Below are 114,432 nucleotides of genomic sequence, written 5' to 3' on the forward strand. Positions count from 1 at the left end.
AGCAGCACGATGTTGGCGCCCTCACGGGCGGCGGCGACGGCGATCGCGAGTCCGATACCGCGGCTGCCGCCGGACATGATCATGGTGCGCCCGGCCAAGGGGAACGATGAGGTGGAGGTCATGCCCTGCGACATTACAATTCGGCGACGGTCGCGGCAATAGTGAAATATGTACACTCGGCTTCGTGAAATCCGCTGTCAGCGCCGCCGCCGACGTGCTCGTGCGTCCGGTGTCGGCGCGCTCGGCGGTGATCCGGATTCTGATCGCGGCCGACTCGCCGACGATGACCTCGAGCGAGATCTGCGCTGCCACTACCGCCGTCGGCTATCCCGAGGCGACCGTGCGGGTCGCGGTCTCGCGGATGGTTGCCTCGGGTGAACTCGCGCGCGACGATCGCGGCTACACCCTCGACCCCGTGCTGCGCGCACGCCGGACCGAACTCGCCGCGCCGCCTGATCATCCGTGGGACGGTGATTGGGAGCAGGTCGTCATCACCGCGGCCGGGCGACCGTCGGCCGAGCGCAGCGCCCTGCGCACGCGGTTGATGTCGTTGCGCCTGGCCGAACTTCGCGAAGGGGTGTGGCTGCGGCCTGCCAATCTCGTCCGGGAGATACCCGCCGATCTCGCCGACATCACGCTCCATTTTCGGGTGCGACCCGTCGAGGAACCCGCCGATCTCGCCGCCGCGCTCTGGCCGTTGGCGGAGTGGTCGGCCCGCGCCGAGGCACTGCTCGACGCCATCGAAAGCCCTGATCCGGCAGCACGATTCGCCGCCGTGAGCGCCGCGCTCGATCTGCTCACCACCGACCCAGCGCTTCCCGGGGTGTTGCAACCCGAGGGCTGGCCGGTGGCCGCGCTGCGGGACAAGACCTCGGCGTATCTCACCTGGCTCCGCCGACTCGGCGGGTAGCGTCGGGGAGCCCGAGTTGGGCGCAGACCAGCAGGGCGACCTCGACGTCGAGTCTGCGCTCACCGAGCGGATGACCGAGCAGCTCTTCGGCTTTGCGCACCCGGTAGTGGACGGTGTTCTTGTGGACATGCAGGCGGGCGGCGGCATCGGTGTAGCTGCCACGGGCGTCGAGGAACGCGCCGACGGTCACCCGCAGCCGCGCGGCCGTGTCGTCGGAGCCCATCAGCGCGCCGAGAACGCGCCGAGCCCACACCTGCATCTCGGGCACCCGGCCGGCGAACAGTGCGGCCAGCGCGACGTCGGAGTGGAGGACGAGTCCGTGGTGGCGGCCGGTCAGCGCGACGCCGCGGGCCTGCTTGGCGTCGCGGAAGGTTTGACGGAACCCTTCGAGACCGGTGGCCGGTTCGCCGAGGGTGATGGAGAGATTCGGGTGGGCGCGCAGGTCGTCGGCCAGGCGCGCGGTGTCGAGCACCGGGCGTGCCACCGAGGAAATCCACACCCACCGGTTGTGATCGTCGACCTCGATGGTCATCGGCGTCTTGCCGGTGGCCAGTGCCAACAGGGCGGTGCCCGCGCGCAGGGCCGCACGCGGATCACGTGTCCCCGGTGGGGTCCACAGCATCGCGAACTGGTGCCAGCCCCGAAGCGACGTCGAGAGCATCTGTTCGGCCGAGCCCACATCCAGGTCCTCGGCATCGATCACAGCGCGCACCTGCGCCGCGCGGGCGGCATCGGTGCGCGCGTCCCAGCGTCGACGTTCACTCTCGTAGATGTCGATCAAGCCCTCGATCACCTGGTCGATATAGCTGTTGACCAGGTCGGCGACGCGGGCCGCGGTGGCGAGGGCGACGTCGGTGGGCGGGTTCAGCTCCGCCAGCAGCGTCATCGTCCACTGGACGAACATGTTCTCACCGAGCCGGTACGCACGCAGCAGCGCTTCGAGTGAGAGGCCGTGCTGGGCGAAGCGTCTGGCGTACTCGGCGGCCGCGGGTGGCACGGTGATGTCGTCGAGGCCGATGGCGAGGGTGAGCATGTCGAGGATCGCGGAGAGGTTGGACTCGGTGCTGGCCACCATCAGCTGCCGCACTTCGTCGTCGTGCCGGAATTCGGGGATGACCTCGGTGAACATGGCGATCATCGTGGGGGACAGGCGGTCGAGGTCGGCTTTGATCCGGCCCGCGACCGCGCGCACGAGTGGATCGTTGTCATCGGCCATGGCCGCAGACAGTACCCCGGTGCTCGGGATGCGTTGCGGTGTTTGTGCCGTCGGCACAACGCGGCGTCGCAACGCTGGACTGTGGGCCCGTAGTCGGCGTCGAAACCCCGCCCTACCGTGAGTGATGTAACTCAGATCACATTCGCGACCGGTGAGGAATCATGCGACACATCGCCGAACTGCCCGAGGCCAGAGCCGCCGCCGATCCCCACGGACCCTGCGTCGCCGACGACCACGAGACACTGTCGAACACGCAGTTCCGCGATCGGGTCGCGACCGCCGCGTCGGTATTGCACCGGGCGGGAGTGCGCCCCGACGACGTAGTCGCGGTCGTCCTGGCCAACCGGATCGATCTCGTGGTCGTCCTGTTCGCGGCCTGGCGGCTCGGCGCCGCGCTCACGCCCGTCAATCCTGGTCTCACCGACGACGATGTCCGCTACCAGGTCGAAGACTCGGGCGCTCGGGTGGTCGTCGGCGAACACGGCAGGCCCGCAACAACTCTCGACGTCGGGACGCTGACCGAGCACACGGTCGCGGTCCCGGCTGTCGAGCCTGTCGACAGGCTGGCGCTGATCATCTACACCAGCGGCACCACGGGCAGACCCAAGGGTGTGCTGCTCGGCCACGAGAACCTCGCCGCCATGTGCGCGATGATCATCGACTCGCTCGGCCTGAACAAGGCCGACCACAGCCTGCTGATCCTGCCGCTGTTCCACGTCAACGGCATCGTGGTCAGCGTGGTGTCGCCGCTGCTGGCGGGCGGACGCACCACCATCGCCGGAAAGTTCTCCGCCTCCGCGTTCTTCGACACGGTCGCGCGGGTCCGGCCGACCTATTTCTCGGCGGTGCCCGCCATCTACGCGATGCTCCTCGCTCAGCCCGCAGGCCCGCGCCCCGACGGTTCCTCGTTGCGCTTGGCGATCTGCGGCGCCGCGCCCATGGCCGCCGAGCTCATCACCCGGTTCGAGCAGCGTTTCGGCGTGCCGATCGTGGAGGGTTACGGGCTGTCCGAGGGGACCTGTGCCTCGACTCTCAATCCGGTTACCGGCCGACGGAAGCCGGGCACCGTCGGGGTGCCGTTGCCCGGCCAGACGGTGGCGATCATGGCTGCCGACGGTGCGCTGTCGCCGCCGGGCGAGCCGGGCGAGGTCGTCGTCCGGGGGCCGAACGTGATGCGCGGCTACCTCGGCAAGCCGACGGAGACGGCCGACACCGTGGTCGACGGCTGGCTGCACACCGGTGACGTCGGCTATTTCGACGACGACGGCTACCTCGTTCTCGTCGACCGGATCAAGGACATGATCATCCGGGCGGGGGAGAACCTGTACCCCAAGGAAATCGAGAACGCTCTCTACCGGCACGCCGCGGTCCACGAAGCCGCGGTCGTCGGGGTACCCGACGACGTCCTGGGCGAGGTGCCGGTCGCCCATGTGGTCGCCGCACCGGGCGCCACGGTCTCCTCGTCGGAATTGCTCGCGCACTGCCGTGCCGAGCTCGCCGGTTTCAAGGTGCCCGCCGCGATCGTGCTCACCGAGGAGATGCCCCGCAATCCGGTCGGCAAGATCGACAAGAAGAAATTACGCGCGTTGGCCGCAAGAGTCTGAGCCGCAAGTCTTCTCGCACGAAAATCAGTGTTTCGGCCGTGATCACTCGCGCCCGGAAACAGGAGTGAAAGGGATCGAGTCATGGGTTTCAAGACGGGAGATTTTCCCCCGGTCGACACCGAAACGTTCTTGGATCTACCACTGCGCGAACGTCTTCGGACATTGGCACTGCACTGGGCGGAATACGGGTTCGGCACGCCGAAGATGATCCACACGATCTACCTCGTGAAAGTCCTCGTGCTCTACATGATCGGCGGCGTCGCCGTCGCGACGGCGACCTCGGGTGTCGGGCCGTTCTGGGATATCGCCCAGTGGTGGAACCAGCCGATCATCTACCAGAAGCTGGTCCTGTGGACCGTGCTGCTCGAAGCAGTCGGTGTCGCCGGTTCCTGGGGCCCGCTCGCAGGCAAATTCAAGCCGATGACCGGCGGCATCCTGTACTTCGCGCGGCCGGGCGCCATCCGATTGCGGCCGTGGCATCGGGTGCCGTTCACCCGCGGTGACTCGCGCACCGCGGTCGATGTCGCGCTGTACCTCGGCTTCCTGGTGTCGTTGATGATCGCGCTCGGCGCACCGGGTGTGAGCACCGCATCGCTGCTGGAAGCGTTGCCGGACAACACCTCCGGGCTCGTTCGGCCCGTCCTGCTGATCGCGCCGATCGTGCTCTACATTCTGTGCGGGTTGCGGGACAAGACGATTTTCCTCGCGGCTCGGGGCGAGCAGTATCTGCCCGCACTGGTGTTCTTCGCGGTGCTGCCCTTCACCGACATGATCATCGCGGCCAAACTGCTCATCGTGATCGTCTGGGTGGGGGCGGGAGTCTCCAAGTTCGGCAAGCATTTCACCAATGTGGTGCCGCCGATGGTGTCCAACAGCCCGTCCATGCCGTTCCGGTCGATCAAACGCGCGCACTACCGCGACTTCCCCCGCGATATCCGACCTTCGCGCGTCGCCTCGTTCCTGGCCCACGTCGGTGGCACCGCGGTAGAGGTGATCACCCCGATCGTGTTGTTGTTCTCCACGAACCACTGGCTGACGCTGGCCGGTGTCGCGATGATGGTGATCTTCCACCTCTTCATCACCTCCACGTTCCCGCTGGCCGTGCCACTGGAGTGGAACATCCTGTTCGCCTACCTCACCGTCTTCCTGTTCCTCGGCTTCCCGAACTCGAACGGCTACGGCGTCTTCGACATGTCCTCGCCGTGGCTGACGGTCGCGATCGCGGCCGGGCTCGCTTTCTTCCCCGTGCTGGGCAATTTGCGCCCGGACCTGGTGTCGTTCCTGCCGTCCATGCGTCAGTACGCGGGCAACTGGGCCTCGGCCCTGTGGGCATTCGCGCCGGGGGCGGAGGCCAAACTCAACACCATCGCGCATCGCCCCGCCGACAACCAGATCGACCAACTGCTGGCCATGGGATATCCGCCCGAGGTCGCGGAGATCACCATGCAGCAGACCATCGCCTGGCGATCCATGCACAGTCAGGGCCGCGGCTTGTTCTCCCTGCTGTACAAGCACCTTCCCGAGATCGACCGCTGGACGGTGCGGGAAGCGGAGTTCGCCTGCAACTCGTTGATCGGCTTCAACTTCGGTGACGGCCACCTGCACAACCTCGATCTCATCGACGCGGTGCAGGCGCGCGTCGGCTTCGCCCCGGGAGAATGGATCGTGGTGTGGGTGGAGTCCCAGCCGGTGCACAAGAGCACCCAGGAGTACATGGTCGTCGACGCGGCGCTCGGTGTCGTCGAACGCGGGACATGGAAGGTCGCCGACGCGGTCGCGGCACTGCCCTGGCTGCCGGACGGACCGATCGCCCACACCGTGACCTGGCGGCGTGAAGACGTCACCGACTCCCGGCCGGATGCGGTGGTTCCGGCCGAATAGTCCAGCACCGCAGCACATCCGGAAAACAGAAAGGCACGTCGATGACAACGGCGACAGTGGTCGGCAGCGGCCCGAACGGTCTGGCCGCGGCGATCACCCTGGCTTCGGCCGGTCTGGAAGTGACGGTGCTCGAAGCCGCCGACACCATCGGTGGCGGCACCCGCTCGGGGGAGGCGATCCTGCCAGGACTCCTGCACGACCACTGTTCGGCCATCCACCCGATGGCCGTCGGGTCGCCGTTCTCACGACGCGTCGACCTGGAAAGATACGGACTGCGATGGGCGTGGCCGGAACTGGACTGCGTCCACCCGCTCGACGACGGCACCGCAGGCGTCCTGCATCGGTCGGTCACCGCGACCGCCAACGGCCTCGGCGCCGACGAAAAGCTCTGGCGCACCCTGTTCGAACGCCCGGCCGCCAACTACGACCAGATCAGTGGAGACATCATGCGCCCGCTGCTCCGGATTCCCCGGCACCCGATCCACTTGGCCCGCTTCGGTATTCCGGCGACCGTGCCGGCCACGCTGCTCGCGCGCGCATTCCGTACCGAAGCGGGACGTGCGCTCTTCGGCGGTGTCGCGGCACACGCCTTCCAGCCGCTCGGGCGACCACTCAGTGCCAGCATCGGGCTGGGCATCCTGACCGCGGGACATCGTTACGGCTGGGCGGTGGCGGTCGGCGGCTCCCAGCGAATCGCCGACAGCATGGCCGACGTCTTGGCCGATCACGGCGGCAAGATCGAAACCGGCGTCCGCGTGCGCTCGATCGCCGACCTACCGCCCTCCGACATCACCATCTGGGATCTGGCGCCGACAGCGGTGGCGGAGATCCTCGGCGAGCGACTGCCGTCGCGGGTTGCCCGCGCGTACCGGCGCTTCCGTTACGGCCCCGGTGCTTTCAAGGTCGACTTCGCCGTCGAGGGTGGCGTTCCGTGGAGGAACGAGGACGCCCGGCGCGCGGGCACAGTGCATCTCGGTGGCTCCTTCGCCGAGATCGCCGCGGGGGAACGCGACATCGATGCCGGACGAATGCCCGAGCGCCCCTTCGTCCTCGTCGGCCAGCAGTACCTCGCGGATCCCGGGCGGTCGGCGGGTTCGATTCACCCGGTATGGACCTACGCGCACGTCCCCAACGGGTACACCGGTGATGCCACCGACGCGATCGTCACCCAGATCGAGCGCTTCGCACCGGGTTTCCGGGACCGTGTGGTCGGTACGACCACCCGCACCACCACAGAGTTCGCCGAGTACAACGCCAACTACGTCGGCGGCAACATCATGACCGGCGCCAAGGACCTGTCCCAGTTGCTCTTCGGGCCCCGAAAGACGCTGCAGCCCTACGATATCGGTGTGCCCGGCCACTATCTGTGCTCGGCGGCCACCCCGCCGGGTCCCGGCGCCCACGGCATGTGTGGTGTCAATGCCGCCGAACGGGCATTGCGACAGCTGCGCTGAAGGGAACCGAGTGGTCGCCCTCGCGGCGATCACGCGCACACCAGCGCATCGATCACGCGACGTGGTGGGTGCCTCAGCCGTCGGTCATGCGGATGACGATCTTTCCGACTGCTTCGCCCGATCGCAGGCGATCGGCGGCCTGCCGGAACTCTGCCAGATCTACGGTGCGGTCGATCACCGGTCGGATCTGCCCGCGGGCGACGGCAGGGATCACCTCGGGCAGGAGTGCGGCGATGACGTCGGCCATCTCCTGGTCGCGGGTGAAGCCGAACGAGACTCCGTGCACGGTGAGGTGGCGGTAGGACAAGGCGTCGAGGTCGATGGTGGCGGCAGGGCCGGCGAGGCGGCCGATATTGACGACGTGACCGTCGACCTTGGTTGCGGGCAGACAGTGGGCGAACGTCGGGCCTGCGATGTGGTCGAGCACCACGTCGACGCCCTGCCGGTCGGTCGCGTCGAGAGTGGCTTCGGTGAGGTCCTGTTCGTCGGTGACGATCACCGTGTCGACCCCCGCCTCGGCCAGCAGTTCGCGTTTGGCGGCGGTCCGTGTGGTTCCGATGACGTGCGACGCACCGAGAGCCTTGGCCAGTTGGACACCGATGAGTCCGATCCCGGTGGACGCGCCGGTGATGAGCATGCTCTGCCCAGCGGTGAATCCGGCGACGGCGAGCGCGCCGTGTTCGGTGAGCAGCCCGGTCGGCAGCGCGCAGGCCACGGCGGGATCGAGACCGTCGGGACGGGGGAGGACGAAGCGTTGATCGGCCACGACATAGTCGGCGAACGACGACGGAATCGAACCCATCACCTGATCGCCTATCCGCCAGCTGTGCACGCCGTCGCCGAGCGCGACAACGTCACCGGCGTATTCGAAGCCGGCGATGAACTCGTTGCCGTGTCCGCCGTGGGTCGGGTCGGCTGCGGCGAGCATCGGCAGGTCCGCATTGTTGGTGGCCGCGGCCAGGTTGCGGATCAGGATCTGACCCGGTTTCGGCTGCGGGCGCGGGACTTCCCGCAACACCCAGTCGGGGCCGATTCCGGAAACGAGTGCGCGCATCGTGTCGGTCATTCGTGCTCCTCCGGTGGCTGGGTCCGCGGTGCGTCGGAGCTCGGGCCGGGATGAGAACGGTGCCCACCCCGGCCCGGTTCCGCTCAGTTGAACAGGTCGAGCAAGGAACCCTCGTTCTCGCTGCCGATGATTCCGACCGGCTTGCTGCTGGCATCATCGACGATCGCGTCGAGGTTGGCCTGGATGTCCTCCGGCGTGGCCTCGGGATTCGTGTAGCCGTCGTTCATCGTGAGCGCGAAGCGCTGCATCAAACCGCCCTGGCTCAGGAGCGTCTCGCCGGTGATGGAACAGTCCTCGTGCGCGAGGTAGGCGACCGTCGGGGAGACCATCTCGGTGGTCATCGTCTGCTCGAGCTTCTGCTTGAGCTCGTCGGGGATCTCCGCCTCCGCCGCCATGCGGGTGTAAGCGGTAGGGGCGATCGCATTGACGCGGATGCCGACCTTCAGCGCCTCCATGGCAAGAGTCCGGGTGAACGAGAAGACGGCGCCCTTGGAAGCGACGTACGCGCTCTGCTGTTCGAAGCCGACCAGGGTTGGCGAAGCGGTGTTGACCACCCGTCCCGCGCCCGACGCGATGAGATGCGGCCACGCAGCGGCCGTCACGGCAGCGGTGCCGAGGAAATTGACCTCGATGTGCTGGCGAATGCCGTCGATCGCGTCCGGGCCGAAGGGCGTCATGTGGTTGATGCCCGCATTGTTCACGACGATGTCGAGGCGCCCGAAGGCATCGATCGCGGTCTGCACGATCGACTCGGCGCCGGTGGTCACATTGTCGTAGTTGGCCACGGCCTTTCCGCCCGCCGCGATGATCTCGGAGACCACGGTGTCGGCGGGGGAGGTGTCGGACCCCTGCCCGGCGGCAGAAGATCCGAAGTCGTTGACAACGACCGATGCCCCCCGTGAGGCCAGCAGCAGCGCGTGCGAACGGCCGAGCCCCCGGCCGCCGCCCGTGACGATGGCGACCTTCCCGTCGAAACGCAACATGGTCTCTCACTTCCCTCCATGCGTGGCATGGACGCAGGTCGATGAGCCGCAGGGTGACCCATCGGGATTTAAAATATATTTAATAGTATATGGCGCCTATCGCGCCGACGCGCAAGCGATCGGCGAAATCAGCTCGCGGGGGTGGTGAGGTCGGCGCGGCTCGGATGGTGGAGTTGCCGAATCGGCTAGGGTCGCCATTGCCCCGCGACGTGGCGGCGCCGTGTGGGTTCACGGGGAAGGTTCGTCTCGACCGACTGCCCGGTCGAGGCGAACCGCGCCGCCCTCGGCAATGGGGCGAGAGTGGCGCGCGTCAGCTATTTCCAGGAAGGTGCCCAAGGGCTGCTCGCGCAGGGCGGAAGCGCCCGCCGTGGAACGATCACGGAGATGGTGGAGAGTGTCGTGGGTTCGGTGGAGTCGTGTTACTTCGCCTTCGGGGAAGACGATCTGTTCGTCATCGGTGACGTTCCTGACGACGTGGCGGCTGCGGCGCTCGCGATTCGTACCGCGGCCACCGGTGCCGCGATCTCGCACACGGTCCGTTTTGCTGACGCCGGCTCAGATCGATGAAGCCGTCGCGTTGAATGTCACCTACCGGCCGCCGACGTAACAGCCCGCACGGCAGGAACGCCGTGTCCGACGCTCGGGGCGGCGTGGTCCCGGGCGGTGTCCGACAGTGAACCGTTCCGGCGACATCTCCCCGGTGAGGAAGTCGACGATCGTTTCGGCTACGGCGCGGTGGGCGGGTTCGTGGAGCAGATCGTGCCCGGCATCGGGAACTTCCCGCAGGGTGACCGTTGGCTGATCCGCGCACCACATTCTGATCGTGTCGATCCTGGCCCGCCGATCGTCACGTCCGTGCAAGGCGAGGGTGGGAACTCCGGGCCCCGGAACGGCGAGGGTGTGCGCCAGTTCCGGGGTTCCGGTGAGGACGACTCGCGAAATGTCCCGCACTCCATGAGATGTCGCCTGCATCGCGATGAGCGCCGTCCCCGCGCCGAGGGAGTGTCCGACCAGTGCAAGCGAGACGGAAGAGTCCGCGGATCGAGCGATGGCGGTCAAGTGCAATGCCGCAGCGGCGAGATCTTCGATCGGCGGGATATCATCGAACGTGCCTTCGCTGAGTCCGTGTCCTGGGTGGTCGATGCCCCAGACGTCGATGTGGTGCCGAGTGAGGAATCTGGCGAACCGGTGGTAGTCCGCACTCTGCTGCCCGAGGCCGTGGAGAAGGATCACGGCCATCTGTGGCTGTGTTGCCTGCCACCGCCGGTAGTGGACCAGCCCGTTCGGTCCATCGAAGAAGAGCACAGTCGAAGTGTGCCAGAAGTAAGCAAAGCCTTACCTGTGTGGCAGGTCACACCAGACTCGGCCGATGCCTCCACCTACGGATTCCGGCGTGAACGCGACCTCGTGGGGCTCTCCTCACGAACCTGCCGCCGTCGGCCATAGGGTCATCCTCGATTTCTCGGAATCCAATTGCCGTGGAATCCGTTCGGTACCCGAACAGGAAGCCGCACCTCGGCGATCGGCCCACCGCTCAGGTCTGCGGCATCGATGATCGCCAGATGGCTGGTGTCACGGGCGCGGTCGTGGACGAAGGTCATCAGGTATCCGTCGTCGTCACCGGCGGTCTCGGCGCGCGGCACGAACACCGCCTCTCCGCAGGTGTTCCCGGTGGGCAGTCGCAGCACCTGGCGAGCACTGCCACGGCTGAAGTCGTATTTGTAGATCTGGGAGTGCGCCGGTCGCGGGTCCATGGAGAAGCTTGTGACGTAACCGAACCGGTAGGGCAGCCCGACGTCGGCGTCGGCGACCCGCGGGTACTCGATATCGGCATCATCGAGCGGCTCCTCGGTGACCGCGCCTGAATCGAGGTGCAGTGTCCAGCGATGCAACCGCGGCAGACCGCCGGTGCGATCGGCGGGTCCATCGCGCCACAGGGACGGCATGCGGCCGCCGACGACCACGATGGTGTTTCCGGCGTCGAAGGCGTTCATCGTGTGCCACATGTAGCAGGGCTCGACCTCGAACCAGCGCACGGCCCCACCGTGTCGGGGCATGACTCCGAAGCGGGCGCCGTGCGTATCGTCCCATCGCCACGGCAACCCGGCGGCCGTGGCGACCGGGTCGAACACCACCGGCAGGTCCAAAAAGATCACCGCCGTTGCGGTGATCGCGAAGTCATGCATCATCGTCGCCCGGGGAACGGTGATCTCTTTCGCCTGCAACAGATCTCCGTTCGCCGCGGCTCGGTAGTAGGTCAGGAACGGGGGACGTTGCCGGGCTCCGAAGAACATCAGTTCGCCGGTAGTCGGGCAGATCTTCGGGTGCGCGGTCATCGGGGTGCGCAGTGCGTCGCAGAAGGTGAACGGCCCCACTGTCTCGAGCTCGGGGGTGATCTCGTAAGGGAAACCTCCCTCCTCGAGCGCCAGGACTCGGCCCGCATGGGTGATCACGTGGGTGTTGGCCGTGGTCACGCGGAAATCTATGGTGCCGTCGACCGGGTGGAAGGCGAGCTGAAATCGCGACTTGCCGGGATTCTCCGACAGCGGGGTCCGCACGTATCGATTGCGATACCAGGTGGCGCGGCCGTCGGCCAGGGACACCGCGTGCACCATGCCGTCACCAGCGAAGTAGTGCGTCGAGGTTCCCGTGCGCGGATTCGGTCCGTTGCGCACGAACACTCCGTCGAGGTCGCGGGGGATCTGGCCGGTCACTGCGGTCGGCTCCACAGTCACTTCCTCGGTGACCGGACTGTTGTTGCCTATCAGGTGCAGGGGGCCGTCATCGCGCTGTGTCGTCGTCACTCGCTGTACTCCTGTTTCGTCGTCGGAACGCCAGAGTGCATCGAGAACCGGCGCAGAAACAGTCTTGTTCTTTTCGATACCGTCAGCCGGTCGCAGTATCCGCTGGTCCCAGCGTTGCGAATTCGGGTGCCTATTGTGAGTGGGCAGGAGTCAGCCTCCGACTTGTCCTCGAATCGGGGTAGGGACGCGTCAGGTCGCTGCCCGGATGAAACTTTCTCGCCCCGCTCCTGTAGGCGCTGGAAATTTCTCAATACTTCGGCTCGGAAGCTGTGGGCTTTCCAGGCAATGTTTTTCAGGGCTCGAAGGGGTGTCTACTGGATTTACCCGCCATCTGGAGATTTCGGTGTTGATCAACCTGTTCGGCGGGAATTCCGAGGAGAATCGAATGAACGACAGTGCTGTCTTCGTCGTCGACCGGCTGCAACTCGCCGGCATCGTGAGTGCCGCCCACGCGAGAGCTCTGGACATCGCTACCGCCCACGGTCTCCGGATCGTGCACACCATCGTCGAACCCGGCACAGACTTGGAGTCGTTGCTCGAGTACATCGACACCCATGGGATCGCTGTAGCCATCACTCCCACGTATCGACATATCCAGAACAACCCGACCTGGGTACGTACCCGCTGCGATCTGATCACCACGGATCCGCCGTCCTACCAGCGCCGCCAACGACGCCTGGTCCTCTCCTGAACCGCGGCGAACGCGACATGACCGGGCCGGGCCCGAATGCCGTTACGGTCGGCTCCCATTCGCCTCGAGCGTCTGCTTTCTCGGTCGGCCCGAGCGCAGCGCGGTCGAGGGTGGGGCATTCGACTCGCCGATCAGGGCGGCATCTGCTGCCTACGAGCGCGGGGAGCCGGGGTTCTGGGCGGTCGTTTCGTGTTCGGTTCGGCGTCTCGTCGACGCCGGGCTCAACCGGTCACGGTTGCATCGTGGCCGCGTCAAGAAGGCAAGCCCTAACCGACCGTGACCGACAATGTCGGCTTGCCATCCGACGATCCACCCTTCTGCGTGAGGTATCCCCACATTTCGTCGATCATCGGTTGTAGCAACAGTGTTCCGAACTGGCGCACCATCAGTCCGATGATCTGTGTCGATTCCGGGCGGTTTGTCGACGCGAGACCCGCCTCGCGTAATTTGGCCACCTCGCTGCGGCTCAGTTCGGTGAGTCGCTCGAGCAGCCGACCCGAGCCTCGCGGATCCAGCACGGTCCGCCGGATGTAGTTCACCACCGACGGGTGTGTCTCGAGCATTCGCCGCACCGATTCGTCGCGGCGCGAGGCGATCTCCGCGGGTGTGCCCACGTCGGGCACTGCCGCGATCGCCAGAGCGTAGTAGTCGACAACCAGTTGCTCCACCGCCACGCGCAGGCCGTCCTTGGTTTTGAAGTGATGCTGCACCAACCCCACCGTCACCCCGGCCGCCGCGGCGACGCCTCGCATCGAGACACGGTCTTCGCCGTGTTCGGCGTACAGGTCGAGCGCGGCGTTGCGGATGCGGGCCTTCGCGGTGAGGTCGTCGTCGCTGGCGTCCAGGACAAGAGCGCGGATGTGCGGCGGACGGTGTCGGCTCGATACATGGTGGTGTGCACAGGTTTCGGCCCCAAGCCCTACATTCCGGCACTGCCGGGCCTCGACAGTTTCGAGGGCGAGGCCTACCACACGGCCCGATGGCCGCAGGACCGCGAAGTCGCCCTCTCCGGCCGCCGCATCGGGGTGATCGGTAACGGCGCTTCAGGCGTCCAGGTGATGCAGGAGGCCGCCCAGTTCGCCACCGACGTGACGCTGTTCCAGCAAACCCCGAATCTGGCACTGCCGATGCGCCAGCGACCCTCGACTCCCGAGGACGCGCAATTGGCCGAGGCGATGGCTTCGCGCAATAACCATTTCGCCGGTGTCGACTACGACCTCCTCGAGAAAGCGACTGCCGATGTGTCCGACGAGGAGCGCGAATCCACCTACGAAAAGCTCTGGGAAATGGGTGGATTCCGGCCCTGGCTCGGGAACTTCAACGACTTGTTCTTCGACCTCGACAGCAACCGGCTGTTCTACAATTTCTGGCGCGACAAGACCCGTGCGCGGATCGAGAATCCGGATCTGTGGGAAATCCTCGCACCGACCGAGCCGCCGTATCCTTTTCGGCGTCAAACGTCCGTCTCTGGAACAGCGATACTACGAGATCTTCAACCAGGACAACGTGCACGTCGTCGACCTGCAGGCGAACCCGATCGTCGAGTTGACGCCGAAGGGGTTGCGCACCGCTGACGGCACCGAGCACGAACTGGAACTGCTCGTGCTCGCGACCGTCTTCGACGCTGTCACCGGGGGCATAACCGCCATCGACATCCGCAATGCCGCAGGGGATTCGATGACGCTGTCACCGGGGGCATAACCGCCATCGACATCCGCAATGCCGCAGGGGATTCGATCGCCGATTCCTTCGCCGACGGCGCGCCTACAGCGCTGGGGTCGGCGACAGCCAGCTTTCCGAATCTGCTGTTCGTGTACGGCCCACAGAGCCCGTCGGCATTCTGCAACGGGCCGACCGCGGCCGAGGCGCAGGGCGCATGGATCGTCGAGTTTCTCGACTACCTGCACCGCAACAACATCACCCGCGTCCCGGCCACGCCCGAAGCGGAGCAGCGGTGGGGAGCGACGAGGTCCGATGATCCGCTGATGTCGTCGGTTTCTCAAGGATCTCTCAGATCGACCCGTATTGAACCCCCACAGGTTCCTACCTGCGGTTTTGCGACTTACCAGACTCGGCTGACCTCCGTGGCTCACGGCTATATGTGCAGGTCAGAGTCCGGAGGGCGATTCGACCACTACGCACACCAGCTGATTCGGCAGACATCGTTGGCTCAGCTCGCCGATCCCGGCGAGCTCAGATTCAGCTGCGACGGCGCCGCGGCAGTCGATCACCTTTCCCGGTGACCTCGCTGAGGCCAGCGTTGCACCGGGCACCGCGGATTTGATGGGGCGTGTCCGGTCCTCGCACGCGTGCTTGCTGCATGATCGGGAGTTTGCGCGGCGACACGGAACCCCTGCCGACGGCTGGTTGATCGAGCGATTCAGCAAGTGCGGGTTGATGGTCAACTCCGACGTCGAGCCCGGCGCGGGCTATATCTTCGAGTTGTCGCTTGCCGATGCATATTTCAGCATCGACCGCGACCAGGACATCGCCGAAGCGGTCGGTGGTCATGAGGTGTTCCGGTCACGAACCAGCTACGGCACCCACGACTGCACCTACTACCTTCCGATCGGCAAGACAGGGTTCGCGCACGGCGTGCGCGGTCGGCGTGTCCATTCCCCCGGCCAGCTCAGCGAATGGCCTGCGCGCTGCGAATCCACCAAGGAGTACCTGGGTGCTCTGGCGGATACATTGATCGAGATGCCTCCGCGTGACATCGGCGCATCGCCTGGCTCACGGTCCCTGGTGCAGAAGAATCCCTGCGCGGCTGATGCGAAGATGCGGGATTTGTTTCCCGGCTGGAACGGTGGACCGACCGAGTGGAGCAGCGCGTACTCGTGCACTATCGACTCGAGCAAGCCGGGGGACCCCTACAAGATCACCGTCACAGCGACGTTCATGCGTAACAACGAGCAAGCCGCGGTACGACCGGAAGACCGGGTCGTCACGCACGACGGTCTGAGTGGGGTCGAATACCCTTCGACGGGAAACGCTGCACTGCTGGCACCCAACAAATGTGGCTACGCGCTGACCTATGTTCCGGCCGCGGTGCCGGGGGCAGCCACGGCGCACGTGGTTAGTCTGTCGGTGGACGCTGCCCCGCACAACCCGCTGGCTGCCAGTTGGCCTGCTGCGCCGTTCGACATGTGCGAGCAAGCTCGGGCGGTCAGCACTGCGGTCCTGGCAGGCATCGGCTGACAGCCGACCACCCGGTGGTCGCCACCCCCTCGTAGTCTTCGTAGGTCGTGATCGGTTGTGGTGCATGATGTTCGGTCGTGACCGACCAACAATCGTTGCGTTTGGTGCCCGTGGGGTCAGCGGACGGTATTTGAAGCAGTGGGAGCCGGACTGGCTCCGTTGGGTGGCACCGAACAGGCGGCAACGGTGTGTTCACGCAGCCAGCGGCTCAGGGGACAGCAGAGATCCGGCGGTTCAGCCCGTGGACGGTGGGAACTGCGTCGTCGAGTCGGTAATGGCCTCGCTGAGTTGGCGTGGTGTGATCCCGATCGCGTCACGAAGGTCCGCGCCCTTCAGATTGGCTCCGGTGAGCTTCGCCTCCGCCAGCGCTGCGCCCCTGAAGTCTCCGGCGGAGAGATCGGCGCCTGTGAAGTCGGCGCCGTTGAGCCGGGTCTCACGGAAGTTCGCTCCATGGCAGGTGGCCTCGGTCAGGTTCGCCTCGATCAGGTCGACATGATCGAGCATCGCGGAGGCGAGGTCGGCACGGGAGAGATCAGTGCGACTGAGGTCGGCGCCGGTGAGCCGCGCCTTCGGGAGGTAGAATTCGTGCAGATCGGCTCCGGGGACCCGGATTCCCGTGAGGTCGAGCGGCTCCTCGTGGGCGCGTGAACCCTTGTCGGGATGTGGCTGGCTGCGCAGCACCCCGAGTGCGACCGCGATGTCGCCCGGCAGGTGGTCAGCGGATTGATGCGTGGCGTGCTCGCGCAGCATGTGGGCGAGAAGCTTGCGTCCCCGATTGCGTTCGCGTGGTGCGTCTTCCATGAGCGCTTGAATCGCCCAGGCGCCGCCCGCACGAGTGACAGATTTGTCGGAGTCGAGGTGTGTCACCGCAGTGTTGAAGCGATCGATATTCTTGCTGCTCCGGTCCAGTTGGACTTTCATCGCGGTGTAGACGACGGTCGCGGCACCGACACACAGGGCGAGGACGGGCACGAATTGTCCGCGCAACGCGGCAGCGGCGGCGAGGCTGTCCTTGTCGTCGAGTCGCTGGAGCTGATCGGCTGCCAGCCACACGGGCAGCTGATAGATCAGGTACAACAGGCACACGGTGGCTGCGATGCTACCGAGCCCGAGAATCAGCAGTTTCGGTCGTGTCGTCATGGCCGTCCCGGTGTCGTAGAGTGCTCAGTGTTCGGGGTGACTGTACGTGGGCGACGGGTTGGGGCGATGGCGCGGTCGAGATCGAATCTGCTACTACCAGAACGCAATACGGGTTTCGTCAATCAGGTGGGCGTGCTCGGCGATGCGATCGCGCACATCTTCGATCGGGCTGCGAACCAGATGGTCGTGATCGCAGGACCGCCGGGATCGGGAAAGTCCGCGACGGCGATCGAGCTGGCGCACAAGGTCGGCACGCGGTTTCGGGACGGGGTGCTGTACTTCGACTTCGCCACTGCCGGTGAGCATCCCGAATCGGTCGCCGAATTACTGAAGTGGGCATTGCTCGAGCTCGGCGTGGGTGAAGAGATCCCGGACGACCCGGGCATGCGGCGATCAATGTACGCGGCGCGAACGTCGGGCGGGTCCTATGTCATCGTTCTGGACGGGGTTCTCTCCGACAGTCAGGTGAATGCGCTTCGCCCCGGCCCGGGAACCTCGCTGCTGTTGGTCACCGAGACTCGTGCGGTCACGAGAGTCACCAGTGGCAAGCTGTTCGTAGTCGACGAGCTGGCCGAGCAGGAAGCGCTGCAGATCTTCGCCGGAGTAGCTGGAACGGACCGCGTTGCCGCCGAGCACGATGCGGCCCGAGAGATCGTCCGGCTGTGCGATCACCTGCCACTGGCGCTTGTTGTCGCCGGTTCCACCGTATGTCGGATCGCGCGGCGCCACACGACACCGTTGGCCGACATCGCCACTCGGCTCCGCGATGAGCGCCGTCGCCATACCGTATTCACCCCGAATGTCGTGTTCGGTGCGGCCTACAGTGCCCTGCCCGGCCCAGTTCAACGGTGCTACCGGGCGCTCGGGTTGCGATGCCACGGTGCGACGATGACCGCGGAGAGCATGGCCGCCGCACTGGATGCCCAGGACTGGGAGGCCGAAGACTGGCTCAACGTGCTCGCCGACAATCACCTGATCCGGGCGGCGAACGACCGCTACAGCGTCCGTGAGCTGGTTGTCGACCACACCCGTGAGATAGACGACAGGCCCGCGACGCAACGTCGAGATGAGGAAGCTCGGCTGATCCACTACTGGGATGTGCGGATCACCGCTGCCGACACCTTGCTGGCCCCCGCACGCCCGTGGCGGCCGCTGCTGTTTCCCGGACTCACAGCTGCGGCGTGGTTCACCGATTCGCAGCAAGCTCGGAAATGGCTGCTCATGTCGCGGCGAAGCATCATGTCCGCAGCCGAGTACGCCGTCGAAAGAGGCGACGGCGACATCGTTGTGCGGTGGTGCGTGCTGCTGTGGCCGTTCTATGAGAAGGAGAAGCTGCTCGACGACCTGCTCGATCTCCACACGCTGGGGATCCGGGACACGACCGACCCGATCACGTTGGCCGTGTTGCACATGCAAATCGGGTACGCGCATCTGTGGCGACGGCACTTCGCGTCCGCAGTAGTCGAATTCGCAAAGTCGCTCGAGCTGTCGGACAATCGTGAGGTGACGGGGAGCGCGCTCGAAGGGCTCGGTTTGGCCGAGTTCGGGCAAGGTGATGTCACAGGCGCACGGGTCTCATTGCGTCGCAACCTCGAAATCGCCCGCGAGACAGGAATTGCCCGGCGGATCGCGCTGGCGGTGTTCCACCTTGCCAAAACTGAGCCCGCAGACGTGGCATTGCTGTTGCTGACGGAGGCGCGCGCCGCGTTCCTCGCCGAGCCGACGGACGAAGCCGAGAATGTGGCGAAGGTGCAGTACTGGCAGGGGCGTAAGTTCGCTGAACGAGATGATCACGCTGCGGCCGTCCTCGACTACAGGGCGGCGTTGGGGATCATGTCGGATCGACGCCGCGTTTTCGATCAGGCCGAGATCTACGTGGCGCTCGCCGAATCGACGTGGTCGCTGGGTGATGCCGCGGAAGCAACGAGGTTGTTCGAACGGGCCATCACCTTGTACCTGGACTCGGGTTTCACAGATCTGGCTGAGCAGACGCGAATGAACCGTGACCGACTGTGCGCACCGTGACGACAAGGATGCGGTCGGCGCAGTCGATTTCCCATTCACCGGCGAATTCGCTCAGCGGCCGACTTTGAGCAAGGTGGTGGCACGCCAGCGGCGTAACGAGTGGAAGATGACACGCATCACCGGTCGCCGTCACGATCGTGCCTGTGCGGTCCCCGAGATACCACACGCCCGCCTCGTCGGGTGCCGCGGCGAGCATCGAACCGGGTAAAGCTGCCAAGGTTTCGGCGATCCACGCGGTCGTTTGGCTGCTGGGGTCGCCGACTACAGCATCGGCCAGCTGCATCCACCGTCGGCGCGGCTCCGTGGTGCCGACGACTATGTAAGTTCCGCGAGGGGTCTCGTACCCCGAGCGCAACCGCTCCGCAGGGTACCTGATGATGCTCGCGGTCCGGTTTCTGCCGGACCTCACCACAGCCAGGTAGGAATGCGGGGCGTGTAGCGGTTGACTCGGCATCGGGAGTGCGGACAGTTCGGCCGGTTCCGCAGGCTCCGGGAACTTCATCGTGCGATACATCAGCGAGCGCAGATTGGCTGGACTGGCATCGGGCTCGGATGTCGTGAAGGTGGTGATGGGAGAATAGCGGTCCGGATCGTGATCGATGATCACGTCGCGAATCTGAGTGGCGAGGTCGCCGCGAATGTCAATTCTCGGGGCTGTATCGAGTAATTTCGCAATGGGCGATCGAGGATCTACCGATTCGACGGGCGCGGTGGCGAGAATCAAGGGAATTCCCAACGCTGCCGAATAAAAGGGAACCGAGCCGTGATCGCCGACCACGATATCGGCGGCTATAATTGCCGTGCGCCAGGCGTCGACATCCTTCGGTATTGTCACACCTGCGCGTCGGGCTGCGGCAGTGTACTCGCCGAATTGCCACGATGAATGACCGGCAACGATGTTGGGGTGTGGAGCGAGTAGGATTCTGAACTCGTCGAAAGGTAATTGTTCTGCCAGCCGGAGAAGGAGTCCGGGGGCCGCGCCCAGCAGGGATTCCGGGCCCCAGGTCGAGGAGACCACCACCAGCTTCTGGCCGGGGGAGAGTCCGAACGCCTGCCGATAGGACGGGCGGAGTGCTCGACTTGCGCGCATTCGATCGAAGCAGATATCTCCGGCGACAACCGCTCGCGGTTCGGCAGCGGGACATGATGCACGCAGGCGATCTGCTTGTTCGGTATGGGAGAGAACGATTGCGGTCGGTACCACGGCGCCGTTGTGTAGAAGCCATTCAGGAGAAAGTCCAAAAGCTCCCTGCTCCCTGCTCCCTGCTCCCTGCTCCCTGCTCCCTGCTCCCTGCTCCCTGCTCCCTGCTCCCTGCTCCCTGCTCCCTGCTCCCTGCTCCCTGCTCCCTGCTCAGGTATTTATTGTATCCCATTCCATGTGGGATTACGATGAGTGGTGATTTCAATGCATGTAGGTTGCCGCCGTAACTCGCGGATATAGCGAGGTCGAATCGGTGTGCGGTGGCTTCGGTCCAAGGAATCGTAGTGACGCCGCGTGAATCGAGGAATTCGGTGGTGCCGTTGTCGAACGCGGACGATTCGGTGCGCGTAAAGGTGACACGGACTCGGGGGTCTTCAGCGATGAGTGGCAGGGTGTCGAACAGGCGGGTCGCGGCAGTGACATTGTGTGTGACGGCAAGGACGGATCGCTGTGCCGTATATGTATCCCATTTTGCGCCTCGGCCGAGCGGTGAGCGAGGGGTGGGATGTCTGGGTGGCACGCTGAGCGATCGTAGCCAATAGGCAGAGGAATGCCACAATCAGCAATCGGCAATCAGCACTTGTGCATGAGTGCGTCGAGGTCGGGGGCGGCCTCGTGCCCGGTCGGGCCGACTGGGCCGGGTCGTGAGGTGACTCGCGGGCAGCGCCGCAGCCGGGGTGAGAAGTGCGGCGTCGAGAGGGTGAGGTCCAGCCGTTCCGCTCCAACCACGCCGGTGGATCGGAGCCGTGAAGTCGTCGACGGTGGCGGGTCGGACGGGAGCGGCCGCCCCGCGCTGTCGTCGCGGATGCCCGTGCCCGACGGTCACTGGGCGCCTGCGTCACACCCGGCCAGGGTGGCCGTGGCGCGCAGGATCGTGTCGTCCTCGGCGAAGCTGTCGAAGTACCCGACGATCGTCATCGGGTCGCCACGTTCGCTCGATGGTGGTTCCGGCTCACCCGTACGGCACCTCCCGTGGGAGTTCGATCGGAGAAGGGACGTGTGAGGATAGCCGCCGAAATGTTCGGCCGCAGGTGAGATGTACGGCGCGACAGCCGACCGGGTTGCGCATCACGGGCAACTAGGGCACTCTTAACGCAAATTCTAATAGCGTTAACGTTGCCCGTTCGGGCTGAACACCTCGTATGTCGCCGCCAGGAAGGCAGGACCGTTCATGATCGATCCGAACGACATTCGCGCGACCATCGGACAGCGTGTCCTGACGCGGGATCACGTTCTCCAGTGGGAATCGCGACGCGCCGACACCGTGCTCGCGAAGTTCGCCGCACGCCTGGGTGCGCTCGGTGCAGGCGAGATCCTCCACGACCTCTCGATCCGCGAATTGCGAGGTGCGCCGCTGGAGGCGCGCCGATCCGCCCTGCTCTCGCTCAAGACCCAGCTGGGGCATGCGGGCACGTATGCGATGCTCAAGCGCGAACTGGCGATCTCGGAGCGGATCGCGCGGCTCGCGGTCGCCACGAGCCGAGGTCGGGTCAAGTACTCGGTCACCCATCTGCGGGTGCCGGGACTGTCGGCACAGCGATTCGCCGACTGGTTCGACAATCTGGTCGTGATCGACGACGAGGCCGAGATGAATTCGGCCTGTCCGGACCACTACCTGCTGCGTGGGTTGCCGGACGGCCGTCAAGAAGTCGTCGAAACCACGGGCGGTTCCCCGGCTGCCACCCGATTCCTCGTCGACTACCAGCGCACCGACACAGTCAGCGTCCCTGTCGACCCGACCTACCCAGTCCAGATCGCCGGTACGGCTCTGCTCGACGACGGCTTGGTCATCGGCGGGGTTCGACATCAGTTCCGCGACCGCGACGGCGCGCTCGAAGCACTGTTGACCGCGCAGTTCCCCTCGGCGGTGCCCGCCAGGAACATCCATCAGCACCAATGGCATCTGGCGTGCGAGTTCAGCAACTGGATGATCGCATCGGCTCCGTACGCCGCGACCACCCGATGAACCTCGACCCGGGTCAGGCGGCGGCCAGTAGGGCGGTGCCCGCGACGGAAAACGAGCCTGCCGATGCCGAGCCCGATCGCGAGAGTGACGTTCGGTGCGCGGAACTTCAGGCGCACCGCCGCCACAATCGGAGGGTCGTCACCGGTCAGCCGCGAACATGCAGCCCGAAACCGGTGCGGCCCGCGGGTTCGAGTCCTTGCTTCAGGTGCAACGAGGGGATTTCGTAGTCACCGAAGTTCTGCCGACGGAACGCGATCGGTTCGGTCGATGTCAGGGTGAGCAGGCGCTGTTCCCATGCCTCAGCGATGTCCGGGTAGTCCTCGTCGGTGATGCGGTCGGCGCCGTACAGCACGAACGGCGGCAGCGGCTCGATTCCCGGGTAGTAGAGGATGCCGTGGTGGATCGGGAACAGCAGATCGTCGATGGGGCCGTTGATTCCGCGAGCGGCGTAATGCGACTCGGGGCCGCCGATCGTCACTGACAGCAGAGCTCTTCTGCCCGCGAGGGTGCCTTCGCCGAAGCGCTCACCGTATCTGGTGTCGCTGTGCTCGCCGACTCCGTAGGCGAAGTGGTAGGTGAACACCCGGTCCACCCAGCCTTTGAGGATCGCGGGCATCGTGTACCACCACAGCGGGAACTGGAAGATGATCATGTCGGCCCAGAGCAGTTTCTCCTGTTCGGCGCGGACATCCGCGGTGAGCGTTCCGGTGTCGAAGGCTCGGCCCGAATCCAGGGCCACCTTCAGCGGACGCGACGCATCGGGGCCGTAGTCCGCGGCGTCGACGACCGCCTTCCAGTTCATCGCGTACAGATCGCTCACCCGCACCTCGTGCCCCGCTTGCTCGAGCGTCGACACGGCCAGGTCCTTCAGTGAGCTGTTCAGCGACTTCGGCTCCGGATGAGCGTGGACGATCAGCGTTTTCATGAGAACTCCTTCGGTTCGGATGTCTTCGAGCCTGACCGCCCACGCGCCCGATATTCAGGGGCGCTCGATCCATCGGACGGGAGTTCCTGGTATCGGCAGGGCCACCTTCACCGGCCGGGCCGTGGTCATACTGGGAACATGGACGATCTGGCGGGATTTCTGCGGACTCGGCGTTCCAGGGTCGACCCGGCGGCCGCCGGTATACCCACCGACGCACGCCGTCGCGTCGAAGGGTTGCGCCGCGAGGAAGTCGCGCACTTGTCCGGGGTCAGCGTCGATTACTACGTGCGTTTGGAGCAGGGTCGGGCGACGCAACCTTCCGAGCAGGTGCTCGACGCGCTCGCTCGTGTGCTCGGGCTCGACGAGACCGAACGCGGGCACCTCTACCGACTGGCCCGGCAGCGTCGCCGCCGCGCCAAGGCGCCGAACGGGCGGATCCGGCCGGAGCTGGCGCGGGTTCTCGATCTCGTGGTCGGCGCACCCGCGCTGATCATGGACCATCGCCTGGACGTGCTGGCCGGGAACCGCCTGGCCGGACTCCTCTACGGGCGGTCGCTACCGGGCCTGAACACCGCCCGCCACATCTTCCTCGAGGAAACCGAGCGTGGCCTGTACGCGGACTGGGAGAAATGCACCCTCGACGTGGTGGGGCATCTGCGGCTGGCTGCCGGTAAGTATCCCGACGACCCCCGACTGGCCTCGCTCATCGGCGAACTGGCGATGGGCAGCGAGCGCTTCCGTCGGTTGTGGGCCCGCGCGGACGTCTGCGCCCGCACCCACGGACGCAAGGCATACCAGCACCCGATGGTCGGACTGTTGGAACTACATCAGGAGAACTTCGCACTGCCGGACGGATCAGGTATGGAATTGGTGGTGCTCTCCGCCGCCCCGGGCAGTCCTGCCGAGGACGGGCTGCGCCTGCTGGCGGGCTTGGGTGCGGACAGTGGGGCGGAGCACTCCGTGAATTCGCGGGTCCGCGAGTGATCGCGTTGCCGCACCGGCGACCGTGCTACGGAAGTGTTTGACGCACAGGCTGATCCACAGCCCGATCGGGTTCGGACGTGGTGACGATACGGGAGCTGCAACGGCGGAAGCGGCGGGCTTCGCGGCCGTGTACCAACCGTTCGACGGCGACTGGTTCCGGTTCGAGAACGCGGCCGACTACTCCGACTGAGCGGTGGACCCGCCACCAGGTGATCTGTGGCTGGACCCCGAGTCCAGTCTTCCGGTCGGGCGATCGAGGCCGGATGTGGTTAGAGTCGGTGCCGTGTCTGTGAATGTCGGTGTCTTCGTGGAGATCTCCGGGTTGCGCGACGATCGGGAACAAGCAGGGATGACCACCCTGTTGACCGAGGTCGTGCGCGCGGAGCGGTTGGACGACGAGGTGTTCGTGAGTATGCGCGGTGTGGGGGACGACCTCGCTGTACGCGCCGATTCCGGCGACCACAAGGTGATCTTCGCGGGATTCTTCCGGTGGCAGGAGGATTTCGAGCAGCGAGTGACGGCACGCGCGACGCGGCTGGTGCCGCACGCGCGGGTGCGCTTCGGGTGGGAGTACGAAGATGAGTTCTGATCCACGCGTCGACGGCTCGTGGACGGATCGGCTACCCGATCCTGCGCCCGTGGTGCATCGAGATCTCCAGGTGCGGGTCGGAGGATGGGATCTGACGACGCTCACCCGTGAGCACCTCGCGTACTGGGTTGGCTGCATCCCGCTGCAGTTCGGCAACACCTTCATCGTGGTGTCGCGCCGGGACCAGCCGACGTTCATCCAGGCCTACCGCAACGGGCCGGACGACTACGACCTCGAGATATCCGACGCGCCATCGAAGACCAGGTCCACCGTCGTGCGCGACGAGGCGGAACTCGTCGCAATTCTCTGGGCCTGGCTCGAAGGGGACCGTGCCGCAGTCGACGCCCTGGATTGGGAGCCTTCCGTTCACCACTGATGGCCGGACGCGCCTTCGGTGGTCTGGGTGGCGCTCGCCACCGGCGACGATCGCGCGGTGCCGACATCGGATCGGTCGATGGCCACTGATCGTGGCTCCACGGTGTTCGACGGCATTGTGCGTGTCGCCGCGAAGAAGGGCCTGCGCGCGCCGCGCCGCATTGAAACCGCGCAGCCCGCGAAACCTGACGGAATCAGGCCCGCGCGGAGCCCGGCAGGTGCGGATCCATCCAGCGCAACATCCGATCGACCGAATCCGCGCAATCGCCGCGCGCGCCCGCGTCGGCCCACTCGATCAGCGCGGCGAAGGTGGCGGACTGGTAGGCGGTCGCGAGGGCCTGGCAGATGGCATCGGGGGAGTCGGGCAGCCGGTCGGCGAGGTAGGCGGCCAGCGTATCGATCCACGGTTGGTAGATGCGGGGCGCGGTCGCGGCCAGTTCGGGTTCCGACGAGATCAGCCGCAGCCAGGCGGGCGCGAGCTCCTGGACCTGCCGGTCGCGCGACACCGACCCGACGATCGCGGTCCGCACGACCACCGCGGGCGCCTCGTCGGCGGCCGCGCGAGCCAGCGCGTCGCGGAGCCGTTCGGTCGCGGGCGCGACACCGATCCAGGCGATCTCGGAGCGGGAGGAGAAGTGCCGCAACAGGGTTCGGGTGCTGACCCCGGTGGCCTCGGCCAGCTCGCTCCAGCCGGTGGCGGCGAAACCGCGCTCTGTCCACAGCTGTAACGCGCCGACGGACACTGCGCGGGTATCGAGCACCGAGGGTCGGCCCGGGCGGCGGGGAGTCGGCTCGGTCACCCCGAAAGCCAAACAGTTTTGGCGAAGTGTGTCAATATCGGTGGGCCGTCACCGAAACAGGAGAAACAGTATGGATTTCGTCAACTCGTCCGCGATCGTCACCGGCGGCGCGTCGGGCCTCGGCTTGGCGACCGTGCAGGAACTGCACGCCAAGGGTGCCAAGGTCGTCATCGTCGACCTCCCCTCGTCCAACGGCGCCGCTGTCGCCAAGGAACTGGGCGAGGGCGCGGCTTTCGCGGCCGCGGATGTGACCGATGAGTCGGCGGTGGTCGCGGCTCTCGATGTCGCCGAATCGTTGGCACCGCTGCGGATCGCCGTGAACTGCGCTGGTATCGGCAATGCCATCAAGACGGTCGGCAAGAAGGGTGCGTTCCCGCTCGCCGATTTCACCAAGGTGATCAACGTGAACCTCGTCGGTACCTTCAACGTGATCCGGTTGGCCGCCGAACGCATGTCGGCGACCGAACCGGTCGGCGAGGAACGCGGCGTCATCATCAACACCGCCTCGGTCGCCGCCTACGACGGTCAGATCGGGCAGGCCGCGTACTCGGCGTCCAAGGGTGGCATCGTCGGCCTGACCCTGCCCGTCGCGCGCGACCTGGCGAGCTTCAAGATCCGCGTCGTCACGATCGCGCCCGGCCTGTTCCGCACGCCGCTGTTCGAGACCTTGCCCGAGGAGGCGCTGCAATCTCTCGGTGCCCAGGTGCCGCACCCCTCCCGGCTCGGTCAGCCCACGGAGTTCGCCGCCTTGGCCCGCCACATCGTGGAGAACCCGATGCTCAACGGTGAGACCATCCGCCTCGACGGTGCCATCCGGATGGCACCGCGCTGAGTCGGACCCTGCCGTGCGATGTCCGGGCCGAGGGCTGTCGTGCCCGGATGTCGTGGCGGAGGTGATGTTCGGCGCCTCGTCATCTGTCCGTTATCACAACGTTGCTCACTCGAAGCCGGTTGCTATGGTGAACGCGCAAGAGTGTTCGTTCGGATGAAGGAAGACAATGGGAAGCACTGTCCTCGACGTCATCGCGTTGGTGACGAACCGCGCTGCGGAGTTCTGGAACTGGATGGCGACCGGATCGTCGGGGTTCCCGCCGCTGTGACCGGCTGACACCGAGTTTGTGCGCGAAACCTCCGAGTGCCCACGGGTTTTCGGGGGTTTCGTCGTTTCCGGGGCGGTGCCGGGTTCCGGTTCGTGTCGTACCCCGGCGCTACCGTTGGCACACGGACCCGAGTCGAGGAGGGTGACGATGACCGACAGTATCGAGGGCGCCAGGGAACGGGCCGAGCGCCCGGAGGATCTGAGCAGGCTGGTGGTCGAACGGTTGAACGCGGGCGATGTGGACGGCCTGGTCGAACTGTACGAGACCGAAGCGGTGCTCGCATTGCCCGACGGTGTGGTCGCGACCGGCATCGAGGAGATCAGGGCGGCCTACGCCCGCCTCGTCGCCGACCGTCCCGTGTTCCAGCCGGGCCCGCAGGCACCGGCGTTACGCGCGGGCGACCTCGCGCTCACCTCGTCCCGTCTGCCCGGCGGTACCGGTGCGACCGTCGAGGTGGCCCGTCGACAACCCGACGGCACGTGGCGCTGGATCCTCGATCAACCGAACGTGCTCGGATGAGCGTGGCGCCCAACGGTTTCCGGCGTGTCAGTTCGGGGTCAGGCCGGAGGAGAGCACCACGACGACCTTCTCGTCGGTGACCTCGCTGACGCGCACATCCATCCCTTCGGCGGGCTGGGATTCCCCGGCGGGTACGGTCACTTCCTGACCGCCGATCCGCAAGGTGACCACATTGCCGTTCACGGCGACGAGTTCGGCGTCGATGCCGAGCACCGAGGCCTTGGCGTTCACGCCGCGGTCGAAGGTGACGGTGCATCCGCTGACGGTGCATTCGGAGGTGGTTCCGGGCCCGGTGACCGTACAGGCGGTGGCGGCGAGGGGGAGCAGCAGGGTGAACGCGAGGAGCGTGATCCGCCGTCGAACAGACATGCGATGAGTGTAATCGGAAATCGATGCCCTGATTCGCGGTCGGCGCCGCCCGCCGGGCGCGGATGCTGGCCCCGGACCGGCTACCGATCTGGAGGCAGCGCTGCCTGGCTGGTGGCGGTAGCAGTCGCGGTGTAGCGATTCGCGACCGTCTGCTCGACACTGTGATCGTTTCTCTCACAGACGAAGTCAGTCCGATCCCTTGGGGCTTCGACAACGTGCACCGGGCGGTTGTGGCTGCTCTCGTCGCGATCGGCGAGGATCCGATGGCGCTCGACAGGATGACTTTCGCCGTTACGCTCGCGCACACAGAGTCCGGTTGGGTTCAAGAAACCGCGTTCCAGTTGCTTCGTCTGGGAGTGCCACCACGGCTGTTGCGGCGTCGACGGAGGGTTCGCCCAAGGAGCTCGGCTGACTGGGGCCGAGGTTTGATTCAGGTTCGACCACCGGAACTGCTTGCGGAAAGCGGCGGAGTGTCGCGCGGTGGTCCGCGTCGGTTGGCGCTGCCGACGCGGACTCGCGACTATCCGGTCAGCGCAGGGCTGCCGCCGCGGCGACGAGGTTGCGCAGTGATGCTTCCACCTCGACAGGTCCTCGGGTTTTCAGCCCGCAGTCGGGGTTGACCCAGAGGCGTTCGGCCGGAACGGCTTTCAGCGCCGACCGCAATGAGGTAGTGATCTCCTCGACCGAGGGTACCCGTGGGGAGTGGATGTCGTAGACACCCGGGCCGACGCCGAAATCGAAACCCGCGGCGTTGAGGTCGTCGAGGACTTCCATGTGGGAGCGGGCTGCCTCGATCGAGGTGACGTCGGCGTCGAGACCCGCGATCGCGTCGATGATCCCGCCGAACTCGGAGTAGCACAGGTGGGTGTGGATCTGGGTGGTGTCGGCGACGCCAGCGGTGGCCAGGCGGAACGAGTCCACCGACCACGCCAGGTAGGCGGGCCGTTCGGCCGAGCGCAGGGGGAGCAGTTCGCGCAGTGCGGGTTCGTCGACCTGGATGATGCGCGTGCCGTCGGCCTCGAGATCGAGGACCTCGTCGCGGATGGCGAGGGCGATCTGCCGGGCCGAATCCTCGTGCGGTTGGTCGTCGCGGACGAACGACCACGCCAGGATGGTGACCGGACCGGTGAGCATGCCCTTGACCGGTTTGGCAGTGCGGGACCGGGCGTAACCGATCCAATCGGTGGTCATCGGGGTTGGGCGGGTGACGTCGCCGAACAGGATCGGTGGCCGCACGCAGCGGGTGCCGTAGGACTGCACCCAGCCGTTGTCGGTGGCGGCGAAACCGTCGAGCAGTTCGGCGAAGTACTGGACCATGTCGTTGCGTTCGGGTTCGCCGTGCACGAGTACGTCCAACCCGAGTCGCTCCTGCAGTGCGATCACCTCATCGATCTCGGCTCGCATGCGGGTGACGTACTCGGCCTGGTCGATCTCGCCTTTGCGCAGGGCGGCGCGCGCCGAGCGGATGGCCGAGGTCTGCGGGTAGGAGCCGATCGTCGTGGTGGGCAGCGGTGGAAGGTTCAGCTCCGTGCGCTGCTTGTCGCGGCGGTCCCCGGCGGGGCCGCGTTCGCTGTCGGCCGGGGTGAGAGCGGCCAACCTGGCGCGGACGGTGTCATCGTGCAGGCGCGGGTCGGTGCGGCGGGACTCGGCGGCCTCGCGTGCGGCACGCAGCTCGGCGGCGACGGCGTCGGTGCCTCGGGTGAGTGCCGTTGCCAGGACACGCACTTCGTCGACCTTCTCGGCGCCGAACGCCAGCCAGGAGCGCAGCCGCTTTTCCAGGCCTGTTTCGGGTGCGAGCGAGTAGGGGGCGTGCAGCAGCGAGCAGGAGCTCGACACCGCGACCGAGGCCGCACTGCCGAGCAGCGAGCCGAGCGTGCTCAGTGCGGCGTCGAGGTCGGTGCGCCAGATGTTGCGGCCGTCGACGACACCGGCGACCAGCAATTTGTGCGACAGGGCGGGCACCGAGGCCACCGCGTCGACCGTTGTGCCCGCGGTGAAGTCCAGGGCGACCCCTTCGACCGGAGTTGCCGCGATCTCGGCGAGCGCGGCATCGGTGTGGCCGAAGTAGGTGGCGATCAGGATCGCGGGTCGGTCGGTCCGCGCGGCCAGTTCGGTGTAGGTGGCACGCACCGAGGCCAGTTCGGAGTCGCTGAGGTCGGTGACCAGGATGGGCTCGTCGATCTGCACCCACTCCACCCCCGAGGAAGCCAGGCGTGCCAGCAGGTCACGGTAGAGCGGGACGAGTTCGGCGAGGCGGTCCAGTGGGGCGCCGTCGGCATGCTTGGCCAGCTTGAGGAACGTGACCGGTCCGATGACCACCGGTCGGGCCGGGATGTTCAGGTTGTCGGCTTCGGTCAGCTCGGCGAAGAGCTTGGCCGGGTTCAGGGAGAACTGTGTCGCGGAGTCGATCTCGGGAACGATGTAGTGGTAGTTGGTGTCGAACCACTTGGTCATCTCGAGCGGGGCGATGGTGTCGGTGCCGCGCGCGGCGGCGAAGTAGCGATCCAGAGGGTCGGCGATGTCGGCGACGCGCGGGGGCAGCGCGCCCAGCAGCACGGCGGTGTCGAGAACCTGGTCGTAGTAGGAGAAGGTGCCGACCGGGATCGAATCCAGGCCAGCGGCGGCGAGCACGCTCAGGTGGGTGTGGCGCAGCTCGCGGCCGACCGTGTGCAGGTGGTCGGCGTCGGCTGTGCCTGCCCAGTAGGCCTCGGTAGCGCGTTTGAGTTCACGGTTCGGCCCTACGCGGGGTAGTCCGAGAACGGTTGCGGTGAAAGGGGTGGGCGAAAAAGCCACGGTGATCGTCTCCGGTCCGGATGCGGATAGCCCTCGCCTGTGTGGGCAGCACCGACCGCCGACCGCGCCGAGCACGAGACAGGCTCGTGGAAGTCCCGGTGGGTCGGTCATTGTGTCGGTCCGTGCGCCCAATCCTCGAGGCGGAGGCCGCCGGACACGGCGTGTCCGGCACAGCGGGCAGGTCTTCGGACTCGTGGGCACCAACCTCGCGGCTGACCTACTGGCCGTCGCTTCCCAGGCAGGTGCCCAGTGCTCGTTGACGGCGTTCGTTCCCACTCACCGCTGCGGGACAGTCCCGGATTTCCACCGGGTTCCCTCTCACCGGATGCCGGTATACCGGCCTCCGGTTTCGACACGATCACCGGAGTTCGGGGCTCCGACTCCGCACGGTGAACGTGAACCAGCTGCGCCCGCAATGCTACTCGAGGATTCGGCCGTCTTGACATTCGGCTCGGAGCGGTTGCCGGACGGAGCCACCGCAAGTAAATTGAACTATCGTACAAATAGTACGTTGGTTCAATTAGATGGGTGGTTGTGGGATGGTCGTCGCAGGGGAGAGTCGAGCCGCGGGGTGGCGGGAATGGAGTGGGCTCGCGCTGTTGGCGTTGCCGACCATGCTGCTGGGGCTCGACGTGACAGCGCTGTACTTGGTTGTCCCGAGTTTGGCCGTCGAACTGAATCCCTCCGCCACCGAGACGTTGTGGATCATGGATGCCTACGGCTTCTTGATCGCGGGGCTCCTGATCACGATGGGAACGCTGGGTGACCGGATCGGTCGGCGTCGGCTCCTGCTGATCGGAGTGGCGGTGTTCGCTGTGGCCTCGGTCGCGGTTGCCTTCGCTCCGACGGCTCTGTGGTTGATCGTCGCGCGTGCGCTGCTCGGTGTGGCAGGGGCAACGCTGATGCCTTCGACCCTTTCGTTGATCAGCACCATGTTCACCGATCCAGGGCAGCGAGCATCGGCCATCGGGGTTTGGGCGACAGCATTCGGCCTGGGGATGGCGGCGGGCCCGATCGTGGGTGGCGTGCTGACCGCAGCTCTGTGGTGGGGCGCGGTCTTCCTCATCGCGGTCCCGGTCGCCGTGCTGGTGCTGGCCGCAGCGCCGACGCTGCTTCCGGAGCGCCGATCACCTGCCGGTCGGCTCGATTTGCTCAGTGCCGGGCTGTCATTGGTGGCGATCCTGCCGGTCATCTACGCGATCAAGCACGCCGCCTCTCACGGCCTCGGACTCACGTCGGTGGCGGCCGCTGCCGTCGGTGCCGTCGCCGCCGGTGCGTTCGTCCGCCGTCAGCTGCGTCTGTCGGAGCCGCTGCTCGACGTGCGGCTGTTCACGGGCTCGACCTTCTCCGCCGCCTTGTCGGTGCTGTTGATCGGCCTCGTCGGATTCGGTGGCGCGATGTTTCTGGTGACTCAGTACCTGCAACTCGTCGCAGGGTTTTCTCCGACCACGGCTGGGCTGTGGATGGGTCCGCCCGCGCTCGCCATGCTCGTCGGCGCCATCGGGGCACCGTTGCTGGCACGGCGTATCTCACCCGGTGTGGTGATGGCGGCGACTTTGGCGCTGTCGCTGCTCGGATACGCGTCGTTGGCAGCGGCGGACACCGACAGCAACGGTGCCGTCGTCGGGGGATTCGCCCTTGTCTATCTCGGACTCGGGGTCATCGCCGCGCTCGGCACCGACATCGTCGTCGGCGCGGCGCCACAGGACAGGGCGGGGTCGGCGGCCGCGCTGTCGGAGACCGTCCAGGAACTCGGCATCGCCGCCGGTGTCGCGCTGCTGGGAAGCGTCACCACCGCGATCTACCGCGGCGGGATCGAGGTTCCCTCCGAGTTGTCCGCATCGGCGGCCGCGACCTACAGTGACAGCCTCGCCGGAGCGTCATCGCTGGCGAGCCGGATATCAGGCGACGCTTTGGAGCATGCGCGAACCGTGTTCACCATCGGACTCAATACCGCGGCTGTGGCCGCGGGCGCCGCGATCGCGATCGCGTCCCTGGCCTGCTTCGTGACGCTGCGACGCCTGCAGCCCCTCGGCGACGTCGACCGGCACACGGAGTCGGCTGTCTCGCCGACCGGGAGTCGGTGATGAGCGAGGACAAGGCGACAACGGCAGAGCCGGAGGTTGTCGACGGACGCAAGTTGCGTGGGCGACGCCGACGAGCTCAGATCATCGAGGCGACCCTGGAGATCGTCCGACGCGATGGGGCAACGGGTGTCACCCATCGCACCGTCGCCAAGGAAGCCGGGATCACCACGAGCCTGACTCTCTACTACTTCGCCACGCTGGATGATCTGCTGGTGGCGGCGTTGACGAGTGTCACGCAGGAGTACACCGACCGCATCCAGGATCTCATCGACGCCGAGAACGACGACCCCCTCGACGGCCTGTCCGAACTCATCGCGGAATCCGCGGGCCCGGGACGCGAGCGAGCCCTCGCCGAACGGGAACTGTCGACTCTCGCGGCGCGCCGTCCGGCTCTGCGCTCGGCCGCGCGCGCCTGGCGCGACAAGGTCGCTGAACTCGCGCGGACGCGGACCGACGATCCTGATGCGATCGAGGCTTTCGTCGCGTTGTCCGACGGTTTGTGTACGGCCATCCTCCTCGATGACCGCGAAGCCGACCCCGGACACATCCGGGCGGTACTCGGAAGAGCACTGTCACCAAGCGGCTCGGTCAACAGTGATCGAGTGTCGCGGCCAAGAACTCGCGCGCAAGCCGATTGAATTCTTCGGGCCGGTCGTAGGTGACGATGTGCCCGGCGTCCTGGACGGTGACCAGTCGACCGTTCGGTGTTGCCGCCGCCGCGGCCGACATCTCCGCCGCTGCGACGAGTGAGTCGTTGCCACCTCGGATCCACAGAGTGGGTGTGGTCAGGTGCGGGAGGGTAGGTAAATGGTTGAGGCGCATGGCGAATGGGCCGTAGGCGTGGGTCATCCAGTCGTCGAGGGCCGGTTCGTCGTGATCGGCTTTCGCGACGGCTTCGGCGGTGGCCAGTTCGACGATGGTGTCGAAATCGGGGGTGTCCGCGCCCGCGGTGAGGGTGCTGATCATCGACTTGCGGATCGAACGGGGATGACGCGCCAGGTATCGACTGGTGAGCCGCAGGACGCCGGGGGTTCGGATGATCAACCAGGTGAGGAATTGTGCTGTGCGTCTTGCGCCGATTCCGCCGGGGCCGACGGCGATCAGGGCGGTGACTCGTTCGGGGTGATCCAGGGCGTATCCGGTCGCGACGCCCGCGCCGAGTGAGATACCGATGATCGCGACTCGGGGCAGGTCGAGGGTGTCGAGCAGTTCGTGGAGGAACCGCCGGTAGAAGGTGTCGTCGAGGATTCCCTGCCAGGGACGGCTGTTGCCGTGGCGGGGCAGGTCTATGGCGTAGATACGGTGGTCGGTGGCGAGGTCGGGCACGGTCCGGCGCCACACGCCCTGGGCGGTGTCCAGCATGCCGCCGTGCAGTAGGAGCAGCGCGGGGCCGGAATCGCCCGCACGGTACAGCCGCACCGGGCCACCGGCAACAGTCAGGTCGGTGGAGGACTCGAAGATGTCGGTCATGGCGGCTCCTGCGAATCGAGTTGTGTTTCCAGCCGTTCGAGCAATTCCAGCTGCGCCGCGCGGGCCGCTTCGGGATCGGTGGGGAGGCCGGTCGCGAGCCCGCGCCCGACGAGGTCGGCGAACAGACCCACAGTGGCCGATAGCATTTCCGCATCGGTCGGCCCGAGCGTGCCAGGCGCATGGATCAGACCGACGGTGAACACGCTGAGTACCTGCGTGATGGTGTCGGCGGGGATGGTCGCGTCGATGACGCCCATGTTCTGAAGGCGAGCGATGTAGTCGCCGAGCCAGCCCTGGCGCCGCAGATAACGGTCGTCGGTAACGGTCTGAACGTAGGTGCCCAGCACATTCTGATCGCCGGTGTACAGCGCGCACATCAACGGATCCGCCAGGAGAGTCTCCACCCCGAACCGGTAGACCGTCGGCAGATCGATGAGGTCCGGAGCATCGATGACCCGACGATGCACTTGGGCGCTCAACTGCCGCATCCGGTCGTGCAGCACCGCGGCGAGTATCGCGGGCTTGTCTGGAAACTCCAGGTAGACGGCTCCCTTGCCGATGCCAGCACGAGCGGCGATCGCCGACACCGTCGTTGCGGGCCACCCCTTGTCCAGCATCAGTTGCCGTGCTGCGGCCAGGATGCGCCCCCGGCGGTCGGGAACCAGAGTGCACACTCCTTCGTAGTGACCCGATACTGTCAGTAGGTCACTACGAAGGCAAGAGCTCGAGCAAGGCGCCGTGGACGCTGCCGGTCACCCGTGGATCTCGCCCAGCAGGTCGGCGACCGTGGGCGCGGCCTTCAATCCCGAACCCGTAAGGAGGACAACGGTTTCCTCCGCTTCTGCGATGTGCCCTGAGTGCAACAGGGCCGAATACGCGGCAGCGGCGCACGCACTGGTCGGTTCGACGAACAGCCCGGTCGAGCACAACTCGTCGAGTGCGTCCACGATGTCTTTCTCGGGGACAGCGATCGTCGCGCCACCGGTGTCGCGCAGGGCCCCCGATCATCTGCGCCAGTCGCAGCGGTCGGGGGATCGAAGTGCCTTGCGCGATCGTCGGCGACACCGCACGCTCGACCAGCTGGTCGGTGCCCTCGGTGAAGCTCGCATCGACCGGTGAGCAGTTCAGCGGCTGCGCGGCGAACAGGCGCGGCATCCGTTCGATCTGCCTCGCCCGCAACAATTCACCGAACCCGAGCCAGCATCCGAGCAGACTGCTACCCGCACCGACCGGGACGATCACATTGTCGGGAACGCGGAATCCGAGGTCTTCCCACAGCTCGTAGGCGAGGGTCTTGGTGCCCTGCAGGAAGAACGCCTGCCAGTTGTGACTGGCGTAGAACGCGTCGCCGTCGGACTGCCGGATCGCCTCGTTCTGCGACTCCTCCCGCGGGCCTTCCACCAACTGCAATTCCGCACCGTACGCGCGAACCTGCGCGATCTTGGCCGACGATGTGGACGCGGGCGCGAAGACCTTCACCCGCACACCGCCCGCGGCCCCGTATCCCGCGATCGAAGAGCCACCATTGCCGGAGCTGTCCTCCAGCACCGACCGGATTCCGCGATCGCGCAGGTAGGACAGCATCACGCTCGTGCCTCGGTCTTTGAAGCTGCCGGTCGGGTTGAGGAAGTCCAGTTTGAACAGCGGTCGCCCGCCGTGGGCCCATTCCCGCTCCAACAGCGGTGTCGAGCCCTCGCCGAGGGAGATCGGGTGCGAGATGGGAACCGGAAGCGCCGCGCGATACCGCCACAGCGACTGTACGGAGACGTCGATGTCGGACCGGTCGATTCCCGGCCCCGGGTCGATCCACAACGGACGTCCCGCCGCAGATCTCCATCGGGGCTCGTTCAAGCGGTACTCGCTGCCGTCCACGGGATCTCGATACACGCTCACTCCTTCACGCTCCACACTTTCGTCGTGCGTGGCAACCAGACCCCCGGCGAGCGGAATCTTCAGTTTGCCGCAGGCGGAACGAATTACGCAGTGAGATAGAGCATCGTCATCGCGCGCGGGTCCGCAGGCCGTCCTCACGGCCGGGCGACAGACGAACCATTCCTCGCCACATCGCCCTTACGGGCGCGGCCGAGTCGATCTGCCCCCACCGTTCGGTGGATCTGCTCAGTCCGCCGTGCTGGCGTGTGCTGCGATGATCCGCCAGCCATGCTCCTCGTCGTGCAACCATGAACGCGTGTAACGCATTTTGGCTCCGAAGGGCTCGCCGTCGACGGTTCCCTCGATGGTTCCGAGGAACCAGGTCACCCCGGCACGTCCGTCGGTGAGCACGTTCAGTTCTTCCTCGATCACGGCCGTCATCACCTGTGTCCGGGTGCGGTGGAGCTCCAGATCATCGGCCTTGGTGTAGACATCCGCGCCGAAGGTGAAGATCAACCGGTCATCCAGTAGACGATCCAGCGCCTGCACATCCCCAGTGAGTTGCGCGGCCTGCAACCGCCGCTCGGCGTCCCGCAAGTTCTCCATCCACTCAGCCTGCCAGCCGATGTCCACCCGCGCCAGGGTGTTCGCGTTCGGTCGGCTGTGCGGCGGACCGAGGCCTGGAGATAAACCGGGATCGTCGATGACAAGCGAATGTCGTAGTTCTCACTTCTATGTGCGAGCGGACAGCGCGGTTTCCTAGCGTCGAGAGCATGACAGAGAAAACAGTTCCCCGATTGATGGCCCAGTCGATCGACCCGGTGAGCGACTTCTACACCGCGATGGGGTTCGAGATCACGTTCAGGCAGACGGCGCCGTACCAGTTTCTCAGCGTGCGGCGTGGGGGAATCGAGCTGAACTTCTACGGAGACAAGAAGTTCGATCCCACATCATCGACGCACGGTTGTCTGGTCGACACCGACGACGTCGATTACCTGTACGCGATTTTCACCGAAGGACTGCGGGAGGCATTCGGGTCGGTGCCCGTTCACGGGGTGCCTCGGGTGGGTGCGTTGTCGGACCGCAGCTATGGGGTGCGCGAGTTCTTGGTTACCGACCCGGGCGGGAATACGATTCAGATCGCGCAGCCGATCAGCGCGGATCAGCGGCACCGGCCCTTGCCGCAGGAAGTTTTCGATCGAGCTATCCATGTGGGTGCGCTGTTCGCCGATTCCAAACAAGATCTGGAGCTGGCGGTGAAAGTGCTCGACCGCGCTCTGAGTCGCACCGACGCGGAACCGACGTCGGTCCAGTTGGTCAAGCTGCTGGTATTGCGGGCGGATGTCGCAGTGCGTCAAGCTGAGCCGAATCTGGCACGGAAATTGTTGTCTCGCGCGAGAAGAGCTGGGATCGGCGGGCCGGATCTGACTGATGTCCGTCGGCGAATCGCGGAGCTCGAAGTCGGGTGTGATCCGGCGGGGTAGGTGGGAGGCGCAGCGCTGCGTCCCGCACCTACTTTCGATTCATGTCGAGAATCGGTCCGCGGGAAGGTCCTGCTGTGGCGATCCTGCCTTCGCGGAATGTCGCTGCGACGCTGGCTTTCTTCGATCGGTTGGGGTTCGAGACCGAGACGTATTCCGTGGAGTACGGTTTTGTGCGACGGGATGCCATCGAATTGCACTACGCCCTCGTGCCGGACCACGACCCGTGGCGGGCGGCTGGGGCTGCCTTCATCGCTGTGGACGACGTTGATCGTGTGCACGAGGAGTTCGTCGCTGCCGGAGTACGGCCGACGGAATCAGATGATCCGTTGTACACCGACGATGAGTTGCGTCGGCGATGGAAGGCCGGTGGGGACCTTGCCCGGGTGACTCCGGCCGAGGACAAGCCTTGGGGCTTCAGAGAATTCGCGCTGATGGATCCGGACAACAACCTGCTCCGGTTCGGCAAGCCGGACTGAATCACCGGGTACGGCACAGACGAATTGCCGTACCCGTCCGGTGCCGTCGTGCCGGGCCAGAACGTCGTGCGGCTTTGGAGGTCAGGGGGTCACGATGGCGAAGTCCGGGTCGGGTCGGTCGAGTAGACCGAGGAGTCGTTGGAGGACGCTGATATCTCCGGTGTGGTCGATTCCATCGGGCCCTCGGCCTGCGAGGAGGGAGAGGAGCTGGGTTTTGGTGAGGGTGAGTGTGAGATCGACTGCCGCTTCGCGGCGTGGATCGACGGTGCGGATGAGTGCCCCGTTCGACAGAGTCAGCCGCATCGTGGAGTCGAGATCGGTGAAATGCCAGTCGATCACGAGTGATTCGGTAGCCGCGCGCGGACCGTTGACTCGGATGGCCACGGTGTCGAACAGTTGCTCGATCGACAGTGCCGCTGCCATACCGTCGGCGAGGCTCATAGGGGTGGGATAGACACCGTCACGGAGCTCCTTGGCACCCATGAGGTAGAAGCCGCGCCAGGTGGCGTTCTCGGCGCCGTAGCCGAGCTTGGTGTAGACCTCGGCGAGATCGTTCTTGGCGGTGGCGTTGTCCGGGTCGGCGAAGACCGCGTGCTTCAGCAGTTCCGCAGCGAAGCGCAGATCTCCGTCGCGGGCGAACTCGGCCGCTTTCTCGACGATGGTGTCGATACCGCCGAAAGCGCGCACGTACCGTTTCGCGGCGGCCTCGGGCGGATGCTGCCACAGGGAGCTCGGGTGGCCGTCGAACCAGCCGAGATAGCGCTGATAGATCGCCTTGACGTTATGGCTGACCGATCCGTAGTAGCCGCGCGCGCACCACGCGTCGTCCAGACCCGAAGGCAACTCGATCTGCTCGGCGATCTCGGCACCGGTCAGGCCCTGGTTGAGTAGGCGCAGGGTCTGATCGTGCAGGTAGCAATACAGGTCGCGTTGGACGCTGAGAAACTGGATGAGATTGTCGAGGCCCCACGTCGGCCAATGGTGCGAGGCGAACGCGACGTCGGAATCGGTGGCGAACATGTCGATCGCCTCGTCGATGTAGTGCGACCACACCCGTGGGTCCCGCACCAGTGCGCCCCGCAGGGTGAGCAGGTTGTGCAGATTGTGGGTAGCGTTCTCGGCCAGGCACAGCGCACGATGGCGGGGGAAGTGGAAGTTCATCTCGGCGGGTGCTTCGGTGCCAGGGGTCAGCTGGAACACGATTGGTACGCCGTCGACGGTCTCGCGTTGCCCGGTATCGGTGATGTCGATGGTCGGCGGGTACAGACTCAGCGTTCCGGAGGAGGTTTGGATGCCCAGCCCCGTACTCATCTGGCCGTCCGGGGCAGGGGACAGCCCGACGGCGTACATGTAGCTGGCGCGTCGGGTCATCGCGGTACCGGCGTAGACGTTCTCCGCGACTGCCTCGGCCATGAACCCGGCCGGAGCCAGGATCGGCACCGTACCCGGACCGTCGGGCAGCACACCGGCAACACCGCCGAAGTGGTCACCGTGGGAATGGGTGTAGATGACACCGGTGACCGGGCGGTCGCCGCGGTGCTCGCGATACAGCGCCAGACCCGCCGCGGCGCATTCGGTCGAGATGAGCGGGTCGATGACGATCACTCCGGTGTCACCCTCGACGAGAGTCATGTTCGAGATATCGAATCCGCGGATCTGATAGATCCCCTCGACTACCTGATAGAGGCCGTTCTTCACGTTGAGCTGGGCCTGGCGGAACAGGCTCGGGTTCACTGTGTCCGGGCAGGGGCCACCGAGGAACGCATAGCCGGAAGTGTCGAACACGATCTTCCCGTCGGCGTTGCGCACCGTCATCGGACTCGACGTCGCGATGAAGCCGCGGTCAGCGTTCTCGAAATCGGTGCGATCCTCGTAGTCCAACGCCATTCTGGATCAACTCCTATGGTGCGATCACCGATGCTGGTGGCATTCATGATCGACGGCTACGACAATCCCGACCTCACCCGATACGGGCGAATTTCACATCGTGACATCCGGTTGAGGGTCCGAGTGCGAGTGGATTCGAACACCCGCGCTCTCTCGAATCGCGGAAGTGGGCTCTCGCCAAGGGGACGACTCCGAACATCGGCGTCCCGAAACCGAGTCATTTCGAAGGGTTGGTCCGGGCTCGCGAGTGTGATCCGGAATCGAACCGGCAACGGATCGGTCTCGTCGGGTTGCTCCGTGATCTGGGCAGGGTAGTTCTTGACCGAGAGGTAGCCCGGCATCGCAGGCGGAGGTGCGACACATGGACATGAGCGCGACGACGACGGCCAGTCGCTGGTGGTGGCGTCCGGGATGGACCCCGGGCCGGTCGTTCTACGACTGGCAGGTGATGCCAACCCAGCCCGTCGCCGACAAGCTCGTGGAGATCTTCGCCCCCACTGTGGCCCGGGTGCCCGGCCTCGAACAAGTCGACGCGCCGCGCCTGCGGGTGGAAGTGCAGGGGGTGGGTTTCGTCGACGGGGTGAAGGGCGTCGATCTGGCCCGGTTGGTCGAGGGCTCACGCACCTTGCTCGCCGAGCACGCGCCTTTTCCCATTACCTTCGGTCCGCCAGTGGTCGCGGTCGACGGTGTGCGATTACCCATCGCGCTACCCGAGGAATTGCTGCGGGTGCGGGAGGATCTCACTCGGGCGTTGACCGACGTGTGGATCCGGGAGCGGGTGCCCGAGTTCGGCGAGGCGCTGAGCCCGTACCTGGCACTGGGTTACACGAACCAGCCGGTGCCGGTGGCGCGGATCGAGGACGCGCTCGCCGCCGACGGCTTCGCCGACTTCACGCTCGACGACACGGTGTCGTCGGTGTCGCTGGTCGAGTTGGAGTGCGAGAACGGCCGATACGACTGGTCGGAAGTGGTGTCGGCCGAGTTGCTCCGCGACCCGCACCCGTTGCTGGAACGTCTGACGCTGACCGGCTCGTCGCGCTAGTTCTCGTTCGACCCGGTGTCCGGCATGGACAGCCGCACGACACCGGCCTCGAGGTCGAGATCGAGCCGGGGTTCGTGTGCCTGGCCGTCGCTGTCGCCACTGCCTTCGTGCTGCAGCTTCTTGCCGGGAAACATTTCACCCATGATGCCCACGTCTCCACGATAGCCCCGGGTACCACCAATTCGCCGGTCCCATCAGCTGGACCAGGGCGGGAACCAGCAGCATGCGCACCAGGGTGGCGTCGAGGATCAGGGCGACGATCATGCCGACGCCGAGCAGCCGCATCGGTGTCAGGGGTGAGAGCGCGAACGCGCCGGTGACCAGCACGAGCAGCACGGCGGCGGCGGTGATCACCCGGGCGGTGCGCACGGTGCCGAGGCGCACCGCCGTCGCCGTGTCCGCACCCGCGCGGTGTGCCTCGGCCATCCGCGACAGCAGGAACACCTCGTAGTCGGTGGACAACCCGAACACCACGGCGATGATGAGGACCGTCATGCCCGCGGGAAGCGGTCCGTGGCTCACCCCGAGCAGGCTCGCGCCCTGACCGCCCACGAAGATCCAGGTGAGCACACCGAAGGTGGCGGCCAGACTGAGAAACGCCATGACCACGGCTTTGAGTGGCAGGATCACCGAGCGGAACGCCACAGTGAGCAGCACCATCGTGACCAGCACCATCACGGCGATCATCAGCGGCAGTCGGTCGACGGTCGCGTCCACGCTGTCCAGGGTGGCTGCGGTGTCCCCGCCCACCTCGACGACCGTGGGGCCGGGGGCGGGTAGCGCACGGATCGCACGCACGGCGTCGGTGGCCTCTTCGCTGCGATCGGCGCGGGTGAGGAAGGCGTGCAGGACGACGAAGTCGTCGTCGCGCCCGACCTGGACGACATCCTCGACCCCTGGCACGGCCTCGATGGCCGCAATCGACCCCGACACCGCCGCCGATTGCGGTGGCCCGTCGAGGCCGCGCAGCAGAACCGTCGCCCCGCTCGATGCCGCAGGGAACCGTGCGGTGAGTTCCTCGACCGTGTGGCGCAGGGGACTGTCGGCGGGCAAGGCCCGGTGGTCGATCTCGCCGAGGCGGATACCCACCAGTGGTGCGGCGAGGACGAGCAGGATCGCGGTGACAGCGATCGTCACCGTGCCGGGCCTGCGCAGCACTGTGTCGACCACCCGACCCCAGAATTGCTCGGTGCGCGTGGTCGGTTTCGCCCGGCCGATACGGGCGCCGAAGAGCACGAGCAACGCGGGCAGCACCGTGAGCGACAACGTCGCCGCGAGGGCTACGGCCGCCACAGCGCCGATGCCGAGGGAGCGCAGCACGGCCTGCGGGAACACGAAGGTGCCCGCGAACGCGCAGACCAGCAGTGCCGCCGACACGGCGACGGTGCGACCCGCACTGGTCATCGTCCGGACCACTGCCGCGTCGACATCGCCACGCGCGGCGTATTCCTCCCGGAACCGGTTGACCAGGAACAACCCGTAGTCGATGGCCATGCCGAGTCCGAGCAGGGACGCGATATTGACCGCGAAGGTGGTCACCTCGGTGACCTCGGTCAACAAGCGGATGGCGCCGAGCGCACCGCCGACGGCGAGGAGCCCGACCACCACGGGTAGCGCGCCCGCCGCGACACCGCCGAACACGAGCACCAGAACCAGCAGCGTCAGCGGTAGCGAAATGGACTCCGCGACAACGAGATCACGTTGAGACCTGTCGATGATCTCGGCATTGAGGGCGCTGTAACCCGACAAGCGGGTGTCGACGCCGGGCACCTGGAGCGCCTCGGCGATGGCGGGAAAGGCCGCGATACGAGCGGTGTCGTCGCCAGCGGTGTACACCACCGCCACCGCGTGCTCGCGGTCTTCGGACACCAGGAAGTTCTTGCGCGGCACCACCGCCGACCAGTAACTTTCCACCGGCCGGGCCAGCAGTGCGGGGTCGATCCGGTCGAGGGCGGCGCGCACCTGAGGGCCGATCTCGTCGATCGTGCGCCCCTCGGGCGCGGTGTAGAGGGCGACCACATCGGGGCTCTGCGGACCGAGCCGTTCGGTGACGAAGCGGTCGACCAGGGCGGATTCGCTGCCGCCGTCGACGAACCCACCCGCGCTGAGACGTTCGGTCACCGTCGCGCCGTAGGCGGCGCACAGCCCGATGAACACCAGGATCGCCGCGAGGACGGTGCGCGGCCGTGCCGCGATGCAGCGGGCGAGAGCGGTCACCGCGCCGAATCCACGACCGGGAGTTCGGCTTCCAGCATCGCGACGATCCGGTCGAGCAGGGCTTCGAGCCGCGCTTCGATTCCGGCGCCGTTGCGCGCCGAGACGGTGAGCTCGGTGTGTCCGTCGAATTCGGTGAGGCCGAACAGCAACGGCATGGCGACGCTGTGCTGGGGGAGGACGAACAGACCGGTGGGGCGGAAACCCGGGACCGCGAGGTCGTCGGACGAGAACCGGCCCATATGGGAGACGGTGGCCGAGGCCAGGTTGCGGCCCAGTCGCGCGCCGAGCCAGTTCGTCGTCCGCAGCACGCCCCGGTTGACCGGGTCGGGCACCAGGGTGATGCGGGTGTTGGCCAACTGGTTCAGCTCTCGCCGCTGCGCGAGCCCCGCCTTGATGATGTCTTTGACCTGCGTCCAGTCCGTTCCGGGTGCGATATTGAGGAACAGCGGCAGTGCCAGGTTGGCGGTCGAACGCAGCGCCGGATCGTGACGGCGCAGATCGACCGGCATCATGATCCGCGAGGTCCCCGGGGTCTCGGCGGCGAGCTGGGCGCAGACGCGGGCCAGCGCACCGGGGCCCGCGGCGTGCACGCGCCGGTGCCGCAGCAGGTGCCGCGCGGTGCCGCGTCGTTGCCTGCCGCGTCCGACGGCACTGCGGTAGCGCGGAATCATCGGGGTCGGCGTACCCGGTGCGCCGACCCGGTCGACGAGCTGCTGATCGGCCACCGGATCGGGTTGCGGAACCGGGTCGACACCACGCAGTGCGCGCAGCACGTTGGTGGCCCACAGCACCATGCCCATACCGTCCATGACGCCGTGGAAGACGCGGAACACCAGGGTCCGAGTGGGCGCCGTGAGCAACAGGACCTCGACAGTGGCTGCCGGAGTCGGCCCGATCCCGCTGGTGAGCACCGGGTCGGATTCCAGGGCGGGACAATCGAATTCGTGATCGTCGACCACACGGACGGCGGGGGCGACGCCGCTGTCCACCCAGAGGTCGCCCTGCCTGCGCAGTCGCGCGCCCGGCGTCACGTCCGCCGCCGCGGCGACCGCCGCGCGCAACTGCCTCGGGTCGATCGCGCCCTCGCCCGGCACGACGAGCTGCATGAGGAAGGGTGGGGCGAGCTCGCGCATGGGGAAGTACATGCGTTCGGTGGTCGTCACGGGTCGACGGAAGGCTGTGTCGCCGTTCATGATTGCCTCTCGGGTGTTACCGCAGGTGCCCGGCGAGCGACTCGATGCCGCCCTGGGCGTCGAGCCAGGTCAGGAACGCGGCCAAGCCCGTGTCGCGGTCCACGACCGGGTGATAGCCCAGGTCCCTGCGGGCAGCGGTGGTGTCGTAGGTCGCGGTGCGGGTCATCAGGGCGACGGCATAGCGTGACAGCGGTGGCGACCAGCGCCGCGCCACGGCCGGAATACGCCAGACTGTCTCGATGGCCGCGACGACGGTGGCGAGGACACGAGGATTCGGTCTGCGTGTCGGCCGCTGGAAGCCGAGCCCCTCGGCGACCTCGCCGAGAAACCGCCACACATCGGTCTTTTCGGCATCGGCGATGAAATAGGCCTTGCCACCGATGTTCTCGGCACTGATCGCGCGCAGGCAGGCGTGGACGATGTTGTCCACGTGGCACAGCGATGCCTCGATGGTCCGACCGTAGGACAGGTCGGGCAGGGCGCCGTCGGCGGTGCGGGCGAGCAGCCGCACGATCGGGCCGGACCGGTCACCGGCGCCCCAGATCGCGCGCGGACGTAAGGCGACGGTGCTGAAGTCGGCGGTGTTCGCCGCCAGGACGGCCTGCTCGGCCGTCGCCTTCGTCTCGGAATAGTGATTCAGGTACCGGCGCGGATAGGGCAGCGACTCGTCGACCTCGATCTGGTCGCCGCCGTCGCGGTCCATCAGGGCGCTCGGGCTGGAGATGAACACGAATCGGCGCGCACCGCCGCTGCGGGCGGCGTCGAGCAGCAGTTCGGTGGCGCGCACGTTCTCCACCCAGAACTGGGCGCGGGTGCCGCGCTCGTCCACGCGGGCCGCGCTGTGGACCACCACGTCCACACCGTCGGCGGCCCGGCGCAGGGAGTCGGCGTCGGCGAGATCGCCTTCGACGATCGTGACGGCCTCGCGCGCGCTGCCGAGGTCGTCGAGCACACTGGTCGGCCGCACCAGGATCGACACCTCGTGCGAACCGTCGGCCACCAGGGTCCGCACGATGGCGCCGCCGAGGAATCCGGACGCGCCGGTGACGAGAATCTTCATGAGTTCAGCTTCTTCGCGGCCCAACGGGCCAGTTCTTCACGGCCGATCTTGGCGTTGTGCCGGATGTCGACCGGGAAACCGGGGTGGATGAGGAAGTCGGTGATCGGTGCCGCGGTGTCGAGGGTGGCGGCGCGGTCGCGCAGGCGCAGGTCGACGGCCACGGCATCGGCCTCCGGCTCCAGTTCTACACACAGCACCGGCCGGTGCGCACCGGGTTCGCCGACACCGACCAGCGCCGTGCGCGCGACACCACGAACCGCGTTGAAGACCTGCTCGACCTGGACGGTGAACATCGGCCCCGCGGCGGTGCGCAACCGTTGGCTCTTGCGCCCGCAGAACCAGACACGGCCCTGCTCGTCGAGCCAGCCCAGGTCGCCGGTGCGGTGCCAGACCCGGTCGCCGTCGGCGATCTTGCCGAGGGCGTTGGCCTCGGCGGGCCAGTAGTAGCGGGTGCTCACGTTGGGTCCGCAGACCACGATCTCGCCGATCCGGTCGACGGGTTCGGCGTCGGCGAGGGTGGCGATCGGCGCGTCCGTGACGGCCACCAGCCGCACCTCGACATGGTCGGTCGGACGCCCGATGCAGGTGCCCTCACCCTGTGTCGCCCGTTCGACCAGGCCGTCGAGCAGTTCCCGCGATTCGATCGTCGTCATCGGCAGCGCCTCGGTGGAACCGTAGCCAGCGAAGATCTCGACATCGGGACGCAGGACCTCACGCAGCCCGGCGATACACCACGCGGGTACCGGCGCGCCCCCGGAGAAGATGCTGGCCAGGGTGTCGAGTTCGACGGGATGCGACCGGAGCCGGGCGAGCAGTGGAATCAGCACGGCCGGTGACGCGAACATCGTCCGCACGCCGAACTTCGTGATCGCGTCGATGACGTGCGCCGGATCGGTTGACCCGACCTTGCTGGGAATCAGCGGTGGCAGCACGCACCGGGAACCGAGCAGCAGGTCGAGTACGCCGACCAGCGGCAGCGTGACCAGCGAGGATTCCGGCGGGGTGTGTCCGCGCGCGGCGTGCACCTGCTCGACCATGGCGGCGAGGTTGCCGTGGGTGAGTTCCACGGCCTTGGCCGGGCCCGTACTGCCGGTGGTGAAACCGATGATGAGCAGGTCGTCCTCGGCGGCGGGCGCACGCTCGGGGAGCAGGCCCGCCGGATCGCGGCCCCACGACCGCAGTGTCGGTCCGCCCCAGAACCAGCGGCGGCCGACGGTCAGCGTGGTACGCACCCGGCGGAAGCTGCGTGGGAACAGCACCCGCAGCGCGTGGGCCTGGGGGATCCCGATGAACGCCTCGGCCTCCACCGCCCGCAGACAGTGCACCATGCGCCGCACCCCCATGCCCGGGTCGATCACCACCGGCACCGCACCGATCTTCAACAGTGCGAACAGGATCGCGTACAGCTCCGGGCTCGGCAGCACGAGCACGATGGTGCGCGTGCCACTGCCGACCCCGGAGCTCGTCAGGTGTTCGGCGATGGTGTCGGACCACCTGTCGAGGTCGCGGTAGGTGACCCGCCGGTAGTCGGGCATCCCGTCGACGGTGGTGCCGTCGGGGTAGATCACCGCCGGGCGATCGGGTTCGGTGCGGGCGATCTCCCGGAAGCGGTCGATGGTGGCCCAGTAGGTCGCGGTGGTCACGCGGCGTGCTCCCCGGGCAACCGGTAGAGGGTGGCCGCCGCCGACGGTCCGGCACCGGCGCCGACGAACAGGATGTGGGTGAAACCGTCGAGGTCGGCGTTCTCGACCGCCCGTGCGTAGGCCAGCGGCAGCGCGGCGGTGTGCGGGTCGCCGTCGGTGAGATCCGGTGTGCGCACAGCGTTCTGGTCCAGTCCGAGAGCATCGGCCAGGCGCTTGGGGAAATGCGCGCTCGGGGTGGAGGCGATGAGCGCCACCCGGGCGTCGGAAGTTCCGGCCAGCGCCGCGCGACCGGCCTCGGCGGCCACCGTGAGTACCCGGTCCTCGAAGTCGGGGTCGCGTTCGATCGTCATGAGGCCGCGGCCGACGGTGCCCATCGTCGCGGTGTCGACATAGGCCTGCCCGGCGGGTGAGCCCGGCGCGGTGACGGTGTGGACGGGGCCGAAACCCTCCGGGCCCGCGACGTGCTCGAGCAGCAGGGCGGCACCGGCTGTGGCGTAGGGAAATTCGGTGTCCGCGTGGGATCGGGTGAGCGAGGGGTGGGTGTCGCCCGCGACGATCAGCACGTGTTCGGTGCCGGTGGCCAGGATCGCGGTGGCGACCTGCACGGCGTTGACCACCCCGGTCGCGCCGTTCATCAGGTCGAAGGAGAAGGTGCGCGGATCGTTCTTGCCGTAGTCCAGGCCGATGCCCGCGGCCTTCTGGATCATCGCGGCGACGGCGGGTTCCACGGTGTTGGAATCGCGGAAGACACCGGTGTTGATGAGCACACCGACCTGGTCGGGCCGGATTCCGGCCTGCTCCAGGCAGTTACGGGCCGCGCGCCCGCTGTGCTCGACGATGCTGTGGGTGTCGGTCGACCGACTGGTACCGGTGGCTCGGATACGCACGCCCATGACGAACCTCAGACCTTCAGGGAGGAGATGGTGGTGGACAGGAAACCCGCGACGACGCCGGAGGCGGCGGGCACCATGAGAACCTTCGCGCCCGCCTCGATGCCGTCCTGCGCGAGCTGATCGTGCAGCACGATGAAATGTGAAGTGGTCGAGGTGTTTCCGTACTTCTCGATCACATTGAGGTCCGGCGGGATGGGGGCACCGAACTCGCGCTCGGCGACCGCGTTGATGAAAGGTACGGCCGCGGCACCGAACTGGTGGTGGATGACGTAGTCGAATTCCTCGTCGGCGAAGGTGCGGCCCTGCTCGGCGAGGAACTCGCCCTGGGCGTCGGGCCACAGCAGGAACCGCGCCTCGTTGTGCATCTTGCGGTTGTCGGTGTAGAGCGCCACTCCTGCGGACTTGTCACTCGGCATGCCGAGGCACAGGTGCGAATGCTCAGCGGCCGTGAGCAATTCGATGTAGTGGATCTTGTCCGCGTCGTCGACGGCCTGATCGAGCACGACCGCGCACCCCGAGTCGCCGACCGAGAGCGAGGCGAACTGCAGGTCGTACTTCTCGGAGATCTCGTTCACCGCGGTCTCGGCGATCGGGGTGATGGACTCCCCGCTGACCACCATGCCGTTGCGCACCACACCCGCCCGGATCATCCGGTCGAGCAGGTAGGTGCCGGTGAGCATGCCCGCGCAGGCGTTGGACACGTCGAAGGTGATGGCCCGCTCGGCGCCGAGCTCCTCGGCGATGCTCGAGGCGAAGGAGGGCTCCATGTAGATGCGGGTGCCCTCGTTGCTGCGGGTGATCGAGCAGGAGATGATCACCTCGAGTTCGCCCGCGCTGTAGCGCGAACGCTCGAGACAGTCCCGGGCGGCGTGCACGGCCAGGGTGAAGGAGTCCTCGAGGCTCTCCGGTCGGGTGTCGCGGAACCGCCGCTCCTTGATGCCCGTGATTTTCTCGAGGTCGAAAGCGGGTGGCGTGGCGAGCCGGGAAAGTAATTCTTCGGTCGAGACGATATTCGACGGAAGATACGCACCGATGGATTCGAAACGCGAATGCGACACGAAAACTCCTGACAGTCGAAAAAGGTCGCCGGTGACCGTGACGGGGCCGATGCGAGCGGACACTACCGGAAGGTAACCGGGCTTCGCGGGGTCGCTCGAGCGGTCGCGGAGGGTTGGCCCGTGCGGAGAAATGGCCTGGGTCACATCCCGACATCTGCAGGTGGCAATGGTGAAGTTACACAGCAACTGTGTCGAGTTCGTCGTCATTCCTCAATGTTTCGGTGTAGGACGCCCGAAATCGGGTTCGCGTGGCAACATTCGGGCTAATGACGGCGAGCGCTGGAAGGTGCCTGTTCGGGCACTCGGCTTGACAGGTGTGAGGTGAGGGACTTCACGTCGGCACGCGTGACGGAATGGCTGCCGTCCGTGTCGAAAGTTGTTTCTCGCGCCGAAAACATCCGACGTGATTTGGTCCCGCGACCATCAACAGAATTCAGGTTTTCGGAATGGTTGCCGGAGCCGCGCGGCGACGCCGGAATCGGCCATTTCGCAGTGGTGGGAGACGCGGTGACGAGCCGGGATGCGGGCCCTCGCTCCGCAGGATTCGGTACGTACCAACGTCGGACCAACCTTGCGCACCGATAGTGTGCACCGAACACCGTCGAGACATGCAAGGAGCGCACCATGGGTAACCGGGCCGGGTCCGTACACCGCGACCGAGATCTCCACGCCCGGTGGGGAAGTCATCGTCACCGTGCGATCGAGGCCACCGGCGAGGCGAGTGACGTGCTCGCGCTGCTCACCGAGATGCACGGCCCGGTCGTCCTCTATCTGGCCCCCGGCACCGACGGCCGAAGTCCGATCTGTGTGCGCCGCGGCGAATTCTGTCCCAGTGCGGACGATGTCCTGGCCGGGCGCACCGCCGCGCACACCGAGTTCTGGATGGCAGGCGACTTCTACGCCGGATTCGAGGACCTCGATGTCGGCATCGAGGTACGCAGCGCGGTGCGAACCGGACGACAATCCGGTTCACTCGAATCCGACTGCGGTTTCCGCTTCACCCTGCGCATCAGCACCCCCGACGCCGCGGAACTGGTCGACGAGGCCTCCTGAACCGTCCCCGCCTCACCAGAAGCGGGGCGTCAACGACCAATCGGCGAATTCGGCGGTCAGCAACTCGCGCAAGGCGGCCCGGTTCGGGAAACGATCCGGGTCGGCGCCGGTGACCACCAGGGTGACGGTGTCGTCGTCGCAGGAGAAGGCCAGGTTCACTCCGACTTCCACCTGGCGGAACAGCTCCACCGGGCCGGGATTGACCACCGGGCGCATGATCACATCGCGGGCCCGATGCCCGTCGAGCACCGCGATGTTCTGTGCGGTGCGGCCCATGTTGGTGCACAGGCATTCCGGTGCCTTCGCGGTGCGGGCGAATCTGTGCAGCACCACCTTCGGCAGCAGCATCTGCACCGGCTGCAGATGCTGGATCGGCGGAATCGTCGCCGGATCGCGGTAGGCGAGGGCGGCGGCCTTGAGCGACGCGCGCACCTCGGGCAGGTCGGTGCGAGCACCGGCGCGATAGGCGACGCTGATCGGCAGGCCGGTGGTCGCGTTGGCGCGCGGGTCGTCGGCCTCGCGCATCGAGTGCGGAATATCCACGCGCACGTGCGCTCCGTCGGCGACGCGGCCACTGCGACCGAGCAGACCGACCGCGACGCCGATCAACAGACCGTTGGTGGTGCCGCCGTGCGCGGCGGCGACGGCGTCCCACTCGGCCAGGTCGAGCTGGACGATCGCGTCGGCGGCCTGCCAGGTGTCCGCGTGCGGCAGACAAGGCTGTGCCGGACGCGGATTGCGAGCCGGTTCGCTCACCCCGCGCGCCCGCCGGGCCGCACGTGCCCCCCGGGCCACCGCGCGCAGCTGGGCGCGCGCGTCGGCGAGGTCGGCGGCGAAGCGGCCGGGTCCGGCGACCGGTCCGACGAGTCTGCCCGCACTCGCCGCGCGATCGGGCTGCTCACCGCGCCCGAGCCGGTCGAGCGAGTCGACGATCGCGTGCATCATGCCGCCGCCGTCGCAGGCGACATGGGAGGCGACGAGCGTGACCACCGTGCCGCCGGATTCGGTCGGTGCCCCCGCCAGCTGCCACACCAGGCCACGGGCCGGGTCGAATTCCACCGCGGCCTGTTCGAGGAACCAGTCGAGCACCGCGTCGTCCGGGATCGGGGTGTCGGACCACCGCAACTGCAGCGACTCGGTGGCGGGCTCCCAGTGGGCGCGCGCGAACGGAAAGCGGGTGGTGCGCACGCGGCGGGCGATGAACCCCGTGGCGAGGTGGGCGTGCCAGCGCTGCAACGATTCTCGGCCGACGGCGGTGTCGAACCGGTAGGCCAGCTGGTTGACCAGGGCATTGGGGTAGAGGCTGTGGAGCTTGAAGAACAGGTCGTCGTCGGCGGTGATCCGGTTCAGGCCTGCGGCGGTGGCCACCGGGACGGCGGGCGAGGTGACGGTCATCGGGATCTCCTGATCAACGGGAACGCAGGGTGCGCACGGTGAGCGGTGCGAAAACGGCGACCACGGCCACCGAGGCCACCAGGGACCAGCAGGCGTCGGCGCCGATCGTGCCCTCGGCGGCGAGGGTCCGCACCGCCGACACCAGGTAGGACACCGGGTTCAGGTCCGAGACGTGGCGCATCCAGGTGGGCATGGACTCCTCGGGCACCAGCGCGTTCGAGGCGAAACCGAGGAAGGTGAGCACGAGCATGCACATGCCCTGCACGGCGGCGGGGCGCGCGATGGTCGCACCGATGAAGGCGAACAACCAGCTGATGGCGGTGGTGGCGAAGACGACGAGAGCCGCCCCGGCGAGGAAACCAGCGGTGTGGTCGGGTCGATAACCCATGGCGAAGCCGACGATCACCACCGTTGTCGCGGCCAGCAGATAGCGGACCGTGCCCGCCAGCAAGGCCCCCGCCACCGGCGCCGAGCGGGCGATCGGCATGGCGACGAACCGGTCGAACACGCCGGAATGGATGTCCTCGGACAACTGCACTCCCGTGGCCACCGAGGAGGTGAGCACGATCTGCACCAACACGCCCGGGATCATGATCGGCAGATACGCCGCCATACTGCCCGCGATGGCGGTGCCGAAGATGTTGCCGAACAGCACCGGCCCGACGATCGGCAACAGCAGCGCGTCATAGAGCAGTTGTGGGCTGTGCCGGAAGGTGAGCAGTCCGCGCCAGGCCATCATCAGCGAATGCCGCAGCGCGGCAACCGGACTCACCCGCGTGACACGGGGTGCTCGGACGACCCGGGCGGTCGGCTTCTCGGTGGTGAGGGTCATGGTGGTGCTTTCACGAAGGGCGGTCATGCCGCGTCGGCTGAGGTCGCGTGGCCGGTCAACGACAGGAACACCTCGTTGAGGTCGGGGCGATCGACGGCGAAGCCGCGCAGGCCGATCCCGGCGGCTCGGCAGGCGGCGACGATGTCGGCGCCCGTGCCGACCTCCGACAGCGTGACCGTGAGCGTCCCGGTGGACGACCCTTCGGGCACCTCTCCGGTGAGTTCCCGGATCAGTGCCTCGGCCCGACGCAGGTGGGCGGTGTCGGGGATGTCGAGGCGCAGCACCTGTTCGCCGATGGAGGACTTCAGTTCGGCCGCGGTACCTTCCGCGACGAGGCTGCCTCGGTCGATCACCGCGATCCGATCGGCCAGTGCGTCGGCCTCCTCCAGGTACTGGGTGGTGAGCAGGACGGTCGCGCCGCGCTCGACGAGGCCGCGCACGATGCCCCACATCCGGTCACGGGTGTGCGGGTCGAGCCCGGTGGTCGGCTCGTCGAGAAAGATCAGCGGTGGCACGGTGATGAGCGTGGCGGCCAGGTCCAGGCGCCTGCGCATCCCGCCGGAGAACGTGTTGACGCTGCGTCGTGCCACCGCCGACAGTTCGAATTCCTCGAGCAGCTCGTCGGCCCGGACGGCGGCGGCCCGGCGCGACAACCCGAGCAGGCGGCCGAACAGGCGCAGATTCTCACTGGCGGTGAGGGTTTCGTCGACCGAGGCGTACTGACCGGTCAGTCCGATCATCGACCGCACGGCGGTGGCCTCCCGCACCACGTCGTACCCGAACACCTCCGCGCTGCCCCGATCGGGCCGCAGCAGGGTGGCCAGCATGCGCACCGTGGTGGTCTTGCCCGCCCCGTTGGGGCCGAGCACGGCGAACACCGACCCGGCCGCGATGCTGAGATCGATGGCGTCGACGGCGGCGAAGTCGCCGTAGGACTTGCCGAGCCCGTCGGTGCGGACGGCGATGTCGGTGCTCACTGCGGCCTCCCGGCATGGTCGAACTGGGCTGTCGGAACGGTCAGGGGGACGAGGGCTTCCACTTCGTCGGCGGCGCGGGCCAGACCGTCGTCGCGGAAGTCGACCGCGTAGGCGGCGGACCGGGCCACGACCCGGGGGTCGGCGACCTCGTCGAGGAGGGCGTCGAGGCGCGCGGCGTTCAGGGACCCGGCACGTGTGGTCGCGGCCAGGCCGAGACGAGACAGCGCCCGGCCCCAGTACGGCTGGTCGGCCTGGATCGCGCAGATCACCTGCGGGACACCCGCTCTCAACGCGGCGGCGGTCGTCCCGGCACCGCCGTGATGCACGGCCGCCAGGCAGCGCGGGAATACCGCCGCGTGGTCGACCTGCTCGACGACGGCCACCTCGGGCGAGAGTCCCGGCTCGATACCCGCCCAGCCCGCCACGAGCAGCAGTCGCCGCCCTCGGCGGGCACACACGGTGCGCAGCATCCGGACCAGGGCGGCGGGATCGTCGACGGTCATCGAGCCGAAGCCGACATAGATCGGGGCCGGTCCGGCCAGCAGCCACGCCGCCAGCGCGGGATCGGCGGGGGCGCCGAGGAACCCGTCGCTGTCCACGGTGAAGCCGGTGACCGGGTGCCGTGCGGGCAGCTCGGCGGCCAGCCCGGGGAACAGGTCGATGTCGTAGGCCTGGATCGACACCCGGCCGGGCAGCGGATGCTCCACGATCCCGGACTCCGCCAACGGCTCGGCCAAGGCGGCGTCACGCGCCCACCGCAGCCCCGACCAGATTCGGCGATTGAGCGCACCGGGCACCCACCGCCCCCAGGCGGCGGGCACCACCGGCACCGATCGGCTGGGGTGGATCGGGAAGAAATGCACTGCGGCCAAGGGCATTCCGACATGGCGCGCCGCCTTCTCCGCTGCCTCCTCGCCCGCCATGCCGGTGACGAGCACGTCGTGTCCCGGGGCGAGCGCGAGCAGATCGCGCACCGCCTCGCCGACACCGCGCCGCTGCAGGTCGAGCACCGCGCGCATCCGCTGACGCGGACTCGCGCTGCGGAAGCGCCGGTCGTCGTGCTGGGTGCGCAACAGCTCGGCGCTGTCGCGCCCGAACCCGACCGCGGCGATGCCGTGGTCGGTGGCGAACTCGACGAGATTGGGCGACAGCGCGAGCGTCACCGAGTGCCCGCGAGCGCGGAGCTCGCGGGCGAGCAGGACGCCGGGCTGGGCATCGCCCCTGCTCCCGGTGAAGGCCAGCAGCGCACGCATGGTCAGCTCGCGCTCAATGCCGCCGACACGTCGGCGGCAGGCGCGACCGAGGCGGGCGCGGCGATCGTTGTCACCGCGTACATGGCCCGGGCGAATTCGGTCAGGTAGCGGTCCATGACTTCGGCGGGCAGACCCGCGGGATACCGGGTGGAGACATAGAGGCCCTCGGGGCCGCGCACCACCCAGAAGTACACCTCCTCGGTGGAGTACGACACCGCGCGCAATGTTCGTCCGCGCAGGTCGGCCACGAGTTCGTAGTCGGGCAGCATCCGGATGTCGAGGAACGACGCGCCGAAGGTCGGTCCCTCCATCGCGCCGACCATGGCCAGTGAACGCCCCCAGGAAGCGTCGTTGCAGATGTGGCCGCGTTTGAGGGCGGCCCTGGTGGCGGTGAGCGCGGCGACCATGTCGGCGCCCGGGGGCAGGGTGATGTCGACGGGGACGACGTTGACGAACCAGCCCATCGACTCGAGCCAGCTCAGATCCGGTCTGGTCGCGATCGGCATCACCGTGCGGAAACGGTCCTGACCGAAGACCTCACGCCAGGCCACGGCCAACGCGGCGAAGACCGTGACTGACAGCCGATGCTTGAGCTGGTCCAGTCGCGCCTCGACTTCCTCGAGTTCGTCGATGGTCAGCAGGGTGCGCGAGACGCTCGGCTGGGCGTGCTCACCGTCGAGTTCGGCGACCATGCCCGCGCCGAAACGGGGCATCGGGGAGCCGGGGGTGCCGAGAAAATCCCGCCACACCGCCACGGCGGGGGAGTCGGGGGTGAGTTCCTCGGCGGCGGCGCGCTCGATGGCGGCGAAATCGGCGGGGCTGCCGAAGGTCGAGGAGTCGCGGATCTCGCCGCCGGTGGTGACGGCGGTGTAGAGGGTGCGCAGTTCCAGGATCAGCACGGCCTGGGAGTACGCGTCGAGCACCGAGTGGTCGGCGGCGACCAGGACGGTGAAGTCGTCGGTGTCGTGGGCGACCGTCGCGACGAGCAGGTGTGGCCACACCAGTGCCGAGAGACGCAGTTCCAGTGCGTCGCAGAGGAACTCGTTGATCTGCTCGCCGTCGGTGAGGTCGGCGACCGCGGCGGAGGTGACGCGGATGGTTCCGGGCGCGGTGGTGATGCGGTGGTAGTCGCCGTCGCCGGTCGGCGCGACCGTGGTGCGGAAGCCCTCGTGCCGGTCGTGCCACAGCTCGAGCGTGCGCGCCCAGGCGTGCGCGTCGAGCGGGGCGTCCATCTCGAAGATGGTGCCGATCCAGCGGCCGCGACCGGGCTGCGGATCGTCGGGGTCGAGGAAGCCGAGGTACTGGGCATGCACGCTGGCCAAGGGCCGTTCGTCGTCGTGCCAGGAGTCGGGCGAGGCGAGCTCGGGGGTCCAGATCGACAGATCGCCGGATCGGATGCGGAAATCGGAGAGATGGGTGTATTCCATGCCGGGTCACCTCATGGTGGAAGAACGTGCCGAGAACGGCGATGAACGGAAGCGGTGAAGACGGGACGCGACACCGGGTGTTGCTCTGGATCCCGCACCGGATGTAGCTGGCGAACCCTGGGCTATCTGGAGTCTATAACTCTGTGAGAATTCTGAAAGATCGCTTAGTCACAACTTCCAGATGTGAAGAAGATCACTTTCTCAATTGTGATCGATCACCGGCGCGACACCATGCCCCTGGAGTAGGGGCATCGCTTTCCGGGGCGACGACCGGCATCCGCACGTCGACGACCAGGCCCAGCAACCCGATGGCAAGACAGATCAGCGACACCGCGATCGCGGCCGGGTGCGTGCCGCCTGTCAGCGCGTCGGCGAGAACGACGGTCGCGATGGTGCCGGGCGCCGAGCCGATCACCGTGGCGATCAGGTACGGAACGAACCGCACCGACGACAGGCCGCAGCAGTAGTTGACCACCGAGAACGGCGCGAACGCGATGAGCCGCAATGCGGCGACCGCGAGCCAGCCGCGCTGCGCCAGCCGCAGGTCGACCGCCCGCACGGCCGGATGGGTGAGGTGCTCGGCGACCCGCGCCCGACCGATCGCCCGCACCCCGAGCAGGGCGAGACCGGCACTCACTCCGGTCGCCCCGAGCGCGATGACCGAACCGAGCAGCGGGCCGAACAGCACTCCGCTGGTGACGGTCAGCACCGTGCGCGGCACCGGCGCCACCGCGACAACGGAATAGAAGAGGAGGAACACCAGGGGCAGCAGTGGGCCCGCACCGCCTGCCCAGTCCCTGACCTGCTGCGGACCCGGCAGCGGAACCAGCATCGCCACCACGAACAGGGCTGCCGACCCGGCCAGGGTCAGCAGCAGTCGAGGGGAGCGGATCAGCTGGAGCACCGCGTCAGCGTACCGGTCGGTAGGGGATGGCCCCAGCGGGTGGACACCATGTCACAGATAGCATCGGGAGCGAACCGGACACATCCCGGTTCGCCGTGACGGAGGAGAGAACAGCAGCTATGCCGATTGGTTCAGAGGCAGGGGCAGGTCTCGCACCGGATCCGGTGCCCGAGTACGCCGCCTGGCGCAAGGGTGTGGCAGGCGTGCTGGCCAAGGCGCGACGGGTCGATCTCGCCGAGCTGCCAACCGAGCCCGAGCATCTGCTCGACGAGACCACCTATGACGGGCTCACCATCGCCCCGCTCTACACCCGCCGCGACGAGCTGCCCGAGCAGCCGTTGCCCGGCACCTTCCCGTTCGTGCGCGGCGGCGACGCCACCCGTGACCCGCAGCGCGGCTGGTTCGTCGGCGCCTTCGCCGGTTCGCCCGATGCCGCGAGCACCAACCGTGCCATCCTCGCCGGGCTGGAGAACGGCGTCAGCGCGATCTCGCTCGGGGTCGGCGCACACGGCGTGCCGGTGACCCAGATCGCGACCGCCCTGTCCGGAGTGCTGTTCGAACTCGCGCCGCTGTCGCTCGTCGCGGGTGCCGAGGTGAGCGCGGCCGCCGAGCAGGTGTTCGAGGTGCTCGACGGCTACCAGCTCGAGGACCACGCCCAGATCCGGGTCGGTCTCGGCGCCGCGCCGCTCACCGACGCCTTCACCGGGCACGCCGATCTCGATGTCGAGCAGGCTGTCGCACTGGCCCGTCGCGCGATCGCCCGTCCCGAATCGGTGCGAGCGATCACCGTCGACGGCACCGCGTTCCACAACGCCGGTGCGGCCGACGCCCAGGAGCTCGGCGCCGCGATCGCCGCCGGTCTGGCCTATCTGCGCGCGCTGACGAACGCGGGCGTCGACATCGCGGACGCGTTCGGTCAACTCGAGTTCCGCTACGCGGCCACCGACGACCAGTTCGCCACCATCGTGAAATTCCGTGCCGCGCGGCGCCTCTGGGCGCGGGTGGCCCAGGTGTGCGGTGCCCCCGCCTTCGGGGCCGCCCCGCAGCACGCCGTCACGTCGGCGGCCATGATGACCCAGCGCGATCCGTGGGTGAACCTGCTGCGCACCACCCTCGCGGCCTTCGGCGCCGGTGTCGGCGGGGCCGACTCGGTGACCGTGCTGCCGTTCGACTCCGCGCTGCCCGCAGGCGAACTCGGTGTGTCGCAGTCGTTCTCGGAGCGGATGGCGCGCAACATCCAGCTGCTGCTGCTCGAGGAATCCCACCTGGGGCACGTGCGGGACCCGGGTGCCGGTTCGTGGTACGTCGAATCGCTCACCGATGAACTCGCCGCCAAAGCCTGGGAATTCATGCAGGAGATCGAGGCCGCCGGGGGTTACCCGGCCGCGCTCGACACCGGTCTGATCGCCGCGCGCATCGCCGAGACCGCCGCCGCGCGCGCCGCCGACATCGCGCACCGCAAGACCGCCGTCACCGGCGTCAACGAGTTCCCGAACCTGGCCGAGGCGCCGCTGTCGGAGCAGGCACGCGAACAGGCCTCGCTGGTGCGCTACGGTGCCGCGTTCGAGGCACTGCGCAACCGCTCCGATGCGTATCTTGCCGCACACGGTGCGCGGCCCAAGGCGCTGATCGTTGCCCTCGGTCCGGTGGCCGAACACAACGCGCGCACGATCTTCACGGCGAACGTGCTGGCCTCGGGCGGTATCGAGTCGGTCAACCCGGGTCCGCTCGCCGTCGACGGAATCGCCACCGCCGCCGCCGAATCCGGTGCGCACATCGCCGTGCTGTGTGGTGCGGACAAGCGTTACGGTGAGGAAGCGGGCGCCGCGGTCGACGCGTTGCGCGCCGCCGGGATCGATACCGTGCTGCTGGCGGGCCCCGACAAGGCCGTCGAGCACTACAGCGGGACGCAGCGTCCAGACGGATTCCTGAGTCTGCGCATCGACGCGGTCGCGGTCCTGTCGCAGCTGCTGGAGAAGGTGGGAGCCTGATGACCACATCCGATATCGAGCACCGCATCGGCAGTTTCGCCGAGGTGCCGCTCACCGAGCGGGCCCCCGAGCCCGCCGCCGTGGAGGCGGATCAGGTGCGGGAGTTCGTGGCCGAGGCGGCCTCGGCCAACCACACCACCGCCGACCAGCTCACCTGGTCCACCCCGGAGGGCATCGACGTGCCGCCGGTGTTCACCAAGGCCGACCGTGATGCCGTTGTCGCAGAGGGCTATCCGCTCGACACGGTGCCCGGCGTCGCGCCGTTCCTTCGTGGGCCCTACCCGACGATGTATGTGAACCAGCCGTGGACGATCCGCCAGTACGCGGGCTTCTCCACCGCCGCGGATTCCAACGCCTTCTACCGCCGCAACCTGCAGGCGGGTCAGAAGGGTCTGTCGGTGGCCTTCGACCTGGCCACCCACCGTGGGTACGACTCCGACCACCCGCGCGTCCAAGGTGACGTCGGCATGGCCGGTGTGGCGATCGACTCGATCCTGGACATGCGCCAGCTCTTCGACCAGATCCCCCTCGACCAGGTGTCGGTGTCGATGACCATGAACGGCGCGGTGCTGCCGATCCTCGCGCTCTACGTCGTCGCCGCCGAGGAACAGGGCGTGACACCCGAGCAGCTGGCCGGAACCATTCAGAACGACATTCTGAAAGAGTTCATGGTCCGCAACACCTACATCTACCCACCCAAGCCCTCGATGCGGATCATCTCCGACATCTTCGCCTTCACCAGCGCGAAGATGCCGAAGTTCAACTCGATCTCCATCTCCGGCTACCACATCCAAGAAGCAGGCGCGACAGCCGACCTCGAGCTGGCCTACACGCTGGCCGACGGTGTGGAGTACATCCGCGCGGGCATCGCGGCGGGTATGGACGTCGACAAGTTCGCGCCGCGCCTGTCGTTCTTCTGGGCCATCGGCATGAACTTCTTCATGGAAGTCGCCAAGCTGCGCGCCGGACGCCTCCTGTGGAGCGAACTGGTGTCGAAGTTCGAGCCCAAGAGTGCGAAATCGCTGTCGCTGCGCACTCATTCGCAGACCTCGGGCTGGTCGCTGACCGCCCAGGACGCCTACAACAATGTGGCGCGCACCTGCATCGAGGCGATGGCCGCGACCCAGGGGCACACCCAGTCGCTGCACACCAACGCCCTCGACGAGGCCCTGGCGCTGCCGACGGACTTCTCCGCCCGCATCGCCCGCAACACCCAGCTGCTGATCCAGCAGGAGTCCAACACCACCCGCCCGATCGACCCGTGGGGCGGCTCGTACTACGTCGAGTGGCTCACCCACCAGCTCGCCGAGCGGGCCCGCGCCCACATCGCCGAGGTGGAAGCGCACGGCGGCATGGCGCAGGCGATTTCGGAAGGCATTCCGAAGCTGCGCATCGAAGAGGCCGCTGCCCGCACCCAGGCGCGGATCGACACCGGGCAGCAGCCGGTGATCGGCGTCAACAAGTACCAGGTCGAAGAGGACCACGAGGTCGAGGTCCTCAAGGTCGAGAACTCGCGGGTGCGTGCCGAGCAGATCGAGAAGCTGGAACGTCTGCGCGCCGAACGTGACCCGGTCGCGGTCGAGCAGGCGCTGGCCGAATTGACCCGTGCGGCAGCCTCTTCCGAGGGCGGCATGGAGAACAATCTGCTCGCGCTGGCCATCGACGCGGCCCGCGCCAAGGCCACCGTCGGTGAGATCTCCGACGCGCTGGAGAAGGTGTACGGCCGCCATCAGGCCGAGATCCGTACCCTGTCCGGTGTGTACCGTGACGAAGCAGGCAAGGCATCCAACATCGGTGCCGCCATCGCGCTGGTCGAGGAGTTCGCCGAGGCCGAGGGTCGTCGCCCCCGCATCCTGGTCGCCAAGATGGGCCAGGACGGGCACGACCGCGGCCAGAAGGTGATCGCGACCGCCTTCGCCGACCTCGGCATGGACGTCGACGTGGGCCCGCTGTTCCAGACCCCCGAAGAGGTGGCGCGCCAGGCGGCCGACAACGACGTGCACATCGTCGGTGTCTCCTCGCTGGCCGCGGGTCACCTCACGCTGGTGCCCGCCCTGCGGCAGGCGCTGGCCTCGGTCGGTCGCCCCGACATCATGGTCATCGTCGGCGGCGTCATCCCGCCCGGTGACTTCGACGAGCTCTACGAAGCGGGCGCCGCCGCGATCTTCCCGCCCGGCACCGTCATCGCCGACGCGGCGATCGACCTGCTGCGCAAGCTCGGCGCCTCGCTCGGGCACGAGCTCGGGGACGACGCCCCCGCATGATGCGGTCCACCTGCTGCGCCGCGCGCGAATGTGCCTGCGGTGCGGCGGGTTCGGGCCTGCCCGTGCGGGCGGGTGACGGGCGAACGGTCGAGGCACCGGGTCGGCGGCAGCGCGGACCGGTGCCGGTCGGAGGGACACGGACATGAACGAGGCCGCACAGGGTGGGCATCCCCGCCTTGGCACCACGGCGGGTGTCGGGGCGCCCCGCAACGGCGAACGAGCCGTGGCGCGGACACCGCGCACCATCGACGTCGACGCGCTCGCGGACGGTATCCGCGCCGGTCAGCGGGCCGCGCTGGCCCGGGCGATCACCCTGGTCGAATCGACCAGGTCCGATCACCGCGAACTCGCCCAGCAACTGCTGCTGCGGGTGAGCGCCGAACCCGGTGCGGTGGTGTCGAACCGGGTCGGGATCACCGGCGTTCCGGGCGTGGGAAAGTCGACGTTCATCGACGCGCTCGGCATGTACCTGCTCGGCAAGGGGCACCGGGTCGCGGTGCTGGCCGTCGATCCGTCCTCCACCCGTACCGGCGGGTCCATCCTGGGCGACAAGACCCGGATGGCGCGGTTGTCGCTGGAAGCCGATGCGTTCATCCGGCCCTCGCCCACTGCGGGCACCCTCGGTGGCGTCGCCAAGGCGACCCGCGAAACGATCGTGCTGCTCGAGGCCGCCGGTTACGACGTGATCCTGGTGGAGACAGTCGGCGTCGGGCAGTCCGAAGTGACCGTCGCCAATATGGTCGACGTCTTCTGCTTCCTGACCCTGGCCCGGACCGGCGATCAGTTGCAGGGCATCAAGAAGGGCGTGCTGGAACTGGCCGAGCTCGTCGCGGTGAACAAGGCCGACGGCAAGCACGAGATCGAGGCCAAGGGCGCCGCGCGCGAACTGGCCGGTGCGCTGCGGCTGATCCACCCGCACGACGCACTGTGGAAACCCCCGGTGCTGACCATGAGCGGGCTGGAAGGCCTCGGCCTGGACAAGTTCTGGGACACCGTGCTCGAACATCGACGGGTGCTCACCGAGGCGGGGGAGTTCGCCGAGAAGCGTCGCCGTCAGCAGGTCGACTGGACCTGGACCATGGTGCACGACCAGATCCTGCGCCGTCTGACCGAGAATCCGCGCGTGAAAGAGGTCCGCGCGCAGGTGGAATCGGCCGTCCGCGCCGGGGAACTCACCCCCGCTCTCGCCGCCGAGGAAATTCTCACGGCATTCGACCGGAGTTGACGATCGCCCTGCGATAGCTGACCACGGTAAGGCTTGCCTATCGAGGCGTTGTCCGCTGGGGTTCATGACCTTTCACCTCGAAGTTCGTGGATGATATTCCGTTACCACTCTATTCGCCAGCTGTTGTCTGCCACGATTTCCGTGGATGCTGGAAGGTGGACGCCGCAAGCGACTGCCGAGGAGGTAGTGATGGCGATCTACCGCACCGATCGGATCATGGGTAGCGACAAGACCCCCGAGCAGGCGGTTCTCGGGGGAGACGGCCGGTGGCGGCTCACCTGGTTGCCGGAATTCGGCCTCACGACTGATCAGGCGGTATCGGGACTGCGCCTGGACGAGATCCTCAGCGACCCGGACCTGGTCTACGACCGGATGGCGCTGGCAGAGGCCACCACCTGCGCCGATCGCATCGGCATCATCCTAGAGCTCGCGATGGTGCGCCTGTGGAAGCGGCTGAACAGCGCCATCGCACTCTGTGGGCTCTTCCTGGCCCGACTCGCCTGACCTGGACCGACGAGGGTCTTCCGGGACCCACCGCGCGGACGCGGTGGGTTTTTCTCGTCCTGGGGTTGCGCGAGAGGTCATCTGTGTGAATACTTAGGCATGTGCCTAAGTATTCGAGCGGTGAAGCGGACGGGAGACTCGACGATGTCTTCCGGGCGCTCATGGATCCGACTCGGCGGGCGATCGTCGAACGGCTGTCGCGGGGACCCGCATCGGTCTCCGAACTCGCGGCGCCTTTCGACGTCGCGATGCCGACGATCGTGCAGCACCTCAAAGCCCTGGAAGCGGGGCGGATCGTCGCCTCGGCCAAGGTCGGGCGCGTGCGCACCTACCAGTTGGTTCCCGGTGCCTTCGGGCCCGCGATCGACTGGCTGGGACGCCAGCGCCCACCCGCCGAACGGCAGCTCGACCGGCTGACCGCATTGCTCACCGAAACAGCGAAATCCTCAGAAGGAGAACAACAATGAACACCGTGACCCGTTCCGTCAAGCACGCCCAGTTCACCATCGAGCGCGAGCTGCCCGTGGCGCCGTCGGTCGCCTTCCAGGCCTTCGCCGATCCGGAGATCAAGAGCCGCTGGTTCGGTGGCGAGGAAGGCTGGGAGCAGGGTGAGGTCTCGCTGGACTTCCGTGTCGGCGGCCAGGAGGTCAACGAGGGCACCTTCGAAGGGAAGATGACCTCCCGCTTCGTCGCGACCTACACCGACATCATCGACGACGAACGCCTCGTCTACACCTACGACATGTGGATCAACGGCGCCCACATCTCCACCTCGGTCGCCACCTGGGAATTCGAACCGACCAGCACCGGCACCAAACTCACCCTCGTCGAATTCGGCGCCCACCTGGACGGATTCGACACCGGTGCCCAGCGTGAAGAGGGCACCCGCGAACTGGTCGACGCGCTGGTGCGCTACCTCAGCGCCGCGTGATCGGTCAGCCGTGACCCATGGCGCCCATGTCCATGCGCATCGGCGCCGGGCGCTGTCCCGGGGCGAGGACCAGGAACTGACCCATCATCCCCTGATCCTCGTGATGGAGTAGGTGGCAGTGGAACATGTAGGGGTAGGTGGGGTCGGTGTGGTCGGCGAAGCGCATGGCCAGGGTGTAGGTGCTACCGGAACTCGTGTAGACGGTGTCCTTCCAGCCCGACAGTGCTGGGGGAGGGGCCTTTCCGTCGACGGTGAGGATCTGGAACTGCACATCGTGGACGTGGAAGTTGTGCGGCCAGTTGTCCTTGTTGCGCACCGACCAGACCTCGGTGGTGTCCACGGGGATGGTCATGTCGATGCGATTCATGTCCATCCGCTGGTTGTTGATCATGAACCACTGCAGGTCGAAGGACCGTGTCGCCGGGGTCGTCGCGGCGGCGAGTGCGGCCATCGGGATCAAGGACGTGGGTAGGGGCGCGCTGGGGCGCAGCGTTTCGGCGGCCTGGAGGGCGAGGATGTCGAAGGTGTCGTCGAAGCCGAACTCGGCGGCACGGTCGATGCCCGCGCGGTCGGTGATCGGCAGCGACCGCAACGTGGTGTTCTCACCGGGACGCAGCGCGATCACGATCTCGGCGCGCTCGCCGGGGCTGAGCTGGATCTGTTTCAGCGCAACGGGTTTCGTTATCAGGCCGCCGTCCGTGCCGATCAGGTGGAAGGTCCGGCCGTCGGCGAGGGCGAGGTTGTAGAGGCGGCCCGAGGAGCCGTTGAGGATGCGCAAACGCACCCGTTCGGTGGTGACCTCCAGGTGCGCGCCCGCGATGCCGTTGGTGACGATGGTGTCGCCCAGCAGGCCCACATCGGTGGGGTCGGACTCGTCCACCGCGCCGTCGGTGGTGAATCGGCGGTCCTGGATCACCAGTGGAATGTCATCCACCCCATACTCTTTCGGTAGCGGAAGTGCCTCAGCCGCATCGTCATCGATGAGGAAGAAGCCGGACAGACCTCGGTGCACATGCTTTTCCGTCGCACCGTGCGGATGCGGGTGATACCAGAGGGTCGCGGCCTGCTGCCGCACCGTCCAGCTCGGCGTCCACACCGCGCCCGGCGCGATCATCTGATGCGGTCCGCCGTCGAACTTCGCGGGCAGGTGCATGCCATGCCAATGCACCGACGTCGCCTCGGGCAGGGCATTGCTGATCGCGAACTCGACCCGCTCACCGCGCCGCGCCCGCACCGTCGGGCCGAGCACCGACCCGCTGTAACCCCAGCTGGGTGTCGAGACCCCACGCAACATCTCGGTCGAGCCCGCCTGGGCGCGCAGGGTGAACCGCCGGACACCGTCGACACCGACGGACGACGGCGCGAGCGGCGGGATCGGCAATGGACGAGTACCGTGCGCGGCCGAAACGGACGGCCGAACCGAACACCCCGCCGCATACACCACCGGTGCTAGAGCCAAGCCGGTGAGGAAACCTCGTCGCGAAACCACAGGTAACTCCATCTCTGTGTGGGAACCACCAGCTTCGCCCGGTTCTTCCGCGCCCGACTCAGCCCACCGGCCCGACCACCACCCCGAAATTCCGACCGCCCGACCCTTGCGCGCCCTTTTGCGAGCTGCTATAGGGATTGCGGATGATCCTGGTCTCCAGTAGACGATGCCTCCGGGAGCCCAGGGGCCGCCGGTCGCAGCCGAATCCCATCGGCGCGAAGTCCCGGGCGGCCGAGAAAGTCGCGAGCTCCGCTGGAGCGTCGCTCCCGCCCCCGCTGCCCGCCACGACGGCGACGCGGCACATTCCTGGCGGTGGACACAAGCGCGCGCTCGGACCGAGCCGACGGTGACGTCGGGCGGCGCACGCCCGTGATGTATCCGGGGCGGCGCGGCCGACGTGAACCCGGCCATGCCCGGCGGCGGCCGTTCCGGGCCGTCCATAGCGACACTGCGCGATCGGCTACACGCCGCGTTACGGCGCCCCGGGCGTGCGGCGGCGGACGGTCCGGTGTGTCGGGGTCGCGGGCGGTCGGGCCTTCCACGGTCGACGCATACGGTGGGAACGTGATCGATGTCCGTGCTCGCCCTGACCTGCGCCGCCTGCTGCGGTGGCTGCCGGTGGCCGTGGTCCCGGTGCTGCTGTCGGCCAGTACGTACCCAGGTCAGTTCCGGGTCCCTGTGCACTATTGGGTGCTCGCGATGAGCGCCGCCGTGGTGTTCGCTGTGGGGCGGCGGTGGCCGTTGGCGGTGTCGCTCATGCTCTCAGCTCTGGCGGTCCCGATGTTCCGTACCGAGGCGTGGGGTGTCGCCGGTCTGGTGCCGTATCTCGGAGCGGTGGCGCTGGTCGATGTCGTCGCCCGGACCCACCGGCGCCTGACTGTCGCACTCGCGACCGGTGGGTGGGCGGCGGCGGTTGTCCTCGGGTGGATCGGGCTGCACGACACCTCCATCGGTCGCGCTTCCACCCTCGTCGAGGGCGTCGCCTACGTGGGACTGCCGCTGCTGTTGGGGTTGTACCTGCGCGGGCAACGCGAGCTGGCCGACAATCTGCGCCTGCGCGCCGCCGACGCCGAGGCGCGCACCCGCCTCGACGAGCGAGCGGCGATGGCCAGGGAACTGCACGATGTGGTGGCCCACCACATGGCCTCGATCATCTTGCGGATCTCGGTCGCCGGTCACGTTGTACGGCAGGCGGATCCGCGGATCACGGCGGTCCTCGACGATGTCCGGGCCACAGCGACCGACGCGCTGGGCGACATCCGGAGACTGCTCGCGGTGCTCCGCGATCCCGCGCTGGGGGAGGTGGCGCTGGTGGAGCCAGACGCCGTCGGTGCGGAGGTCGACGCCGCCGTCGCACGCGTACGAGCCGCCGGATTCGCTGTCGAGCCGACAATCGGTGACCTGGGTGGGCTCGACGCCATCCGCAGGCTCACTCTGCTGCGGTTGGTGCAGGAATCGCTCACCAATGTCATGAAGCACGCGAATCACGTCGTGCCGGTGCGATTCTCGATCGACCAGGACGACGACGGCATCACGCTGACCGTCGTGAGCGGTGCCGACAATGCCGCGACAACGCCCGGCCACGGCATCATCGGTATGCGTGAGCGCGCCGAACTCGCCGGAGGCACACTGACCACCACCGCCGAGGACCAGCGCTGGGTCGTGCGTGCCCACCTGCCGGACCGGCCTCGAGGAGGACAAGAGTGATCCGCGTACTACTCGCCGACGACCAACGCCTGATCCGGGCCGGACTGCGCATGCTCATCGAGGACACCGACGACATCACCGTCGCCGGTGAAGCCGCAGACGGCGTCGAAGCGGTCCGCCTGCACACCGAACTACGTCCCGACCTGGTGATCATGGATCTGCGCATGCCAGGACTCGACGGTATAGGTGCCACGCGGCAGATTCTCACCACCGAGCCCCGGGCGAAGGTCCTGGTACTGACCACTTTCGACGACGACGAACACCTGTTCCCCGCCCTGTCCGCAGGCGCGACAGGCTATTTCGTGAAAGACACCGACCCCGACGTCCTCCTCGACGCCATCCGCCGCACCGTCGAAGGCGACCTCCTCTTCTCACCCACCCTGCTCCGCAGACTCGTCACCCGAGCGCTCACTACCCCACCCGAAACCCCCTCGCCCCCAGCTGATCTCACCCCCCGCGAACGCGAGGTCCTGCGCCTGGTAGCCGAAGGTCACGGCAACCAGGAGATCGCCGACCACCTCCACCTCGGCGTGAGCACCGTCAAAACCCACATCGTCAACCTGCTCGACAAAACCGGCACCGACAACCGCGTCCGCCTCGCGGTCTACGGCTCCAAGTTGCCTTGATGTTTCGATGGTGAGATACCTCATCATTGATTAGATCAACATTGAGATATATTTCTGTGTGCGGCAGACGAGCTGTCACACAGGAGGTTTGATCATGCGTATCACGGTGTTCGGGGCGGGCGGGGCAGTCGGTGGTCGGGTGGTGTCCGAGGCGATCGCGCGCGGACACGACGTCACCGCGGTCGTGCGCCGGGCCGTGCGTCTGCCCGACGGTGTCCGGGTGCGTATCGGCGATGCCGCGAACGCGGACGAGGTCGCAGTGCTCAGCGCGGGGCAAGATGTCGTGGTCGCCGCCACTCGTCCCGCTCCGGGGCGTGAACCGGAACTGTCGGTCGTCGCCGCGGCCATGCTCGACGGCGTCGCGCGTAGTGGTGTCCGGCTGCTGGTCGTCGGCGGCGCGGCAACGCTACTGGTGCCAAGCGTGGGCACCATGTTGCACGAAACACCGGGATTCCCGGTGGAATTGGCAGCCATCGCGCAGGCGTGCGCGGAGCAACTGGCGGCCTGCCGGGCGCACACGACCGCCGACTGGACCTATCTGAGCCCACCGGCCGAACTGGATCCGGGCGTGCGCACGGGCAACTACCGGGTCGGCGCCGACGAGCTTCTGGTCGACGCCGACGGCGGATCCTGGATCTCGATGGAGGACTTCGCGGTGGCACTGCTCGATGAAGCTGAACGTCCCGCCCACCGGCGCGCTCGATTCACAGTCGCGGCGGGTGGATAGCAGCGATCGTCTGGACGGACGCTCGACGCGGAAGGGCTAGGACGCGTCGAGGTCGAACAGGTGGACGGCGTTGTCGTGGCAGACCTTTCGGAGCCAGTCGGGGCCGAGGTCGAGGCGTTCGAGAGCGGCGATGGCCTCGGCGTAGGGGTAAGGAATGTTGGGGAAGTCGCTGCCGAAGAGGATGCGGTGGCCGAAGGCGAGTAGGCGGTCCCGTTGGTCGGCGGGGAAGGGGGCACCTGTTTCGGTGAAATCGGTCCAGACCATGGTGGTGTCGAGGTAGAGCTGGGGGTATTGCTCGGCCAGGTCGAGGAATTCGCGATATTCGGGGGTGCCCATGTGGGCGATGATCAGGCACAGGGTGGGGAAGCGGCGCAGGAGTTCGGCGATGGGGGCGGGACCTGTGAACTCGCCAGGGGCGGGGCCCGAACCGCAGTGGATGAGGACGGGGACGCCGGTGTCGGCCAGGATCGCCCACACCGGGTCGAGCAGTGGGTCGAGCGGGGAGAACGAGCCGACCTGGATGTGCACCTTGAAGATTCGCGCACCGCGCTCGATCGCGTCGGCCACATACCGTGGCGCGTCGGGTTCGGGGTAGAAGGTCGCGGTGTGCAGGCAGTCCGGGGTGCGGGCGGCGAACTCGGCGGTCCACTCGTTGAGCCACTCACCCATATTCGGTTTGTGCGGGTACACCAGTGCGGTGAATGCCCGAACACCGAAGTCGCGCAACGTTTTCAGGCGTACCTGTTCGTCGTCGCGATAGGTGATCGGCCAGGGGCGGCCGGTGAGGGGGCCCGCCGTGTCGAAGTAGGCCCATACCTTGCGCATCACCTGGTCGGGCATGAAATGGGTGTGCACGTCGACGATCGCGGGCAGCTCCAGCCTGCGGCGGAAGTCGGCGAGATAAGTGACGGTATCGATGGTCATGGTTGCTCCGGGTACAGGCGTCGCGCGAACGCTCCGACGCGGGTGACGAGGCGGTCGAAGAACACGGCCGGGTCGGTGCCGATCACGATGTCGGCGTTGGGTTCTCGGCCCCACATGCCCGTCCAGTCGGCCACGGTCGTCGCCCGGGTGATGGTGCCCGCCAACTCCACGTCGACAGTCGCGGGCCGGGTGGTCGCCAGGTCGGGGTCGAGTGCGACGGCGGCGGCGAAGGGGTCGTGCATGTGCGCGAGATACCCCAGGTCGTACTGGTGGTGGAAGTCGAAATAGAACCGCACCGCGTCGGTCAGATACCGCACGATCGGATTCGTGGCGGCAGAACGCCATTCGGCCGGATGGTCGGCCGCCACCAGATCCGGTGTGGGACTGCCCGCCGCCTCGGCCAGGCGTACGAGATGTTCGGGCCGCATCTCGATGGTCTCGGTGATGTCGAGCGCGCACACCAGCGGCCGACGATCCGGTGGTGCCGCGGAGAACGCGTCGAACACCTCTTTGGCAGCTTCCGGGTCGACATGGATGTTCCACTCGTTGGTCGGCGTCGTGTTCCCGGGATGATTGAACGCGCCACCCATCACGACCAGCCTGCGCAACAGCCGGGGAAGCTCCGGTTCCAGCCGTAACGCCAGCGCGAGATTGGTGAGCGGGCCGGTGCACAACCCGATCGCCGCACCGGGATTCGCGCGCGCCAGCTCCACCCACATCCGCGCCGCCGACCGATCCGACACCGCGCGCGGCGACAGCGGCAGCACCGCGTACCCGAGTCCCTGCGGGCCGTGCGTGTCCTCGGTGGTGCGCAGCGGGATCGCCAGCGGCTCGGCCGCCCCAAGCGCCACCTCGATCTCGGGTGCCCGGCCCAGATCAAGCACGGCGAGCGTATTGGCCGCCACCTGCACGGCGGGCACATTGCCCGCCGTGGCCGCGATCCCGAGGATCTCGGCCTCGGGCGAGGCGAGCAGATAGAGCATGGCCAGGGAGTCGTCGATCCCGGTATCGACGTCGAGGATGATCGGCTGCGGCACCAACCGAGAGTAGCCAGACGTCCGCCGTCAGTAGCGCGGCAGGGCGAAGTCCTCGTTGTCGGCGAAGAACAGTTTCGCGGTGACAGGGCGCATCGGTCGCGATGTCAGCAGCCGCACACTGACCCGCATCATCCGGGTCATGAAGGCACTGCGCGGAACCATCATGTCGATGCCGCCACCGGGAATCTCCTTGGCCTTGGCCAGGAACGGGCTGATCGCGTCCTGGTAGCGGCGCAACGCGGCAGGCAGGTCGTCGGGAGTGGCGGCGATCTCGGCGGCCAGCACGTACCCGCCGACGATCGCCATCGCGGTGCCCATGCCGGTGAGGGGAGAACCGCAGTATCCGGCGTCACCGACGAGTGTCACCCGGCCGACGGCCAGCTCGGGCACGTCGACGCGGGCGAGGTCGTCGAAGTAGAAGTCGGGCGTGGTCTCCATGGCGGCCACGATCTCCGGTGCGCGCCAGCCCGCGTCGCGCAGGGCCCCTCGGATGAGGGCGCGCTGAGCCTCGGGGTCGCGACGCAGTGTGGGATCGATGTCGGTGCGGACCATGATGATGGCCTTCGCGGTGGCCGGGTCACCGTCGGGTCGGATGCCGACCATCGTGCCGGGCAGCAGGCGCATCGCGAACCAGCCCGGCTCGGCGTCGGCGGGCGTCGGCATGGTGAAGAACGCGCCGTAGGCACCGAGGTTGGTGACGAATCGGTCCTCCGGGCCGAACACCAGCCGCCGGGTCGCCGAGTGGACGCCGTCGGCGCCCACGACCAGATCGAAGCGACCGGTATCGCCTGAGGCGAAGGTGACGTCGACGCCGGTTTCGTCCTGCTCGACGCGCTCGATCCAGTCGCCGTAGCGGTAGTCGAGCTCGCCGTTGTCGGCCGAGGTCACCGCGTCGAGCAACACCTGGTTCAGATCGCCCCGGGTGATCTCGATGTCGGCGACGGCGCCCATACCGTCGAAGTCCTCCATCGCCATGCGGGCGTAGACCCGGCCTTCGCCGTCGACGTAGGCCATGCCGCGTTCGTCGAGCTGGTACTTGCGGATGCTCTCCATCAGGCCCATGCGCTCGACCGCGTCCTTGCTCGGTCCGCGCAGATCCACCGCCTGCCCGCCGGGCCGGGGTGCCGCCGCGCGCTCGACGACGGTGGTGCGAATGCCCTTGCGCAGCAGTTGAAGTGCGACCGTGTTGCCCGCGATGCCGCCGCCGGCGACCAGAACGTGCAGTGCAGTGGTGGTCATGAGTGTGTCCCGCCTCGATATTTGAACGAATGTCTTAGACCATTGTCTAACAAAGTATTGCACGCTTGTCTAGTACAAACGTCTAAGACGGTGGGGTAGTCTCGCGGCATGGGCAACCGAGAAGATCTGCTGGCCGGTGCGCGCAAGGTGATCATGGAGCGCGGCGTGGCCAAGGCGACCGCACGCGATATCGCCGCAGCGGCCGGGGTGAGTCTGGCCGCCATCGGCTACCACTTCGGCTCCAAGGACCGCCTGGTCACCGAGGCGCTCAGTGAAGCGCTCGGCGACGCGCTGGGCGACGGGATGCGGGAACTCATCGAGGAAGGGGCGGGCGGCACACCGCTGGCAGGTCTGGCGCACCTCTGGAACGGCATGCCCGCCGTCTTCGCCGACAACAACGAGGCGATGCTGGCCAGCCTCGAGAACATCGTCCGCATCGTGCGCTCCGAGGACGCGCGCGCCCAACTCGGCGATCAGCTCGACGAGGCCTACCGTGACCTGGCGGCCGATCTGCGCGCCGCCCATCCCGACCTGGGCGAAGCCGAGGCCGAGGCGATCGGCCGCCTGTACTTCGTGCTCGCGCAGGGCCTCGGTGTGCTGTGGTTGCTGAAGCCTGGCGAAACAATACTCGACGGTGACCGGCTGTCGACCGCCGTGCGCGCCCTCGCGGGCCGATGAGCGAGAAGAAGGAACAGTGGGAGCGAACACTGCTGCGACACAATGGCTTCGGGTACTCCGTCGGGAGAGCGCACCGCGCAGGCAACTGGTGTGCCTCGCCCCGGGCGGTGCTTCCGCCGCCTTCTATCGAGGGCTGGCCCAGCACATCGGCCCCGGCATCGAGGTCGTCGCGGCGCAATACCCCGGCCGCCAGGACCGCTTGGGCGACCCGCTCATCACCGACTTGCCCGAGCTGGCCGGCGAGATCGCCGCCGACCTGTTGAACCTGCCACCCACGCCCCGCGCCCTGTTCGGTCACAGCATGGGTGCCACGGTCGCCTACGAGGTCGCGCGGCGGCTCGCGGCCGACGGACGGCCGGTGCGGGAACTGATCGTCTCCGGCCGTCCCGCACCGGATTTCGTCGAGACGGGTCTGCTACACAAGGCCTCCGACGCCGAGCTGATCGACCACCTGGAGCGCTTGGCGGCCGACCCCGCGCCGGTGCGACTGTTGCGCACCGAGCCGGGTCTGGCCGAACTGGTTCTCCCGGGCCTCCGCGCCGACTACCAGGCGGTCGAAACCTATCGACACCGGCCGGGGTCGGTGTTGAACTGCCCGGTGACGGCCTTCGTGAGCACCGAGGACCCCACCACGAGCCTCGCTCAGGCCGAACAGTGGCAAACGGTCACCGATGGGCCGTTCAGCCTGTGCACCTTCCCCGGCGGACACTTCTACTTCGACGACGAGCCCCGAGTTGTCGCCGAGGCGATCACGCGGTGTCTGACGTGAACGGACGGTGGTGCAGGCGCACATAGCCCACCCAGGAGACGAGGACCGCGGTCGCCGCGGCCGCACGGACCAGGCCGAGCGCGCTGTCGGGGTAGATCACTCCGGTGAGATAGTGGTCGATGAAACCGGCTTCGGGCAGGCCGGACATCCCGGCGCGGGCGCGGGCCCAGTTCTCGGCGTAGGTCAGCGGGCAGTCGAATCCGATGAGGATGGTGCCGAAACCCCAGGAGGCGGCGAGCAGGTGGGCGCCGATGGTCCGGGGCCACCGCCACGCCAGAAAACCGCCGACCACCACGTACGCGACGAACGCGACGTGGGTGACGGCGATCAGATCGGCCAACACCCGGAACGGCACATATCCAGATTAGGTGGCCACCGGCCGATCGGAATCATGATCAACATTCCGGTTCGGCATCGGCCGGGTGCTCACCAGGGTGAGGGCTGGTAGTCCTTCAGGAAGCAGCCGTAGAGATCGACGCCGTTCTCGCCCTGCACGATCGGGTCGTACACGCGGGCGGCACCGTCGACCAGGTCGAGCGGGGCGTGGAAGCCTTCCTCGGCCAGCCGGATCTTGGTGTAGTGCGGGCGTTCGTCGGTGATCCACCCGGTGTCGACAGCGGTCATCAGGATCGAATCGGATTCGAACATCTCGAGCGCACTGGTGCGGGTGAGCATGTTCAGCGCGGCCTTGGCCATGTTCGTGTGCGGATGGCCGGGACCCTTGTAGCCACGACCGAACTGGCCTTCCATCGCCGACACGTTCACCACGTACTTGCGCCTGCCGGGTGCGGCCGCCATCGCCGGGCGCAACCGCGACACCAGGATGAACGGCGCCACCGAATTGCACAGCTGCACCTCGAGCAGTTCGGTGGCGTCCACCTCGCCGACGGTCTGCACCCAGCTGTTGGTGTGGGCCAGATCGGGTACCAGCCCACCGGCGTCGATGGCCACGCCCGCCGCGATCCGCTCCGGTGTCGCCGAACCGGCGACCAGCGCCAGTTCGGCCACGTCGACGGCCGATAACGACGGCGTGAGCGAGGCGGTGAGCGCGGTCGGATGTGCCTGCATGGTCTTGCCGAAGGTGACGATCTCCGGGAGCACGCCGTGGGGCAGCGGCGCGGTCTCGGCCTCGACGAGCGCGCTGTAGGCGCCGGTCGAGCGGCGCACGGTCTGGGCGGCGTTGTTGATCAGGATGTCGAGCGGCCCCTGGGCGGCGACATCGTCGGCCAGGGCGACCACCTGGGCCGGATCGCGCAGGTCGATCCCGACGATGCGCAGCCGGTGCAGCCAGTCGGCGCTGTCCTCCATCGCGGCGAAGCGGCGGATGGCGTCGTTGGGGAACCGGGTGGTGATGGTGGTGTGGGCGCCGTCGCGCAGCAGCCGCAGCGCGATGTACATGCCGATCTTGGCGCGTCCACCGGTGAGCAGGGCCCGCTTGCCGGACAGGTCGGTGCGGGCGTCGCGCTTGGCGTGGCTCGACGCCGCGCACTCCGGGCACAGCTGGTGGTAGAACGCGTCCACCTCGGTGTAGCGCTGTTTGCAGATGTAGCAGGGACGGGCACGCAGCAGTGTTCCGGCGGTCTCGCCGTCGGCGGCGGACTTGATCGGGATGCCCGCGGTCTCGTCGTCGATGCGCTGCGGCGACCCGGTCGCGGTGGCCGCGATCACGGCGCGGTCGGCCTCGGCGACCTGCTGCCTGGCCTCGATCCGGCGGCGTTGCTTGAGCTTCTTGAACATGTGGCCCACCGCGCGCTGCACCGCGATCGAATCGGGGTGCTCCTTCTCCAACTGCCCGGCTTGCTCGAGCACCCGCAGGCAGGTCGCCAACTCGTCCGGATCGATCGTCTTCTCGGTCATCGGGGAGTGCGGCATTCCTTCGTGCGGGAGCGGTGGTCGGAAATATTGTCTCATTGGCCGTGCGGCGGACCCGCTGGGTATCGTGGTGCACCACCTCCGCAACCCTGCGGCGGCCGAAGAACCCGACGGAGCGCCCCGATTTCCCCGTTCGACACCGACACCGCAGACCCGCCGCGCAGGCGCCGACTCGAACCCGACGAGCGTCGGGCGCAGATCCTGGCATGTGCCATCGAGATGTTCGGTGAACGGCCGTACGCGGCGGTGTCGACCGCGGAACTGGCCCAGCGAGCGGGGGTCGCGCGCGGCCTCATCAACCACTATTTCGGCAACAAGCGTGATCTGTACCTGGCCGTGGTCCGGCGGATGGTGACCCTGCCCCGGCTGGAGAAGGTCACCCTGCCGGAGGGGACCTCGGTCGAACGGGTCGACGCCATCGTCTCGTGGTTGCTCGACACCATCGCCGAGCACGGCAGCACCTGGGTGAAGGTCACCAGCCACGAAGGCGTCGGCGACGACCCCGAGGTGCAGCAACTCCTCGACCAGGCCGACGACGCCGCCGCCGAACGCATGCTGTTGATGATCGGCCGCTCCGATATGGCAGACGACGCACAATTGCGCGCGCTGATCGTTTCCTACGCGGGCATGGTGAAAGTGGCCGGGCGCGAATGGCTCACCCGCGGCACGCTCACCCGGCCCCAGGTGCACCGGCTGCTCACCGACGCCCTGCTGACGCTCATGAACGAGACGATCCCGCACGTGAAATCATCGGCGGCCGATTAGGAGTTCGCCCACTCTTTCCCGGTTGCGCTGCCCGGCGGGCCGCGAGTCCCTATCCTCTTCGCGTAACCCCGCGCCGCACGCAGTTTCGTTTCCGCGGCCGGGGAGATCGAGAGGGACCCGGGGTTGATGGCACGATACGAGCAATGGGACGACGACCCCGAGGAGGAGTTCGAGGATCGGCGCTGGAACGGTCAGCGCTGGCCGCACGCGACACCGGACGACGCCACGCGCGACGACCAGCCCCGGGTGAATCCGTACGCGATGGTGGCGTTGGCGGCGGCACTCGTCCTACTGTTCCCGATCGCGATCGTCTTCGCCCTGTTGTCGTACGGGCATCCCCGGGGGCGGGGCATCGCGACGCTCGCCCTGTTTCTCGGCATCGCCGAAGTCGCCGCCATCGCGGTGGCGGGCATGGTGCTGTTCGGGGGTCTGGAGCTGGAGATGCCCGCGCTGGCGACCAAAGCGGCCACCTCGCCGGTGGCGGTGACCACGACCGAGGTGCCGCCCTCTGTCGGCGCGCCGACGGCGACCGGGTCCACCCCGGTGCTGAGCCAGCCCGCGGCGAGCGTGGTGCAGAAGGGCACACCGTGCCAACCCGAGCAGGTCGGCTTGCTCGGCGTCGCCGCCGACGGCGCCACCCTGCTGTGCCTGCGCGCCGACAACGCGCACACCTGGTCGGGCCCGCACCGAGTGGCGGGCTCCTACTACACCGAGGGCGAGAGCTGCGATCCGTCGCAGGACAAGACCGGCCGCACCACCGACAACCACGCCCTGGTCTGCGAAGGCAAGGCGGGCAACGGCAGCTGGGTGCTCTGGACCGAGTAGCTCAGTCCTTCTTCGCCCGGCTGGGTTGAACGCGGGGCGGTTCGTTGGGCATCTTCGGGTACTGCGGCGGCCACGGGGCATCCATCATGCCTGCGGCCATGTCCTCGTCCGACATGGTGAGCAGCTCTTCGATCGACTGGGGGGTGCGGTCGGCCCAGGGGTCACCGCGTTCGGACAGTCGTGCGGGGACGGTGGCGAGGGTGAGCTCGTCGGGGACCACGGTGTCGAGCTCTTGCCACGTGATCGGGGTGGACACCTGGCCGCCCACCTTGGGGCGCACGGACCAGGCGCCGAAGACGGTCTTGTGTGGCGCGTTCTGGTTGTAGTCGATGAAGACGCGGCTGCCGCGTTCCTCTTTCCACCACTGGGCGGTGATGTCGTCGGGGAAGCGGCGTTCGAGTTCACGGGCCAGCGCCACGGCGGCGGCGCGCACCTGGTAGCCGTCCCAGCGCGGCTCGAGCATCGCGTAGATGTGCAGTCCGCGTGAACCTGAGGTCTTCACGAGGGCGTCGATGCCGAGTTCGGCGAGCAGTTCGCGGGTGCGGACGGCGGCGCCGCGCAGGTCGTCGAAGGTGATGCCGGGCGAGGGGTCGAGGTCGATGCGCAGTTCGTCGGCGATCCGCAGATCGGGCACGTGGTTGGGCCAGACGTGGAAGCCGAGGCAGCCCTGGTTCACCGCCCACAGCACGTGGGCCAGATCGTGGGCGACCAGTGCGTCGCTCGTCGTGCCGTTCGGGGTGCTGACCTCGACGGTGCGCAACCAGTCCGGTGCCGTCTTGGGGACACGCTTCTGGAACCACGACTTCCCGGAGGCGCCGTCGGGATAGCGTTCGAGCAGCAGCGGACGATCACCGATGACCCCGAGCAGGGGGTCGGCGACGGCCTGGTAGTAGCGGACCAGATCGAGTTTCGTCTCCCCGCGCTTGCTGAAGTACACCTTGTCGGGATGGCTGATGGTCAGCGTGCGCCCGTCGACCTCGAGCTCGACTCCCGCGCTCACGACCGCACCCCGAAGATCGCGTCGAGTTCGGCCGGGGCGACTTCGTCGAGCTGGGCGTATGTGCACGACTCGGGCGTGCGGTCGGGACGGAACCGGACCAGTCGCCCGCCGTGCCGGAACCGGCCGGACTGCACGTGCTCGTACCGCACCTCGGCGACGAGCTCGGGCCGCAACGGTTCCCAGGACAGGTCCTTGCCCCCGGTCCACCGGCTCACCCCACCGGGCATCTTGCCGTCGGCATTGGCCTGAGCCGCCGCGTCGGCCCAACCGCGCCACGGGTGGTCGACGAGCGCGTCCTCCCGTAGCGGTGCCAGTTCGCCGAGTAATTCGCGGCGCCGGGCGGCGGTGAAACTCGACGCCACCCCCACATGGTGGAGGTTGCCGTTGTCGTCGAAGAGGCCGAGCAGCAGGGACCCGACGCCTGCGCCGTCCTTGTGCATCCGGTACCCGGCGACCACACAGTCGGCGGTGCGCTCGTGCTTGATCTTGAGCATCACCCGTTTGTCCTGCAGATAGGCCTGATCGTCGGCCTTGGCCATCACACCGTCGAAACCGGCCCCCTCGAACCGGGTGAACCAGTCCTGGGCGGTGTCCGGGTCGCGGGTGAGGGGAGTGAGATGGATACGCCCGGGTGCCGCGTCGAGGAGGGTCTCGAGTTCACGGCGGCGTTCGGAGAACGGATCGCGGGTGAGGTCGCGATCGCCGTGGGCGAGCAGGTCGAAGGCCACGAAACTGGCCGGTGTCTCGACGGCGAGCTTGTTCACCCGGGATGCGGCCGGATGCAGGCGCTGCTGCAGCGTGTCGAAATCCAGGCCGTTCTCGGTGACGACGACGATCTCGCCATCGATCACGCACCGTTGCGGCAGTGCCGCTCGGAGCAGATCGACCAATTCGGGGAAATAGCGGGTGAGCGGACGATCGTTGCGCGAACCCAATTCGAGTTCGTCACCGTCGCGGAAGACGATGCAGCGGAAGCCGTCCCACTTGGGTTCGTAACTCAGCCCGGGTTCACGGGGCAGCGATGGTGTGGATTTGGCCAGCATCGGGCGCACTGGCGGCATCACCGGTAGATCCATCCGATCCTCCTCGCGGGTTCGAGTCACCCGTGTAGACGTCGCGAGCGCACCCGATTGATCGGTGCTCTGCGATCGTAGGCCGGGGGACCGACACACACGCGGATCGTGATCAGCGCGTTCGGATCAGCTGTCGAGCCAGCCGTGTTCGTCGGCGAAGGTGGTGAAGCGGTCGCGGATGGTGATGATCTCGGCGGCGGTGAGGGCCGGTGACGCCTCGAGTAGCAGTTCGGTGATCTGCTGGCGCATGTCCTCCGAACCGAGCCGTTCGCCACCGCCCTTGCGGCCGCGACCCGACGGGGCACCGTGCCCGGCGGCGGTCAGGTTGACGGCCTTGGGTCCGCGATCGCCCTCGGTGACCTCGAATTCGAAAAGTCTGCCTTGGCGCAGTTCGTCCTCGTCGAGACCGATGTCGTTGACGTGGACGAACACATCGGGTCCACCGTCTTCGGGGCGGATGAACCCGAAACCCCGCGAACCATCGAAGGACACCAATTTCCCGACAGACACCGACCAGCTCCTCGCTCCGCTTTCCCGACGCTCACTCTAACGTGGCTTTTGGGTGTTTTCTCCGGAAATGGATAGTCGGCGACACCCCGGCGCGGGGTGGCCCAGGCCCGGTCACGATGCGGTAACTGTTTGTTCACATCGGCTCGTTAGCGTCCCCCATCTGTTTCGAGATGGGTGGAGGTCGGCGGTCGGTGGTGGATCCCGGTGTGGGGATCAGGTCGGGGGTTGTCGGTCGTGGTTTCGCGGTGGCGACGGCACGGGCCGAGGCGGTGTGTTTCCCGGTGCCGCCCGCGGTGTCGCTCGAGCCACGTCCGAGACCCGCGCACGTGCCGCTTGCCCCCGCGCAGGAGCGCATGTGGCAGGCCGCCGCGCACGGCTGCTCGGCGGACTGGAATGTGGCGCGCGCCCTACGGATTCGTGGCGCGGGCGTCGACGTAACCGCTCTGCGCGGTGCCTTGGAACTGGTGGTGGAACGCCACGAACCGCTGCGGACCCGATATCCCGTGACCGAACACGGACCGGTTCAACAGGTGCTCGACGTGTCGGAGGTCGTGCTCGACATCGCGGTGCGCCCCGTCGGCCGCGACGCCCTGGATGCCGAGATCGCCGACCTGGCGGCCAGGCCGTTCGACCTGACCCGCGATCCGCCGCTGCGAGCCCGCGTGTTCGTTCTCGGTCCCGATGACGTGGTTCTCGCCCTCGTGGTGCACCACATTTCGGTCGACGGACGATCGATGACCCCACTCACCCGCGACCTCGTCACCGCCTACCTGGCCTGTCACACCGGCACACCACCGCGCTGGGAGCCGTTGCCGGTCACCTACACCGACTACACGCTGTGGAAGCACGCCCAATTGGGTGAGTTCACCGACGAATGGAGCCGCGCGACACACCAACTGCGGTACTGGGCCAATGCTTTGGCCGGGAGGCCCGCACTGCTCGAATTCCCGGTACGGCAGCGGTCGATGTCGGCGAGCGATCCCGCCGCGGGCGCGCTGATCCCCGTCGCGTTCGACGCCGCCACCCACGCGGGACTGCTGCGGCTGGCCCAGGATCGGCGGGCGAGTCTGTTCATGGTGCTGCAGGCGGCGTTCGCGGTGACCGTCGGCGCGTTCGCCCGGTGCGCCGATGTGACGGTGGCGACGGCGGTTTCGGGCCGCGACCACCGGCTGCTCGACGACCTCGTCGGCAACTTCTCCGACGATGTCCTGATGCGCGTGCGCCTGGACCGAGCGGCCGATGTCGACGAACTCATCGACCAGGTGCGCCGGGTGGCGCTGGCGGCCTACGCCCACCCCGACACCCCGAACCCGCGGCTGAAGCGGTGTCTGCCGCAGGACGCCGCGCTACCACTGTTCCAGGCGACGCTCGTCCTGCAGAAGTCGACCAGAGCGGAACCGACCGGAGCGCAGGCCTTTTCGGTCACCGAGGTACCGACCGGCGTGATCCGAGCCAAGCACGATCTCGAATTCGGCCTCACCGCCCACTACGAGAACCACGGCGCTCCGGCCGGTGTCGACGGGGCGTTCCTCTACCCCCTCGCGCGCTTCGATCCCGCGACCGCCGCCCGGTTCGTCGACCGCTTCCGTGCCGTGGTCGCGCTGCTCGCCGACGGCTATCGCGGCCCGTTGCCGCCGCTGCTGGCGACCACCGGGCGACGAGCACCGTCGCCGCGCCGCGCCCTGCGGGCACTGGCGTGATCAGCCGCGTTCCAGCGGCAGACCGGCATCGCGCCAGGCGACGATCCCGCCCGCCAGGCTGAAGGCGTCGTATCCGGCCTGCCGGGTCAGGGCCGCGAAACGCGACGACGCCTCACCGACCGGGCACACGAACACGATCGGCCGTGAGCGGGGGAACGGCATGCCCTGGCTCAGCATGTCGTCGAGCTGGTCGTCGCGCAGATTCAGTGCGCCGGGGATGTGGCCGACCCGGTAGGCCATCGCGCCCCGGGTGTCGACGACCGTGGGGCGACCGGTCCGGTCGAGTTCGGCCAATTCCTCGGGGGTGAGTACCGGTGCGGAGTCGGCGGCCGGTGCGGGTGGCGTCTCGGGGGCGCCGAACAGGTCGGGTCGGCGTTTGGCGAAGTAGGACAGGTAGGGCTCGAGCCGGTCACAGACTATCAGCACGGCCACCAGCGGCCGGTCGTCGGGGCGTGGGGTATGGGCGAGGGCGCGCAGGGCGGCGGCGTAACCCGCGCCGCTGGTCGGCCCCGCCAGCACGCCGTATCCGCGCACCAGCTCGAGCGTGGCGTCGATGGCGGTGGCGGAGTCGACGGTGACGATCTCGTCGTAGAAGTCCGGCCGGAACAGGCCGACGTCCCACATCTCCCGCTCGGAGCGGATGCCGGGGATGAAATCGAGCCGATCCGACACCACACCGATCGTGCGCAGCGCCGGGTGGGTGTCGAGCAGGGCGGTCGCCGTGCCACGGGTGGATCCGGTGGTGCCGAGTCCACCGACGAGGTAGTCGAGGTGCTCGATACCGGCTCGAGCCAGATCGGCGGCGATCTCGGTGCCCGTCCCGTCGCGGTGCGCCTCGACATTGCGTTCGTTGGTGTATTGGGACGGGTGGTACCAGCGCTGCGGTGCCTGCCCGGTGGTGTGCTCGATGACCGCCGAGACATCGTCGGCCGCATGGGGATCCGGGCATTCGGACAGTCCTGGCAGTTCCACGATGTCGGTGCCGAGCAGTTGCAGCAACTGACGTACTTCGGTGACCCGGATGCGGTTGGTGACCGCGCGCAGCGGAATCCCGTGCAGCGCACCGAGTACCCGCAACGCCTTGGCGGTATTGCCGCTCGACGCCTCGATGAACGACTGCCCGTCGGCGGCGACCGCGGCCACGTCGTCGCGGATCATCGCCCACGCGATACGGTCCTTCACCGAGCCGAACGGGTTGTGCGACTCGAGCTTCGCGTACAGCTCGACACCGGCGAGCCCGTGCACCCGTGGGTCGAGGCGGAGCAGGGGAGTGTTGCCGATCAGTTCGGTGATGTGGGAGTAGATCATCGCCACTCCTCGTCGCCGCACAGCAGGAATCCGCTGTCACTCTGGTGGACAACCACTTTGGGTGTGGTGGGATGCATGGCCGCGTTGGCGGCCGACAGATCCATGTGGTAGGCCCCGGTGTTGGGGAACACCACCGGGTCGCCGGGCGCTGGCATCCTCGCCACCCGCACCTGCCGTTGGGTCACCAGGTCGCGTTCCAGACAGAGACGACCGGCGAAGAACACTCCGGTAGGCGCGGATTCGCCCGGTTCGGACAGGACGAGGGGATCGATGAGCACCTCCTGGTCGGCCGCGGTGACGGTGTCACGACTCAGATCCAGGTGTACCAGGGTGGCCCCGTTGCCCGCCCGCTTCACGAATTCGACCTGGGACACGGTGATCCCGGCGCGGTCGGCCACCGCCTTACCGGGTTCCAGCCACAGGTCGAGGAGATTGTCCGCCAGCACCGCACCCACCGCGCGCCCGCCGTGTCCTGGCAGCGGCGCCGCGAGGAGCTCGGCGAGAATGTCGGCGGCCGATTCGGTGTTGGCGTACTTGTGGAAGACCGGTGTCCCGGTGGTCACGCCGCCCGCGACGTGATAGCCGAACGTGCCCGTGCCCCAGTGCAGAGCCGGTCCCTGTCCGAGCAGCCCGGCCCGCAGCGCCTCGTCGTAGGCGTCGTAGGCGGCCGCGTCGGCCGAGAAGACCTGGCGCAGTCCACCACCGATGTCGAGCACCGACGGTGTGAACCCGCGCGCGTACGCTCGCTCGATCACCGTCAGACACTCGCCGACGGCCCGTACCCGCTCCTGGGTCGACGCGGTGTCGAGGTGGAAGGCCACCCCGAGCAGCGTCAGCCGGTCCGGATGTCGGGCGAGCAGATCGAACGCCTCTCCCACCGCGGCGAGGTCGATGCCGAACCGGCTGGGCGCGCTCCCGGGAAACCCGGAAAGACGCAGCAGGACGGGCACTGCGGTGTCGGCGAGGTCGGCGATACGCGCGAGCTCCCACAGATTGTCGACGTTGATCGTCACCTGCGCCGCGATGGCCGCTCGCACGAGCGGCAGCCCCTTGGGTCCGGTGATCTCGATCCGATCGGGGGTGAACCCCGCGTCCAGCGCCGACCGCAACTCCGCCGCCGAGGCGACATCGACACCGATCCCGGCCCGGGCGGCGGTACGCACGAACGCCGAGGACCGGTTCACCTTGTGCGCGTAGCAGATTCGCGAGCCACATCGGGCCCGGTCGAGCACCTCGGTCAGCGCGGTGAGATTGTCGGTGAACACCTGGGGGAACACCAGATGCAGCGGTGACCCGAACCGTTCCAGCGCCGCACACACCGCCGCCCGATCCGCGAGGAAGGCCGCCACGACCGGGTGCAGGGCGGCGGGAACGGCAGGCGGGCTCATTCCACCGGCGTGCCGGACGCGGGCACGCCGTCGGTCGGGTTGTACCCGCCGTCACGCAGCGCCTCGAACACGCGTAAGCGATGACGCGGGCTGCGGATCCGCGCGACCACGCGTTTGGTGGCCAGGTCGATGTCCACGACGGGGACGTCCATCGATTCCAGCAGGGCGCCGATGGTGCGCACGCAGTGTCGGCAACTCATGTCCGGTACGGAGAACACACTGTCGTCGGCGAGGGGTTCACCGTCGAGCACTACCTCGGTGGTGTCCGTGACGACCTGCACGGTCCCGGCGAGCGCGACGAATGTCTCCACGAACCGATCGGCGACCATCGCCAGCACCGACGACCCGTCGGCGCCCGGTGGCGCGGCGAGGCATGTCGACCCGGTCCCGGGTGGGAGCAGCGCGTATTGACGGGAGATCAGATCGAGGTCGTCGTGGTACTTGGCCAGCGCCTGCTCGACATCGAGGCCCTCCTCGGTGGTCGCCTTGCGCATCACCGCGTGCGCGTCGGCGATGGTCGTCTCCTTCATGGCCCGGAGCACCGAGATCGACTCGGGCGTGTACCGCACGGTGCCGTCGGGTGCGGTCGTGAAGCGGACCGGGATCATGCCGCGGCGATAGGTCGAGGCCTGCAACTCCCAGAACCAGCGTGTGGCCACGGCCGCGAATATTCCCGAATCACGCATCCCGCAGGCGAATTCGGTGAGGCCACGATACGGAGTGTCGGCGGCGACGAGACCGTGCTGAACCAGGGCGCGCCCGGTGGCTTCGATGCCGACCCGGAAGATCTCGTGCGGTTCGTGATCGGTGGTCGTGGCTTCGAGTACCGCCCGCTCGTGCGTGCCGAGGTGGGCGGTCCGTTCCGGCAGGCCCGATCGCGCCAGCGAATCCCACAGCGCCAGTACGGTTTCCCTGGCGACGACGGCCAGGTCCGGTCCGGCGCCGCCCTCGCGGTAATAGGCGGTGTTGGGGATGCCCGCACTGTCGGTCCAGGTGATGCGGTGCGTCGCGCTGGTCACCTGCTCCGGCGGACACGGCCGCATGAAGCGCTCGAGATACATCCGCTGCGACTGGGTCAGGGTCGCGCCCGGCTCGGGCCGCAACGCCCGCGCGCGGACGGTGATCCGGACCGGCGCGGTCTCGACGTCGGCGAAAATACCGGGCGCGGCGAGCCGGGCGAGGACCTGCGAAGCGACACGGCGGTCGTACTGCTGCGCGGGGTGCACCTCGTCAACGATACGCGCGGACAACGCTTTTCGGCCGCGAGCGCGAGGGTCAGTAACCGCCCTGCAGATAGTCGACGAGCTGCTCGCGTTCGGTGGCCAGCTCGGTGATCTCGCTCTTGACCACGTCACCGATGCTCACGATGCCGATCAACCGGTCCTCGCTCACCACCGGCATGTGCCGGATTCGGTGCTCGGTCATCACGTCACGCAGCGAGGACACGTCGTCGTCGGGACGGCAGGTGCGTACCCGAGCGGTCATGATCTCGGCCACCGGCCGATCGAGCAGTTCGGCGTCGTGCACGGCGAGGCAGCGGACCACGTCGCGTTCGGACACGATGCCCTCGATCGTCACACCGTCGGGGGAGACGACCACCGCACCGATATTGCGTTCGGCGAGTACCGTCACCAGCGCGCGCACGGTGGTCTCCGGCGGCACCGTGGCCACCGCCGTGCCCTTGTTTCGCAGGATCTCCGCAATCCGCATTCGCCGCCACCTGTGCTCGCGCCGACCGTCCGCCTCCAAGCATGACCCCGGTCTGCGGCTGTGACCAGCACGAAGACGTCACGACCGCGCTATTCGTCGTCCAGGCCCGCGGACAGGTAGGCCGCCGCGGCCAGCCATTGGCGACACTGTGGGCCGTGGATGTCGTGTTGGCGCAGCATCTCGCGAGCCTGTCGGTAGGTGAGCCCGTTGGGCTCATCGCTACACGAGGAACCGCTCGCCATCTCGGTCCCGATCGTGCGGGGCAGCGCGAGTTCGGCGGTGCCGGCCGAAACTCGGCGGGGTGGTCGATACGGAATGCTCATCGCAGGCCCCTCGCATCCGGTGGGCCCGGGCCTGCCCCGGCTCGTGTCGAGCGGGCCCCGGGGGTTGATCTTGCCCCGAGTCTATGGGTGCGGTGATTGCAGATGCAAGCACATCGGAGCTCTCATTCGGGGCGTTTCGGCGGCCGATGGCTCTGCGGCCCTTGCGAATTCAGGGGACTGGACGTCACTTTGCGAACGCCACCCGCCCGCGGAGCCCGAACAGATACCGACCGGTGCGCAACCATCGGGCGCGTGTTAATGTCCGCATCGCGCAAAGCGGATGCAAGAACGTTTGTGCGTGCATCTGCAACTTTCACTCCGATGGACATCACACGAGAACAGGGAGTAATGCATGTCCGCAATGCACCATGATCAGCGCGAACGACCCGCCGACCAGGCCTGGCGCAAGAGCACTTACAGCAACGCCAGCGGCAATTGCGTAGAGGTTGCCGCCGTGTCCGACGGATCGGTAGCTGTACGCAACTCGCGCGACCCGCGCGGTGCGGTCATCTACTACACCCGGCCCGAGATCGACGCATTCATCCGCGGCGCCAAGGCCGGAGAGTTCGACGACTTGACCTGCTGATCGGTAAGATCGCCAGTCATGACGGCTGAACCCCACGAGATCGGTCGTGTACAACCGATCGTCGACCGTGGTCCCACCGTGCTGCGCATCGCGCTCGGTGGGCAACTGCGTAGGTTGCGGGAGAGCAAGAACATCACCCGCGAGGCCGCGGGGGAGGCGATCCGCGGCTCACACGCCAAGATCAGCCGACTCGAACTGGGCCGCACCGGTTTCAAGGAACGCGATATCCGCGACCTGCTCACCCTCTACGGCGTCGTCGACCCCGTGGACCGTGAGGCCTTCTTCGATCTCGCGCGGCAGGCCAACGAACCCGGCTGGTGGCATCGCTACAGCGACCTGCTGCCGTCGTGGTTCAGCACCTATCTCGGGCTCGAACAGGCCGCGAGCCAGATCCGTACCTACGAAACCCAATTGGTGCCCGGTCTGCTGCAGACCCCGGAGTACACCCGGGCCATCGTCACGGTCGGTCTCGACGATGCCGAGACCGAGCGGCGGGTGCAGGTTCGTCAGCTACGACAGGACGTCCTGCGTCGGGTCGACCCGCCGGTGGTGTGGGCGGTGATCGATGAGGCCGTGCTCCATCGGCCGGTGGGTGGACGCGAGGTGCACCGCAATCAGCTGCGTCATCTGATCGAACTGTCGACGCTGCCGAATGTCACCGTGCAGGTGCTGCCGTATTCGGCGGGCGGGCACGCGGCGGCGGGCAGTTCGTTCAGCATCTTGCGTTTCGCCGAGCCGGAACTGCCCGACATCGTCTACCTGGAGCAACTCACCAGCGCCCTCTATCTGGAGCGCAGGCAGGATCTCGCGCTGTACCTGTCGGTGATGGATCAGCTCAGCGTGCAGGCCGCGCATCCGGATCGCTCGCGCGAAATCCTGCGGGACTACGCCGAGCGGGCCTGAATTCCGCCGCCGCTCACCGGAGCGGCGGCGGTCGCGTCAGTAGCGGATGCACCCGGAGGCGATACGCCAGAACGTGTCCGGGGCGAGTACCTGCAGGTCCCAGTCGTCGGCCAGTTCGTGGGCCGTGGTGACGATGCGGTCGATATCGAAGTCGTTGCGGGTCGCTGCGCCGGTCGATTCTACGGCGTCGATGACGAAAGCGACCGCGGTTTCCCGCGAGGGGTGGGTGATCGCTGCGCGATCTGCGAGGCCGAAACGGCCGGTGGTGTGGTTCATGTGAACGCCCCTGTGTCTAGGCAGTGGCAAACCCGAGGCAACTATAGCCCCAGGTGTGCCGCTCGCGGCCTCCCCTGACTATCCCCTGAATTGTGTTGCGGCCCTGAGTTTAGGACGGAGACACTTTCAGATGCAAGCACATCTGCACGATCGATTAGGTCTCGATTCGGTGCTCACCCCGGCTTCTGGGCGGCGAATCCGGCTCGGCGCCACCGGATTCGCGGTTCGCTCGGACCGAACAGCGGCGTGACCGGCGCTTCGGCGGCGTACCGGTCGAGGGCGGTCGTCACCCGGCACCCGACCGGCACGCCGGACGACCCGAAAAGTCTTGGGTCGGTTAATTTTCGGCTAACGAATCGCGGCGACGGCCGCCTCGATCGGATCCCGCCCCGACACCACCTCGAGGGTGCGTCGAAAGGTGTTGTCGGCGACCAAGATCGACGCGAGCGTCGCGGCGACGTCGGCGCGCGGCACCTCGGCGCGCCCGACCGGCGGTGGCCCCAGCGTGATCAGACCGTTGCCCTCGGCGTCGGTCAATCTGCCCGGCCGCACGACGGTCCAGTCCAGCGCGCGCTCACGTAGGTCGTCCTCGGCCTTGGTCTTGGCATCGATATAGGCGGCCCACACCTCGTCGGTGCCCGGTGCGGGCGGCTGACCCGCGCCCATCGTCGAGATCTGCACGAACCGGCGCACCCCGGCCCGGTCGGCCGCGTCGGCCAGCCGCACCGAACCGCCCAGGTCGACGGTGTACTTGCGGTCGACCCCGCTGCCCGGACCCGCGCCCGCGGCGAACACGACCGCGTCCGAGCCTGTGACGGCGGCGACGAGGTCGGCCGGGTCGTCCCGTTCCATGTCGTGGATCACCGGGACACCGCCGGTGGCGGTGATGTCGGCGGCCTGGGCGGGGTCGCGGATGAGGGCGTGCACCTGATGGCCGTTCCTGGTGAGCAGTCCGGTCAGCAGCAGGGCGATCTTGCCGTGTCCGCCCACGATGACAACGCGCATAACCTGTACTCCTTCCGCGCGCGGCCCGGAACTCAGCGTTCCGGTCCGCCGGGGTTGCAGTTCGCCGAGACCGTGGCCGAGTAGCCGACGGCCGGTCGCCACGGTTCGAGGTTCCAGCTCGTCTTGTCCGGCGCCACCATCCTCGCCCACACCCAGTGGCACACGAACTGGTCGCGCATGCCCGGCGAGTCGGCGGTGGGGTCGAGGGCGAGAACCTCCTGCCACGCGGTCTCGTCGGTGCCGGGTGCGGCCGTCTTGCGACCCGCGACGGTGGGGAACACCAGCAGGCGGGTGCCGTCGACGTTGCTGGTCCAGTGCACCTCGTCGATCAGCGGAAGACCGGCGTACGGGTCGACGGTGGTGGTCGGCGGCGCGATGGTTGCCGGGTCGCGCTCGATGGTCGTGGTCGGTACGGCAGTCGTCGGTGCGGCGGTGGTCGTCGCGGCCCGGTCGTCCTGCTCCGAACCGCAGCCGGTCACGGTCAGTGCCGTGAGCACGGCCACGGCGACCGAATACTGCCACCGGTTCACGCGTGCCTCCTGTGTCCCGCGATCGGGACACGACCGCCGCACCAGCCTAGTGCTGCGGTGCGGAGCTCAGTGCCACAGCGAACGGCACGGCAACCGGCGCAGGCCGGGTTCCACCCGTCCGTCGACAGTCACCAACAGGCCCGCGTGGACGGCGGCGGTGGTGAACTCCCATGCCTCGGACTGGGTCGCGGCGTATTCGAGGACCATCGCGTCCTGTGGTGTCGGTCCGTCGAAGTAGACGGTGATCCGCCGCGTCGGTATGTCGGTGTGATCGAGGGGGTGACCGGCGGCGGCGATGTTCGCGTCGATGGGAATCATGGCGTGCTCCTTCTGCCCCGGCGCTGGTAGGCGCCTTCCTACTCGACGGTAGGGCGCGCGACCATGAAGGAGAACATGTTCCGAAGGTGGCTGGACAATTCACAAACCGCCTGGTCCGGTGGCCGTAGTTTCTCCGAAGTATCGGTGCGCACCGTTGTTGCGATCCGGACGCGGGGTGTACACGAGTCGGGCACGACGGCCGTGCGTGGTCGCGCCGGGACGTACCGTGAGAACACTGACGACGGCGCGCAGGGGAGGTTTCGCCGCGGCTTCGAGTACCGCATCGCCGGGTGTCAGGCCACGAGTCCGAATGTGCCACCCGAAGGCGTGTGAGTGCCATGAGATCTGTGCGTGTCCTGCTCTGTTCGCTACTGCTGTTGTGTCCGCTCGCCGTCGGCACCGCGACCGCCGAACCACTGCCCCCGGCCGCGCCGGGAATCCTGCCCGACCTGCAACGCTGGATCGACGAGGTGCTGCCGTCACCGATTCCGTCCGGCGCGGGCATCGATCCGGACGCCGAGCTCGCGGCGCTGCGCGAGGCCGTGATGCCTTCTCCGGTAGGCGATCCCACGTTCGACCACTGGCCCGAGGAGCTGGCCGCGCTGGCGCCGGGCGACCTCGTCGAGGTGCGCGACATCACCTCGGTCGCCGGTCCGCTGACCCTGGTTCCCGTCCGCTCCGCCCACCTGCTCAAATTCCGCACCTCCGACGCCAACGGTGACCCGTCGTTCGCGACCGCGACACTGATCCGACCCGCCACCGAGTGGACCGGTCCCGGCGACCGGCCGGTGCTGGTGAACAACCTGCCCATCGACGCGCTCGGTCGGTCGTGCACCCCCGGCTACACATTCACGCACGGGTTCTCGCTGAAATCGAGTGCCATGGAGTTCCTGCCGCCGACCACCCAGCTGGCAGTTCTGCGCGGCTACGCGGTGCTGATCCCCGACCATCAGGGTCCCCGGATGGCCTACGCCGAACCGTATGTCGCCGGGCACGCGGTGCTCGACGCGATCCGGGCCACCAGGAAGGTCGAGCCACAGACCTACGGTGCCAGCCCGTTCGCGATGACCGGCTACTCCGGCGGTGCCATCGCCACCCACGGCGCGGCCAAGCTGATCGCTTCCTACGCACCGGAATTGGCCGAGGTGATCGTCGGGGCCGCCCTCGGTGGTGTGCCTGCCGACTACGAGATCCTGGCGCGCAGCATGAACGCCAACCTGGCCTCGGGCATCTTCATGGCCGCGACCCTCGCGGTCGGCCGCGAACGCCCCGAAATCCTTGCCGCCATGAACAATCTGGGTCGCTGGGTGGCGACCTCGGCGATGAAGGACCAGTGCGTGAGCGTCTTCGCGCTGCCGGGCATCCTGCACCTGCCGATCGATGTCGGTGCCAATATCGCCGACCCGTTGCACTCGGACCTGGCCGCCAGGATCTACGAGGTCACCCGGATGGAGGGAATGCGTTCGGCCACACCGCTCTACGTCTACAACGGGGACCAGGAGTTCTGGATCCCGGCCGAGGGTGCCCGCAACCTTTATCGCGAACAGTGCGAACTCGGCGCGACGGCGGTGTATCGCGGGGTGCTCGGCGAGCACATCGTCGGTGCGGTGACGGGATATCCGGAGGCGATGCTGTGGCTCGACGAGCGGCTCCGAGGGATTCCCGCGAACAACGAATGTTGAGGGCCTTTTTTCGGCCGAAATATCGGTGTTCCAGTGCTGGGTCAGTGTGAACGGGCGATTGTTCTGGGAAGTATCACTATCTCGCCCGTTCGGCGTCTCGACCTGCGGGATCGCCGTGGGGAAAAGTTCCTGTGTGGCGTCATGGGGCCCGTCGGCAACCGGTGGTGACCTACCCAGAACCCCCCGGAGAAACGAAATGCCGTGAATTCCCGGGCTTATGTTCGGTGCGGTTTCGACAAGCCATTCGTATTCCCGATCGCAAAAGGGGACGCGAATTATCGAATCGCACAGGAAGATACGCCAACGATGAAATCTCCCAGTCGCCGACGCACGCTGCAGACAGCGATGCTCACCGGCGTCAGCGCGCTCGCCGTGGCGCTCACCGGCCCAGGGGCAGGCGCGGCCCCCAACGACGCGCCAACCGAACAGGCTCTCGCCGAGATCATCGCCGCGGGCCGTTCGGTGGCAGGCCCCAGCGGCTCGGCGTGCAACTCCGGTAGCGGCACCGGCTCGGGCAACGGCTCCGGCGACTGCTATGGCGGCTCGGGCTCGAGCTCCGGCTCCTCGGGCGGCTACTCCAGCGACACCGTCGGTGTCGGCCCGGCCCAGACCTCGTTCCTCGCGGCCTTCGCCTACGGCCTGGCCAACGGCGACGCGGCGCCCCCCGGCGCCAACGACTGGAACTGCAAGCCCGCCGACGGCGACCGCCCGCTGGTCATGGTGCACGGCACCTGGATGAACGCCTACAACGGGTACGCGTTCATGGGTCCGGAGTTCAAGAACGCCGGTTTGTGCACCTTCACCTTCAACTACGGTCGCTCGAACCTGATCGAGGGCGGCGGTCTCGGCTCGGTGCTGCCCGGCGTGATGGGCACCGGCTACATCCAGGACTCGGCCGACCAGCTGGCCCTGTTCGTCGACCGGGTCCTCGCGGCCACCGGTGCCGACGAAGTCGACATCGTCGCCCACTCGCAGGGTGGCTCGATGTCGAACTGGTACACCAAGTTCGACGGCGGCGCCGACAAGGTGAAGAACCTCATCACCTACGGTGCCACCCACCACGGCACCAGCCTCGACGGCATCGGTGCCCTCGGCCGCATGATCAACAACCTGGGTATCGACATTCTCGGCTTCATCGAGATCTTCGTCGGGCACGCCGGTATCCAGCAGACCATCGGTTCGGACTTCGTCAACCAGCTCAACGCCAACGGTGACACCGTTCCCGGCATCGACTACACCATCGTCGGTACCCGGTACGACGAGGTCACCAACCCCTACGATCTGACCTTCCTGAAGCAGGGCCCGGGCTCGACGGTCCGCAACATCACCCTGCAGGAAGGCTGTGAGCAGGACGTCTCGGATCACCTGACGATGATGTACTCGCCGCGTGCCCTGTCGATCGCGCTCAACGCCATCGACCCCGGCAGCCATCAGCTCGTGTGCACCTTCAACCCCTGGTTGGTGGGTGGGGGCGGCAGCCTCTGAGCCCGGATGAACGGGCGATGCCCGGGGAAATTCTCCCCGGGCATCGCCTTTTCGTCGATCAGACGGTGGTGCGGTAGCTGCGGGCGACCAGCGCCGAGCGCAGATACCACAGGCCCGACGGCTGGGTCGGGTCGAAACCGGTGAGTTGACCGATGCGCTTGAGCCGGTAGTCGACGGTGTTGGTGTGCACGTGCAGTACCCGCGCGGTGCGCTGCCGGTTGAGGTTGTTGGCGATGTGACGCTGCAGCGTTTCCAGCAGTTCGGGGAACTGGTCGAGCGGATCGAGCAGTGAGCCGAGGAATTCGCGGCCCGGACCCGGCCGGGTGAGCTGGTATTCGAGCGCGAGCTCGTCGAAGCGGTACAGCCCCGAGGTGACCTCGAGGCGCTGAACCATGTCGAGCAGTTCGTGGGCCTGATCCGCGGCATCCGGGACGCCGGTGGTGCTCGTCTCGACCAGGGCTGCCGTGATCCCGACCTGTGCGGCCTGGGAGAGCTGGGCGACCAGGGCGGTGAGGCCCTCGCGGTCGAAGGTCTCGGCGGGGATGAGGACTGTGCCGCCGTCGACGCTGAGCAAGGACAGGGCCGTGTCACCGCAGCGCTTGGCCAGCTCGGCCTGCACGCGGCGCAGCTTGCGCCGGGCCACCACCTTCTGGTCGAGGGCCGGGTTCGCCTCCTCGCGGTGCGGCGGAATCGACAGGGCCAGCACGGCGTACTGCTCGGCGATGGCGATGCCGCATTCGCGGGCCATGGTCGAGGTGCTGTGCCCGCCGAGCAGTGCCGAGGTGAGGGTGTGCACCGCGGTGTGGTGTTCGCTGACCACCCCGCGCAGTTCGCGCACGTAGGCCAGCGAGACCTGGCTGGTGATGGTGTCGAGCATCTCCATCACCATCTTCACGCCGTCGACGAGGTTGTCGTAGTCCTTCACCGAGGCGTTCGCCACCACCAGGTCAAGGCCCATCTTGAAGCCCTCGGCGATGGAGTGGTGGATGGTGTCGATGGGCACGCCCTCGCGGGCCCACCCGCTGGCGGCGTCCTGCAACCGCTGCAAGGTGCTGGGGATGTCGCGGCCGTCGAGCATGCTGACCGCGAATTCCAGACAGATCCGGGTGATGGTGGTGACGTCCCCGGTGATCGCGTCGCCCGGCAGAGTGCCGCACGGCGCGACGTTCTCGACGAAATGTCCTACCATCTGCCGTGACAACGCCCGGACGTCTTTGAGGGGAGACGACATCGGCCGCCCCGAGATCGTGAGCGATTGTCGTGGTGGATTGTGTACGGACATCTGAAGTTCCCTTCGCCTGATTTCGGCTGTCCCCCCGCTGTCCAGCCTGTTCACCCTAGCCAAGGTGAACGAAAACCGGAATGAAACGCCGCGTTCTGGGTAACGCTCGCGTGTCCGTGACCCGATCTTGGTGGGCGATCACAAGGCTGGTCGCGGCGGCGTCACAGGTTGTAGAGTTCAGCGCGCCGGAACGAACCGATAGGGGCACCACCATGCGACCTGCCGTCCGTTGTCTGGTCTGGGAACTGGACGAAACCCTGTGGGACGGTGTGGTCCACGACGGGACCAGCGCCGCGCCGCGCCCACCGGCGTCGCGCACGTTGACGACGCTGAGCGACCGCGGCGTGCTGCACGCCGTCGCGGCCAGGGGCGACCGCGCGCGCACCATGCGCACGCTCTACCGACACGGGCTCCACGACATGTTCTCGGCGGTCGAGATCGGCTGGGGACGCAAGTCGGCCGCGATCGTGCGGATCGCGGGCACCCTCGGGCTCGGCCTCGAGGGCATGGCCTTCATCGATGCCGAGCCGGTGGAGCGGGCCGAGGTTTCGCGGGCGTTGCCGATGGTGCGCTGCTACGCGGCACGCAATGTCGACATGCTACCGCTGCTTCCCGATTTCCGGCACGATCTGCGGTCGGGCCCGATGCCGACACCGCCGCTCGGGTTCGCGCGGGTTCCAGCGTTCTGACCTGCGGGATTGCAGGTCGACGCAGCGACGGCAACGATGCATCGACTGCCGGGATCATGAGGTGAGCAGCGACAGCGTGAACCGCTCCGGAGTCGCGAACACGTCGTAGGCGGTGATCCGGCCCGCGTGCACCCCGAACGTCAGCACGAAGATCGGGCGCCCCGCCCGTGTCAGCACCAGACCGGGCCTGCCGTCGACGAGGACCACGACCGCCTCGCGCGCGCGCCGCCGCAGCGCGACCGCGCCCTCGGCCACCGCCCGTGCACCACGGACCACCGCGACCATTCCCGGTGTCAGCGTCGCCGGATCAGCGGTGCGCACCACGTCGGGCGCGAGGATCTCGAGCAGCGCGACGAGGTCACCGCCGCGGGCGGCGCGCAGGAACGCGGCCACCGCGGCGCGTTGCTCGGCGAGGTCGGCGGTGCTCATCGCGGCTGGTGCGTGCACCCGCTGCCGGGCCCGGCTGGCGAGTTTCTTGGTCGTCGCGGGAGTGCGGCGCAGGATCGGTCCGATCTCGGCGAACGGCACCGCGAACAGGTCGTGCAGCACGAACGCCACTCGTTCCTCGGGGCCGAGTGCGTCCAGCACCACGAGCAGCGCCCGCTCTACCGAGTCCGCGTGCACCGCTTGGGCTTCCGGATCGGCGTCGGCGGCCGGGATCTCGAGCTCGTCGGTCCGGGTCTGGGGCCTGCGGGCGCGGGCGCGCAACAGATCCAGGCACAGCCGGGACACGACGGTGGTGAGCCAGCCGTCCAGGTCGGTGATCACGGCGTCGGTGTCGGCCAGCCGCAACCACGCGTCCTGCACCACGTCCTCGGCCTGGGCGGTGGCACCGAGCATCCGGTGCGCGAGGCCGCGCAGCCGGTCACGGCGCTGCTCGAACATCGGCGCGAGCGAATCCGCGCGCATCGGTCACCTTTCGGGTTCGCCGGTCGTCACTCGGGCAGACGGCACTCACCGTCGTCGCTCGGTCGTCTCCACTGTGTCAGACCGTGCGTTCACCGAAAACGGAGGAATCCATGAACACCGCCTACGTCGTCGTCACCGTGCTCGCAGCGCTGGCCGCTCTGATCGCCGCGGGAATCGACGTGTTCCGGGCCGACTGGGTGCGCGAGAACATGCGCGACTACGGGTTGCCCACCTGGTCGTTGACCCCGCTGGCCGTGATCAAGGCCGTGGGTGGGGCCGGTCTGCTCGCCGGGTTGGCCTACCGACCGCTGGCCGTGGCCGCGGCGGCCGGGTTGGTGCTGTACTTCATCGGCGCCGAGATCACCGTGCTGGCCACCCGCTGCTACTCCCACATCGCCTACCCGCTGCCGTATCTGCTGCTCGCCGCGGCTTCGCTGACGCTGGCTGTGGCATGACACCGGTGGTGGCGTGCGGCTTCGGGCACGCCACCACCGGTCTGCTAGGCGCGGGCCAGGATGAAGTCGGCGGCCTGCTCACCGATGAAGATCGCCGGGGCATTGGTGTGCCCACGGATGATCAACGGCATCACCGAGGCATCGGCCACGCGCAGACCCTCGACACCGCGCACCTTCAGGTCCGGTCCGACCACGCTGGCGGTGTCGGTCCCCATCCGGCAGGTGCCGACCGGGTGGTACAGGGTGTGCGAGAACTTCTCGATGGTCAGCGCGATGGTCGCCTCGAGATCGTCGGGTGCCTGCGGCGGATAGATCAGCGGTCCGAGGGTGCTCTTGAGCGCAGGCTGACCCGCGAGTCCGGCGCACACCCGCAGCCCGGCGGTCAGCGCGGCCAGGTCGGCGCCGTCGGGGTCGGACAGGTAGCGCGGATCGATCACCGGCTTGGCGGTCGGGTCGGCCGAGGCGAGCCCGATCCGGCCGCGGCTGCGCGGACGCAACAGGATGGATCCGAGCACCACACCGTGCTCGGTCGCCTCGACCAGGCCCTCGTGGTAGAACGGCGCCGGTGCGTAGATCAGCTCCAGGTCGGGGTGCTCGAGTTCGGGCTCGCTGCGCACGAAGCCGTATGCCTCACCGACATTGGAGGTGAGCATGCCTCGATGGCGCACCACGTAGTTCAGCAGTTCCAGCGGCTTCTCCGCGGTGTACAGCGAATCCGACTCCACGCTGTAGCCGAGCGCGGCGATCAGGTGGTCCTGCAGATTGGCGCCGACCTCGGGGGAGTGGGCGACCACGTCGATCCCGTGTTCGGTGAGCTGTTCGCGGTCACCGATACCCGAGAGCTGCAGCAGCTGAGGGCTGTTCACCGCTCCGCCACACAGGATGACCTCCTTCGCGGCGGTCACGACGTGCGTCTGCCCGGCGTGCAGGAACTCGACCCCGGTCGCCTTCGTCCCCTCGAACAGCACCCGGGTGGCCAGCGCCTCGGCCCGCACGGTGAGGTTCGTGCGCTTCATCGCGGGTCGCAGGTAGGCGTCGGCGGTGCTCCAGCGGCGGCCGTCGCGCTGGGTCACCATGGTCTGGGTGAAGCCCTCGGGCGCGGGACGATTCGCGGCCTCCAGTTTGTGGCCCGCCTGCCGCGCCGCCTCGAGGAAGGCGTGGGTGGAGGCGCGCGGGCTGCGCTGGCGCTGCACGTGCAACGGCCCCTTCGCACCCTCGTCGGGGAACTGCGCGTCCTGCACGTGCTCGATCTTGCGGAACTGCTCGACCGCCGAGGCGAAATTCCACTTCTCGCCCGCCAGCAGCCCCCATTCCTCGTAGTCGGCGCGGAAACCGCGCACCCACATCATCGCGTTCATCGACGACGAACCGCCGAAGGTCTTGCCGCGCGGCCAGTAGATCTGCCGGTCACCGAGCGCGGACTGCGGTTCGGTGAGGTAGTCCCAATCCCGCTCGGTGCGGAACAGTTTCGAGAACGCGGCGGGAATATGGGCGAACTTGTCGTCGTCCGCGGGCCCGGCCTCCAACAGGACGACCGTGGTGCCCGCGTCGGCGCTGAGCCGGTTCGCGAGCACCGCCCCCGCTGACCCGGAGCCGACGATCACGTAATCCGCGGACGTCCCACCTGCTTGCACTGTCCAACTCCGATCCTGCACTGCATCTGTCGTAGCCAACACGGACACACCCGGGGCCCGCGTGAAAAGACCGCGAGCACAGCCGGACTCGGCGTCGAGCCGGGTGCTGCATGCAGCGTACTGACAGTCGGCGTCCGGCGGGACTCAGTAGGTGCCCGCCGCTGCCGCGCGACCGGCCCGCCGACCGTAGAAACTGCCGTCGCCGAGCGAGGCCCCGCTGACATAACCACCCGCGCACAGCCCTGACGTGCAGCGACCGGCGGCGAACAGTCCCGGAATGGGTTCACCACTCACGTGCAGTACCCGTGAGTCCAGGTCGGTGCGCAGCCCGCCGAGGGTGAATCCGGCGGTGAAACCGCGCAGATCGAACCCGGCCAGCGAGCCCTCGATCGGGCGCACCCACTCGGGCTTCTTGCCGAGCAGGGGGTCGCCGCCGTTCGCGGCGTGCCGGTTGTAGGTGGCCACCGTGGTCTGCAGTGTCTGTTCGGGCAGGCCCATCTCGGTTTCGAGCTCGGCGACGGTCTCGGCGACCCATTTCGGTGGGAACCGGAAGAACGGGGTCGATGTCTCCGTGGCGAGGGCTTCCTCGAGAGAACGTTCGTCGAGGATCAGGAAGGCCTGGTTCTCCTGCCGCAGCAGAGTGGCCTGGCCGATCCGGCCGGGGTAGGTGTCCTCGGCGATGTAGCGCTGACCGCGCCCGTTGACGAGGATGCCGCGCGCCATCATCTGGGGGTCACCGAAGATCGCGACCTCGCTGGCGTCCATGTGGGCCAGCTCGGCGCCGAGCGCCTGCGCCAACCGGATGCCGATACCGTCGTGTTCTTCGATGGCGGCGCCGGGGCGGCCGGTCAACTGCGGGGTGTACCGATCGATCATCTCGGTGTCGTAGGCGAAGCTGCCGGTCGCCAGCACCACACCGCGGGTCGCCCGGATCGTGACCGGCTTGCCGAAGTGCGTGGCGAGCAGGCCGACCACCCGATCGTCGTCGTCGACGATCAGTCGCCGGATTCGGGTGTCGTACTCGACGGCGACGCCGAGCGCGGCGACAGTGTCGGCGAGCGGCTTCATCAGCATGTATCCACCGCTGCGTTCGCCGATCTTCTTGTTCGCCAGCTGCGGAACGTGACCGCGCGGTGCGGGTGCGGCGAGGTCGAGGAACGGTGCCGCGTTCTCGCCGCCGGAATACATCAGGCCCTCGTCGTGCGGCGGCTCCCAGCCCGGCTCACCCCAGAACTCCGCCTTGAACGGCACACCGCAGTCCACGAGCCAGTCGTAGTGTTCGACACTGCCCGCGCAGTAGTCGGCGATCTTGGCGGCATCGACGCCGGGACCGAGTGCCGCGGTGAGGAACGCGGCCATGTTCTCGGCAGTGTCGTCGAAGCCGAGCGCCCGTTGCAGCGCGGTTCCGCCGCCGAGGTACACGAAGCCGCCCGCGAGCGCGGCGGCCCCACCCCAGCCACCGGTGCGTTCCAGGATCAGCACCCGCGCACCCGCGCGGGCGGCTTCGATGGCGGCGCACACCCCCGCGATGCCGAAACCGGCGACCACCACGTCGACCTCGAAATCCCACTGGTCCACGGCGTTCTCGCGCAGTGGCCGGACGGTATCGGTTCGCGGGCTGGTGTCGGTCACGGCTGCCTCCGGTGGTCGGTGTGTACCGAAATGGTGCCGCCTGGGCGCTCACAAAACAAGAACGTGTTACAGATTCCCGTCCAGCGGGACGCCGGGGCCGGTGTGCGCGACTCCGGTACCGTGGCCGTCGAACCCACGTCGAGAAGAATCTGGTGGTGCACACATGAGCGCGAACATCCGGGACATCGCGGTCGAGACCCTCACGGGCGAGCCGACCACACTGGGCGAACTGGCGGGCGACAAGGCCGTGCTGCTGGTGAACGTCGCCTCCAAATGCGGGTTGACCCCGCAGTACACCGGCCTGGTCGAACTGCAGAAGAGTTACGGCGAGCGCGGTTTCACCGTGATCGGCATGCCGTGCAACCAGTTCATGGGCCAGGAACCGGGCAGTGCCGAGGAGATCCAGGAGTTCTGCTCGGTCACCTACGGTGTCGACTTCCCGCTGCTGGCCAAGGCCGAGGTCAACGGCGCGGACCGGCACCCGCTGTACCAGGCGCTCACCGAGGTCCCCGACGCCGAGGGCGCGGCCGGTGACGTGCAGTGGAACTTCGAGAAGTTCCTCATCGCGCGCGACGGTACGGTGGCCGCGCGGTTCCGTCCGCGCACCACGCCGGACGACCCACAGGTCGTGCGGGCCGTCGAAGCGCAGCTCTGAGCTGGAGGAGTCGGCAGAGCGCTCCCGAGATACGTTCCCTACCAAGGGAATAGATCATCTAGGCTGAGTTCGGAAAGGCACCCGTCCGAACTACGGAGGCATCCGATGTCGCACGCTTCTGCCGCTTACCCCAGCTCCGTGCCCGTCGGAGTCGACACGACGCGGGCCAGTATCGCCCGCGTCTACGACGCCGCGCTCAACGGCAAGGACAACTACGAAGTCGACCGCGCGGTCCTGGCCCAGGTGCGCACCGTCGCGCCGCAGGTCAACGATCTGGCCTGGGCCAACCGGGATTTCCTCATCCGGGCGTGCCGTTTCCTCGCCAGAATGGGAATCGACCAGTACCTCGATCTCGGCTCGGGATTACCCACGGCCGAGAACACGCATCAGGTCGTGCAGCGGGTGAACCCCGCGTCGCACGTGGTGTACGTCGACAACGATCCGTCGGTGCTTGCGCACGCGCAGGCGCTGCTGGCGAGCAACAGCCGCACCCGCATCGCCGCGGCCGACATCTTCGCGCCCCTCGATGTCCTCGGCAACGAGATCGTGCGCACCGAACTCGACTTCACCCGCCCGATCGCCCTGTTCCAGGTCGGCACCCTGCACCACTACCTCGGCGACGACGCCCCGACGCTGATGCAGACCTACATCGACGCCCTCCCCGCCGGTTCCTTCATCGCCATCGCCCACTTCCACGACCCCGAAACCCCGGACCACAGCGACCTGGCCAGGAAAATGGAAGAGAAGTTCATCCACAGCCCGATGGGTAGCGGCCGCTTCCGCACCCACGCCGAAATCCAGGCCATGTTCGGTACCACCACCCTCATCGAGCCCGGCCTCGTCCGCTGCGACGACTGGTGGCCCGACGGCCCCCACCTCACCCCCCTCTCCGACGTCCGTCACTGCATCCTCGGCGGCGTCGGCCACAAGCGCTAGCGATCGGTGAGCAGGGCCTCGGCCGTGCCGATTTGATCCCGTGGACATGCGCGAACGTGTACCTGGCTAGAGGCGCGGGCGCGGGGGTGGGTTCGTGCCGGTAGGCTCGGGGTGTCGCCGGTGAGGGATACGGGTGACGTGCCGCGGGAGCGGCTGCGTCGGAAGTAGGAAGTGTGAAGGGCAGCGAGGACAGTTCTGGTTCGGGGGAGCGCGAGGCGGCGAAGGTCGTTCGGCTGCCCAGGCGGCCCAGGCGGCATCGTTCGGAGGCCGCCGATCCCCGACGCCGGTTGCCGGACCCCGCCTTCGACCCGGCCCCGACCCGACCGGTGACCCGAGCCGAACTGCAGGCCGAATCGGCGACGTGGCCGGTACCCGCGGTGGGCCAGCAGGCGAGCGGTGGTACCGAGCACGACCGGAATGTCATCGACCTGGGTGCTTCGCGTCGCAAACGCGCCGCTCGGCGGATATCCGACAACGGCTGAGCGCCGTATTCCTTAGCACTGCTTAATAACTCGCGAAATGCAATCCTCGGGTACGATCACCCCGGGGGAGCGCGAGATGTCCGATGGTCTGCTTAGTATGTCGCAGGCGACGGCAGCTTCGGCTGCCTCACCAAGCGAATTACGACCATCTCCAGGGGATGAACCTTGATCGACATCACACCGCACCGCACCCCGCGTCGCCGGTCCGCCGTGACCGCGGTCGTCGCGGCCGCCGCACTGTGCGCCGCCCTCGTCACCGGCTGCACGAAGGACGACTCGACGACCACCGCGGCTCCGCCGACCGGCGCGCTGCCCGACGGCGCGCAGATCGTGAAGGAGTCGGCCAAGACCACTCAGACCCTGCGCACCGTTCACCTGAACATCGACGTGAAGAACCTGCCCGACCTGCCAGTGGAAACCGTGTCGTCGGACGTCACCAACGAGACCCAGGGCTCGGGCGCCGCCATGGGTGAGGCGAAGGTCAAGATCAAGCCCGAGGACCCGTTCACCGAGGCGAAGTTCCTGGTGGTGGACAAGGTTCTGTACACCGAGGTCAGCGGCCGCTATGTGCCCGCCGGTCCGGCCGAGAAGGTCTACGATCCGGGCGTCATCCTGGACAAGGACAAGGGCATCGCGAACGTGATCGCCAACATCCAGAATCCCAAGGCCGAGGCTCGCGAGGTCATCGACGGCATCAACACCGTCAAGGTCAGCGGAACCATCGACGCCGCGGTGATCGACCCGATCGTGCCCCGCATCGGTCAGAACGCCGGGACCATGCCGATCACCGTGTGGATCCAGGACGTCGCCCCGCCCGCCTCGGACTCGACCAAGCCGTCGGAGGCCGCCTCCACCGGTGAGGGCCCCAACCTCGTTCGCGCCGTGGTGAAGAAGGACCAGGGCGAGGTCACCGTCGGCCTGTCGAACTGGGCCAAGCCGGTGAACATCGTCAAGCCCGCAGGCTGATCCGCACCCGCACACCCGACAGCCCACACCGGTCCGGGATCGCGGAATCCGGCACACCGTGCCGCTCCGCCGACCCGGACCGGTGTGTCGTTGGGTCGGCCGATAAGAAAAGTTTCAGCGAGATGCAAGGCGCCGCAAGGACTATACGTGTCGGGACGCTGGTCGGCAGGCACACGCATCGACCGCCGTTCGGACACGAAGGAAGCACTGATGACGATCGACGATCGACCTGATGAACAGGAGCGCGAGCTCCCGCCACCACCCGGCCCCGGGGGGCGGCCGCCGGTCAACAACGTGTGGGTGTATAACGGTAAAGCCTACGACCTGAGCGAGTGGATCTCCAAGCATCCGGGCGGTGAATTCTTCATCGGCCGAACGAAAAACCGCGACATCACGTCGATCATCGGTTCCTACCATCGTGATCCGGAAAAAATCGCGCGGATGATCGAGCGTTACAGCCTCAATCGTAATGCCACGCCCGAGGATATCCATCCGAAGAACAATGCCCCGGATTTCCTCTTCAAAGAGGGTTTCAACAGCTGGGACGACACCCCGAAGTACAAGTTCGACGACAAGAACGACCTGTTGCACGCGGTGAAGGCCCGGATCAAGGAACCCGAGCTGGCCGCGCGGCTGAAGCGAATGGACCGCGCGTTCGACATCGTGGTCGCGTTCCTGATCTTCGCCTACTTCGCGGTGCAGGGTCTGCGGCTCTACGACACCAGTTGGATGCCGTTGCCGGTCTTCGTGATCGCGATGGTGCTGCTGCGCAGTTCGCTGGCAGGCTTCGGCCACTACGCGATCCACCGCGCGCAGAAGGGCTGGAACAAGTACGCGGTGAACGCCTTCGACATGAACTATGTCGCACTGTCCTTCGTCACCGCCGACGGTCACGCCCTGCTGCACCACCCGCACACCCAGAGTGAAGTCGACATCAAGAAGAACGTCTTCACCATGATGACGCAGGTCCCGCGCCTGTACCGGGTGCCGATCCACACGGTGCACAAGTTCGGACATCTGTTGACGGGCATGATCATTCGCCTGCTCGACGTCTGCCGACTCACCCGCAAGGTCGGCATCAAGGACATGTACGGCACCTGGCGGGGAGCGCTGCCGCACTTCATCGGGTCGTTCGGGATGCGGTTCCTGCTGGTCGCGGAGTTCGTGGCCTTCGCCGTCGCGGGCGATTTGCTCGCCTGGGCACTGCAATTCGTGATCACCCTGTGGATCAGCACCTTCATGGTCGTCGCCAGTCACGACTTCGAGGTACCGACCGAGGAGTTGCACACCGAGACCGAGGACTGGGGCGTCAACCAGCTCGAACAGGCCTACGACCTGACCGTGGTCGGCAACAAGTACGTCGACTGCTTCCTGTCGGCGGGCTTGAGCTCGCACCGGGTGCACCACGTTCTTCCGTTCCAGCGCAGCGGTTTCGCCAACATCGCCTCCGAGGACGTGGTGCGCGAGGAGGCCGCGAAGTTCGGGGTCCAGTGGCTGCCCGCGAAGAGCTTCTTCGGTGATCGTCTCCCCAAGCTGTGCCGGACCTATCTGCTCGCACCCTCGGACGAGGCGCAGCAGAACCGGTGGGGGCTGGTGCGTGAACACTGCGCGCCCTCAGCGTTGAAGACCTGCGTCACCTACACGGTGCAGGGCTTCACCGGCATCGGAACCGTCTGACCCGGCCGCTGCCCGTTACCACTGTCTCGAAAGGAATTGTGCCCGTGTCTGTTTCCATTGATGAAGGTGTGCGTCGATCACGCGGGCACGACCTGCTACCGCCCACGCCGCCGACCACTGTCGGGGTGATCGAGGCCGTGGCCACCGGCTCGCCGCAGCGGGTGATCGAGCAGGCCGTCAACGCCGGGCGGGTGGCGGAGCTGTTCTCCGATCCGGTGCAGCGGCAGCGCATTCCACGGATCTACGAGAAGACGCGGATCGACACCCGACATCTGGCGATCGATCCACTCGCTCCCGATTTCCTCGAGTTCAGCAGGCGGCCCGGCACCATCCGGGAGCGGATGAATCTGTTCTTCGAGCACGCGGCACCGCTGGCGGTCGACGTGGCCCGCCGCGCGGTGGCGGGCCTGGCGAACCCGGCCGAGGACATCGGTCAGCTGATCTTCGTGACCAGCACCGGGTTCATCGCCCCCGGCGTGGATGTCGCGGTCGTCAAGGCGCTCGGCCTCTCGCCGACGGTCAACCGGATGATCGTGAACTTCATGGGGTGTGCCGCCGCGATGAACGGCATCCGGACCGCCGTCGACTTCGTGCGCGCGCATCCGGACAAGAAATCGATGGTGCTGTGCATCGAACTGAGTTCGGTGAACGCGGTGTTCGACGACGACGTCAACGACGTGATCACCCACAGCCTCTTCGGCGACGGGTGCGGCGCGGTGGTGATCGGTGCCAACCAGGTGCATCAGCCGCTGGCGCCCGGCAGCGTCGTGATCCGCGACAGCTTCAGCCACCTGTTCGACGACGCCGAGGACGGCATCGTGCTCGGGGTGAAGGGCGCGGGCATCACCTGCGAGCTCGCGACGAGCCTGCCCGACTACATCTACCGTGGCGTCGATCCGGTGGTGTCGCGGGTGCTGGCACGCAACGGACTCGACAAGGCCGACATCGAGTTGTGGGCGATCCACCCGGGTGGGCCGCGCATCATCGAGGAGTCGGCCCGCTCGCTCGGGATCGCGCCCGAATCGGCCGCACCGAGCTGGGCCGTGCTCGCCGAGCACGGCAACATGCTGAGCGTGTCGCTGATCTTCGTGCTCGAGCGGATGATCCGCGAATCCGAGTCGACGGCACCGATTTCCACCGGGGTGGCGTTCTCGTTCGCGCCCGGTGTCACCCTCGAGGGCATCGTTTTCGATGTCATCCGCAGCTGAGAGTCCATCATGCAATTGCTCCGTTTTCTCGCCGCGCTGTCGCCCGCCAGGATCGCGGCCGTGGTGGTCGCGGGCCTGATCTGCGGCGCCGCCAACACCTACCTGGTGACATTGATCAACGCGGCGGTCTCGCCGAAGCCGCCGCCGGACGACCTGGTCACCCGCTTCGTCCTGACCGGCCTGGTCATCCTGGTCAGCGGTGTGCTCTCGCAGGTGTTGCTCATCCGGTTGTCGCAGGACGCCATCTACCGGTTGCGCAGCGACCTGAGCTCCGGGATCGTCGCCGCCCCGCTGGAACACCTCGAGCGGCTCGGCATGCACCGTCTGATGGCGACGCTCACCGAGGACGTGCGCTCGCTGTCGCAGGCGGTCACCGCCATTCCGGCGATCTGCGTCGACGTGGCGACCATCGTGGGTTGCTTCGTGTTCCTCGCGGTGGTGTCGGGGCCGATCTTCGCGGTCACCGTCGCGGGCACGCTGGTCGGGATCGCCTGTGTCGAACTGGTTCTCAAGCGGGTGCGGGCGATCTACCGCGAGGCCAGGGAGAACGAGGACGCGCTGTTGCGCTCGTTCCAGGCCGTGACGCTCGGCATCAAGGAACTCAAGCTGCATCGTGGTCGGCGCCGCGACTTCATGGACCGGCATCTGCTCGGTTCGGCGGGCACGCTGCGCGACCAGAACACCGACGCCGGATCGAAATTCTCCTACGCGCAGGGGTTCGGTCAGACGTTGCAGTTGGCGACGATGGCGCTGATCCTGTTCGTCCTGGCCTCGGCCCTGGATCTGCCGCGCGAGACGATGGTCGGGTACGTGCTGGTCACCACGTTCCTGGCGATGCCGATGCAGAACTTCATGCATCGGCTTCCCGATCTGCTGCGCGGTGACGTGGCGCTGGCCAAGATCCGGGCGATGAACCTGTCGATGACGACGATGCACAACGAGGACGATTTGCCCTACGCCGAGCGTCCGCCGGTGGGCCAGGCCAAACTCGAGTTGTCGGAGGTGACCTACGTCTACCGCTCGGAGGCGCCGTCGCCGATACCGCCGCCGCCCGGCGCGCACCCCGAGGGTATGCCCGCGCACCCGCCCCGTCCCGGTGTTCCGCCGCGTGGAGGCAACGGGCACCCCGGTGGACCACATCCGCCGCATCCGGGCGCACGGCCCTCGGCCGGTCCCGACGTGAACGGCAAGAACTGGGTCGACCACGGCGCCACCGATGTGCGACCGGTGCCGTTGGGTCCGCCACCCGGGCTCGACGAGTCGGGTGCGGGTGGGTTCCGGCTCGGGCCGATCGACCTGGCGTTCGAGCCGGGGCAGATCAGCTTCATCGTCGGCGGCAACGGCAGCGGGAAGTCGACGCTCGCCAAGATCATCACCGGGCTGTACGTGCCACGGACAGGGTCGTTGTCGCTCAACGGGGAGCGGATCGACCACGACAACATCGAATGGTTCCGGCAGAACTCGTCGGCGGTGTTCACCGATTTCCACCTGTTCGAGGACTACCTGGGCTTCGACCGGCCGGGGATCGACGCCGAGGTGCGGCGGTATCTCGAGGAACTGCAGATCGCGCACAAGGTGAGTGTCGAGGGTGGGCGGCTGTCGACCGTCGACCTGTCGCAGGGGCAGCGCAAACGTCTCGCTCTGCTCACCGCGCTGCTCGAGGACCGGCAGATCTATGTGTTCGACGAGTGGGCCGCCGATCAGGAGCCGAGGTTCCGTGAGGTGTTCTACCGGGAAATCCTCACCGAGCTGAAACGGCGCGGGAAGACCGTCATCGTGATCACCCACGACGACCGGTACTTCGATTGCGCCGACCAGCTGGTGAAGCTCGACTTCGGGCTGGTCGCCGCGTAATCACCTGTGCCCCGGTCGATTGCTCGATCGGGGCACAGCTGTGCGCGGGTTCAGGCGATGTCGCGGTGCGCGGTGACGACCCGTCGCATCGGCGGCCGGTCGACCAGGCTGACTTCCGACGGGGTTCGGTGCCAACCGGTTTCGGTCGGCAGGAACTGGACCAAGCCGATGCCGGAGTCGCGGATGCCGAGCCGATCGAGCAGGGTCGCGACCACCTGACGGCTCAGCACCGCCAGTTCGTGGGTGGTCCTGGTGCGGTGCACGCGGATGCCGAGGTCGACCTGGGCGATGGCGGACAGGCCGTGGCGCTGCCAGCAGTCGAGCAGGATCCCGATCTCGGCGCCGTAGCCGCCCGCGAGGGGGACATCGCCGAGAAAGTCCCGGGTGACGGCGTATTCGCCGCCGAGCGGTTGCACGATCTCGGCCAGCGCGGGCGCGAGGGCGGTGAGCAGCGGTCGCGCGACCAGCTGCGTGACCCGGCCTCCGCCGTCGGCGTCGACCCGGGAACCGGTCGTGATCGGGCGCCGGTAGAAGCCCTTCACCAGGGCGGTGCCGGGTTCGGTGAGCAGCGGCGCCAGCAGGGTCGGAACGAACAGCGGATCGGGTGCCACGAGGTCGGCGTCGAGGTAGACCAGCAGGTCACCGGTCGCCACCGCCAACGACCGCCACACCACCTCGCCCTTGCCGGGACGCGGTGGCACTCCCGGCATCGCCTCTTCGAGGGTGTACGCGGCCGCGCCTGCCGCTCGCGCCCGAGCGAGCGTGCGATCGGTCGAACCGGCGTCGAGCACGATCAGTTCGTCGACCAGAGCGCCGAGCAGCGGGCGCACCGAGGCCACGACCCCGGCCACGGTGTCCTCGTCGTCCAGGGCGGGGACAACCACCGAGACCCGGCGACCCGACTTGCGGTCGATCAGCTCACGGATGTCCATGCGAACCAGTGAACGTCAGCGAGCACACGCTCGCCAGCGATCCGGCGACATCTTGTGATCGCGGCCAAGGGCGGGCCCGGCGATGCTGGTGAACCGGACAGCGCGGCGCCGAGGGCCGGTACGGTTGGACTGTTCGCCGTCGACGGCGAGGACCGGCGAGCGAAGGAGCGGGCGTCATGAGCGCGACGGTGGTCGAGGTGGCCAAGGGGTCGAAAACCGACCTGACCGACGATCGGTACACAGTGCGGCTGGACCTGGACAGCCCCGCGGGTGCGGTGGATGTGTCGGCGGTGCTGGTGACCGCCGACGGCACGGTTCGCTCCGACGCCGACTTCGTGTTCTTCAACAACCCGGCGGCCGCCGGTGTCCGGCTCGAATCGGATGCCGTGGTGGCCGTCGACCTTTCCGCGCTGCCCGAGGAGATCCACCGGGTGGTGATCGCCGGGAGTACGGAGGCGCAGGGGATCCGGTTCGGCGAGGTCGCGGGCCTGCGGGTGTCGGTGAACGGCAGCGGGCAGGCGCTGAGTTTCGCACCGACGGACCTCGATTCGGAGACCGTCCTGCAAGCGGTCGCCCTGTACCGCCGGGGAAGTGGATGGCGGCTCGACGCGATCGGGCAGGGATACAGCGCCGGGCTCGCTGCCTTCGCGACCGAGCACGGGATCACCGTCGACGAGGAGGAGCCGGAGATCGCAGCGACCGTCGTCGCACCACAAGCTGGTGCGCCGCAGCAGAACTCCGCCATCGACCTGCGCAAAGTCGATGTGGTGCTCACCAAGGACTCACCGGACAAACGGGCAACCATCGATCTCCGCAAGGGCGACCCGGGCTACGTCCTCACCGTCGGCCTCGAATGGGACGGACGCGGCGCGACGTACGACGGCACGGGCACGGCGACCACGTTCGGCACCGGCGATCTGGACGTGTACTTCTTCTGCCGCAACGAGTTGACCGGCGACTATGTCGTGGTGAGCGGCGAGAAGGGTCACCAAGGCGACCTGAACACCTGGCCCTACATCCACCATCAGGGTGACAGCCGGGGACCCGGCGCCGGTGGCCTGCCTGCCACCGAACAGGTGGTCGTTCGTCCCACCGAGAACGGCGATCTGCTGCTCAACGTCTACCAGTCCGTCGACAACGGCGCGGGCGCCATCGACACGTTCGGCCGCCCCCGCGTCCGCGTGCGCTACGGCCGCCCCGGTCCCGACGGTGCGCCCGGTCCCGACGCCGATCAGATCACCGTGCTCATCGGCAACGGCAAGAACTCCTTCTGGGCGACCGTCGCCCACATCGATGTCCGCGACGGCATCCTCACCGTCGACGGAACCATCAGGTACAGCCGGGCTTTCAGCGAGCGCATGCCGGTACTCGACACCGAGGGCACCTGGGTCCGGTCCGCCAAGAACGGCCCCGTCGGCCGCAGCAAAGGCGCCAACGGCCTCGGTCTCACCCGCTACGAAGGGCAGTGCCCCGCTCCGCGCTGAGCTGCCCTCGGCGGCGGCGCGCGTGGTCCATCGGCGTTTTCGCTGGTGGGTCGTAGGCTGGGGGCCATGGCATCCGACACCGAATCGTTCGATATCAAGCCCCGCTCGCGCGATGTCACCGACGGGCTGGAGAAGACAGCCGCCCGCGGCATGCTCCGTGCGGTCGGCATGGGGGACGAGGACTGGGCCAAACCGCAGATCGGGGTGGCGTCGAGCTGGAACGAGATCACCCCGTGCAACCTGTCGCTGGACCGGCTGGCCGACGCGGTGAAGGAAGGCGTGCACGCGGCGGGCGGGTACCCGCTCGAGTTCGGGACCATCTCGGTGTCCGACGGCATCTCGATGGGCCACGAGGGCATGCACTTCTCACTGGTCAGCCGTGAGATCATCGCGGACTCCGTCGAAACCGTGATGATGGCCGAACGTCTCGACGGCTCGGTGCTGCTGGCCGGGTGCGACAAGAGCCTGCCCGGCATGCTGATGGCGGCCGCGCGGCTCGACCTGGCCAGCGTGTTCCTCTATGCGGGGTCGACGCTGCCGGGCAACCTCGACGGCAAGGACGTCACCATCATCGACGCCTTCGAGGCCGTCGGCGCCTGCATCAAAGGACTCATCAGCCGCGAGGAGGTCGACCGCATCGAACGCGCGATCTGTCCTGGCGAAGGCGCGTGCGGCGGCATGTACACCGCCAACACGATGGCCTCGGCCGCCGAGGCGCTCGGCATGAGCCTGCCCGGATCGGCGGCACCGCCCGCCCCCGACCGCCGCCGCGACGAGTTCGCGCACCGGTCCGGGGAAGCGGTCGTCGAGCTGTTGCGCAAGGGGATCACCGCGCGCGACATCCTGACGATGGAGGCGTTCGAGAATGCCATCACCGTGGTCATGGCACTCGGCGGGTCGACCAACGCGGTACTGCACCTGCTGGCGATCGCCCGCGAGGCCGGGGTCGACCTGACCCTCGCCGACTTCAACCGGGTCGGGGACAAGGTGCCGCACCTGGCCGACCTCAAACCGTTCGGCCGCTACGTGATGACCGATGTGGACCGGGTCGGCGGCATTCCTGTGGTGATGAAGGCGCTGCTCGACGCGGGTCTGCTGCACGGCGATGTCATGACCGTCACCGGAAAGACCATGGCCGACAACCTCGCCGACATCGAACTCGGCCTCGACGGTGATGTCATCCGGCCGCTCGACCGGCCCATCCACCGATCCGGTGGGCTCACCATCCTGCACGGAACGCTGGCTCCCGAGGGTGCGGTGGTGAAGAGCGCAGGCTTCGATTCCGATGTGTTCGCGGGGACGGCCAGGGTGTTCGACGGTGAACGCGCCGCGATGGACGCGCTGGAGAACGGCAGCATCGTGGCCGGTGACGTGGTCGTCATCCGCAACGAAGGCCCCAAGGGTGGGCCGGGTATGCGCGAGATGCTCGCCATCACCGGCGCGATCAAGGGCGCGGGTCTCGGCAAGGACGTCCTGTTGCTCACCGACGGCCGATTCTCCGGTGGCACAACGGGTCTGTGCGTCGGGCACGTCGCGCCGGAGGCGGTCGACGCGGGTCCGATCGCGTTCGTGCGCGACGGCGACCCGATCGTCCTCGATGTGGCGAACCGGCGCCTGGACGTGGAGATCGACCCGGCCGATCTGGCGGCCCGCAAGGTCGGCTGGGAACCCGCGCCGCCCCGGTACACCTCCGGCGTGCTCGCCAAGTACCGCAAGTTGGTCAGTTCGGCAGCGCACGGAGCCGTCACCGGATGACGGCGATGGATACGGGCGAGTTAGCTGCGAGTAAACCCTCAGGCTGTCGACTGTGATGAAAGGCACGCCCACCGTTCACTTCGAGTGTGCCAGAAATTTGCTCGAGACGCCGTAAGCTCACCCTCGGTCGGATTTCGTTGTACCGGAGTGGAGCTGCGGTACGGACCGAGGGTTTCGCTTCGTGCTCGATGTACATCATTTCTCCTATGGCTGGATCACACCCGTGCTGGCCTACTTCATGTCCTTCGTCGGGTGTCTGCTCGGCCTGCAATGCGCTGCCCGGGCACGCAATTCGGAGGAGGGGCGCGCCGGGTGGCTCATCGGTGCGGCGGTCGCGATCGGCGGTACCGGCATCTGGGTCATGCATTTCATCGCGATGCTCGGCTTCTCGATCCGCGGCGCCGAGATCCGCTACGACGTGCTTTTGACCCTGTTCAGCGCGGTGACGGCGATGGTCGTCGTCGGAATCGGATTGTTCATGGTGAGCAGGCCGCACACCACCTTCGCCCGGCTCGTCGCCGGTGGCACCGTGACGGGTCTGGGCGTGGGGACCATGCACTACACCGGCATGTACGCGATGAACACCAACGCCGACATCGGCTACGAGCCGCGCATCGTCGCGGTATCGATCGTGATCGCGGTGGTCGCCTCGGTCGTCGCCCTGTGGTTCACCTTGCGCGTCAAGGGGTTCCTCGCCCGGGTGGGGGCCGCGATGATCATGGGCGTCGCGGTGTGCGGCATGCACTACACCGGCATGGCGGCCATGCACGCCGACGCGACTCATCACGGCCACGCCCCGCCCGCGGGCGCGCATGCCTTCGAGTTGCTCGGTCCGCTGATCGGCATCGTCAGCATGGTCACGATGTTCGTGCTGATCAGTGTGAGTCTGTCCGACATCGAGCACGACGACCCGGTGCCCACCGGTGGCCCGCACAACTGGCCCCGCCGCGAGGACTGACAGCTGTCAGGGAGTCGGCCGCCGCGCGCCGACGATGCGCAGGGCCATGTCGGCGTAGCCGTCGGCGATGTCCTCGGGACTCCAGTCGCCCCGGTCGCGGTACCAGCGAGCGATATCGATGCCGAGCGAGAGCAGTGCGACCGCGGCCATCCGGGGATCGGGCACGTCGAACGCACCGGTCGCCACCCCTCGCTCGACCAGATCGCGGATCTCCTGATCGATCTGGCGGCGCAGGTCCCGGATCACGGCGTAGTGCTCGGGAGTGAGTGCCGACAGTTCGTAGTTCACGATCCGCGCCCGGGTGTGACCGCGCACGTGGTGCGCGGCGAAGTCATGGATGACGGTGTGCAGGGCGAGTACCGGATCATCGGTCGACCGGATGGCGGCGCGGACCAGGGCGAGCGACTGCTCGTGGCCCGCGCGTGAGATCACGTAGAGCAGCTCCTCTTTCGACTTGTGATGCACATACACCGCCGCCGGGCTCATACCGGCGGCCGAGGCGATGTCGCGTGTGGTCGTGCCGTTGAAGCCCTTGTCGGCGAAGGCGTCGATGGCGGCCTCGAGCAGGCGCGCGCGGGTGGCGTCGCCGCGGGGCTCGGTGGTTTCGGTCATTTCCGCGTCATTATCTCGCCTCGCCGGTCGCCGCCCGGTGGCGGGTCGATGTGACGTGGCTAACAGGGGAGCGGTACCAGCGTTCCCTTGACGGTGGTGTGCGACCTGCAGCACTATGCGTCTAAGCAAGCGCTTATTCAGCAAAGGAGCTCCGATGCCGGAAGCCGTGATCGTCGCCGCCGCCCGTTCCCCGATCGGGCGCGCGGGCAAGGGGTCGCTCAAAGACCTCCGCCCCGACGATTTGACCGTCCAGATGGTGCGCGCGGCGCTGGCACAGGTGCCCGCGCTCGACCCGGCCCAGATCGAGGATCTGGTCCTGGGCTGCGGACAGCCGGCGGGGGAGTCCGGGTTCAACATGGCCCGGGTGGTCGCCGTCCTCGCCGGGCTGGACGCGGTGCCCGGCACCACGGTGAACCGCTACTGTTCCTCGAGCCTGCAGAGCACCCGGATGGCGTTGCACGCCATCAAGGCGGGCGAGGGCCACGTGTTCATCTCCGCCGGTGTCGAGACGGTGAGCCGCTTCGGCAAGGGCAGCGCCGACGGCATGCCCGACACCAAGAATCCCGTGTTCGCCGAGGCGCTGGCCCGCACCACCGCGCGCGCCGAGGCGGGCGCACCCACGTGGACCGATCCGCGCCTGAGCGGTGACCTGCCCGATGTGTACATCGCGATGGGTCAGACCGCCGAGAACGTCGCCCAGCACACCGGGATCACCCGCGCCGAGCAGGACGAATTCGGTGTCCGCTCGCAGAATCTCGCCGAGAAGGCCATCGCCAACGGCTTCTGGGCCACCGACATCACCCCGGTGACACTGCCCGACGGAACGATCGTCACAGCCGACGACGGCCCACGCGCCGGGGTCACCCTCGACGCGGTGAGTCAGTTGAAGCCGGTGTTCCGCCCCGACGGCACCATCACCGCGGGCAACTGCTGTCCGCTCAACGACGGCGCCGCCGCCCTGGTCGTCATGTCCGACACCAAGGCACGCGAGCTCGGGCTCACTCCGCTGGCGCGGATCGTGAGCACGGGAGTGTCGGGTCTGTCGCCGGAGATCATGGGCCTCGGCCCGATCGAGGCTTCCCGGCAGGCGTTGCGCCGCGCCGGTCTCACGATCGACGACATCGACCTGGTGGAGATCAACGAGGCCTTCGCCGTGCAGGTGATCGGCTCGGCCCGCGAACTCGGCATCGATGCGGACAAGCTCAACGTCAACGGCGGCGCGATCGCCGTGGGCCACCCGTTCGGCATGACCGGTGCACGCATCACGAGTACGCTCATCAACTCCTTGCGTTTCCACGACAAACAGTTCGGGTTGGAGACCATGTGCGTCGGCGGCGGCCAGGGTATGGCGATGGTGCTGGAGCGGCTGTCGTGAGCGGGCGATTCGCGGGCAAGACCGCGATCGTCACCGGTGCCAGCCGGGGCATCGGCCTCGGCATCGCGCAGCGGCTGGTCGACGAGGGCGCGAAAGTCGTTGTCACCGCGCGCAAACAGGACGCGCTCGACGCGGCGGTCGACCAGCTCGGCGGACCTGAGCACGCTCTCGGCGTGACTGGTCGCGCCGACGACACCGAGCATCAGGCCGATACCGTCGCACGCGCCGTGGCCACCTTCGGTGGCGCCGACCTGCTGGTCAACAACACCGGCATCAATCCGGTCTTCGGCCCGATGATCGACCTCGACCTCGACGCCGCCCGCAAGATCGTCGAGGTCAACTGCCTCGGTGCACTCTCGTGGACGCAGCAGGCACACCGGGGCTGGATGTCCGAACACGGTGGCGCCGTGGTGAATGTCGCCTCCATCGCGGGCATCCGCAGCGCGCCCGGCATCGGGTTCTACGGTGCGAGCAAAGCGATGCTCATCCACATCACCCAGGAACTCGCGGTCGAACTCGGACCCGACATCCGAGTGAACGCGGTCGCGCCCGCCGTGGTGAAGACGAAATTCGCCACCGCGCTCTACGAAGGCCGCGAACAGCAGGTCGCCGATGCCTACCCGATGAAGCGGCTCGGTGTCCCCGAGGACATCGCCGGTGCCGTGACGTTTCTGCTCTCACCCGACGCCGCATGGGTCACCGGTCAGCTGCTCGTCATCGACGGCGGCGTGACCTTGACAGGAGGTCTGTA

General features: G+C 67.5%; 109 protein-coding genes, 1 pseudogene and 1 riboswitch (2 of these 111 running past the window's edge). Of the genes and pseudogenes, 55 read left to right on the top strand and 55 right to left on the bottom strand.

Annotation, left to right across the window (positions count from 1 at the left end):
- Positions 1-122, bottom strand: partial view of an SDR family oxidoreductase gene (locus tag NC7_RS13765; protein ID WP_067983687.1) — the beginning only. Its footprint begins 742 nt before the window's first position; the window shows 122 of its 864 coding nt (coding positions 1-122); the start codon lies at positions 120-122; its stop codon lies beyond the left edge, outside the window.
- Between the two features lie 62 nt (positions 123-184).
- Here NC7_RS13765 and NC7_RS13770 point away from each other — a divergent pair, with 62 nt between their 5' ends.
- The gene (locus tag NC7_RS13770) at positions 185-910 is read left to right on the top strand and encodes a PaaX domain-containing protein, C- domain protein (RefSeq protein ID WP_236573431.1); all 726 of its coding nucleotides are present in this window, start codon (positions 185-187) and stop codon (positions 908-910) included.
- Here NC7_RS13770 and NC7_RS13775 read toward each other — a convergent pair.
- The gene (locus NC7_RS13775; RefSeq protein WP_174550228.1) at positions 882-2,126 is read right to left on the bottom strand and encodes a PucR family transcriptional regulator; all 1,245 of its coding nucleotides are present in this window, start codon (positions 2,124-2,126) and stop codon (positions 882-884) included. The two genes, NC7_RS13770 and NC7_RS13775, sit on opposite strands and share 29 nt — an antisense overlap.
- Before the next feature lie 161 nt (positions 2,127-2,287).
- Between NC7_RS13775 and NC7_RS13780 the strand changes: the two genes are divergently transcribed.
- From NC7_RS13780 to NC7_RS13790, 3 genes are all read left to right on the top strand, one after another.
- Positions 2,288-3,730 (top strand): class I adenylate-forming enzyme family protein, encoded by a 1,443-nt coding sequence (locus tag NC7_RS13780; protein WP_067982993.1) that lies wholly within the window; start codon positions 2,288-2,290, stop codon positions 3,728-3,730.
- Between the two features lie 81 nt (positions 3,731-3,811).
- Positions 3,812-5,611, top strand: a complete 1,800-nt coding sequence (locus NC7_RS13785) for a DUF3556 domain-containing protein (RefSeq protein ID WP_067982995.1) — start codon at positions 3,812-3,814, stop codon at positions 5,609-5,611.
- A gap of 41 nt (positions 5,612-5,652) precedes the next feature.
- Positions 5,653-7,065 (top strand): phytoene desaturase family protein, encoded by a 1,413-nt coding sequence (locus NC7_RS13790; protein ID WP_067982999.1) that lies wholly within the window; start codon positions 5,653-5,655, stop codon positions 7,063-7,065.
- 73 nt (positions 7,066-7,138) lie between these two features.
- Here the strand turns inward: NC7_RS13790 and NC7_RS13795 are convergent, their stop codons facing one another.
- Both NC7_RS13795 and NC7_RS13800 read right to left on the bottom strand, forming a co-directional pair.
- A complete protein-coding gene (locus tag NC7_RS13795) occupies positions 7,139-8,131 on the bottom strand; it encodes a quinone oxidoreductase family protein (protein WP_067983000.1) in 993 nt (330 codons plus the stop codon).
- An 83-nt stretch (positions 8,132-8,214) separates the two neighbouring features.
- Positions 8,215-9,114 (bottom strand): SDR family NAD(P)-dependent oxidoreductase, encoded by a 900-nt coding sequence (locus tag NC7_RS13800; RefSeq protein WP_067983002.1) that lies wholly within the window; start codon positions 9,112-9,114, stop codon positions 8,215-8,217.
- Positions 9,115-9,414: 300 nt separating this feature from the next.
- Between NC7_RS13800 and NC7_RS13805 the strand changes: the two are divergent.
- Positions 9,415-9,721: pseudogene (locus NC7_RS13805) on the top strand (GYD domain-containing protein).
- Here NC7_RS13805 and NC7_RS13810 read toward each other — a convergent pair.
- Both NC7_RS13810 and NC7_RS13815 read right to left on the bottom strand, forming a co-directional pair.
- Positions 9,703-10,419, bottom strand: a complete 717-nt coding sequence (locus NC7_RS13810; RefSeq protein WP_067983004.1) for an alpha/beta hydrolase — start codon at positions 10,417-10,419, stop codon at positions 9,703-9,705. The pseudogene NC7_RS13805 and the gene NC7_RS13810 sit on opposite strands and share 19 nt — an antisense overlap.
- 143 nt (positions 10,420-10,562) lie before the next feature.
- Positions 10,563-11,918 carry a carotenoid oxygenase family protein gene (locus NC7_RS13815; RefSeq protein WP_067983006.1) on the bottom strand — a complete coding sequence of 452 codons (1,356 nt, stop codon included), beginning with the start codon at positions 11,916-11,918 and terminating at the stop codon, positions 10,563-10,565.
- A 343-nt stretch (positions 11,919-12,261) separates the two neighbouring features.
- Here NC7_RS13815 and NC7_RS13820 point away from each other — a divergent pair, with 343 nt between their 5' ends.
- Positions 12,262-12,609 (top strand): hypothetical protein, encoded by a 348-nt coding sequence (locus tag NC7_RS13820; RefSeq protein ID WP_157101991.1) that lies wholly within the window; start codon positions 12,262-12,264, stop codon positions 12,607-12,609.
- 266 nt (positions 12,610-12,875) lie between these two features.
- Here the strand turns inward: NC7_RS13820 and NC7_RS13825 are convergent, their stop codons facing one another.
- Positions 12,876-13,361, bottom strand: a complete 486-nt coding sequence (locus NC7_RS13825; protein WP_159372868.1) for a TetR/AcrR family transcriptional regulator — start codon at positions 13,359-13,361, stop codon at positions 12,876-12,878.
- 18 nt (positions 13,362-13,379) lie between these two features.
- On the opposite strand from NC7_RS13825, the gene NC7_RS13830 reads away from it, so the two are divergent.
- From NC7_RS13830 to NC7_RS13840, 4 genes are all read left to right on the top strand, one after another.
- Positions 13,380-14,183 (top strand): FAD-dependent oxidoreductase, encoded by an 804-nt coding sequence (locus tag NC7_RS13830; protein ID WP_159372869.1) that lies wholly within the window; start codon positions 13,380-13,382, stop codon positions 14,181-14,183.
- On the top strand, positions 14,170-14,310 hold the full coding sequence (locus tag NC7_RS29125) for a hypothetical protein (protein WP_157101994.1): 141 nt from the start codon (positions 14,170-14,172) through the stop codon (positions 14,308-14,310). Before NC7_RS13830 ends, NC7_RS29125 begins: the two co-directional genes overlap by 14 nt.
- Positions 14,311-14,420: 110 nt before the next feature.
- On the top strand, positions 14,421-14,852 hold the full coding sequence (locus NC7_RS13835; protein ID WP_067983011.1) for a hypothetical protein: 432 nt from the start codon (positions 14,421-14,423) through the stop codon (positions 14,850-14,852).
- A 154-nt stretch (positions 14,853-15,006) separates the two neighbouring features.
- Entirely contained in the window at positions 15,007-15,807 is an 801-nt protein-coding gene (locus NC7_RS13840; RefSeq protein ID WP_067983013.1) for a hypothetical protein, read from the top strand.
- 234 nt (positions 15,808-16,041) lie between these two features.
- Here the strand turns inward: NC7_RS13840 and NC7_RS13845 are convergent, their stop codons facing one another.
- Positions 16,042-16,947 (bottom strand): pentapeptide repeat-containing protein, encoded by a 906-nt coding sequence (locus tag NC7_RS13845; RefSeq protein ID WP_067983015.1) that lies wholly within the window; start codon positions 16,945-16,947, stop codon positions 16,042-16,044.
- Between the two features lie 126 nt (positions 16,948-17,073).
- Between NC7_RS13845 and NC7_RS13850 the strand changes: the two genes are divergently transcribed.
- Positions 17,074-18,972: an ATP-binding protein gene (locus tag NC7_RS13850; RefSeq protein WP_159372870.1), complete on the top strand. Its 1,899-nt coding sequence runs from the start codon at positions 17,074-17,076 to the stop codon at positions 18,970-18,972.
- Here NC7_RS13850 and NC7_RS29130 read toward each other — a convergent pair.
- Positions 18,917-20,176: a CDP-glycerol glycerophosphotransferase family protein gene (locus NC7_RS29130; protein WP_157101995.1), complete on the bottom strand. Its 1,260-nt coding sequence runs from the start codon at positions 20,174-20,176 to the stop codon at positions 18,917-18,919. The two genes, NC7_RS13850 and NC7_RS29130, sit on opposite strands and share 56 nt — an antisense overlap.
- 1,168 nt (positions 20,177-21,344) lie before the next feature.
- On the opposite strand from NC7_RS29130, the gene NC7_RS13860 reads away from it, so the two are divergent.
- Positions 21,345-22,139: a hypothetical protein gene (locus tag NC7_RS13860; RefSeq protein WP_067983022.1), complete on the top strand. Its 795-nt coding sequence runs from the start codon at positions 21,345-21,347 to the stop codon at positions 22,137-22,139.
- A 145-nt stretch (positions 22,140-22,284) separates the two neighbouring features.
- Here the strand turns inward: NC7_RS13860 and NC7_RS13865 are convergent, their stop codons facing one another.
- On the bottom strand, positions 22,285-23,064 hold the full coding sequence (locus NC7_RS13865; protein WP_067983024.1) for an NAD(P)H-dependent oxidoreductase: 780 nt from the start codon (positions 23,062-23,064) through the stop codon (positions 22,285-22,287).
- 138 nt (positions 23,065-23,202) lie between these two features.
- On the opposite strand from NC7_RS13865, the gene NC7_RS13870 reads away from it, so the two are divergent.
- The 3 genes from NC7_RS13870 (at position 23,203) to NC7_RS13880 (ending at position 25,013) form a co-directional block, all read left to right on the top strand.
- A complete protein-coding gene (locus NC7_RS13870) occupies positions 23,203-24,048 on the top strand; it encodes a helix-turn-helix transcriptional regulator (protein WP_067983026.1) in 846 nt (281 codons plus the stop codon).
- Positions 24,049-24,331: 283 nt separating this feature from the next.
- Positions 24,332-24,637: a hypothetical protein gene (locus NC7_RS13875; protein WP_157101997.1), complete on the top strand. Its 306-nt coding sequence runs from the start codon at positions 24,332-24,334 to the stop codon at positions 24,635-24,637.
- A complete protein-coding gene (locus NC7_RS13880) occupies positions 24,627-25,013 on the top strand; it encodes a hypothetical protein (RefSeq protein WP_157101998.1) in 387 nt (128 codons plus the stop codon). The genes NC7_RS13875 and NC7_RS13880 overlap by 11 nt, the downstream gene beginning before the upstream one ends.
- Before the next feature lie 193 nt (positions 25,014-25,206).
- Here the strand turns inward: NC7_RS13880 and NC7_RS13885 are convergent, their stop codons facing one another.
- Positions 25,207-25,812: an acyl-CoA-like ligand-binding transcription factor gene (locus NC7_RS13885; RefSeq protein WP_067983695.1), complete on the bottom strand. Its 606-nt coding sequence runs from the start codon at positions 25,810-25,812 to the stop codon at positions 25,207-25,209.
- 70 nt (positions 25,813-25,882) lie between these two features.
- Here NC7_RS13885 and NC7_RS13890 point away from each other — a divergent pair, with 70 nt between their 5' ends.
- Both NC7_RS13890 and NC7_RS13895 read left to right on the top strand, forming a co-directional pair.
- Complete coding sequence (locus tag NC7_RS13890; protein WP_067983032.1) at positions 25,883-26,644, top strand: 3-hydroxyacyl-CoA dehydrogenase; 762 nt, start codon at positions 25,883-25,885, stop codon at positions 26,642-26,644.
- Between the two features lie 415 nt (positions 26,645-27,059).
- Positions 27,060-27,431: a YybH family protein gene (locus tag NC7_RS13895; RefSeq protein WP_067983034.1), complete on the top strand. Its 372-nt coding sequence runs from the start codon at positions 27,060-27,062 to the stop codon at positions 27,429-27,431.
- A gap of 27 nt (positions 27,432-27,458) precedes the next feature.
- On the opposite strand, the gene NC7_RS13900 is transcribed toward NC7_RS13895, so the two are convergent.
- Positions 27,459-27,800, bottom strand: a complete 342-nt coding sequence (locus NC7_RS13900; RefSeq protein ID WP_067983035.1) for a hypothetical protein — start codon at positions 27,798-27,800, stop codon at positions 27,459-27,461.
- 528 nt (positions 27,801-28,328) lie between these two features.
- Positions 28,329-30,599: a 5-methyltetrahydropteroyltriglutamate--homocysteine S-methyltransferase gene (metE, locus tag NC7_RS13905; protein ID WP_373861251.1), complete on the bottom strand. Its 2,271-nt coding sequence runs from the start codon at positions 30,597-30,599 to the stop codon at positions 28,329-28,331.
- 153 nt (positions 30,600-30,752) lie between these two features.
- A riboswitch (cobalamin riboswitch) is annotated at positions 30,753-30,953 on the bottom strand.
- Positions 30,954-31,132: 179 nt separating this feature from the next.
- Here metE and NC7_RS13910 point away from each other — a divergent pair.
- Positions 31,133-32,680: an MFS transporter gene (locus NC7_RS13910; RefSeq protein ID WP_067983045.1), complete on the top strand. Its 1,548-nt coding sequence runs from the start codon at positions 31,133-31,135 to the stop codon at positions 32,678-32,680.
- Positions 32,680-33,318: a TetR/AcrR family transcriptional regulator gene (locus tag NC7_RS13915; RefSeq protein WP_067983047.1), complete on the top strand. Its 639-nt coding sequence runs from the start codon at positions 32,680-32,682 to the stop codon at positions 33,316-33,318. The genes NC7_RS13910 and NC7_RS13915 overlap by 1 nt, the downstream gene beginning before the upstream one ends.
- Here the strand turns inward: NC7_RS13915 and NC7_RS13920 are convergent.
- The 4 genes from NC7_RS13920 to NC7_RS13935 form a co-directional block, all read right to left on the bottom strand.
- Positions 33,269-34,150 (bottom strand): alpha/beta fold hydrolase, encoded by an 882-nt coding sequence (locus NC7_RS13920; RefSeq protein ID WP_067983048.1) that lies wholly within the window; start codon positions 34,148-34,150, stop codon positions 33,269-33,271. The genes NC7_RS13915 and NC7_RS13920 overlap by 50 nt on opposite strands.
- Positions 34,147-34,824 carry a TetR/AcrR family transcriptional regulator gene (locus NC7_RS13925; protein WP_201449882.1) on the bottom strand — a complete coding sequence of 226 codons (678 nt, stop codon included), beginning with the start codon at positions 34,822-34,824 and terminating at the stop codon, positions 34,147-34,149. Before NC7_RS13925 ends, NC7_RS13920 begins: the two co-directional genes overlap by 4 nt.
- Positions 34,825-34,858: 34 nt before the next feature.
- A complete protein-coding gene (locus NC7_RS13930) occupies positions 34,859-36,037 on the bottom strand; it encodes a threonine synthase (RefSeq protein WP_201449883.1) in 1,179 nt (392 codons plus the stop codon).
- A gap of 231 nt (positions 36,038-36,268) precedes the next feature.
- Positions 36,269-36,655, bottom strand: coding sequence for a nuclear transport factor 2 family protein (locus NC7_RS13935; RefSeq protein WP_236573432.1), 387 nt, complete (start codon positions 36,653-36,655; stop codon positions 36,269-36,271).
- 140 nt (positions 36,656-36,795) lie between these two features.
- Between NC7_RS13935 and NC7_RS13940 the strand changes: the two genes are divergently transcribed.
- Both NC7_RS13940 and NC7_RS13945 read left to right on the top strand, forming a co-directional pair.
- A complete protein-coding gene (locus NC7_RS13940; RefSeq protein WP_236573434.1) occupies positions 36,796-37,506 on the top strand; it encodes a DUF8817 family protein in 711 nt (236 codons plus the stop codon).
- 74 nt (positions 37,507-37,580) lie between these two features.
- Positions 37,581-37,982 (top strand): bleomycin resistance protein, encoded by a 402-nt coding sequence (locus tag NC7_RS13945; RefSeq protein ID WP_067983051.1) that lies wholly within the window; start codon positions 37,581-37,583, stop codon positions 37,980-37,982.
- Between the two features lie 81 nt (positions 37,983-38,063).
- Here NC7_RS13945 and NC7_RS13950 read toward each other — a convergent pair whose 3' ends face one another.
- Positions 38,064-39,869 carry an alkyl/aryl-sulfatase gene (locus NC7_RS13950; RefSeq protein WP_067983058.1) on the bottom strand — a complete coding sequence of 602 codons (1,806 nt, stop codon included), beginning with the start codon at positions 39,867-39,869 and terminating at the stop codon, positions 38,064-38,066.
- A gap of 361 nt (positions 39,870-40,230) precedes the next feature.
- Here NC7_RS13950 and NC7_RS13955 point away from each other — a divergent pair, with 361 nt between their 5' ends.
- Entirely contained in the window at positions 40,231-40,911 is a 681-nt protein-coding gene (locus tag NC7_RS13955) for a 2'-5' RNA ligase family protein (RefSeq protein ID WP_067983060.1), read from the top strand.
- On the opposite strand, the gene NC7_RS29140 is transcribed toward NC7_RS13955, so the two are convergent.
- From NC7_RS29140 to NC7_RS13985, 7 genes are read right to left on the bottom strand one after another with little or no spacing between them, the layout of a single operon-like run.
- Entirely contained in the window at positions 40,908-41,054 is a 147-nt protein-coding gene (locus tag NC7_RS29140) for a hypothetical protein (RefSeq protein WP_167352432.1), read from the bottom strand. The genes NC7_RS13955 and NC7_RS29140 overlap by 4 nt on opposite strands.
- A complete protein-coding gene (locus tag NC7_RS13960; RefSeq protein WP_067983062.1) occupies positions 41,047-43,128 on the bottom strand; it encodes an MMPL family transporter in 2,082 nt (693 codons plus the stop codon). The genes NC7_RS29140 and NC7_RS13960 overlap by 8 nt, the downstream gene beginning before the upstream one ends.
- Positions 43,125-44,291: a peptide synthetase gene (locus NC7_RS13965; RefSeq protein ID WP_236573436.1), complete on the bottom strand. Its 1,167-nt coding sequence runs from the start codon at positions 44,289-44,291 to the stop codon at positions 43,125-43,127. The genes NC7_RS13960 and NC7_RS13965 overlap by 4 nt, the downstream gene beginning before the upstream one ends.
- 46 nt (positions 44,292-44,337) lie before the next feature.
- Positions 44,338-45,381, bottom strand: coding sequence for an NAD-dependent epimerase/dehydratase family protein (locus NC7_RS13970; RefSeq protein ID WP_067983065.1), 1,044 nt, complete (start codon positions 45,379-45,381; stop codon positions 44,338-44,340).
- Complete coding sequence (locus NC7_RS13975) at positions 45,378-47,024, bottom strand: fatty acid CoA ligase family protein (RefSeq protein WP_067983067.1); 1,647 nt, start codon at positions 47,022-47,024, stop codon at positions 45,378-45,380. The genes NC7_RS13970 and NC7_RS13975 overlap by 4 nt, the downstream gene beginning before the upstream one ends.
- On the bottom strand, positions 47,021-47,917 hold the full coding sequence (locus NC7_RS13980) for a hypothetical protein (RefSeq protein ID WP_067983068.1): 897 nt from the start codon (positions 47,915-47,917) through the stop codon (positions 47,021-47,023). Before NC7_RS13980 ends, NC7_RS13975 begins: the two co-directional genes overlap by 4 nt.
- An 8-nt stretch (positions 47,918-47,925) precedes the next feature.
- Positions 47,926-48,975 carry a 3-oxoacyl-ACP synthase III family protein gene (locus NC7_RS13985; protein ID WP_067983070.1) on the bottom strand — a complete coding sequence of 350 codons (1,050 nt, stop codon included), beginning with the start codon at positions 48,973-48,975 and terminating at the stop codon, positions 47,926-47,928.
- Between the two features lie 624 nt (positions 48,976-49,599).
- On the opposite strand from NC7_RS13985, the gene NC7_RS13990 reads away from it, so the two are divergent.
- Positions 49,600-50,028, top strand: coding sequence for a DUF779 domain-containing protein (locus NC7_RS13990; RefSeq protein WP_067983076.1), 429 nt, complete (start codon positions 49,600-49,602; stop codon positions 50,026-50,028).
- Positions 50,029-50,040: 12 nt separating this feature from the next.
- Here NC7_RS13990 and NC7_RS13995 read toward each other — a convergent pair whose 3' ends face one another.
- The 6 genes from NC7_RS13995 to NC7_RS14020 all read right to left on the bottom strand — a co-directional run bounded on the left by NC7_RS13995 (position 50,041) and on the right by NC7_RS14020 (position 56,816).
- A complete protein-coding gene (locus NC7_RS13995; protein WP_067983078.1) occupies positions 50,041-51,423 on the bottom strand; it encodes a hypothetical protein in 1,383 nt (460 codons plus the stop codon).
- Positions 51,424-51,436: 13 nt separating this feature from the next.
- Complete coding sequence (locus tag NC7_RS14000; protein ID WP_236573437.1) at positions 51,437-52,282, bottom strand: ABC transporter permease; 846 nt, start codon at positions 52,280-52,282, stop codon at positions 51,437-51,439.
- Entirely contained in the window at positions 52,279-53,232 is a 954-nt protein-coding gene (locus tag NC7_RS14005; protein WP_067983081.1) for an ATP-binding cassette domain-containing protein, read from the bottom strand. The genes NC7_RS14000 and NC7_RS14005 overlap by 4 nt, the downstream gene beginning before the upstream one ends.
- Positions 53,229-54,485 carry a glycosyltransferase gene (locus NC7_RS14010; RefSeq protein ID WP_067983082.1) on the bottom strand — a complete coding sequence of 419 codons (1,257 nt, stop codon included), beginning with the start codon at positions 54,483-54,485 and terminating at the stop codon, positions 53,229-53,231. Before NC7_RS14010 ends, NC7_RS14005 begins: the two co-directional genes overlap by 4 nt.
- 2 nt (positions 54,486-54,487) lie before the next feature.
- Positions 54,488-55,912, bottom strand: coding sequence for a condensation domain-containing protein (locus NC7_RS14015; RefSeq protein WP_067983084.1), 1,425 nt, complete (start codon positions 55,910-55,912; stop codon positions 54,488-54,490).
- A gap of 193 nt (positions 55,913-56,105) precedes the next feature.
- Positions 56,106-56,816: a TVP38/TMEM64 family protein gene (locus NC7_RS14020; RefSeq protein ID WP_067983086.1), complete on the bottom strand. Its 711-nt coding sequence runs from the start codon at positions 56,814-56,816 to the stop codon at positions 56,106-56,108.
- Positions 56,817-56,935: 119 nt separating this feature from the next.
- Here NC7_RS14020 and NC7_RS14025 point away from each other — a divergent pair, with 119 nt between their 5' ends.
- From NC7_RS14025 to NC7_RS14050, 6 genes are all read left to right on the top strand, one after another.
- Positions 56,936-58,807 carry a methylmalonyl-CoA mutase family protein gene (locus NC7_RS14025; RefSeq protein ID WP_067983087.1) on the top strand — a complete coding sequence of 624 codons (1,872 nt, stop codon included), beginning with the start codon at positions 56,936-56,938 and terminating at the stop codon, positions 58,805-58,807.
- Positions 58,807-61,071 (top strand): methylmalonyl-CoA mutase, encoded by a 2,265-nt coding sequence (scpA, locus tag NC7_RS14030; protein WP_067983091.1) that lies wholly within the window; start codon positions 58,807-58,809, stop codon positions 61,069-61,071. Before NC7_RS14025 ends, scpA begins: the two co-directional genes overlap by 1 nt.
- 223 nt (positions 61,072-61,294) lie before the next feature.
- Positions 61,295-62,296 (top strand): methylmalonyl Co-A mutase-associated GTPase MeaB, encoded by a 1,002-nt coding sequence (meaB, locus tag NC7_RS14035; protein WP_067983702.1) that lies wholly within the window; start codon positions 61,295-61,297, stop codon positions 62,294-62,296.
- Between the two features lie 189 nt (positions 62,297-62,485).
- Positions 62,486-62,800 (top strand): hypothetical protein, encoded by a 315-nt coding sequence (locus NC7_RS14040; protein WP_067983095.1) that lies wholly within the window; start codon positions 62,486-62,488, stop codon positions 62,798-62,800.
- 101 nt (positions 62,801-62,901) lie between these two features.
- Positions 62,902-63,267, top strand: a complete 366-nt coding sequence (locus tag NC7_RS14045; RefSeq protein ID WP_067983097.1) for an ArsR/SmtB family transcription factor — start codon at positions 62,902-62,904, stop codon at positions 63,265-63,267.
- Positions 63,264-63,731 carry an SRPBCC domain-containing protein gene (locus NC7_RS14050; protein WP_067983099.1) on the top strand — a complete coding sequence of 156 codons (468 nt, stop codon included), beginning with the start codon at positions 63,264-63,266 and terminating at the stop codon, positions 63,729-63,731. Before NC7_RS14045 ends, NC7_RS14050 begins: the two co-directional genes overlap by 4 nt.
- A 4-nt stretch (positions 63,732-63,735) precedes the next feature.
- Here NC7_RS14050 and NC7_RS14055 read toward each other — a convergent pair whose 3' ends face one another.
- On the bottom strand, positions 63,736-65,232 hold the full coding sequence (locus NC7_RS14055; RefSeq protein WP_067983101.1) for a multicopper oxidase family protein: 1,497 nt from the start codon (positions 65,230-65,232) through the stop codon (positions 63,736-63,738).
- Positions 65,233-65,787: 555 nt separating this feature from the next.
- Here NC7_RS14055 and NC7_RS14065 point away from each other — a divergent pair.
- The 3 genes from NC7_RS14065 to NC7_RS14075 all read left to right on the top strand — a co-directional run bounded on the left by NC7_RS14065 (position 65,788) and on the right by NC7_RS14075 (position 68,280).
- Positions 65,788-66,927 (top strand): sensor histidine kinase, encoded by a 1,140-nt coding sequence (locus NC7_RS14065; RefSeq protein WP_373861253.1) that lies wholly within the window; start codon positions 65,788-65,790, stop codon positions 66,925-66,927.
- Positions 66,924-67,553 (top strand): response regulator, encoded by a 630-nt coding sequence (locus tag NC7_RS14070; protein WP_067983107.1) that lies wholly within the window; start codon positions 66,924-66,926, stop codon positions 67,551-67,553. The genes NC7_RS14065 and NC7_RS14070 overlap by 4 nt, the downstream gene beginning before the upstream one ends.
- A gap of 94 nt (positions 67,554-67,647) precedes the next feature.
- A complete protein-coding gene (locus NC7_RS14075; RefSeq protein ID WP_067983108.1) occupies positions 67,648-68,280 on the top strand; it encodes an NAD(P)-dependent oxidoreductase in 633 nt (210 codons plus the stop codon).
- 36 nt (positions 68,281-68,316) lie between these two features.
- Here the strand turns inward: NC7_RS14075 and NC7_RS14080 are convergent, their stop codons facing one another.
- The 3 genes from NC7_RS14080 to NC7_RS14090 are packed head-to-tail and all read right to left on the bottom strand — an operon-like array spanning position 68,317 to position 71,480.
- On the bottom strand, positions 68,317-69,204 hold the full coding sequence (locus NC7_RS14080) for an amidohydrolase family protein (RefSeq protein ID WP_067983109.1): 888 nt from the start codon (positions 69,202-69,204) through the stop codon (positions 68,317-68,319).
- A complete protein-coding gene (locus NC7_RS14085) occupies positions 69,201-70,241 on the bottom strand; it encodes a nucleoside hydrolase (RefSeq protein ID WP_067983110.1) in 1,041 nt (346 codons plus the stop codon). The genes NC7_RS14080 and NC7_RS14085 overlap by 4 nt, the downstream gene beginning before the upstream one ends.
- A 27-nt stretch (positions 70,242-70,268) precedes the next feature.
- Complete coding sequence (locus NC7_RS14090; RefSeq protein ID WP_067983111.1) at positions 70,269-71,480, bottom strand: FAD-dependent monooxygenase; 1,212 nt, start codon at positions 71,478-71,480, stop codon at positions 70,269-70,271.
- Between the two features lie 108 nt (positions 71,481-71,588).
- On the opposite strand from NC7_RS14090, the gene NC7_RS14095 reads away from it, so the two are divergent.
- Positions 71,589-72,158 (top strand): TetR family transcriptional regulator, encoded by a 570-nt coding sequence (locus tag NC7_RS14095; protein ID WP_067983115.1) that lies wholly within the window; start codon positions 71,589-71,591, stop codon positions 72,156-72,158.
- 16 nt (positions 72,159-72,174) lie between these two features.
- A complete protein-coding gene (locus NC7_RS14100) occupies positions 72,175-72,927 on the top strand; it encodes a thioesterase II family protein (protein ID WP_067983116.1) in 753 nt (250 codons plus the stop codon).
- On the opposite strand, the gene NC7_RS14105 is transcribed toward NC7_RS14100, so the two are convergent.
- Both NC7_RS14105 and NC7_RS14110 read right to left on the bottom strand, forming a co-directional pair.
- Positions 72,908-73,282, bottom strand: a complete 375-nt coding sequence (locus NC7_RS14105) for a DUF2784 domain-containing protein (protein WP_067983118.1) — start codon at positions 73,280-73,282, stop codon at positions 72,908-72,910. The genes NC7_RS14100 and NC7_RS14105 overlap by 20 nt on opposite strands.
- Before the next feature lie 71 nt (positions 73,283-73,353).
- On the bottom strand, positions 73,354-74,784 hold the full coding sequence (locus NC7_RS14110) for an SDR family oxidoreductase (protein WP_067983704.1): 1,431 nt from the start codon (positions 74,782-74,784) through the stop codon (positions 73,354-73,356).
- Positions 74,785-75,018: 234 nt separating this feature from the next.
- Here NC7_RS14110 and NC7_RS14115 point away from each other — a divergent pair, with 234 nt between their 5' ends.
- Positions 75,019-75,564, top strand: coding sequence for a TetR/AcrR family transcriptional regulator (locus NC7_RS14115; protein WP_236573439.1), 546 nt, complete (start codon positions 75,019-75,021; stop codon positions 75,562-75,564).
- A gap of 126 nt (positions 75,565-75,690) precedes the next feature.
- A complete protein-coding gene (locus tag NC7_RS14120; RefSeq protein ID WP_067983119.1) occupies positions 75,691-76,389 on the top strand; it encodes a hypothetical protein in 699 nt (232 codons plus the stop codon).
- Between the two features lies 1 nt (position 76,390).
- Here NC7_RS14120 and ligD read toward each other — a convergent pair whose 3' ends face one another.
- The 3 genes from ligD to NC7_RS14135 form a co-directional block, all read right to left on the bottom strand.
- On the bottom strand, positions 76,391-77,389 hold the full coding sequence (gene ligD / locus NC7_RS14125; RefSeq protein ID WP_067983121.1) for a non-homologous end-joining DNA ligase: 999 nt from the start codon (positions 77,387-77,389) through the stop codon (positions 76,391-76,393).
- Positions 77,386-78,465 (bottom strand): ATP-dependent DNA ligase, encoded by a 1,080-nt coding sequence (locus tag NC7_RS14130; RefSeq protein WP_201449884.1) that lies wholly within the window; start codon positions 78,463-78,465, stop codon positions 77,386-77,388. The genes ligD and NC7_RS14130 overlap by 4 nt, the downstream gene beginning before the upstream one ends.
- A 123-nt stretch (positions 78,466-78,588) precedes the next feature.
- Positions 78,589-78,972, bottom strand: coding sequence for a cold-shock protein (locus tag NC7_RS14135; protein ID WP_236573441.1), 384 nt, complete (start codon positions 78,970-78,972; stop codon positions 78,589-78,591).
- Between the two features lie 206 nt (positions 78,973-79,178).
- On the opposite strand from NC7_RS14135, the gene NC7_RS14140 reads away from it, so the two are divergent.
- The gene (locus tag NC7_RS14140) at positions 79,179-80,672 is read left to right on the top strand and encodes a condensation domain-containing protein (RefSeq protein WP_236573443.1); all 1,494 of its coding nucleotides are present in this window, start codon (positions 79,179-79,181) and stop codon (positions 80,670-80,672) included.
- Here the strand turns inward: NC7_RS14140 and NC7_RS14145 are convergent, their stop codons facing one another.
- The 5 genes from NC7_RS14145 to NC7_RS14165 form a co-directional block, all read right to left on the bottom strand.
- Positions 80,673-81,980, bottom strand: a complete 1,308-nt coding sequence (locus NC7_RS14145) for a pyridoxal-phosphate dependent enzyme (protein WP_067983710.1) — start codon at positions 81,978-81,980, stop codon at positions 80,673-80,675.
- The gene (locus NC7_RS14150; protein WP_067983123.1) at positions 81,977-83,368 is read right to left on the bottom strand and encodes an alanine racemase; all 1,392 of its coding nucleotides are present in this window, start codon (positions 83,366-83,368) and stop codon (positions 81,977-81,979) included. The genes NC7_RS14145 and NC7_RS14150 overlap by 4 nt, the downstream gene beginning before the upstream one ends.
- The gene (locus tag NC7_RS14155) at positions 83,365-84,594 is read right to left on the bottom strand and encodes a heavy-metal-associated domain-containing protein (RefSeq protein WP_067983124.1); all 1,230 of its coding nucleotides are present in this window, start codon (positions 84,592-84,594) and stop codon (positions 83,365-83,367) included. The genes NC7_RS14150 and NC7_RS14155 overlap by 4 nt, the downstream gene beginning before the upstream one ends.
- A gap of 49 nt (positions 84,595-84,643) precedes the next feature.
- Entirely contained in the window at positions 84,644-85,078 is a 435-nt protein-coding gene (locus NC7_RS14160) for a CBS domain-containing protein (protein WP_067983126.1), read from the bottom strand.
- Positions 85,079-85,167: 89 nt separating this feature from the next.
- Positions 85,168-85,401 carry a hypothetical protein gene (locus tag NC7_RS14165; RefSeq protein WP_067983128.1) on the bottom strand — a complete coding sequence of 78 codons (234 nt, stop codon included), beginning with the start codon at positions 85,399-85,401 and terminating at the stop codon, positions 85,168-85,170.
- A gap of 352 nt (positions 85,402-85,753) precedes the next feature.
- On the opposite strand from NC7_RS14165, the gene NC7_RS14170 reads away from it, so the two are divergent.
- The gene (locus NC7_RS14170) at positions 85,754-85,987 is read left to right on the top strand and encodes a DUF397 domain-containing protein (RefSeq protein ID WP_373861249.1); all 234 of its coding nucleotides are present in this window, start codon (positions 85,754-85,756) and stop codon (positions 85,985-85,987) included.
- Positions 85,988-86,005: 18 nt separating this feature from the next.
- The gene (locus NC7_RS14175; protein ID WP_067983130.1) at positions 86,006-86,890 is read left to right on the top strand and encodes a Sco1979 family transcriptional regulator; all 885 of its coding nucleotides are present in this window, start codon (positions 86,006-86,008) and stop codon (positions 86,888-86,890) included.
- A gap of 36 nt (positions 86,891-86,926) precedes the next feature.
- On the opposite strand, the gene NC7_RS14180 is transcribed toward NC7_RS14175, so the two are convergent.
- The 4 genes from NC7_RS14180 to NC7_RS14195 form a co-directional block, all read right to left on the bottom strand.
- Positions 86,927-87,166: a hypothetical protein gene (locus NC7_RS14180; RefSeq protein ID WP_067983132.1), complete on the bottom strand. Its 240-nt coding sequence runs from the start codon at positions 87,164-87,166 to the stop codon at positions 86,927-86,929.
- Between the two features lie 348 nt (positions 87,167-87,514).
- Positions 87,515-88,171 carry an SDR family oxidoreductase gene (locus tag NC7_RS14185; RefSeq protein ID WP_067983134.1) on the bottom strand — a complete coding sequence of 219 codons (657 nt, stop codon included), beginning with the start codon at positions 88,169-88,171 and terminating at the stop codon, positions 87,515-87,517.
- 32 nt (positions 88,172-88,203) lie between these two features.
- Complete coding sequence (locus tag NC7_RS14190) at positions 88,204-88,701, bottom strand: DUF2599 domain-containing protein (RefSeq protein WP_236573445.1); 498 nt, start codon at positions 88,699-88,701, stop codon at positions 88,204-88,206.
- Between the two features lie 66 nt (positions 88,702-88,767).
- Positions 88,768-89,019 (bottom strand): hypothetical protein, encoded by a 252-nt coding sequence (locus tag NC7_RS14195; RefSeq protein ID WP_067638753.1) that lies wholly within the window; start codon positions 89,017-89,019, stop codon positions 88,768-88,770.
- 338 nt (positions 89,020-89,357) lie between these two features.
- Between NC7_RS14195 and NC7_RS14200 the strand changes: the two genes are divergently transcribed.
- Positions 89,358-90,701: a lipase family protein gene (locus NC7_RS14200; protein WP_067983136.1), complete on the top strand. Its 1,344-nt coding sequence runs from the start codon at positions 89,358-89,360 to the stop codon at positions 90,699-90,701.
- 306 nt (positions 90,702-91,007) lie between these two features.
- Positions 91,008-92,186, top strand: coding sequence for an esterase/lipase family protein (locus NC7_RS14205; RefSeq protein ID WP_067983138.1), 1,179 nt, complete (start codon positions 91,008-91,010; stop codon positions 92,184-92,186).
- Between the two features lie 58 nt (positions 92,187-92,244).
- Here NC7_RS14205 and NC7_RS14210 read toward each other — a convergent pair whose 3' ends face one another.
- Positions 92,245-93,417: a PucR family transcriptional regulator gene (locus tag NC7_RS14210; protein WP_373861250.1), complete on the bottom strand. Its 1,173-nt coding sequence runs from the start codon at positions 93,415-93,417 to the stop codon at positions 92,245-92,247.
- A gap of 263 nt (positions 93,418-93,680) precedes the next feature.
- Between NC7_RS14210 and NC7_RS14215 the strand changes: the two genes are divergently transcribed.
- On the top strand, positions 93,681-94,157 hold the full coding sequence (locus NC7_RS14215) for an HAD-IIIC family phosphatase (protein WP_067983144.1): 477 nt from the start codon (positions 93,681-93,683) through the stop codon (positions 94,155-94,157).
- Between the two features lie 54 nt (positions 94,158-94,211).
- Here NC7_RS14215 and NC7_RS14220 read toward each other — a convergent pair whose 3' ends face one another.
- Positions 94,212-95,066, bottom strand: coding sequence for a sigma-70 family RNA polymerase sigma factor (locus NC7_RS14220; RefSeq protein ID WP_067983146.1), 855 nt, complete (start codon positions 95,064-95,066; stop codon positions 94,212-94,214).
- 110 nt (positions 95,067-95,176) lie between these two features.
- Here NC7_RS14220 and NC7_RS14225 point away from each other — a divergent pair, with 110 nt between their 5' ends.
- Positions 95,177-95,521 (top strand): DoxX family protein, encoded by a 345-nt coding sequence (locus NC7_RS14225; RefSeq protein WP_067983149.1) that lies wholly within the window; start codon positions 95,177-95,179, stop codon positions 95,519-95,521.
- A 44-nt stretch (positions 95,522-95,565) separates the two neighbouring features.
- Here NC7_RS14225 and NC7_RS14230 read toward each other — a convergent pair whose 3' ends face one another.
- Positions 95,566-97,155: a GMC family oxidoreductase gene (locus tag NC7_RS14230; RefSeq protein WP_067983151.1), complete on the bottom strand. Its 1,590-nt coding sequence runs from the start codon at positions 97,153-97,155 to the stop codon at positions 95,566-95,568.
- Positions 97,156-97,299: 144 nt separating this feature from the next.
- Positions 97,300-98,787 (bottom strand): FAD-dependent oxidoreductase, encoded by a 1,488-nt coding sequence (locus NC7_RS14235; protein WP_067983153.1) that lies wholly within the window; start codon positions 98,785-98,787, stop codon positions 97,300-97,302.
- A gap of 163 nt (positions 98,788-98,950) precedes the next feature.
- Here NC7_RS14235 and NC7_RS14240 point away from each other — a divergent pair, with 163 nt between their 5' ends.
- The 7 genes from NC7_RS14240 to NC7_RS14270 all read left to right on the top strand — a co-directional run bounded on the left by NC7_RS14240 (position 98,951) and on the right by NC7_RS14270 (position 106,565).
- Positions 98,951-99,442: a glutathione peroxidase gene (locus NC7_RS14240; protein WP_067983155.1), complete on the top strand. Its 492-nt coding sequence runs from the start codon at positions 98,951-98,953 to the stop codon at positions 99,440-99,442.
- Positions 99,443-99,547: 105 nt separating this feature from the next.
- Positions 99,548-100,378, top strand: coding sequence for an SAM-dependent methyltransferase (locus NC7_RS14245; protein WP_067983157.1), 831 nt, complete (start codon positions 99,548-99,550; stop codon positions 100,376-100,378).
- Positions 100,379-100,551: 173 nt separating this feature from the next.
- Positions 100,552-100,860, top strand: a complete 309-nt coding sequence (locus NC7_RS29145; protein WP_157102001.1) for a hypothetical protein — start codon at positions 100,552-100,554, stop codon at positions 100,858-100,860.
- A 174-nt stretch (positions 100,861-101,034) separates the two neighbouring features.
- Positions 101,035-101,826, top strand: a complete 792-nt coding sequence (locus tag NC7_RS14255; RefSeq protein ID WP_084458522.1) for an LppX_LprAFG lipoprotein — start codon at positions 101,035-101,037, stop codon at positions 101,824-101,826.
- Positions 101,827-102,036: 210 nt separating this feature from the next.
- On the top strand, positions 102,037-103,503 hold the full coding sequence (locus NC7_RS14260; RefSeq protein WP_157102002.1) for a fatty acid desaturase: 1,467 nt from the start codon (positions 102,037-102,039) through the stop codon (positions 103,501-103,503).
- Positions 103,504-103,547: 44 nt separating this feature from the next.
- On the top strand, positions 103,548-104,711 hold the full coding sequence (locus NC7_RS14265) for a type III polyketide synthase (RefSeq protein ID WP_067983160.1): 1,164 nt from the start codon (positions 103,548-103,550) through the stop codon (positions 104,709-104,711).
- 9 nt (positions 104,712-104,720) lie between these two features.
- Entirely contained in the window at positions 104,721-106,565 is a 1,845-nt protein-coding gene (locus NC7_RS14270; protein WP_067983162.1) for an ATP-binding cassette domain-containing protein, read from the top strand.
- Between the two features lie 50 nt (positions 106,566-106,615).
- On the opposite strand, the gene NC7_RS14275 is transcribed toward NC7_RS14270, so the two are convergent.
- The gene (locus NC7_RS14275) at positions 106,616-107,497 is read right to left on the bottom strand and encodes a glucosyl-3-phosphoglycerate synthase (RefSeq protein ID WP_067983164.1); all 882 of its coding nucleotides are present in this window, start codon (positions 107,495-107,497) and stop codon (positions 106,616-106,618) included.
- Between the two features lie 176 nt (positions 107,498-107,673).
- On the opposite strand from NC7_RS14275, the gene NC7_RS14280 reads away from it, so the two are divergent.
- The 3 genes from NC7_RS14280 (at position 107,674) to NC7_RS14290 (ending at position 111,694) form a co-directional block, all read left to right on the top strand.
- Positions 107,674-108,981, top strand: coding sequence for a TerD family protein (locus NC7_RS14280; protein WP_174550229.1), 1,308 nt, complete (start codon positions 107,674-107,676; stop codon positions 108,979-108,981).
- A gap of 66 nt (positions 108,982-109,047) precedes the next feature.
- Positions 109,048-110,736 (top strand): dihydroxy-acid dehydratase, encoded by a 1,689-nt coding sequence (gene ilvD / locus NC7_RS14285; RefSeq protein ID WP_067983166.1) that lies wholly within the window; start codon positions 109,048-109,050, stop codon positions 110,734-110,736.
- A gap of 181 nt (positions 110,737-110,917) precedes the next feature.
- On the top strand, positions 110,918-111,694 hold the full coding sequence (locus NC7_RS14290; RefSeq protein WP_067983169.1) for an MHYT domain-containing protein: 777 nt from the start codon (positions 110,918-110,920) through the stop codon (positions 111,692-111,694).
- 6 nt (positions 111,695-111,700) lie between these two features.
- Here NC7_RS14290 and NC7_RS14295 read toward each other — a convergent pair whose 3' ends face one another.
- Positions 111,701-112,306 carry a TetR/AcrR family transcriptional regulator gene (locus NC7_RS14295; protein WP_067983171.1) on the bottom strand — a complete coding sequence of 202 codons (606 nt, stop codon included), beginning with the start codon at positions 112,304-112,306 and terminating at the stop codon, positions 111,701-111,703.
- A 154-nt stretch (positions 112,307-112,460) separates the two neighbouring features.
- On the opposite strand from NC7_RS14295, the gene NC7_RS14300 reads away from it, so the two are divergent.
- Together NC7_RS14300 and NC7_RS14305 are read left to right on the top strand one after the other, a co-directional pair.
- Positions 112,461-113,681 carry an acetyl-CoA C-acetyltransferase gene (locus NC7_RS14300; RefSeq protein WP_067983177.1) on the top strand — a complete coding sequence of 407 codons (1,221 nt, stop codon included), beginning with the start codon at positions 112,461-112,463 and terminating at the stop codon, positions 113,679-113,681.
- On the top strand, positions 113,678-114,432 hold the 5' portion of the coding sequence (locus NC7_RS14305) for an SDR family oxidoreductase (protein ID WP_067983179.1). Its footprint extends 1 nt past the window's final position; the window shows 755 of its 756 coding nt (coding positions 1-755); its start codon is at positions 113,678-113,680; its stop codon straddles the right edge of the window (only 2 of its three bases are visible, at positions 114,431-114,432). Before NC7_RS14300 ends, NC7_RS14305 begins: the two co-directional genes overlap by 4 nt.

This window comes from Nocardia caishijiensis NBRC 108228, assembly GCF_001612825.1.
Classification (GTDB): Bacteria; Actinomycetota; Actinomycetes; order Mycobacteriales; family Mycobacteriaceae; genus Nocardia; species Nocardia caishijiensis.

Excerpts from the sequence above, each read along its gene's own strand:
- NC7_RS29140 (WP_167352432.1), bottom strand. The coding sequence starts at position 41,054 with ATGGGTGAAATGTTTCCCGGCAAGAAGCTGCAGCACGAAGGCAGTGGC.
- NC7_RS14000 (WP_236573437.1), bottom strand. The coding sequence starts at position 52,282 with ATGACCGCCCTTCGTGAAAGCACCACCATGACCCTCACCACCGAGAAG.
- NC7_RS13895 (WP_067983034.1), top strand. The coding sequence starts at position 27,060 with ATGACCGACAGTATCGAGGGCGCCAGGGAACGGGCCGAGCGCCCGGAG.
- NC7_RS14115 (WP_236573439.1), top strand. The coding sequence starts at position 75,019 with ATGTTCGGTGAACGGCCGTACGCGGCGGTGTCGACCGCGGAACTGGCC.
- NC7_RS14275 (WP_067983164.1), bottom strand. The coding sequence starts at position 107,497 with ATGGACATCCGTGAGCTGATCGACCGCAAGTCGGGTCGCCGGGTCTCG.
- NC7_RS13800 (WP_067983002.1), bottom strand. The coding sequence starts at position 9,114 with ATGTTGCGTTTCGACGGGAAGGTCGCCATCGTCACGGGCGGCGGCCGG.
- NC7_RS13970 (WP_067983065.1), bottom strand. The coding sequence starts at position 45,381 with ATGAAGATTCTCGTCACCGGCGCGTCCGGATTCCTCGGCGGCGCCATC.
- NC7_RS14010 (WP_067983082.1), bottom strand. The coding sequence starts at position 54,485 with ATGCGTGCGCTGCTGGCCTTCACCGGGAGCAGGGGCGATGCCCAGCCC.
- NC7_RS14165 (WP_067983128.1), bottom strand. The coding sequence starts at position 85,401 with ATGAGCATTCCGTATCGACCACCCCGCCGAGTTTCGGCCGGCACCGCC.
- NC7_RS14185 (WP_067983134.1), bottom strand. The coding sequence starts at position 88,171 with ATGCGCGTTGTCATCGTGGGCGGACACGGCAAGATCGCCCTGCTGCTG.
- NC7_RS13910 (WP_067983045.1), top strand. The coding sequence starts at position 31,133 with ATGGTCGTCGCAGGGGAGAGTCGAGCCGCGGGGTGGCGGGAATGGAGT.
- NC7_RS14040 (WP_067983095.1), top strand. The coding sequence starts at position 62,486 with ATGGCGATCTACCGCACCGATCGGATCATGGGTAGCGACAAGACCCCC.
- NC7_RS14075 (WP_067983108.1), top strand. The coding sequence starts at position 67,648 with ATGCGTATCACGGTGTTCGGGGCGGGCGGGGCAGTCGGTGGTCGGGTG.
- NC7_RS13845 (WP_067983015.1), bottom strand. The coding sequence starts at position 16,947 with ATGACGACACGACCGAAACTGCTGATTCTCGGGCTCGGTAGCATCGCA.
- NC7_RS13900 (WP_067983035.1), bottom strand. The coding sequence starts at position 27,800 with ATGTCTGTTCGACGGCGGATCACGCTCCTCGCGTTCACCCTGCTGCTC.
- NC7_RS14175 (WP_067983130.1), top strand. The coding sequence starts at position 86,006 with ATGACGGCTGAACCCCACGAGATCGGTCGTGTACAACCGATCGTCGAC.
- NC7_RS14280 (WP_174550229.1), top strand. The coding sequence starts at position 107,674 with ATGAGCGCGACGGTGGTCGAGGTGGCCAAGGGGTCGAAAACCGACCTG.
- NC7_RS14205 (WP_067983138.1), top strand. The coding sequence starts at position 91,008 with ATGAAATCTCCCAGTCGCCGACGCACGCTGCAGACAGCGATGCTCACC.
- NC7_RS14130 (WP_201449884.1), bottom strand. The coding sequence starts at position 78,465 with ATGGATCTACCGGTGATGCCGCCAGTGCGCCCGATGCTGGCCAAATCC.
- NC7_RS13920 (WP_067983048.1), bottom strand. The coding sequence starts at position 34,150 with ATGACCGACATCTTCGAGTCCTCCACCGACCTGACTGTTGCCGGTGGC.
- NC7_RS13940 (WP_236573434.1), top strand. The coding sequence starts at position 36,796 with ATGACAGAGAAAACAGTTCCCCGATTGATGGCCCAGTCGATCGACCCG.
- NC7_RS14210 (WP_373861250.1), bottom strand. The coding sequence starts at position 93,417 with ATGTCGTCTCCCCTCAAAGACGTCCGGGCGTTGTCACGGCAGATGGTA.
- NC7_RS13980 (WP_067983068.1), bottom strand. The coding sequence starts at position 47,917 with ATGGGCGTGCGTATCCGAGCCACCGGTACCAGTCGGTCGACCGACACC.
- NC7_RS14260 (WP_157102002.1), top strand. The coding sequence starts at position 102,037 with ATGACGATCGACGATCGACCTGATGAACAGGAGCGCGAGCTCCCGCCA.
- NC7_RS14300 (WP_067983177.1), top strand. The coding sequence starts at position 112,461 with ATGCCGGAAGCCGTGATCGTCGCCGCCGCCCGTTCCCCGATCGGGCGC.
- NC7_RS14240 (WP_067983155.1), top strand. The coding sequence starts at position 98,951 with ATGAGCGCGAACATCCGGGACATCGCGGTCGAGACCCTCACGGGCGAG.
- NC7_RS14080 (WP_067983109.1), bottom strand. The coding sequence starts at position 69,204 with ATGACCATCGATACCGTCACTTATCTCGCCGACTTCCGCCGCAGGCTG.
- NC7_RS13785 (WP_067982995.1), top strand. The coding sequence starts at position 3,812 with ATGGGTTTCAAGACGGGAGATTTTCCCCCGGTCGACACCGAAACGTTC.
- NC7_RS13955 (WP_067983060.1), top strand. The coding sequence starts at position 40,231 with ATGGACATGAGCGCGACGACGACGGCCAGTCGCTGGTGGTGGCGTCCG.
- NC7_RS13780 (WP_067982993.1), top strand. The coding sequence starts at position 2,288 with ATGCGACACATCGCCGAACTGCCCGAGGCCAGAGCCGCCGCCGATCCC.
- NC7_RS14215 (WP_067983144.1), top strand. The coding sequence starts at position 93,681 with ATGCGACCTGCCGTCCGTTGTCTGGTCTGGGAACTGGACGAAACCCTG.
- NC7_RS13890 (WP_067983032.1), top strand. The coding sequence starts at position 25,883 with ATGGATTTCGTCAACTCGTCCGCGATCGTCACCGGCGGCGCGTCGGGC.
- NC7_RS14270 (WP_067983162.1), top strand. The coding sequence starts at position 104,721 with ATGCAATTGCTCCGTTTTCTCGCCGCGCTGTCGCCCGCCAGGATCGCG.
- NC7_RS14195 (WP_067638753.1), bottom strand. The coding sequence starts at position 89,019 with ATGATTCCCATCGACGCGAACATCGCCGCCGCCGGTCACCCCCTCGAT.
- NC7_RS14170 (WP_373861249.1), top strand. The coding sequence starts at position 85,754 with ATGTCCGCAATGCACCATGATCAGCGCGAACGACCCGCCGACCAGGCC.
- NC7_RS13795 (WP_067983000.1), bottom strand. The coding sequence starts at position 8,131 with ATGACCGACACGATGCGCGCACTCGTTTCCGGAATCGGCCCCGACTGG.
- NC7_RS13995 (WP_067983078.1), bottom strand. The coding sequence starts at position 51,423 with ATGACCGTCACCTCGCCCGCCGTCCCGGTGGCCACCGCCGCAGGCCTG.
- NC7_RS13825 (WP_159372868.1), bottom strand. The coding sequence starts at position 13,361 with ATGCGAGGCGTCGCCGCGGCGGCCGGGGTGACGGTGGGGTTGGTGCAG.
- NC7_RS14025 (WP_067983087.1), top strand. The coding sequence starts at position 56,936 with ATGCCGATTGGTTCAGAGGCAGGGGCAGGTCTCGCACCGGATCCGGTG.
- NC7_RS14145 (WP_067983710.1), bottom strand. The coding sequence starts at position 81,980 with ATGATCTACTCCCACATCACCGAACTGATCGGCAACACTCCCCTGCTC.
- NC7_RS13790 (WP_067982999.1), top strand. The coding sequence starts at position 5,653 with ATGACAACGGCGACAGTGGTCGGCAGCGGCCCGAACGGTCTGGCCGCG.
- NC7_RS13870 (WP_067983026.1), top strand. The coding sequence starts at position 23,203 with ATGGACGATCTGGCGGGATTTCTGCGGACTCGGCGTTCCAGGGTCGAC.
- NC7_RS13775 (WP_174550228.1), bottom strand. The coding sequence starts at position 2,126 with ATGGCCGATGACAACGATCCACTCGTGCGCGCGGTCGCGGGCCGGATC.
- NC7_RS14095 (WP_067983115.1), top strand. The coding sequence starts at position 71,589 with ATGGGCAACCGAGAAGATCTGCTGGCCGGTGCGCGCAAGGTGATCATG.
- NC7_RS14295 (WP_067983171.1), bottom strand. The coding sequence starts at position 112,306 with ATGACCGAAACCACCGAGCCCCGCGGCGACGCCACCCGCGCGCGCCTG.
- NC7_RS13950 (WP_067983058.1), bottom strand. The coding sequence starts at position 39,869 with ATGGCGTTGGACTACGAGGATCGCACCGATTTCGAGAACGCTGACCGC.
- NC7_RS13865 (WP_067983024.1), bottom strand. The coding sequence starts at position 23,064 with ATGAAAACGCTGATCGTCCACGCTCATCCGGAGCCGAAGTCGCTGAAC.
- NC7_RS14220 (WP_067983146.1), bottom strand. The coding sequence starts at position 95,066 with ATGCGCGCGGATTCGCTCGCGCCGATGTTCGAGCAGCGCCGTGACCGG.
- NC7_RS13860 (WP_067983022.1), top strand. The coding sequence starts at position 21,345 with ATGATCGATCCGAACGACATTCGCGCGACCATCGGACAGCGTGTCCTG.
- NC7_RS14150 (WP_067983123.1), bottom strand. The coding sequence starts at position 83,368 with ATGAGCCCGCCTGCCGTTCCCGCCGCCCTGCACCCGGTCGTGGCGGCC.
- NC7_RS13840 (WP_067983013.1), top strand. The coding sequence starts at position 15,007 with ATGGTCAACTCCGACGTCGAGCCCGGCGCGGGCTATATCTTCGAGTTG.
- NC7_RS14245 (WP_067983157.1), top strand. The coding sequence starts at position 99,548 with ATGTCGCACGCTTCTGCCGCTTACCCCAGCTCCGTGCCCGTCGGAGTC.
- NC7_RS14090 (WP_067983111.1), bottom strand. The coding sequence starts at position 71,480 with ATGACCACCACTGCACTGCACGTTCTGGTCGCCGGCGGCGGCATCGCG.
- NC7_RS14055 (WP_067983101.1), bottom strand. The coding sequence starts at position 65,232 with ATGGAGTTACCTGTGGTTTCGCGACGAGGTTTCCTCACCGGCTTGGCT.
- NC7_RS14050 (WP_067983099.1), top strand. The coding sequence starts at position 63,264 with ATGAACACCGTGACCCGTTCCGTCAAGCACGCCCAGTTCACCATCGAG.
- NC7_RS14110 (WP_067983704.1), bottom strand. The coding sequence starts at position 74,784 with ATGACCGAGAAGACGATCGATCCGGACGAGTTGGCGACCTGCCTGCGG.
- NC7_RS14200 (WP_067983136.1), top strand. The coding sequence starts at position 89,358 with ATGAGATCTGTGCGTGTCCTGCTCTGTTCGCTACTGCTGTTGTGTCCG.
- NC7_RS14180 (WP_067983132.1), bottom strand. The coding sequence starts at position 87,166 with ATGAACCACACCACCGGCCGTTTCGGCCTCGCAGATCGCGCAGCGATC.
- NC7_RS14225 (WP_067983149.1), top strand. The coding sequence starts at position 95,177 with ATGAACACCGCCTACGTCGTCGTCACCGTGCTCGCAGCGCTGGCCGCT.
- NC7_RS13990 (WP_067983076.1), top strand. The coding sequence starts at position 49,600 with ATGGGTAACCGGGCCGGGTCCGTACACCGCGACCGAGATCTCCACGCC.
- scpA (WP_067983091.1), top strand. The coding sequence starts at position 58,807 with ATGACCACATCCGATATCGAGCACCGCATCGGCAGTTTCGCCGAGGTG.
- NC7_RS13880 (WP_157101998.1), top strand. The coding sequence starts at position 24,627 with ATGAGTTCTGATCCACGCGTCGACGGCTCGTGGACGGATCGGCTACCC.
- NC7_RS14120 (WP_067983119.1), top strand. The coding sequence starts at position 75,691 with ATGGCACGATACGAGCAATGGGACGACGACCCCGAGGAGGAGTTCGAG.
- ilvD (WP_067983166.1), top strand. The coding sequence starts at position 109,048 with ATGGCATCCGACACCGAATCGTTCGATATCAAGCCCCGCTCGCGCGAT.
- NC7_RS14160 (WP_067983126.1), bottom strand. The coding sequence starts at position 85,078 with ATGCGGATTGCGGAGATCCTGCGAAACAAGGGCACGGCGGTGGCCACG.
- NC7_RS13915 (WP_067983047.1), top strand. The coding sequence starts at position 32,680 with ATGAGCGAGGACAAGGCGACAACGGCAGAGCCGGAGGTTGTCGACGGA.
- NC7_RS14015 (WP_067983084.1), bottom strand. The coding sequence starts at position 55,912 with ATGGAATACACCCATCTCTCCGATTTCCGCATCCGATCCGGCGATCTG.